Raw genomic sequence first — 115,343 nt, 5'->3', positions numbered from 1 at the left:
GGTCCATTTTCCTTACCCTTAACAGGTATAAAAATAGATGCTGTAACATAGAACCCCGGCCGCGATTGATATACAACGTTCTCTACCCTGTAACCGGGTTTTTCAATTGTTGATGTCACAACAGGTTTAAGCGGCTGCTTTTGAGGAAATGAGCCAACCGCCCGCCTCAACTTGTTGCGCATCAGCTCCTGCCGGGTCTGCCAATCTTTTAAAGTAGAAAGCTTGCTGATTTGAGTCGACCGGTCATTCAAATAGCCGTATGCCTGCTTGGCAAAGTAATGATACATAGCATTAGCAGCATCGGTATGAGCCATAAACTTACGTGTACTGCCAATGCCCTCAAACTCTGGCTGTGCGTGGCAAAGCAGACTTGTGATGTGTAGTAAGATAATAACAAGGATGCTTCTACGTAAAAACCGCTGTACTTTTTGCATATTGCCTGGTATTGCCATTTCAATGTTGAATGCAAGGTTGAAAGATTGATGTTTGTTACTGGTTTACCAAAGTGTTAACATCATTGGCTTTGTACACCGCTTCATCAGTTATATACTCGCCGTCCACTTTTATATTTGTTGCTTTAAGCTGTTTCACATCATCAAGGTATAATGCGGGGCGGGCGTCAGGAGCGGCTAACCTTACCTGAAAGTTATCGATATTGATGTTGTTGGCATGCCGCACGAACAAACCCGAGGCAGGTATGGTCCAGCCAAAAATGCGGTTTTCGGGGTACTCCTGCTCTTTTTCAGGTACTTTACGCTCAGCATCCTCACGGGTACCGCCGCCCTGACTGTTTATCAAAATATCCCGTAAGGTTACATTCTCAATATTGAATCCGGGCACACCTGCAATCATGCTCGACATACGGCTATGGCACGTGGCTGTGACGTTTGATATAACCACATTTTTAAAGCTCCCGGTAGGGTTTTTACGACTGCCTAACCGCATAAATAGGGGTGTTTGCACCCCCGTCATGGTAATATTGGTTATGCTTACCTGATCTAGAATGCCTCCGTCCACAATCTCTAAGGCAATGCCTGATATGCCGCTGATAGGCAAACCTATGTAATGATCGGCCTTATCTGCCCATTTATGAAACGGCGATTCGGTGGCCCGACGCAATGTGCAGTTACTGATAGATATGTTTTTGAAGCCGCCAATTGACCCTGTGCCCATTTTAATAAGGTTACAGTTTGATGCGGCTATACAATTGGTTATGGTGATGTTTTCGGTAACACGTTTGGTGGAATCCTCGCTTTTAAGGCAAATGGCATCATCGCCCGAGTCAATATGGCATCCTGTTATAATGATGTCCTTACCATCTATATCAATACCATCATTATTTAAGTTGGCATGCGAGTAAATGGACACGCCCCTAACGGTTACATGTTCGCTGCCGAACAGGCGAAGCGTCCATGATGCTGATTGTAAAAGATGGACATCTTCGACCAATACGTTTTTACAATTTTTAAAAAATATAATATACGGGCGGTTGGGTGCTTCTTCGCCAATGGTAAAATTACCGCCGTTGCCAAAAAGCGTACCGCTACCAGTAACCGAAACGTTTTGCACTTCGTTGCCCATTACCAGGCTGGTGTACTTGAAGCCGTTAGCAATGGCGCTGATTTTTGCCCCTGCCTCCAGGTGCAGGTTTATGTTTGATTTCAGGGATATCATCCTTGAGGCAAATTCTCCACCCGGTACAACCACCTTGCCGCCGCCTTTAGCGCTGCAATCATCAATTGCTTTTTGTATAGCGGCAGTATTGTCGGTTTTGGCATCGGCCTTAGCACCAAAATCGGTAATGAGGTAATCTTTGGCCGAAGCGTTATAGACTGAAGCAAAGAAAGCCAGTATAATTAGTAAGTGTTTTATGTTCTTTTTCATGGCCAATGTATATTGGATACAGACAATTATTGCGTTAAATAATCTTTGATTTTAAGGTTGCCGTTTTTAATAAAATCAACTACAGTAAGTGCACCTGCCTGTGCTCCTTCGGTAGTTGGGTGTACGTGGTCATTAATAAAATATTTAGCTGTGGCTTCCTGTCCTTGCTCCTGGTACCTGTCTCCTATAATGTTGTTCAGATCCAGAAACAAAGCCGCCTTTTTTTCGGCTACTTCCTTACCCCATTTGCCATAGCTTTCATTTACCCGGTCTATTTTGCCATCTTTCCATTTGTCTTTAGGTACAGGCGAACAAATTACTACTGTAGTGCCTTTGGCCTCTGCTTCATCAACCATGCGCGATAAATACCAGCCATAAGTATGCACCACCTCTTTGCTTTTAGTGAAATGGTTTTGTAAAACAGTTGAGTCATCACCGGTACCTCTGAGGCTGCCTCTTGCACGTAGGGTGTCATTAACCGGGCTGTCATCATTATGCCCGAATTGGATGAATACTACATCGCCGCGTTTTAACTGCTTAACTATAGGTTTCCACATGCCGTTTTTAACCAGCGATGGGTCATGAAATACACCTGTGTAAAATGTACGGCTGCTGGTACCCGACACAGCCCTGTTTTGAATGCTCACCTTGGTGGTATCAAAATAACGGTACATAAGCTTTCCCCAGCCGCCTGCAACGGTAGAATCGCCTACCAGGTATATGGTAGGTTTATCGCGTTTAACAAAAGAGATGAATATGAAGCACATGCCGGTAGTTAACAGGCATAGTAAAAACTTAATTCTTTTCATATACATAGTTTTTTATAAATTGGTTGACGGAGTTTATTACTTGGCTGTTAAACGTGCAGCCCAACCACCACCCGGTGCAAGCCTTACCTTAATTTTACTGCCAGGATTCACGGTTGCACTTTCCTTTTTATAGTCGGTGGCATCGCGGTCGGCGTTTATGCCGTCTTTCATAACTACAGCGCTAAAAGCAGTTTTACCCAATGGCGAAAGATCGACCTCAATATCGCGGGCCGTCCAGTTGTTAAGTGCAGCTACAAACCACTGGTTCCCTTTACGGCGCGCCAAAACGGTATACTCGCCTACTTTGCCGCCAAGCGGTACGGTTTCATCAAAAACCGTAGGTATGGCTGCAATAAAATCGGTGGTTTCCTGCTCCTTCATGTAAACCGTGGGATTATCAGAAAGCATATTAAGCGGTGCCTCATAGGTAATATACAACGCTACCTGGTGGCAACGGGTTCCCTGGCTCATAGGCATACTGTACGATGTAACATATTGCTTTTTAGTAGCGTTACGCATAGCGCCGGGTGTATGGTCAAGCGGGCCCGCCAGCATCCTGATGTAGGGCACTAAAGTTTCATAACCCGGAAAATCAACCTCTTTGCGCAGTGCCTTAAAGCTTTCAATACCAAAAACGCCTTCAAAATTCAGTACGTTTGGGTACGTTCTGTTTAAGCCGGTTGGCTTGTAAGCTCCATGAAAATCTACCAATAAGTTCCACTCGGCAGCTTTTTTGGCGGCTTTGTAGTAAAAGCCCACCATTTTTTGGTCATCGCGGTTTATAAAATCTATTTTAAAACCTTTAATACCCATTTTAGCGTAGTGGTTATAAGCCTCATCCATTTTTTCGTTCAAGGTATACATACCTGTCCATAACCAAACACCTACATTTTTACTGCGGCCATAGTCAATGATTTCCTGCAGGTTCAAATCAGGTATGATCTTCATAATGTCGGCCTTTTCCGACCATCCTTCATCAAGCATAATATATTCCAGCTTGTTGGCGGCAGCAAAATCAATGTAATACTTATAGGTAGTGGTGTTGATACCAGCCCTAAAGTCAACCTTTGATATATTCCAGTCGTTCCACCAATCCCAGGCAACCTTGCCCGGTTTGATCCAACCGGTATTGGCCACACGGGATGGGGAGGCCAGGTTATACACCAAATCGTTATCGAGCAAATCCTTGTCCTGCTCGCTTATAGCTATTAAGCGCCATGGCAAGGTACGTTTGCCGCTAATTTTAGCTATATAATTTTCACGTCCGGTAACTACCGATTGTACATTGTTATATCCACCGCGCTTCTCATTTTTAGGAGCGGGTGCCATATCTGAAATAAGAGCGTTGGGCGAACTACCCTTTTTAAGATACATGCCCGGATAATCTTCCAGGTCTGCCTCTGTAATTACTGCTTTCTTTCCATCAGCAAGTTCAACCAACAATGGTAAAAAAGCTAGTGAATCTTTCGCTGCTGAGGCCAGCGGTAAATGAGTGTAAATATTCTCAAATGATGATTGATACCTATCGGCGGCGCTGCGCTTAGGGTCAACGTAAGGGATATAGGCTGTAGGAGTGCCAGCAAAATCAAAGGTTGATAGCTCAGATAGTACGGTAACCGAATCTTTATGATTGAGCACAAACCGATAGGCCACGCCTTCATTATATACCCTGAACTGAACCTGGTATCCACCTTTACAATCAAGCACCAGTTCATGATACTTGTCGTCCACTTCGGCCCTTTTGTAAAAGGTGGTTTTAATAACGTTATTCACATCGCGCTGCTTTGCGCTGACCACCTTTACATTACTGCCCAAGAACATTCCCTGCAATTGTACAGCTATAGCCGAAGGTTTAATTACCTCAGTACTATTGTGCTTTACCGACCATAGCAAGGCACTACCGGCACTAACTGCAACAGAAATCTTTTGATCGGGCGATTTTAGCTCGTAGTGCTTACCGTTTTGTGCCTGCGCGGTGTGATTAAGCGTTAATAACAACATTGCCGCAGCCAATAAGCAGCACGACATATTGCGCCCTAAACGCCTGGCACGACCCGACAATGGCGTGGATTGATTAGTGTTTATATGATGGGTGATATTTTGCATGAGTTTTACTTAGTCTTAAAGTTTAATGTTTGTTTCCATAACCGGATAGAGCCTGCTATGTAAGCGGCCTGAAGCTTGCGTACCTCGGGTGTATAGTGTGCATGATCTACAAAACGGTTGTCTCCCTGGGCCTCGGTAAAAGTAAAAAGGTCTATTTCGGGCACCTGATGGGCGATGAACACCTCATCGGCTATCTGATTGTACAGTTTAATGTCTTTATTAAAGCGATTAAACCCTTTATTTCGCCGATGTATAGAATCAATGATACCAGTGGTTCTTACCCACATCATCGGAATCTTTTTTTGTGAGATAAGCTTATAAATCTGTTCCAGGTTGCTGCGGTAATCGGCTTCTTCAACCGCAACCTTACCAGTGGTTGGATCCTTCTTTACATCGTGCAAACCACAGTTGAGCACAAAAAGATCGGGGTTAAAGGATGGGTCGTTTACTTTGCTTTTAAGGTATTTGAGTACCATGCGCGAATCGCCACCGTTGGAACCTACGGGAATGTCAAGATTTTTAAATGCTACAGAATCGCCTGTCTTTCTTTCGATGGTATATCCATCACCCAAAAACCTACTCAAATCAGTGCCGTACTGGAGTGATATACTATCGCCAAGTACAAATAGCCTGAAAGGTTTATAATTTACAAATGACGTAAGCGCAGCCAAATAAGCTGCAACAGTTATCATTTTTAAAATCCTTTTCATAGTTTAGTTTATGTTAATTGGTTAGTGAGGCTATAGATGGCTTATCCGTCATCTCAAAGGTGAGTTGTCCACCTTTCATGATAGCAGCGTGGGTGATGTAAGGCAGTGTGTAAGGCTTGCCGTTCAGTTGTATGCGGCTTATGTAACGGTTACGATCGCTCAAGTTTTTTGCTTCCACAACAAAAGACTTGCCGCCTAACTTTAAGGTTGCCTTTTTAAACGCAGGCACCCCAAACACATATTGCCCCGAAGCCGGATTTACAGGGTAAAAACCCAGTGTACTGAATATATACCAGGCACTCATTTGCCCGCAGTCATCGTTACCGCTCAGCCCATCGGGCTGGTTGCTGTATAAGGTGTTTATAATCGTATTTATCTTTTCCTGTGTTTTGTAAGGCGCGCCGGCCAGTGTATACAAATAAGCCACATGATGGCTAGGTTCGTTACCTTGTACATACTGACCAATAAGGCCGCTTACATCAACAGTGGCACCATCGCCATAAACTTTTGAATCAAGCGCAAAAAGACTATCAAGCTTTGATACGAAACGTTTTTTACCACCATAGAGATTCATCAATCCGTCTACATCCTGCATAACGTGCCAGCTGTAGTGCCAGGCGTTACCCTCGGTGTAATCACCTCCCGATGTATTGGCGTGAGATATCTTGAACTGATCGAAAGGTTTCACCCACGTTCCGTCGCTGTTTTTGCCGCGCATTAAGTTGGTTGAACGATCGAAAAGGTTTTTATAAAAGCCAGACCGTTTGATAAACATCTGATAGTCGGCCGTTTTGCCCATTGCTTTAGCCACCTGCGCTGCGCTCCAGTCGTCCACCCCATTCTCGAGCGTCGTTGATACAGACTCTACTTTGTAAAGGTTAGATGGCAGGTAGCCATATTTGTTATAAAGTTCCCATTCGGAGTTGCGATGATTAGCGGTAAGACTTGTGCGCATAGCCTCATAAGCCTTGGCGGTATCATAATTACGTATGCCTTTCAGGTAAGCATCGGCAATAACAGGCACGGCATGGTTGCCAATCATGCAAAAATTTTCATGCCCCCATAAAGTCCATATAGGCAGGTAGCCAACAACCTTGTAGTGGTCAATCATACTGGCTACAATACCGTTTGTTTTTTGAGGATACAGGATAGTGTACAGCGGGTTTAGTGCCCTGAAGGTATCCCATAATGACAAGGTAGAGTAGTACGCTTTACCGGGCGATGTATAAACTTTATTATCAGCACCGCGGTATTGCCCGTTAATATCGGCAATATTGTTTGGTGCAACCAGGGCATGATACAAGGCCGTATAAAAAATTTGCTTTTGGGACTTTGAAGCGTCAATATCTACACAGGCAAGTTCGCGTTCCCATTGTTGGCGGGCGCGTTGGTGCAGTTGATCAAAGTCAACATTGCCCGCCTCTTCTTTTAGGTTTTGACGTGCATTTTCGATACTTACGCTGGATATACCCACTTTAACAATTACCTGCGAACGGTCGGGTTGAGTAAAATGGAATACTACCCTTTGGTTGCGCTTGGCGGTAGAATCAGACACCCAGGTGTAGCTGCTAAAAGGCTGATTAAGCTGCATTACGAAGTACACATGTTTGCGACCTGCCCATCCGTTGGTAATAGTATAACCTGATAGCGTAGTGCGGTTCTCCATTTTGAAATTGCTTTCCATCACATGCCTGTCAAGATTGCCGGGGGTTTCGCCCACCAAGCCATGGCGTAGATCGAGCAGTAAATTGGCAACTTGTTTGGCCGGATAACTGTAACGATGCACACCTACATGAGCCGATGCGGTAAGTTCGGCCTTTACGCCGAACGTTTTCAGCTTTACTGCGTAGTAACCCGCACTTGCTTTTTCGTCCTGATGAGAGAAAAAGCTTTTGTAATACTCCTGAGGCGATACTTTGCCGGTAAATGGCATCAATAAAATGTCGCCCAGGTCTAACGCTCCGGTTCCGCTTAGGTGGGTGTGCGAAAAGCCCAAAATGGTACTATCTTCATGCCGGTAACCGGCACAATAATTCCAGCCAGCGTAACCGGTTTCGGGGCTTAGCTGCACCATTCCGTTGGGTACTGTGGCTCCCGGATACGTATGCCCGGTACCACCTGTACCAATAAAAGGGTCAACATAATTAACCACCTGCAACTGTTGCGGGTAAGCCAACTTGCAAATGCAAACACAAAACAAAAGGCAAAAAAAGTTTCTCATGGTACATAGGCTTGCTGCGATAGTTACAGCATTTTTTTGAATCATCATAAAAACGGCCGGGCAATAGGAACCCACTGACGGAGCAATAATGCACCCGTTGCCCAACCGATTTTTATATTATAGCAGTCCTTTATTAAAACTTAGTAACCCGGGTTTTGAATAAGGCTAGGGTTTGTTGCTATATCTCGGCTTGGTATAGGATACCATATTTTATACGGCTGAAAGTTTTGCTTAACCGAAACAGGGTCTTGCCCGGTAAACATAACGGTGGTGCTCAAACTGCTTACCACGCTTGCTATTCTTCCGGTACGTATCAGGTCAATCCTTCGCCAGCCTTCAGCAAAAAGTTCGCGTCCGCGCTCATCCATTAGCTCATCCATAAAGCTGGGTTTAAGGTAAGCGGTAGTAATGAGATTGGTTTTGGCAACATCATCTGCGCAAGCACGTAGCCTCACCTCTCTTAAGAGTGTCCTCGCTCCGGCCTCGTCGCCGGTTTGGAAGCGAGCCTCGGCATACATGAGTATGATGTCGGCAAATCGTAGTATAGCAAAATCGGCCTCTCCGCCCCAAACTACCACACCTCTGGCGGCGCGTGCTTTGGTATCATCTTCGCGCCATTTATTGGTTGATAAATTAGCTAGGTTTGCAGCTATGGGATCAGGGGTGTAATACTTATACCCGTTTACGGTAGTGAAATTGGTAGTGGTATTTAATAATCCACTAAAGCAAGTAATACGGCCATCGTTTGCGTTAAACTTGGTATATGATTCGCGTACGGGGCGTAAAAAACCACTTGTACCACTGTTGTCGCGCGTATTACCCCTTGGCCCCGCAAGTTGTGAAAAAAGAATATACTCCTGGTTACCGCCCGCGCCCGATTGCACAATCATCATATTTTCATCGCGTGCTATAGCTTCTGTAGCTGATAAGAATAGGTTATTGTATGGCCTTAAAAGCTTGTAACCGCTATTATCGTATATATCCTTGCAATATTTAAGCGCTTCGGCATATGAGGCGGCTACATTAACATAATCAAAACTGTTAAGCGGAAAGTTGAGATCCTGGCCAACATTGTTTTGCTTGCCCGATGCTTCATACAGATACACCTTGGCTAAAAAGCCTGATGCCGAATACTTGTTCATGCGGCCAGCTGTGGCATTGCGGCTTGGCAACACATCGTAAGCAGCTTTCAAGTCATCTTTAGCCTGTTGAAGTACTTGCTGCAAGGTTGACCTCGGCGAAGTAAAATCAGGATCGGTTTTAGTGATCAGCGGCACACCACCCCATAGCCAACCTAAATAAGTATAAAACAACCCGCGTAAAAGTTTGGCCTCGCCAACTATTTGTGCACGGCGGGTAGCGTTCATGTTAATCGATGGAACTTTGTCGATTACAAAGTTGGCCCTGTTTATACCTGCATAAAAGGTAAAATATGAGTACCATATAAGTAGGTTTTCAGATGTGTAGGTGTAGTTATAAAATGGTACCAGTTCGGGTACACCAACGCTAAACCTAACGTCCTGCGAAAGATCATCAACCCCAAGGTTGGTCATGTAATGTATACCACGGCCCCAAAGCGCCTGGTTGCCTAACCCTTGTACACTGGGAGTGTTAAGCACATCATAAATTCCGGTTAAAGCCAGTTCGGCATCACTTGCAGTTTGGTAAAAATTGCCGGTAGATACCACCGAGGAAGGCTTTTCTTCTAATAACTTTTTGCACGAACCGCATACAAGGGCAAGTGCTGCTATCATAATAGTAAGTATACGATTCATAATTAAAATTTAAAGTTTAGCCCAAATATTACCGACCGTTCGCGCGGGTAAGATATATTGTCGACACCTGGTAGTAAGGGAGTGTAAGAAGCAACTTCCGGATCAAAGCCCTTGTAATTAGTCCAGGTGTAAAGGTTTACGCCTGTAGCGTATATTCTTATGCCGCTAACGCCTATTTTTTTCAGGAAAGCTGACTTGTTAAGCGTGTAACCAATGGTCATGTTTCTTAAGCGTAAGAACGAAGCATCCTCAACGTAGTATGATGATACATCCAGTTTGCTTTGTTCATTAAGGATTGGGTATTCGTTAGATGGTCTCTCGGGTAACCAGCGATGGTCCCAGTATTCTTGCGTAACGTTGGCAAAAAATGATTGTCCGGCTTCGAGTTTTGACCGGCCAAGGTTAAGCACCTCGTTACCGTACGACCAGTTGAACAACACGCTTAAATCAAAGTTTTTATAAGTAAAGTTGTTACTAAAACCTCCGTAATGCTTAGGATTGCTGTTGCTGATCATTGTGCGATCACGATCATTGATTACGCCATCGCCGTTAAGATCTTTAAACTTTTTATCACCCGGACGTGCTGAGCGTGTGCTCATTGCAGGCACCCCGCTGTTAGGTGTATAAACAAAGTTGGCAATGTTGGCGCTGGTAATGGTTGATGGATCTACCGCAGCACCTGCTGTGGTTTTGATACCGAAATCACTAATTTGATAAATACCATCAAACACATAGCCATAAGCTGTACCAATAGGCTGGCCTACAATAACGCGACCAACAGTTGAAATAACACCACCGCGTACGGTAACAGGTATAAAGCTAACACTACCTAATGATACTACCTTATTACGGTTCATAGATATGTTAATGTTAGAGCTCCAATTAAAATTACCCGTACGAATGTTAATGGTATTAAGCGCAACCTCAAGGCCGCGATTATCAATCTGACCTAAGTTTTGGTACTGGCGCATGAAGCCCGACTGTGCCGGAACATCAGCCTGTAAAAGCAGGTCTTTAGTTTGCTTAAGGTAAACATCGGCAGTAACGCTAATGCGGTCTTTTAGCAAGCTCAGGTCAAAACCGGCATCGTATGCTTTAGTAGTTTCCCAGGTAAGTATGGGGTTGGCTATAAGGTTAGGTGCAAAACCTAATGATGCTGTATTGTTAGGTGTAGAGTAGTATACCGGTGCCAATGTAGACAATGATTGGTAAGGCGGTATTCTCTCGTTGCCCGTTAAGCCGAAACTTCCCCTGAATTTGAGGTCGGAAATTGCTGAAACATTCTTCAGGAAATTTTCTTTAGAAGCACGCCATGCCAAACCAATACTTGGAAACCTGGCCGATTTGTTGCCTTCAGCCAATTTTGAAGAAGCATCGTTACGCAAAGTTGCGGTTAACAAGTACTTATCTTTAAATGAGTAATTGATACGGGCAAATTGTGATACACGTACGTAGCGTTGCTTGTCGGTGCTGGGCGGGGCAGGCAATACATTTGCAGTTGATATATTATCAATAGGATTAATGTTTTGCACATCAAAACCCTGTCCAATCCAGCTTGATGCTTCCTGCTGATAGGAGTTTACTTCGAAACCGGCCAAGGCTGTAAAAGAGTGGTTTTTCGCAAAGCGCTTGTTCCAGGTAAGGGTAGTAGTTTGGTACCAGTTGGTAGTATTACTGGTGTTTAACAAGGCCAAACCGTTTACCGGATAGCCCCATGAAACTGTGCTTGGATAAAACTCGCCGTTCTTAGAAAATGTAAGAATAGCGCCTGCCCTGGCGTCAAGGTTAAGGCCATTAACAATGCGGTAATTTGCGTTTATATCAGTAAGTACCCTAGACAGCGGGCTTCTTTTGTATGATAGGTTAGCAAAATCTAACGGGTTAGAAAATGAGCCGCCATCGGGGTCAAGAGCCAGTTGTGTAGGATCAGGCGCATTTACGGGCCGGGTCATTACCAGCATTTGCATAAGGCCAATGTAGTTAGGCACATCATTACCACCGTTGGAAGCTACACCAGAGCCAATAGCATGTGATAAGTTGACATTAGCACCCAATTTTAGCCTTTCGGTCGCATTATGGTTTATCTTCATCAGTAAACTGTAACGCTCATACTTATTGTTAATTAACACACCCTGTTGATTAAGGTACGATGCCGAGGTTAAAAAGTTAGTACGAGAGTTACCGCCGCTGTAGCTTACGTTGTAGCTTTGTGTGGCTGCATGGCGTAGCGCCTCTTTTTGCCAATCGTGGCTAACTTCACCGCTCAAATCTTTAACCTGATCGCGAAAGTCAATAACCTTATCGTTATTTACATCAATGGCATAGTTGCCATCGGCGGTTAGCGTGGCAAAACGGTAATAGGCGTAATCTTGCGCGCCAAGCATAGGTATATGTTTAGGTGCCCAGGCTATACCTCCGTAAGTATTAAATTCAAGCGTTGAAGAGTTGTTTTTGCCCGATTTGGTAGTGATTACGATAACGCCGTTAGCACCCCTCGAGCCAAATATGGCCGTTGCCGACGCATCCTTAAGCACCTCCATCGAAGTAATATCTGATGGGTTGATACCAGCAAGCGGGTTTGTTAACGAGGTGCTACCTCTGCCCGAACTCGCAGCCTCGGCGTTATTTACGTCAATCTGTACTCCATCAATAACATATAGTGGCTGCGTGCCTGCGTTGAATGAGTTGGTACCACGTATGGTTACGTTAACGGCACTACCCGGTTCACCTGATGATGAAGTAACCTGTACACCCGACAATCGGCCTTGCATAGCCTCCATAAATGATACCGATTTGGCTTGTTGTATCTCACGCTCTTTTATGCCAGCTACCGAGCCGGTAACATCTGATTTACGTTGTGTGCCATAGCCAACTACCACAATATCATCAAGCCGACTGCTTATTTGCTTTAGCGTTACGGTAATTTGCGTATTATCGCCCGGTACCTTAACCTCGCGCGATTCATAGCCAACCATACTGAATACTAGTACGGCGTTAGCATCGGGCACACTAATACTGAACTGCCCCGTTGCTGACGTTACCGCTGCCACGCCGCCCCCTTTGAGGCGTATGTTAACACCTGGCAAAGGTTGCTTATCTTCGTCGGTAACGGTACCTTTTATTTGTATAGCCGCCCCGGGGGCATTTTGAGTTGGGCGTATAGGTATTATAGCAATGGTTTTGTTTTTAATAACGTAAGTAAGCGGTTGATTGTCAAGGCATTTTTTCAGTGCTTCATCAACACTTACCTGTTCAACCGTAACCGTTACGTTCCTTACCTGTTTAATTAGTTCGGCATCATATAAAATTTCGTAACCGCTTTGTTTTCTTATTTCCTCCAACACCACTTTTAACGTGGCATTGCGTTGGTTTAAGCTTACTTTTTGGGCTATGGCAGTAGCACTCACTTCCAAAAGAGCAAGCAGCAGCAAAGCGAAAGTAAGTTTCATAATTAGTAAAGGTTTTTGCGCATAGAAATAGCACCTGCAAATTTTTGCAGTAAAATTTTCATACATTTGGTTTAATTGGTTTAGTAATTGGTTTGTGTCGATTACATTCTTTTTTACGGCTGATTTCGAATGCCGGGAGCGTTGCAGCGCTTTCGGCTTTTCCTTTTTTCAACCGCCGGTGATATTACTTCATGACGGTTACCTTCCTTCCTGTTATTTTATAGTTAATGCCCCCTGTTAGTTTAATTAATTCCATAAAATCGGTAAGACTGCGGTTTTGCGATACGGTACCACCGAAGGTTTTGGTTTTTACATCATCAGCAACTTCAATGTTAACACCATACCAGCGAGCCGCAATTTTCATTACTTCGCAAATATTCTCATCGCGGAAAACGAACAGGCCGCCTTTCCAAGCCATAGTTTGATCAATATCTGCATCCTCCACCTTAAAACTTTGTTTTACCGGATCAACAATGCCAATTTTTCCTGGAGATAATAAAGTTTTATGGTCACCGGCAACCAACTCAACCGAACCTTCAAGCAGCGTAGTATTTACGGTATGCTCGCCCGGGTATGCCGAAACATTGAAATGGGTGCCTAAAACGCGTATAGCAGTTCCGTTAACAGACACGGTAAATGGTGCGGCCTTATTTTTTGCTACCTCAAAGTAGGCCTCTCCGCTAATCTCTATATCGCGGTGAGATTTATTAAATAGTACCGGGAACTTCACCGATGATTGCGCATTGAGCCATATTTTGCTACCATCTGATAATTCTAACTCGTAATGTTCGCCAACAGGGGTAGCAACAGTATGATAAACCAATGGTTGCTCATCAGTAGCAACGCCTTCGCGGTATTTAATATGACCTTTGGTCACCAGTTCAATTTGCGCTGATTTATTGTTTAAGCTTTGTGATTTGCTGCTGTTCAAATCCACTTGTTCACCATCAGCTAATATGAGTGCAGTGCCTTTGTTTACAACAGGATTTTTGGGCTTGTATGTTATTTGTGTAGTTGCAGCAGGGCGTGGTGAATGAAAAATCCACAATGCTCCTAACGCAAAAATTAATACAGCGGCAGCGACTCCTATCCATTTGGAGTAACGGGGGCTATTACTGCTAACTTTAGTTTTTTGTAAGTGATTGTCTATTTTACCCTTTAACTGTTTGTAAGCAAATAAGTGCTTTGCAGGTATCTCATTCGTTTGGTCGTCATCCAATGATACGCCGTCTGAATAAGACATCAATGCAGCCTCCTCTTCGGGGGTGCACTCTCCGTTTAAATATTTAGCTGCCAGTTTTAGGTATTCTTCCCGGTCCATTTGGTGTGGTTCTATTATAGGAGTGCGAAAACAATATGGCTGACTCACACGCTTTTTAAATTATTTTTTTAGAAAAAGCTTTTTTTGAAAAGTCATATAATTTTTTGTTATTTGGATAACCAATTATATGTCCAAACTATTTGATCCTGTTTTGTGGTCGGCTATACAGTCTGACGATGATCAAGCTTTTCGTGAGCTGTTTGAAAAGTATTGGTATAAACTTTTCAAAACTGCTGTTAAGTACCTGGATGACGAGCATACCAGTTTGGAGATAGTGCATGATATATTTATAACCCTTTGGGACCGCAGGCATCAACTGGTAATTACATCTTTTCCGGCCTACCTTTTTACCGCAGTACGGTATAATTGCTACAAGTATTTAAAAAGCAACGCCGCTAAACCGCATTTGGTTGATACGTTAGGGAGTGATATAGATTACTTGTTGCCGGTTGTAGAAAATATTGCCGTTAACCGTTATGGCAAAGACGAATTGTTTTATAAATTAGAGCAATACCTCACGCCCCTCCCTGCCAGGTGCAGAGAGATTTTCATTTTAAGTAGAAAAGAAGATTTGTCTAACGATGAGATTGCGGAACGGTTACGAATATCAAAAAGGACCGTAGAAAACCAGATTAGTCAAGCAACCCGTTTCCTCAAAAGCCAGGCAACTATTAAGGATTTTTTATACATTTCGCTGCTACTGTCTTCAGGTATATTGCTTGCAGTTTAACGTTACGATTAGAAACAAAACTTCAACCTAAAAGTCTATGTTCAGCATTTCACAGGAGGTAGAAAGATTGTTTAACGTGAAATCAAATTTCAATGTTGCTCGTCATTGCCAGGGTAAAATACAGTCAAATCTACAGTCTTAATAAAGTATTGCCACAATCGTGTTTATGAACATCAACTGGCGCATTTTTAATTAACTCATTTAATTAGGATGCGTTGCAGCGAAGGTTTTCAGGATGGGCTCGAACCATAAAAGAATCATATTTTGCAATAGTAAATTCCAACTCGAATAATCCGCTTAATTTATAATTATAATAAAAAAAGCCGTCACTTTTCGAGCAATGTATTCAACTTCCCCAGACTGGCAGAGTTCGAACCACTGGTTAGAAGATATCAGATTATTGAGTGCTTTGGATTGTAGTGTTTAAGCGGTTCGAGTACCATTGGGGCTCGCTAGGAAAGGGAGCCTTAATAGGACTAAAAACGAACCATTACATATGAGATCTTGAGGTATTTGCTAGAATTTAGTTTCTATTTATGGTCTGTGAAGGTCTTAAAAATGGGCAGGAGGTAAACGTTTTTCCGGAAAAAAGATGTAGAACAATATTTATAAAATTTGAATCGGTACTCATCAACTTTCTATCTAAGTAACTGTAGCAGACTTACTCAAAGAAGCACAACATTTCTTAGGATACTAGGCGTTAAATAGGCAGCAGGTACTTTCCGGTATGTCGATAATAGGTTAACAGTCGTTGAGCCATTGTAGTAAGTTTAATACTATATTCTTTCTTTGTCTTCCTACGTCGGTAGACTGCCCTGCCCTTGATGATGTTATCCGGTTTAAGATAGATTAAGTCTGTAAATGATATACCTATCAAATTAAAACTTAAGAAGAAGTAATTACGTGCATGCCATTCTTTACTATTGGGTCGCAGCTCTAGTTTGCTCAACTTAGCTATGTGGTCTATTGTGATTGCGCGCTTTGCTGTTCTGACAGTCTTAATAGAAATCTCCGTGAATGGATAGTATAACCGATCAACCAATTTTGCCTTAATAGCTTTGTTGTAAATAGCTCTGATTGACCTGAAGTAGTTACCGATTGAGTTAGGTTTTAAGCCTCTAACCGTTAGATGTCTGCTGAAACTATCGAGCAATGTAAAGTTAATGTCTGTGAACTTTAATTTAGAATTGCTACAGAACTGTTCTAAACGGTTCAGTGCTGTTTGGTATACAACAGCGTTACCCGTACGCTTGACTTCTTTGAGCTCTTGGATTACTTGAGCTGCATACTCATTAAAAGTTAATGAACGTTGAATAGCTTTCGGTTTGTCTATGAGGCCTTCCTTTAATTGCTCGAATGAGAACTCATTATTGTCTTCAAGTCGTAGAGCGACTTTCTGAACTCGCAGATCAAGTTCGGTTAGCTTATTGTTTAGAAGTTGGAAGTTTGCGTTTGCACGCTTGACCTGACCTAATGTAGCATCCTACTCATCTGTTTTTACTCGTACACTAGTAGTAATAGATGTGTTACGACGGTTGAATGTAACTCTTAGGAGAACTGAACTTGGTTGGCCCAGGGTTTGACGCTTGTAATTGAGAAAGAATTTTAAGTAGACCATAACATTGTTTGTTGTGGCCAACGGTTGTACAAACAGTGTGCGAACATTTTACGAACATCTGAGTGTTTCAGATAGGATATCGTAAATGGCCTAGAAACAAAAAAGCCTTACCGGGCATGGTAAGGCTTTTTGCATTGGCTCCTGAGGCTGGGCTCGAACCAGCGACCCTCTGATTAACAGAAGAAGGTTTATCCATAGGTCACAGGTTCGAATGCAAGTTTTTTAACCTTTTAATGTTAAATGTACTATCTATGTACTAACACGTATGCCGAATTAATAATTTAATGAACTGTAAAGCTAATGTAGCCCTTTACCTTGTAAAGTCAAACATTGGTTTAAGATGTGTCTCCCATGTCTATGAAGTTAAGTGAATAAAGAATTATGATGCCCACACACGCTTATAGCAATCAAGCAAGAAAGGAAACGGAATAAATATTGGGTAGTAGGCTGATTTGTGTTTATGCCGTAGTCTTTCATGCGCTACAGCAGCTATAAGTGTAACTTTGCTAAATAATTCTATAGTCACTCACCTTCCTCAATCCACGTTTGTAAGAATTTATAACTTTATAAAGGGAACTTAAAGCATGGACTGACAACATACCAATGGACACATATTGACCAAAAGGTTTTCTTATAGACCCTTTGTGTTGAAGTGTCCACTATAAATATAGATGCGGGTACTTCAGGATGTATGTTTTATAGAAGGTGTTTGGACACTTTAGATTGAGTGGGTTGACTTTTAAAGAATAGTTATCTGTATGTTTTAAAAGTAAAGGAAGCATGATTGCTGCTTGAGTGACCCTGTCAGACATTTTACCAGAACGCCAGGCTGACTAAGCCTAGCGTTATTATGGAGTATAACGTACCATTGATGCCATTGAACTATTTACAGTATACTCTCCAAACGGTATTGTTTATCGATACAATCAATGAAGAGAAATTATTATCAACTATACTTTTCAAGTGAAAAAGGGTTTATAACCCCTAGTTATGTAATTTGTAGTGGATGATTTTGAGGATTGATGTTGCCACTTTGCCCTTCAACCATTAAAAAGGTAAAATCTGCAAGTAACATGTGAACGCTTATGTAACTACACTTTTATCAAAAAAAGGGTTTTTATATCCCCTTAATATGAACTGTAGTTGATTTGTGTCTAAGGCGTTTACTACATTTAGATTTAATATTTATATAACTAGAGTACATTTAATAACGTCACTTACAACATACACAACTCCCCAATATAAGATGGCCGATACAACCACAGAAGACTCCTACGCAGAGCATAAAGATACGAGCAAAGAAGTCGCTAATGCTCTAGTCTCTGACAATTTTGACAACGCGTTAGATTATGCGGAGATAGGATTGGATGCATTTGTTAGCGATGATATTCTCAAAGAAATCCCTATTGTTAAAACAGTTGTGGGCGTTGTCAAATCTGGATTAAAAGTAAAGGAAATATTTTTCACTAAGAAAATTTTAACTTTTCTCAAAGAGTTCCACACTGGAAAATTACCTAGAGAAAAGTTTGATGAGTTTAAGAACGATTTTGATACAGATGAAAAATATCGTGAAAAGGTAATGGAACAAATTATGATATTCAATGATAATTTCCTCCAAATTGAAAAGTCGAAAGTTTTTGCCAACCTATTCGCGGCCCACTTGAATGGGGTTTATGGCTGGAATGACTTTGTTAATTTGAGCTACTGTTTAAATCAACTGAATATGTTTGGGGTATCATTATTTGATGATATGGCAGAGTTTAAAACACCGTTCCGAGGATCAATATACCAAGATACTAAAGAACTTTATCCTCTTCTTAATAATTCAGGCACTATTTCCATTTGGGGTAATCATCTTGATATTACAGGATATGGGTTATATATATATCATTATGGTATCAAAGGAGAAGTAGACAAAAATATCAAGGAAGTTTATCCTGACATGTTTAAATCGGAAGAAAAAATGGCGAAGGAAGCCGAAAGTTCAAAGCAACAATAATTGTCTAGCTTTAATGTGATCTATTCAAATAAATCACTTCTGTCTCGACGGTATCGTTAAAAAAGCTCAATGTGATCAAATTATAAGTTCATTCCACTTAAAGATTTACATTATTTTAAAGTTCAAAATCTTCAATTAACGTGGCTAATTTAGCGTTCAAGGTTATAGTTTAGCTATCCATCCAAGCTTTAAAAGGTCAATCTGTAAGTGGATTATTCATAAACTCGTTAATATCATCTGACACTGAAACAGTTTTCGCTTTTCCTTTTACCATTGTTTCGGCTACGAAAATAGTTTGTCCTTTTTTGTTAGCGAAATAGTCCGATTGAAGCACCCTAAAATGTCCCTTTCTGAAATGAGGCATTTTTGATGTTGTTGAATTGCCAATATCCCTGATCTTTTCAGATATGTGGAATGTGATGTTTCTATCTGTATTGCGAACGCTTGGTTCAAATAAATCTTTTGGCACACCATCTGTAACACAATCTGGAAAGCAATTCATATATGCAATTGTATTTAGCGCAAGTCTAAACATCTTTAAAATGGTTAATGAAGTCGTGTCATTCTGCTTAGTTAAGTCTGTATAAAACTTGTCTGACATACGACCGCCATTTGTGCCTTGCGAAAAATATAAATCTACCGAACCATTATCCTCAATAGTTAACGAAAAGGCATATCCATCTGCCTCATTGGGCATATGCAATGCAAACTTATAAGTAAAGTGTTCGGTTGTGGCGTTCGAATACCTACGGAAGATTTCTTTGATTTCTCCATTTTCGTAAAGAAATTGTTTAATATTTTCTAAATCAGGCAAACGTGTTTCTTCAAGAAAATCTCTCAACTGTTTGTCAAGAAAGAAAATGTGTAAAAGTTCTGCTTTGGAATCCTGCCTCCACAGCTCAAGTCCGGATATAACTAATCCTCTTGTATCTTGAGTCTCATCAGGGCCAAAAGGTTTTTTTAAAAGATTTGCTCTTAATAATGAAAATATCTGCTCATCCGTGAACTCAGGGGTAAGTTTTTTTGAGTTCCATAAAGATGCTTCCAAAAATATTTTAACGGTTGACTGTAATGTAGTTTCCTGGCCATAAATCCTAATTTATCAGCATGTTAGTGATGAAGATAAAGTTTACGTATTGGCAATGTTGAATTATCTAATTTCCACTGTAAAACCTTTCGATAAAGCACCATAATGCACTAAAAAAATACTAATTCGAATATACTTTAATTATGAAGCTTGTCAAAACAAGCTACCCTGAACACCATTTATTGGTTGTGAAGCCCTTATAGGTTCAAATGGCTTATCAAATTTAGGAGTTGCTTCCTTTATAGGTTTAAGCCACAACTGGCTTTGCTTATGCTCACTAAACTCGCTGTAGTAAGGCATATGGTAACCGTCAACTAAGGTGGTTTGCACCTTGAAACCTCTGTAGAAATCATTGCTGATAGAGTTCATATGTGCTATTTCACCTTGTAAAGAGTTAAGCAGCATGTTAAGCAAAGCCATCTTGCAGCAAGTTATATCCAAGTCTGCACCGTAGAATTTAAGGTGCCTGTTGATCTTCGCTGCGCTAAGTAGCATTCTGCCACTGCCACATGCACAATCCGCAACGGTTTGTTCATTAGTTGGATTGCCAACACTTATAGCTGCCATCATATCACATATAGGTTCTGGTGTGAAGTACTGACCGTTATGTCCATTGCTGATTGCTTGCATGTACAGTTCTCCAAGTGGATCTGCAAAGCCTTCTGATAAGTCGCCTACGATCTTTACAAGCTCAACAAGTTCGTTTACCTTCTTGTGGTTTCGGTATTTGTCCAGTGCTGCTTGTTGCTCTGCCTGGCTATCATACCTTTTAAAAGGCAAAAGTGTCCAGTCTAACAGATCAGTAAAGGCGGTGTGCAGGGATTGGCCGTAAGCGAAGTGTTCGAACTCTTTGAGTAGTTGTCTAATGTCTGTCATTGCAGTAAGTTTTAATCCGAGGAAATTCTCGAACAGACGAACTGCTGAACAGACACACTATGGCAAGGTGGAGATTGAGTAATTGCGGAGGCTCCCATCGGGAAACCCAATTACGAGATACAACCTTGAAGCGTTAGCGACTATGTGCGGGTGTGAAGCTAACTTTGAGTAGAGAAGCACGAGTCTAATCGTATTCAAACTTATATATCAACTACACTTCACATCAATTTAAGGTTTATAACACCCATTTTGGTTAAGTACAGTTAATGCATTGTTAAGAATTACATGTCAATTCAACTGGCTTGAATTTAAAAGTTATTTTCTTGCATATTTAAAAGTGATGAATGGTTATTGCCTTGAATTTATAAGTATTATAATTTAGAGTTAATTAGATTGCACGCTATTCGGTTCGTTTTTTAAATTAAGAATTACCTCCTAGCTAAGGATGCCGCAAAGGAAATCTCCGTAGTCCTTAATGACAATCATTCTGCTTTAAAACCATTGCTAATGTATATCAACTTAGGTATATTTGATAAAATATAAATATTTATGCAAGAAGCATCGCCATTGAGTCAAGTTGCAGAGTTTCATAGAACTTTTAAGCATCCAATATTAGAAACGCCTGCGATTCCGTCTAAATCAAGATGCGACTTAAGAGTCTCTCTTTTGGCCGAAGAAGTCAAAGAGTTACAACAGGCAATTAATGATCAAAATATTGTTGAAATTGCTGATGCACTATGCGATATTCAATATGTGCTCGCTGGGGCAATTTTGGAATTTGGCCTAGGTGAAAAATTTAAAGCATTGTTTGATGAAGTACATCGTTCGAACATGAGCAAAGCATGTGAAACTTTAGAAGAGGCCCACAAAACAATCGAACATTATCGCACCTCTGAAAACTGTGAATCCTATTTACAGGAAGAGGATTCTAAGTTTCTTGTTTTTCGTTCCGTTGATAATAAAACTTTAAAATCTATTAACTATTCTCCCGCTAACCTTAAGGGCTTGCTGTTGTAATATGCAGGAGACAAACGTAATTTCTGTAGAAACAGTAAATTTTGACGAGCAGATAGAGAGTTATTTAAGAAATTATAAACTCACTGGTATTCCTATTGAGGTGTCCTTTCGTGATCTTGTGCCTGATTTATACAAGCCCGATAGATATACCCATCTTATCCATAGCTATCCAGCTAAGTTGTTAATGCATATACCCTATTTTTTTTTAAATAACAACATGTTTTCTAAAAAGGGAGAGCTGATTTTAGACTGCTTTAGTGGTTCGGGTACTGTGATGCTTGAAGCAATTCTCGCTGAAAGAAATGCTATAGGGGCAGATGCTAATCCATTGGCAAGGCTTATCTCCAAAGTTAAAGTTCACCAATATAGTTATGATAGTTTAACAAACCATTTTGAGGATTTGCTTTCTAATATCAAATTGAGGCCTGATGGAATATCCCCTAATGTTCCTAACGTTAATTTTTGGTTTCTTCCCAATATTACTAGTCAGCTTAAAGTTATATTTAATGCTATAAGTCTGATTGAGCAAACAGAGATAAGAGATTTTTTCTTAGTGTGTTTTTCAAACTGCGTAAAAAAGGTAAGTTTAGCTGATCCTAGAGTATCTGTGCCTGTCAAATTAAATCCTGATAGATATAAGCAAAGCCACCCTTTATATGAAGAATCTAAGCGAAAGCTCGATGGCCTAAACTACTTAAATGTTACGGAAAAATTCATTGAAATTGTCAATGATAATATCCAAAGATTTAAGCTTTTGGGACAAAAGAGGCTAAATACTTATACAGCTTCAATAATTTCAAATGATGCTAGAAATCTAACGACTGACATAGGAAGTTCAGAAAAGATGCTGGACGGTTCAGTATCCCTTATCATATCATCTCCGCCATATGCAGGTGCACAAAAATATATTAGATCATCTAGTTTAAATCTAGGTTGGTTGAATATGGTTTATGACGAGTGTACCCTTAAAGATCTTGACGCTCAAAACATTGGACGAGAGAACTACAAAAAATCCGAGTACGTTAATTTCCGAGCTACCGGCATAGTTGAAGCAGATATACTTTTGCAAAAGATTTATAAAATTAATCCTTTAAGAGCACACATTGCTGGAAATTATCTGCGCGAAATGCGAGAAGCCTTTAAAGAAGCTTACAGAGTGCTAAAATCTGGCGGTTATATAGTACTTGTAGTCGGTAACAATCAAGTTTGCGGGCTAGAGTTTGAAACTCAACAATATTTAAAATTAATCTTGGAAGACTTGGGAATGACGACAGTTTTACGACTCATCGACGATATACAGTCATATGGGTTAATGACAAAGCGTAATAAAACAGCCAATGTGATAACACGTGAGTGGGTCTTAGTTTTAAAAAAATAAAATGCAGGATATTAAAAGCTTTGAAGATGAATTGCATGGCAAAATAAAAGTGCTAAATGAGACCACATGGGAATCTAAAGCAAAAAAAGCTGCCATTGACAAATGGATGGAGAATTTCCAAACAGATCAGGAAAGAACGCACGCACTTTTTCTTTTATCAAACTTCATGTATTTTGGTAGTATACAAATTAAACAGTTATTGATAAGTCTTTACCGGGATCTTTATAAATACCCTATAATAAAGAAAATCAGACAGTCTAATCAAAACACTGTCGACTTAGAATTTATAAAAAGTGAATTCAAAGTTGCGCAAAGCAAAACAATGTTTTTGGGGATGGGAAACGCTTCTGAGAGCGGCAATCATTTGCTTTATAGTTTTCGGCAAGAGAATAAACTTTCAACTAGTCTATTTGGATCTAGCAATGACTTGTTCACTGTCGACGCTTCTGGAAAAAAAGCCTTAAAGCATGCTCATGTCAATCACTATGTTTTGTTTGATGATTTCTGTGGCTCAGGTAGTCAAGCACTAAGTTATGCAAAAAATAATGTTTCTGAGATTAGAGCACTAAACCCAGATATTCAAATTTCTTATTTAATGCTATTTGCTACTAAAATTGGTAAGGAAACAGTGTCTGTAATGGCAGATTTTAACAATGTTGAAGCAGTGGTCGAGTTCGACAACTCATTTAAGTTTTTTTCCCTCGATTCAAGATACTTACAAAATTGTTCCCCTCATATAAATAAGGATTTCTTAAAAGAGCTTTGTGAAAGGTATGGAGAACCACTAGTAAGAGATATTGGGTCACGAGCGGGTTTTACTGGCTCTCATTTAGATGCCTATGTAGATAACGCAAAGCTTGGCTGGGGAGGATGTCAGTTGTTAATAGGTTTTTCGCATAATATACCCGATAATACTTTACCAATTATATGGTATAACGAGGAACGTGTTACATGGTACCCTATCTTTAAACGTCATAATAAAACTTATTAAATGACTGATATCAAAATAAATCCATTCAATATCACCAAAGCAGTCGATTACTCTGATGAGGAAATCAACAATTACTGGGTTGATATTTCGGGAGGTAACGGATTTATCGATATGGTAAAGCCATTGTCGCCTATGCCGGTTTTCTTATTGGGAGGAAAGGGAAGTGGCAAGACTCATATCATGCGGTACTTTTCCTACAACTTGCAGAAAATAAGACACAAGGAGGACTTATTGCAGCAAATCAGTAACGATAGATATATTGGTATTTATTTACGCTGTAGTGGGCTAAATTCAAGTAGATTTAAGGGGGGGATATATCGCCAAGGGGCTTGGAAAAATATATTTTCATATTATATCGAACTGTGGTTTACTCAATTATTAGTCAATATAGTATTCGATTTGAACGACACACATAAAAATGTATTGTTGAAATATGAAAACTCTATTTGCAAAAAGCTTTATGCACTATTTGATAGAGATGTCAGTAAAGAGTTTGACACATTGAAGTCGTTTAGTGACTTTTTACAAAAGCGGCAAAAACAAGTTGACTATGATGTCAATAATTCTGTAATTACAGGCCAGGATATAAACGAAGCTGACATCTTAGTAACGCCTGGAAGATTAATTTTTGGTTTTCCTGGAATCCTTGAGTCTGTTATTAAAGAGTTTAAAGGAATTCAATTTATTTACTTAGTTGATGAGTTTGAAAATCTTGAAGAATATCAACAGAGATACATTAATACCTTAATTCGTGAAAGAGAATCTCCAGTATCATTTCGTGTTGGTGTAAGGTGGTATGGAATTAAGACATGGAATACATTTAGCGGTAATGAAGATCTAAAAGTTGGATCAGAAATAGAAAAGTATGTTATCGATATATTCCTTAGAAACAATAATTCAGAGTTTGAAAAATATGCCAAGGAAATTTGCTTATCTCGACTAAAGCAATCTGGATTTAGTTTAAGTAAATTAGGCTCATCTAAAAATAGCTTAAGTTCCTATTTTGAGGAGTTTGACTTAGATAAATTTTTTAAAAAATTAAATGGGAAAGAAGAAAAGCATAGTAAATCTTACTTATTTAAGTTAGAAGAGAGCCTTAAAAAACAAAAGGCAGCACATATAGAATCAATCATAAACAACCTGAAATATGACAAAAATCCTCTCTTGGAGAGAACTAACGTTATGATATTTTATAGAGAATGGAAAGCGGGAGCCGATTTGAGGAAAGCATCTGAAACAATAAAGTCAGATTGTCTTTTATACGTATCTGATTCTAGCAATAAAAATTTAGCCCATTACAAAGTATTAGATAAGTTCAAATATGATTTGATTGACCAATTGCATAGAGAGGCAAGAGAAACATTATCTTATTCAGGAATTGACAAAATAATAAAAATGTCAGCTGGTATTCCTCGTTTCTTTTTAATGATGCTTAAGCATATCTATCGCTGGTCTATTTATGCAGAGGAGAATCCGTTCTCAGGTGGTGTAATAAGTGAAAAATCACAAATGAACGGATTAGGTGATGCAAGTAAATGGTTTTTGGAAGATGCTCGTGCTGCTGGGATTGATGGCAAATTAATGTCTACGAGTATAAGTAAAATTGGACAATATATGCAGGAGATAAGGTTTTCTAACATACCATCGGAAAGCTCACTGTCTTCTTTTAGCATTAAGATGATTGATATTGATGAAGGTATAGAAAAGACTTTGTCTTACCTTGAGCAATATTCTTATCTAATTAAAGTAAACCCAACCCGTGAAAAAAACTCTATTACACAAAGGGTTACTTATCAAATAAATGGTCTGCTTTCACCACATTGGGAGCTTCCGATTTATCGAAGAGGAATACTGCATTTAACTAGTGATGAAGTTGCTGTAATATTTAAAAACTGTACTGAACTTGAGTATAATTCAGTTAAGAATCTTCGTTTAGCAACGTATAACGCCCCGTTTAGAAACTTAACAACGCCTACATTATTTTAACATGACTAGTGCCTCAAAAGACTATACTGTTTTTTATAAGAAGAAGTTTGCTAACACTAGAGAGTTGAAAGCAGATAAATCCTATGACATATTTGTATCTGGCTACAATGATAGCAGGCGAGTAAGAGATGTATTTCACGACATTGATGCTCAAGCAAAGCATTGGATTATGTTTTCCGAGTATCATTACACTAGTAACGAGGCCCCGATTCTAAACTCCGAAAACGAGAAAATTTTTAGTTTCGAAGAAAATTTGAGTGAGTCAGCGGTAATAAGAAAGTATTTCGAAGAGTGTGGAATTGATTTTGCGAGTTTAAATGCCATATGCATCGATATCACAGGATTTATCCGTCCTCATCTTGTCTTTTTAGTAAGGTATTTAGCTGTGTTAGCGGTAAAGGAAGTCGATTTTATCTACTCTGACCCTATAAAGTATGTTAAAGGTGAACAAACTGACTTTTCATTTGATTATACTCATGTTAGGCAAATAGATGGTTGCCAAGGTTTACACAATCCAGAAACTACAAATGACTATTTACTTATAGGTGCTGGCTATGATCATTTAAGAATCATGGACGTCTCGAAAAATAAAAATAACACTAAGAAAGTACAACTTTTTGGTTTCCCATCACTTCAGCCAGACATGTATCAAGAAAACGTTTTGAAAGCCTACAAGGCATCAGAAGAAACCGTTTCAAAAATTGAAGAAATACTAGTGGATGAAGACAATACTATTTTTGCACCTGCAAACGATCCATTTGTGACTGCTCAAGTAATACGTGATTTTATTATAAGGCAAAATACAAAGAAGCCTATAACTAACATGTATTTCTGCCCGCTTTCCACAAAAGCTCAAACGTTAGGTATAGCGTTATACTATATTTCTGAATGCCTTAACGAACCAACAAGTATCATATTCCCAATTTGCAGCAGATACTCAAAAGAAACCACAGAGGGATTAGCGAAGATTTGGCGATACACAGTTGAGTTTAACAACATATAGCTTATATAATTTACGGGTAAGGCATCATCGCTAATTAAATATATAGCTATTTAATTAGCTTCGCATCAGGAAAATACTCTGAGAAAGTCATTTCTGCCTTATTGCGAAAATTAGAAATTTCTTTATGGAAATCTGCATACAATGGGATGTCACTTGTGGCTTTAATCATTTCTATGTTCTGTGCCTTCAATCTAGTTGTATAGAAGAATAACAGTATTCTAAATAGCTGTTTTTTATCATTGTGCTCTAAGAGAGCTTCTTCTATGTTATCAATTAATATCAAAAGGTTTCCAATTAAAAATAAATATTCATAAAAAAAAGAATTGTTTAAAAAAGCCTCTTTGTGGGCACGATGTGGAAGCACTTGAAGAAAAATTGAAATAGCTCTTCGACTTTTAAATACCTTTCCTTTGTTAACTTGTGGAGAAGTAAAAGTTACGTTCTGGTAATCTTCCTTCAAATTATTAAAAGAGGTATACAAAAAAGAAAATGCGTTTTGCTGTGACTGTAGTTTATTAGCTTTATTTTGAGATAAAAAGCTTATGTAAATTAATATTGAACCTATTATATTTATGATTGGCGCTGTAATCCCACCAATTGTATCTCCAATTTGTCCAGTTTCTGAAAAATCCCAGCTATTCCAAAATGCAGCTCTTGTAAAGCCGTACAAAGAGGCAAAAATAATAAGCAGTAGTCCTGAAAATATTAAAATGTTTTTTCCTGAAAGCATGTAAGTGTTATATTTAATTTAATCTAAAATACGAATTCATTTTTAAGTACTATTAGTGCAAACTCGTGAGGTAAACTTCTAAATCAACGTGTATAACTTAATAGTTTTATAGGTTCTAAGCTGACTAGTTGGAAGTATAGAAGAGATCAGTTATTTTTAATAGAAAGCCATCAGCCGAATTACGATGATTAGCGAACCGTTCTACGCGAATTGAGCAAATGGTCTGAGTGGAGAGAGTACCGATTAGGTGCGGTCACTCAGAATGCTTCACAAAGGCTTGGCGCTGGTTTTGAGTTTGGGAGGTGCGTTGGTTAATCAAAAGCTGTGACAAGGCTGAAGCCATTTGCGATGCGTAGGTGAGCCAGACAAGGGAACTGCCTGAATGAAATAGTAATGCAGCGTAGCGCAATGCTATGAAGGCAGGGAGAAGTTCCGTGATGAATGACTTTGCTCAAACATCAAACGGTGTGACAAGTCAGCCGTAAGGATGGTGAAGCGCAACGTGCTTGAAAAGCTTGTTAAGCGTAACGCAACTTGGCGTACGGTTGTGATGAGCTTAGGCAGTGGGTCACACCTATCTTCCTGCTTATCCATGCGGACTACCCCAAAAGTTCCAGAGCATTCCTTACTCGCTTAAACAACCCTCTTCGAGCTAAGGGATGCTCAGGTTCTGACAAATACTGGCAATGGCTCGAATTAAGTGCAGGCTATTCACTAAGCTTTACTCTAAGCAACGCTTTGCCTATCCTGTAAGTAATGACTGCTACGGCTATAAGGGCAGTAATCTTTCCTATACGTAGCACTTGGAATTGCCAACTATTAAACTCGTCATCGAACAGATGATCTTCAGGATCAGTTGCAATGGTTAGCAAGCCAGCCACTATTATAAACCATAGTAGTCCGCTAATTACTAGCATAACATAAGCCAATGTACGAACAAGTGCCTTCACGTCATTTGATACCAACTGTGTTTCCAAAGATGTTTATATACTGTGTTACCGTCCTCAACTTATAATCATCCCAATACGGAGCCATAGGAGCAGCATTATCATTCTCTATTAGGACCGTATCTAATACAAACCTGTGGTCGTCCTGCTGATTATTAATAGCTTCCTGTATCTCATTGTAGTAGTAAACACCTTCGAAGTGCTTCAAGAATAACGTTTGTATTGCAATCTTATCTTCGACATTGAGCTTTGGAATCTCTACAATCTCGCTGCTTGCATCGTTTATAAGTTCAAGACGTACTAACAGATCACTTGCAGCATCTTCTACTAAAGGCTTATCATAGCTATCTCTAATTTCAAACCTAGCACCGTTATAATCAATCTTTACCCTTGTAAAGAACAACCTGTGTACTTCATCATAGTAGTGTTGCCTTCTCGTGTAGTGGCTTGGATGTGTGATTGCACTTGCCAACCATAATAAGTTATGCCGTTGTTGAGTTGTCATTGGGTAGGCTAATATAAAAGTTAAACCTCTTGACAGCAAGCTTAACCATTCAGACCCATCATTTGAAATAAACTACTGGTGGCAATTTCTTAAACACATAGTTCATAACCTCACATAACCACATCTTATGATTAATCTCCTCGCCTTGGTAAACCTTTAAAAGGTACATACCGCCACCTATACCATTCGATAAATCTTCTGTAAGTATCAACTCATTAGAGCCTCCAAAAGGTTGTTCACTCACCGTGAGTGTCACTTCCTTTCCACCTTGTGCCATGATATCGAGCATCGTGTCTGCACCCTCTACCATTTCTAATTCTGCCTTACTTCCTTTCCATTCAGGTAGCACTACATACCATCTTCCTGTATGTTCCTTTGCAAAGGTTAATGTTTGTTGTATGTTGTTTGATTCCATGAATGTTAAAGATAAATAAAAAGAGCCTACCCAAATAGGTAAGCTCTGCATTTCGACTTGTTAACTTTTAAAGGTTTGGCACCACGTACCTTTGATAGTACTGCCTTGCAATAGCAAAGTTCAACGCATCTGTGGCATTGCCACCATCCATGTCCTGAGTATAGGAAATGACACCTGCTCCCAAATCGCGTTGTGCTGGCTTTGCAGGGCCATCAGGTATATCCACCAACACATCTGTTTGACGGTCGTAAAAGCCTGGGATTAGGCAGTTGATTTCAAACTGAGGTGTAAAGGTTATGGGTGTTGATGCTTGCAGGTCATAACTCAATATTTGCTTATCCGCTGTCTTGTTCTTTGCTAAGGCAAACTTAATAACCATCACATCACCACTGGTTACCTTTGATAGTACAGAAGCTTGCTCAAATGTGTTAAATGCTTTAACATTGAGTTTGACCATCTGCTCATACTGCTCTTTTGTTATAAGTATATTCTGTTTTCTAATCGTCACCACGCCGTTCCAAGACCAGTTTTTGGTAACTTCCTTATAAAGGTTACTGCTGCTGTTCAACGAAATGGTGCTTGGCTGGGCTGACTTGCCTCGACGAAAGATGAAGCCTAATGTCTTACCTTTCACATAGACATTGTTGAAGCTGTTGCTTTGGTTGATGGTCTTGATAGCTGCATCAATCAGCTTCTTAGTTATCTCTCCATTCGGGTCTACCTTGGTATAATCAATATCAAGATAATCAGGATATACAGCAATATACTTACTGTCAATAACTTCATGTACGGGTGTTAATGGAGCAGTTGGCTTTACTTCTTCTGTACTGCCACTTCCTCCTGATTTAGAGCAAGACGATAACATGAAGGCTGTTACAGCCAATAGGATTAATCTTTTCATTGTTGTGATCTGTTGTTGTATGGGTTTGATTGTAATTAAGTGCGGTTATGTGTGGCTGCCTGTGATGGTTACCTTTAAAAAGGCAAGCTGTCTAAGTAGCCTCAGAGAAGTCCAATTCGTACTGATTCCCGTGTGTACCATCGTCTGTTAAATTTATATAGAGCACAAGGCGCTGTTGTTTCCAATAGCATGTTGCCTTACCATCAGTAAAAGAGAAGCTTTCTTCCAGTTCCTCATTCATGGTACTGGTGTAGTTAGAGCGGTAATAGATGAGTTTATCATTCGCATGGAAAGCAAAGCTGCGACTACTCTTATAGATAGTTAGCTTGCCAATTCCTGCACCATCAAGGTATAGTGGTTGCTCATCATTAAGGTTTACCCTGTAAAATAGATAGTTCCCTATATACTCCTTCTCTTTCACAGGCTCCTTAGCTGGCTGTGACCTACCACGTAAGGCATAGAACATTAAAGCAATGGCCATAAGTATAGTAACTGGTGTAATCATTGTAAAATGAGGATTGAAGACAGCAACGATATGCTGCTGCCTGTGATGGCTGTGTTGTTATATTTATAGTGTCTGGTAGATTACTATATACTTATCAGCTATGTAACGTATCACAATCTTGCTGTAGGTACCAAAATCCTTAATCAACACCTCGCATTCTTTACCATTCTTGTCAGTGGCGTTCCATTGCGTATAACCACCATCATCAGTAGTTAAATCAATCTTGCGAGCAAACTTGTAGGATTGGTTTTCATCAACAAACCCGTTGAAGTTGATTACTAGGTAATTGTTGTAAAGACTAATAGTGGCGTTCTTGCTAAGCCTTCTGAATGGTGTTTTGCTAACGACTGCTCCTTGAGCATTTAATTTTCTCGTGGACGATTGTGTTGCTGTGTAAACAACTTGGGCATGAACAGCAACGAAGCACATCAATGCTGCAATGGTGAGTAAGAAAGTTTTCAATTTCGTGATAGTGAAGTACCAATGCAGTCCTTCATCGGTGGGTTAGATAACACAAAAGCGCCTGGACTAGACCGTATTTGCGTTCAAGAGGCCCTAGGAAGCCCACACAACAACAAACAAGTCTTCGCCCAAACGCTTTCGCGCATGGACGTTGATCTCATCTGTTCTCATTGTGTTTGAAATTTCCTAGGTTTCTTGAACAAGAACAAATAAAGCAACGCTCTATTTTCTTAAATAATTATATGTAATGGATACTGTCTGTGTTGTGCTTCTTGTATTGATTAGAGGCAAAGTTAATCAGTATCCATTATAAGTTAAGCAACCTTCATCAACTTTCTTTTAACTGGTTTAGGCTTATAAGCGATTAGCTCGAAGTCATGGTTGCTCTTATCCCGTTCGTGCATATAGTCAAAAAGGTCATTGCACTCTGTGATAACATTATAAGTTGAGACGCAGTCCTCAATGTTGATCGCTGTATGCTCATTTGATGTTAACTTATAAAGCGTTCGCATAAACTTAGAAGTAAGTGCTGTGTAGTCATTCTCTCCACTGCCGTAAACTTCAAATCCGAAGTGTATGCAGTAAGTATCAACCGGGCACATTAGGCATAGGTAGATTAGCGGATTGACAAACTCATGCACCTTGTTCATAAAGACTGGCTTGCTACGGTCTGCCTGTACCAAGCTGCACCTTAGTTCGTGCTGTTCGACTGTAGCAATAAGAGCTCTGGCCTGCTTTAAAATTTTGTGGTAAGCCTTGCGTACTTCTGCATTATAAGTTAAGACGCGTTGGTCTGTGTTTGATGGCTGTTTCATTTATGCTGCTTGCTCTGGGTGAACAATGTCTTTCTTGTAGTTGTCGAGTGTCTCGGTATACTTCAAAGCATCATCATACTTACTGTAATGGTAAGTGTATTCTTCAAGCCTGTCCTCGATATTAGTTTTGGTGGCTTCGACACTGGTTAACCTATAGATAGATCGTACAATGAGCGTGTCCAGGTGGTTACCGATGTGCGGTTTAACCTTGAAGTTCTTGGCATAGGAGATCATCCGCTTGCCAAAATATTCTCCTACGCTGATGTAAACCATCGGTGAGTAGAAAGAATGTGATTCATTGGTCTTTCCTGTCCGTTCTACGTAAGTACGAAGTTCCTCGGTAGGGCAATCGGCTAAGATCTGTTTAACCTGTTTGATAATGGCTTGGTAAGCTTTTTCTACTGCCTCGTTAGCAGTCTTGATGGCTTGGTCTTGTTTGCTTGGTGTTTCCATGAAATTGATTTTTTAAAAGTTAATAAAAATGAAAAAGCCTGAACGTTGTCGCTCAGGCTTCCTGTTGTGTGTAAGTGTGGTGTTGGCTACTGCTCATCCTCTGGTTTGAGGTAAGAGAAATATTGAGGGTCATCGTTGTTGTACCTCCTCATATTCTCAAAGTATGTAGCCATGTTTGGTTCCATTACTTTAGGCTTTTGGGTAGTTCGCAGCAAGAATGCTATCTCTTCTTTAAATGGACTATCTTCTATATTGTACTGTATATAATACTCGTAGAAGTAGCTGCAATCGAGACTCATGTAGAAGGTTCTGCAAGCGATAGTATGCATGCTGCATGGGTCTACGTTGTCATTCCGATAATCCCTGTCATAGAAGTATTCGTTCTGCTGGGCGTAAAGCTTCCTGACTTTCTTACGGATTTTCATAAAGAAGCTTTCCAATCCCAAATTGATACCGGTATGGTGCTTACCTATGTGATGCCGAGGTGCGACCTTCCAACGCTTAGCGATGCGATATTGTCTTTGAGGTGGTTCAGGTTCTTCGGGAATATTTTTGTCGTGCTTATTAGGGTTGTATTCAAAGTGCATAGTGATGGGTTGCTAAATAGTGATTGGGAGCAGTTAACTTTTAAAGAGTAAGCAAGGTGGGCACTAATCATTGATAGGTTGTGCGGTAAACCAAAGTGTTTCTGTAGGGAACGCTTTTACCGCTTCGACAAACAGGCGCAGTAAGCGCCCAACAGATATTATTTGCTTTTCTTCGAAAGCAAGGGAGGGGCGTTACATCAGACCTGGTGGAACGCTCAAGCCACACACAACTTTCAAATTGTAAAATGCTTTGCAATTGCAAAGAGCTGTATACTGTGACTTCTAAAATGGATGGCCAGAGGGGTGCTAAATAAAGGGAGGGTGTATAGGTGTGAGTGCTTAACACATATAGTTTGTGATGGTTGACTTCTAAAAATATAGCTGAGATGCCAGTACCTATCTGATGCCATTTGATTATGTTTGAGAACCGCATACAATAGAATATATGAAACCAATCCTTACAATAGAAGATGAAGCTGCAATCGACAGGCATGTCCTTGACCATTACATAAGCCACTTTGGAATAGATCATGGTATTGTAACGGATGGCATTGTTAACCTAAGAAACTACAATGATGCTAAGTATAGAATACTTTGGATATTGAAAGAAGTGAATGAGGTAGGTAGGGCTGGTGAGTGGAGTATAACGAAGGAATTGATTAGTAAGGCCAGGGACGGTGACAAGCTTCTAAAGGGTCTTGCCAACACCTTCACTAAGATTATTTACACTACATATGGTATTCTTCATGATCTTCCTTGGGATGGGATGGATGATATTCCAGATAATCCTGAAATGATAGACGTGCTTAACAGCATAGCCTATATTAACATCAAGAAGCGTCCAGGTGGTTCGGTGGCTGTTGGAAGTGAGTTAACGGAAGCTTACGAGAGAGATAAGCGCGTTATCTTACATCAGATAGAAAGCTACGATCCTGATATAATTATCTGTGGTGGCACCATTGGGTACTTAAGAAGTGATCTCGGTTTAGATGAAGGTAGGATGTTCGCAGGTGAGTGTGAGTACTATATTAAGGATGGTAAGTTAATTGTTGGTGCTGGTCACCCTGCAAGTCGTGTTAGAAGCGACTGGTACGTAGATGGCATTGTCAAAGCTGCGCAAGCATTTGCAGATAGAGCATGAACTTGCGAATGTTAACTTTTAAAAGTTGTAGGAGTGTTAAGTGACCATTTATAAGTTAAGCTCCATATTATTTAAACAACAAAAGCTGCACGCGGCAACTTCTGAATGGACACTTGGACTAACAGAGACTAGAAGTTAGTCATTCCAACATTTAGTGTCCATTATAATAATTTAATTGATTGAATTAATTCGATTGGACACTTTGGCTTAGGTGGTCTATAAATAACACTTCCAGCGTTCATGTGTCCAATCTATAATAGCTGCCTAATGATATTGAATGATTCTATACCCACGAAGCTCTTTGCCGTTTTCATCTTTACCAATTAGCACTCGGTTATCACTGCTGGACAATGTTGCAAGCTTCCTCATAAGGTTAAGATTAGCTTTCAGTCCTTCCAAACCAAGAGCATTGATACTGTTAGTTAATTCTCTGATAATAGTAGCTGCCATGTACGCTTTCCCTGCTATAAGTTGCCTGCTAACATGTTGCTTTAAAAGGTTTAATTGCTGCTTTACAACTTCCAAATCAATTTCCTGTTGGATCTTATTAACGTCGAACCGAAGTATTCTCGACTCAGCAATGCCATACTTATGTATTGGTGCCATGATGTCTCCATAATCTAAACTTAATGATGCGACAGTAATCGCAATTTGCATATCATCATATTTAGCTGGGCTAGTCACTTCCATTAACTTTTCCTGAACGAATACCTTGTCGCTTTGTAAACCTGTACCTGGCTTGTATTTCTGCCTGTCTTCATCTGTATAACGATAAATGAAGTCCTTGCTACGCTCGTCAAGATTAAAGTATTCGCTGATCTTGTAAGCCTCTTTAAGCTCGGCTGCTGATAGATAATAGCCTTTAACTTTATCTTCGTGGATTAGGTTGTCTATCATATAGAAGTTTCGGCTGCCACTCTTATGCAGGTACTTTTGATACCCTACTTTTTCTAAGGCCTCTTCCCACATCTTCTTGCTGCCAGCTGTTGTAGCATTGTTAAAAAGTTTGCTTAGATGTTTATATGCCTTGTGCATTTCGTCAAGTTCCTGCCAAATAGCTTCGGCACCAGCTGTTTTTAATTTAGGCTTAAGGTTTGCAATGTGTACAATCTCTTTGTTTATTGTTATATCCTTTTCCTTCCGGAACCTGCCAGCTATCTGTATAGCATCACTATGTGGGTCAAGCATAGTTTGTGGTGCGGTGTAAAGATTGGTAAGCATTATAATAGTGGGGTCGCATTGATAGAGCTTATACTCAATATCAACGGCTGCATAGAATCTACTGGTAAGGAAGTTGAATTTTTTAAATGATTGGAGCTTCATGTGAACATCTTTGTAGCCGTTGCGCCTTAGTGTTCTTCTACTCTTCTTTGCACAATATATAGCACTATCCTCTGAAATGTCAAGTTTGGTAATAACATCCGCAATAAGTGTTGCACTGTTGCAGAATATAAAATAACGTTCCCTATCATTCTCTCTTATAAACTGCTTTAAGGTATGAACCACATTGTTACTGGTGATAAGCCTGATAGTTTCTTTAAACTCAAAGGTAGGCCTGATCTTAACATAAGTAAAGCCATAAGCTCTGAAACGAGGGTCGGAAGGGATGATCGGTGTAGCGGATATAAAAGCTTTGTTTGTAAAGAGGAAGAAGTCAATCATTGGCAGAATGATGTCGGGGCGATAGTTAACATCTTTAACAACGTGGTCGCATTCATCAAACAACAGAAAGTACTTGCTATAGATAGCCCTGCCAACGAATGCTTTCAAGCGTTTAAACGATTCAGGCGTGACCAGAATCTTGTGGTATTCCACGTTTGAGGCTAAGTAGTCTAATATTTCTATATCCGTTGTATCTGTATGTATGCCAAGTACCAGCACTTTGCCATCTTTGTTATATTTCTCGCACTTGCCTTGTATAACAGGAACATTGGGCAGTAACAAAATACTATGTCGTTTGGTATGCTCAATCTCTAATGTTGTAGCACCACATCCCGGTAACACTTTATGATTGATGGTATTTCTTTGAATGCCTTTAGACTTAAAAGGTTCTATATCGTTCAGGAACTGGTCGACTGCAAGTTCTACTATTTCTTCATGTAACAATTTCATTTTGGGGTATAGTTGTCCTTTTCAGTACACTTGGGTGCACTGTCAGATAGATTTTAGAATTTAATTAAAGAACCCGGCAACTGAATTGCTGCCGGGTACCACTTGATTGTTAAACTTGTTCAGCTTCCTCGATTAGGTCATCGTAGGTAAAGCCAATAGTAAACTTACGATCGTACAGATCATTAATAAACTGGTAAAGGTTACCAATGTTAAGTACTTTGCCACCATCAACGTTGCCATTACGGTTGAACACTGGCCATACGTACTTGTTACCGCCCTTGTCTGGGGCTTTTGGCTTTTGGCAACCAGTCATACGAAACTGCTTGCCTAATTCAATTACATTGGCGAAGTGGTCTACGTCCTCTTCACGGGCATGGTCATTAAAACTGAACAACTGTTGAGGTGTTAAGTAGGCTATCGCACCTTCTTTACCTAAGAATTGTTTTGCGGTCAACACTCTTTGTGCACCGTCATTCGAGAGCTGTGCTCTTCGTTGCTGCCATTTATTCATGGTCTTATGGGTTTCGCTCCGTCTATTTTAGAAGTCGTTCAGGAGCCAAGTTTAAAGCTTCGACATCATCAGCTCTTCTGTTAAATGATAGTTGTTTGCTGATGACGTTACAAAAGAGTTTAGGGAGAAAAGTGAGGGAAAGGAGAACGCCTGTGTTTAGGCACAACATGTCATTAACTAACTGTAAGTCAATGAGAATGATTTAAAATACTTATTTGTGAAGATTTTCTTTGAAAACTAAATTTCCCCGACATCCTTCATCATCAACCTTACTGTCTCGGTTGTTATGCCGTTATCCATGTAGAATCGCGTAAGGTGACTGTAATCTTGAGGTATAGCGATTGGTTTTCTCAATCGAAATGACTTAAACAATGCGAAGTATTCAAACAGAAATGAGGCGATGTCTGCTTTGGTCTTGTAGATCTTATGGTCTTTAAGGTAGTCTCCGACCATGATACCAACCCTTGCAAGGGAGGTGGTGTTGCTTAATGCTCGCTTCTTGTACTGCCTGTATACCTTCTTCATTGCTGTTGCATCAAAGTCGCTTTTAACAAACTCTTGGTAGAATACTGTATTATGCTGCTTGTGCTCCTCTAACATTGTGGTGAGGGTATGGGTAATAAGTTGTTCCCGGAACCAACTTGGCAGCTCAATACTATCAAGCCCTTCTCCTGAAACGCTTCTTAACAACCGTTCACCGTTCGTCCTAGTATTAAAAGTTAGATCGTCAGGCACGTAAAGTTCCTTACCCATTACATCAACTCTTAGGTACTTAACAATGTCCTCCCTGTTCTTTTCATCAGGCACAAACTCTATCAGTTCTTCATACTCCATTGTGTCCAGCAACTCAGCCTTTGCAAAGAAGTACTCCTGTGTATATTGGTCATAGACCTTCTTATATTCTGGCTTACTCTCCATCAACTCGAAGTGCGACCAGCAGTTAACAGAGAAGTCTAATACAAACCTTGCATAGTCGAGTAATCGGTTGAAGCGGTTGTTCTCTATACTCTGCTGTTCATAGTCCTCGTTAAGAAATAAGATGAGATACAGCAATGGGTGAAGATGCTTCCTATCAATGTTGCGCTTATCAATAATAGCATGAAAGGCATTTAGAAAGGACTCAACTTCTTTTACAGTTTTGAACTGCGTTCCGTACCTTCCTCCAAACTGGTGCTCAACGACATCAGGAGCATCTTTCCATAGGCTACCCTTGAATTCACCATTGGCATTGATAAAAGGGTCAATTAACCTATGCTCATGTATTCTTGCTATTACCGATTTAGGCAATTGTAAAGTGAAGGTGTAGTATTGCGCATCTGTCATAATAATCGTGATGCCCAAAGTTGTAAAAAGAGTTTGGTAGTCTGATGTGTTTTAGCAAAATTGTCAAGATGATAGCGAAGCTGCTCACTCCGCTACCATTTAAGTTGACCTACTCAATCAGTTTCACTATCCTCTCATTTACTTCATCAACTACGGACTGATCAAAGGTATCAAGGTAGATATTTGTAATCTTGTTGCCGTACTCGTGCCCTAAGGCTTCAGCAATCAATTCATTTGAGTAACCTAATCGTTTAGCTGTGGTGGCCCAAGTGTGGCGCGACACATAAGTTGTTAAGTTCTCGATCTGAACTTGTTTACCAGTACGAGACAACCATTTGTTGGTAGTTTTAATGAACTGCTGAATTACTTTCTTGCTGTCTGTAGAGTCCTCTTCAATCCTTGCAGACAGTACCGGTAGTAGGTACTTCCCTGTTTGTCGATAGAGGCATAACAGTTGCTGTGCCATCGTAGTAAGTTTAATGCTATACTCTTTCTTTGTCTTCCTTCGTCGGTAGACTACTCTGCCCTTAACTATATTTTCAGGTTTGAGATAGACAAGGTCTGTGAATGATATACCAATCAGATTAAAACTCAAAAAGAAGTAGTTACGTGCATGCCACTCTTTGCTATTGGGCCGAAGTTCTAATTTACTCAACTTGGCCAGATCATCAATTGTTATGGCCCGCTTAGCTGTTCTTGCTGTCTTAATGGATATCTCTGTGAACGGATAAAATGACCTATCAACCAATTTAGCTTTAATGGCTTTGTTGTAGATAGCTCTGATTGACCTAAAGTAGTTGCCAATCGAATTAGGTTTTAAACCTTTAACCGTTAGGTGTCTGCTGAAGTTATCCAGCAATGTGAAGTTGATCTCCGTGAACTTCAATTTAGAGTGACCGCAGAACTGCTCTAAACGGTTCACTGCTGTTTGATATACAACAGCATTGCCAGTACGCTTGACTTCCTTAAACTCTTGAATGATCTGTTTAGCATACTCATTAAAAGTTAAAGAGCGTTGAATGACTTTCGGTTTGTCAATAAGTCCTTCTTTTAAGTTTTCGAACGAGAACTCATTGTTGTCTTCGAGTTGCAAAGCTACCTTCTGGACTTTCAGATGGAGTTCGGTCAGTTTCTTGTTCAGCAATTGAAAATTAGGATTGGTGCGTTTGACCTGTCCTAAAATTTTATCCCAGTCATTGGCACTCACTCGAATGCCTGTTGAGATTGTAGTATTATTGCGATTGTGTGTTACCCTGATTACAACAGGATAGAGATTGTCTTCTTTTAGTCGTTTGTCATTTAAAACGAATTTCAGATAAACCATAATGTTGGTGTTATGGCCTACGGTTGTACTAACAGTGTACTAACAACGTACTGTCAAATAGGTATTGACTTGCACCTATTGGAACTGGACTTAAAAACAAAAAGCCCTTCAGCTTACACTGAAAGGCTTTTCTCCTTGCTCCTGAGGCTGGGCTCGAACCAGCGACCCTCTGATTAACAGTCAGATGCTCTAACCGGCTGAGCTACTCAGGAGTATTTTCCGGTTTGGAGTGGTGCAAAAGTATAAAGTCTGCGCTAATTTCACAATATTTGTAGCAAAATTTTTTAAAATATTTTCACATGAGTTTATTAGTGATTGGTACTGTGGCATTTGACGCTATTGAAACCCCGTTTGGTAAGACCGATAAAATTGTTGGCGGTGCTGCTACTTATGCCAGTTTAGCCGCATCATACTTTTATAACAACGTAAAAATCGTTGCCGTTGTGGGCGATGATTTTCCTAAAAGTGAGATTGAGGACTTTGAGAACCACCATATCAACACTGAAGGCTTGCAGGTAAAAGAAGGTGAGAAATCATTTTTTTGGAGCGGCCGTTACCATAACGATATGAACAGCCGCGATACGCTGGCTACAGAATTAAACGTACTGGCCGATTTTGACCCCATCATCCCAGAATCATACCAGGACTGCGAATACTTGATGCTGGGCAACCTGACACCCCAGGTACAGCAAACGGTTATTAAGCGCCTTAAAAACCGCCCTAAGCTCATTGTAATGGATACCATGAACTTCTGGATGGACATTGCAATGGATGACCTGGTGGAAACTATTAAATTGGTAGATGTGCTTACTATTAACGATGCTGAGGCCCGCCAGCTGAGCGGCGAATATTCGCTGGTGAAAGCTGCCCGTAAAATTTTACAAATGGGCCCGCAATACCTTATCATTAAAAAGGGTGAGCATGGTGCATTATTATTTAATGAAGATAAGGTTTTCTCGGCTCCTGCCCTGCCATTAGCAGAGGTGTTCGACCCAACCGGCGCGGGTGATACGTTTGCAGGCGGCTTTATTGGTTACCTGGCCAAAGTGGGTACGGTAAACTTTAACAACATGAAAAACGCCATCATTTTTGGCTCGGCGCTGGCCTCGTTCTGCGTTGAGAAATTTGGTACTGAGAAAGTCAAGAACTTAACCCAGGAAGAAGTAGCGGCCCGCGTGCAGCAATTCATTAGCCTGGCTCAATTTGAAATAGAGTTATAAAGCAAATTCACCCTTTGTCATTTCGAGCGATAGTGAGAAAGCTTACTAAGAGAAAACTTTTCAAGCAAATAGACCTCTCTCACTATCGCTTGGAATGACATTTGGTTCTAATAACGTAAATCTTTTCCCTCTACTTCAACACACCTACTGCTGTAAAGCGCTCAAACACCTCATGGGTGTGCGGGGCTTCGGCCAACTCTTCAGTTAAATCCTGCCCGGCCCAATGCTCGTAGTGCTTGCCGTTTAACCAAAGGCGGCTTTCGGTTACATCATAAATAATATTAAAATAAGCCACCCATATCTCGGGCTTATCCTGCCCGTTCCGCAGGGCTAATTGCGAGCGTGTGTATTGAGGTAAGCCGTTCATGCCTGTATCGCTTTTTGCTTGTTCCTAAAATATTCAAAGAAACCAATGTTCATTACCAGTAAGGCCATAGAGTAAAAGTGATCTTCAACCGGTATAGTACCTACTCGCTTGGCAATGTTCTCAGCATTGTTATATATAACGATAGGCACAGCCGTTAATACACCGTTTACAATGTAAAAAGGCAAAAGCGACACCACATAGGCCATGTAAAAACGATTTAACCATTGTGCCTTAAAGCCATACTGCAGCACTAGCGTTAGTACCAGCAACAGGCCAAAGGTAACCAGCGTATATAACCTGTTATAGTAAGTAACCAGCATAAGCAGGCTTAAAATAATGATGAGGTTGGATATCCATTCACTCACCCTTTGCGGCACCGACCAGGTAACGTAATAATTTAAACAGGCATATATAAAAATACACGAAAAAGGCACCGTTAAAAAGAACAATATCTCTTCTAAAGGCAGCTCAAAAAAGCGAATGCCGGTGATATATTCTGGGTTAAAAGACCAAACACCTTTAATGGTAAACAGCACATCCCAAAACAAAAACATCAGGCCGGTGATAGCCATGCCGGGCCATATAAATTTCCAGCTTTTATGGAAAGCCACCCGCTTATCAAACGATAGCAGTATAGGGAAGATGATGGTTAAAAAATTTATGAGGAGATAGGCGTATTTCACTTTAAAGCAGCTAACTGTTTATGCAGTATTTGATTCTGTTCGGCCGTACACCGTTTTGAATCAAGCAGGAACTTGATGATCGTGACGACCACTTCATGGTCTGCTGTGGCGTAGTACTTACGCTCCAGCTGTTTAATCATTTCGTTTCTATCATCAGTAAGGTGCTTGCCATAACCCAAAAAACCAGGCACATTGTGTTCAATCGAAAAACGCATAAAGCGAATCTCCATATTATCGGGCTCGCGGCTTACAGCCTGCTGCAAAGTCTTTTCGGAGTCATTAAGGTGTTTTACCTTAAAATAGGGATTCCAGGCATGCTTGGCTTTCAGCGCCTGCACCACACCAAAATAACAGGTAAGTATGGGCGATTTATTAGTAGTTGCTGCCAGGCTGTTGTACAGCGAGTCGGTAAGGCTGCGTCTATCAAGCGCTACCAGTAATTGTTTGCGCAGCACTTTGGGTTCAGGTATGTCGGCTAGGGCTATCTGGATAATACCGCTTATGCAAATAAGCAGCGCAACAATAAAATACCTTACCTTCATTAAATTACTTTTAGCTTTTGATGCAAAACAGCCTTAAAATATAAAGCCACTTTGTGCGTATCAGATACCCGAATACGCTTTTGCATAATAACACTCGCCGGCGTGCGGCTTATTTTCTTAAACAGCTGCCGGTAGTAAATATAAGCAATATATACACCTAAACGCGTACCGTTGGGCAATAGTTTAATGCCTTGGAATGCATCATCAAAATCTTTGCGAATATCTACTTCAATATCAAGCTTATCCTGCTCGCTAAAACGGTTAAAATCAATAAACGGGAAATAAGTCCGGCCTCGTTCTTCATAATCAGCCCGTACATCCCGCAAAAAATTAATTTTTTGGAAAGCAGCGCCCAGGCTCCTGGCCATAGGCACCAACTTTTGATAAGTATCTTCGCTGCACTCGCAAAAAACGCGCAGACACATCAAGCCGACTACCTCGGCCGAACCGTAAATGTATTTATTGTAGCTATCGTGATCATAAGTGGTTTTATCAAGGTCCATTTCCATGGAGTCTAAGAAGGCCTCTATAAGCTGACCCTCTATATTGTATTGATTAACCACTTGCTGAAAAGACTGCAATACCGGGTTCAAACTTATCTTTTGGCTGATGGCCGTAAATGTTTCGGCCCTGAAACTGGCTATAAGTTTGGCCTTATCATAATCGTGAAATGTGTCTACAATCTCATCGGCATACCGCACAAAACCGTAGATAGCATATATGGGATAGCGAAAACGCTTATCAAAGGCCATTATACCCTTGCTAAAGGATGTACTGTACTTGGTGGTAATTATTTTACTGCATTCAAAGCAGGTTTCATCAAATAAATTCATCACTTAGTGCAAGTTTATACCAAATGTACACAAATTGGGCCAAACTTGTTTCGTACCGGTATCAAACAAATTGCTTTATTTGTACTTGTAAACACGGCATGAACAAACAACAGGTTATTGTTATAGGTGCAGGCTTTGCCGGCCTGGCAGCAGCTACCGTACTGGCGAAAGAAGGCTACGCGGTTACCATACTCGAAAAAAACGACCAACCTGGGGGCCGTGCCCGCATTTGGCAGCAAGACGGCTTTACTTTTGACATGGGTCCAAGCTGGTATTGGATGCCAGATGTTTTTGAAAACTACTTTGCCCTGTTCCATAAACATCCGTCAGACTTTTACGAACTTACCAGGCTCGACCCCGGCTATCGTGTTTATTATGGCAAAGATGACGTGCTGGATGTACCGGCAAGTATGGATGCTTTGAAGAATGTATTTGAGCAAATAGAGTCTGGCAGTAGCAAATGCCTGCAAGAGTTTTTGGACCAGGCCGAATACAAGTACAGGGTTGGTATGGGCGAATATGTGTTCAAACCTTCGCATTCGGTAACTGAATACTTTGATTTTAACCTGGTTAAAAAGAGCCTGAGCATACAGTTGCTTACCAGCATGAGCAAGCATGTGCGTAAGTACTTTAAAAACCCTAAACTGGTTAAGCTGCTCGAATTTCCCGTACTGTTTTTAGGTGCTACGCCGCAAAATACCCCAGCTATGTACAGCATGATGAATTATGCCGACCTAGCTTTGGGTACCTGGTACCCGCAGGGCGGTATGCACGAGATAGTGAAAGCCATGGTAAAAATGGCCGAGAGCTATGGTGTGGTTATTAAGTTAAATACAGAAGTTACCAAAATTGATATTACCGATGGCAGTGTTACCAGTTTGCAAACTACGCAAGGTATGCTTACCGCAAACTTTGTAATAGCCGGTGCCGATTATGAGCATGTTGACCAGCACTTGATAGATAATGCCCATCAAAATTATACCGGCAAATACTGGGACAGCCGTACCATGTCGCCCTCAAGTTTGCTTTACTATGTAGGTGTTAACAAACGGGTAGATAATATACAGCACCATAACCTGTTTTTTGACGAGGACTTTGAGCTGCATGCAAAAGAAATATACAGTGAACCGCAATGGCCAAGCAAACCTTTATTTTATGTATCGTGCACATCTAAAACCGACAGCACCGTAGCACCTGAAGGTTGTGAGAACCTGTTTTTTTTAATGCCTTTGGCGCCTGGCCTGCATGATGATGAAACCTTGCGCGAAAAATACTTCAGCCTGATGCTGGATAGGTTCGAAGCTATAACCGGCCAAAGTATTCGTAACAATATCGTAGTAAAGCGCAGCTACGCTATGAATGATTTTAAGGCCGATTATCATTCTTTTAAAGGTAATGCCTACGGTTTGGCTAACACGCTTTTGCAAACCGCATTCCTAAAACCAGCTATGCGTGCTAAAAAGATTAAAAATATGCTGTATACAGGCCAACTGACAGTACCCGGTCCGGGTGTGCCGCCGGCATTGATTTCGGGTCAGGTAGCGGCTAAAGAGGCCATAAAGATGCTTAAAGGTTGAAGCGTGTTATTTACACAGTCAGATTTCCACCCTGCTATTTCGAGTCTTAACCGGTAAGCCTATCGGTTCGGAAGAATGCTCATTTTTTTGAGAGAACACTTATTGTAAATCAAAGCAAAAAAGGCCCGCTTGATTAAAGCGAGCCTTCGTTATCAGTTATATTGAGTTTAAATATACAGATTATTCTTCTTCAGCGTAGATTGGTTTTTTAACACCGTTATCATAAGCTTTCAGATTTTTCTTTAAAAGTTTACGTGCTACGTGGATGCGGGTTTTAACCGTACCTATTGGGATAGTTAAGTGGTCGGCAATTTCATGATATTTATGACCTTCGAAGTACATGGTAAAAGGCACATAATAATCTTCTGGTAACCGGTCTAAAGCACGGCGTATATCATCCATCACGAATTTAGATTCGCCCTGGTTTTTAGTTGAACTGAATACTAAGTTAGCCGATGAGATTTCTTCTGACTTGGTTACAAAAGTGCTCATCTTTACAAAGCGGCGGTAGTTATTGATAAAAGTGTTTTTCATGATGGTATACAACCATCCTTTTAAGTTGGTGCCTTCTTTAAACTTATTGTAATAAGTTATAGCCTTCAACATTGTATCCTGAACAAGGTCGTTAGCATCGTCTGCGTCATGAGTGAAGTGCAGTGCGTATGAACGTAGTGAACTGGCTTGGCGCAGAACCATGGTGTTAAACTCAATCTTTGTCATTCTGTTATCTGTTAAAGTTTTGTACAGATACATTGGCAAACATGATACCGTTTTGGCCCGGTGCCAAATAACAAATTAGTTTACTAAGCTCATAAACCGCCGTATTTAAAAGAAAATGCGCTTTTTAAAAACAAAAACAAGAACATTAAATTTCTGTAACACAATTATTTAACATCAATTAAACAATTAGACTAAAATTTAATTATTAGTTACAAATCATTGTCTTCTTGTTTGAATACAATACTGTACGAATTGTTTAGATTTTCGGAATAATGGTACAGAAGTGTAAGGTTTACTGAATAATGTTCACTTCGCGCTCCAGCATTACACCAAACCTGGTATACACACTGTCTATGATTTGCGACGACAGATCATACACTTCTTTACCTGTAGCACCACCGTGGTTAACTAATACCAGGGCCTGATTCTTCCAGGTTCCGGTATGGCCAATGGCTTTGCCTTTCCAGCCACACTGCTCAATGAGCCAGCCGGCTGCCAGTTTCACAAAGCCTTCTCCTGCGGGGTAGTAGGAAACAGCCGGATGTTGTTCGTATAATTTTTGGAATTGTGCTGCCGGAATAACCGGATTTTTAAAGAAGCTTCCGGAATTGCCAATAGTAGACGGGTCGGGCAGTTTAGAAACCCGTATGGCCGATACCACCTGCGATACGTCTTTAATAGTTGGTTGTGTGATTCCACGGTTAGCCAGCTCCTGCTCAATGGCTCCATAGCTTATATTTAATTGAGGCGTGAGCGACAGCTTGAACTTTACCGAAGTGATGATATACTGCCCCCTGAGGGCCGATTTAAATACACTCTCGCGGTAACCAAATTGGCAGTCTTCTTTACCGAATGTCTTAAACTGCCCGGTCACAATCTCAAAGGCCCTACAGCTTTCAAATACATCCTTTAACTCCACCCCGTATGCACCAATATTTTGAATAGGCGATGCACCTACCGAGCCTGGTATCAAACTCAGGTTTTCCATGCCGGCAAAGCCACGCTCTACACAATACATTACCAGGTCGTTCCACACCTCGCCGGCACCAGTTTCTACAAAAACGGTATCACCTTCGGTTTGCTGGGTAATGCCTTGTATGTTCAGGCGAATAACAAGTCCGCTAAAATCGTTTACGAGCAACATATTGCTGCCGCCGCCCATCACAAGGCGTTCAACTGTAAGCCAACGGTTATCGCTAAATAATTCAACCAGATCCTGCTCGTGGTTAATTTCCACAAAATACCGGGCCAGGGCCTCAATACCAAAAGTGTTAAATTTTTTAAGCGAAACGTTTTCCTGAATGTGCAGCATAGTTTTGATATCGGATGTCGGAGGGCGAATTTCGGAATTTTATCTTGATTAGACCTCCATCATTGCATGATAAACAACCTCATAATCATATAGGTGATTTATTTAAATTTGTTAAATCAAGTACTAAATACCTTCTTTAATGCTATCTCTAAAACGAATCAATATTGTAGGTGAATGTATATTCATCCATTCAGCCAGTACATTAGAAAGAAAAGTGAGCGATCAGAAGGCATTATGAAGTTTCAGCCAACCGTTCCCAAAATCAAGGTCTATGAAGATGACCAACTTATAAGGCAATATACTATAGAGCCATTAAATAGAAACCCATCAACAACCTACCTTCTGAAATATTTCTTACTTGCCACCAGTAAACCAAATTCTTCTGATGGGTTTTTCTCTGTCGATTTATGATGAATCTTATGAGCACGGCGGATGCTCAGCAAATATTTATTAGTTGTTCTAAATGACTTAAAGCGATTATGTATAAACCAGTCGTGAAAGATAAAATAGATCATGCCGTACACACTTATGCCTATACCTATCCAAAAGCGGTAGTCGAACGTCCGGTGTCCTTCCCACATCAGCCATAAAGATAAGGCTGCAAAGCCCATACTAAAAACATCGTTTAGCTCAAACCAGCCGTGGCGTTCCTGGTGGTGGGTTTTATGTATAAACCAAAGCGGCCCATGAAACAGGTATTTATGTATAAACCAGGATAAGGCTTCCATAGCGGCTATGGTTAAGAGGACGATGATTATGGAAAGAATGGTGGTCATGTATATCTGTCTTAATAGAACGGAGTATTTTTGAGCTAAAAAAAGCTGTCATTGCTGATGGGTTTGCTCACGATGGTAACAATCTCCAAACACCAGCCTCTATCTTAATTCAACAAACATCCATCAACAAAAAAGGTTGCAGTACAAACCTGCAACCTCTATATTATTAAAATTGGGTTCTAATAACTTAATCCCCAATAACTATTCACTAAATATGTATAGCCCGGTTTTCGGTAGCGGCTAAGCAGGCTTCGCGGATGGCTTCGGTGTAGGTTGGGTGCGCATGGCTCATGCGGGTTACATCCTCGGCACTGGCACGGAACTCCATGGCTACTACGCCTTCGGCTATCATATCGGCCGCACGCGGACCAATCATGTGCATGCCCAATATCTCGTCGGTAGCGGCATCGGCCAGTACTTTAACAAAACCATCAATATCCATACTGGCACGTGCCCGGCCGCTGGCTTTGAATGGGAATGAGCCTGATTTATATTTAACACCTTTTTCTTTCAGTTGCTCCTCGGTTTGGCCTACGCTTGCCACCTCGGGCCAAGTATAAACCACACCTGGTATCAGGTTGTAGTTGATGTGCGGTTTTTGGCCGGCAATAATTTCGGCTACAAATGTACCTTCATCCTCAGCCTTGTGGGCCAGCATAGCACCGCGTATCACGTCGCCAATGGCATAAACGCCTTTTACAGAGGTTTCCAGATGCTCGTCAACCGCAATTTTACGACCGCGCTCTTCTACAGTTATACCAATATTTTCCAGGCCCAAGCTGTCGGTATAAGCCACACGGCCAACGGCAACCAGGCAGTAATCGCCTTTCAGCTCTTTCTTTTCGCCTTTAGGGGTATCAAAAGTTACGGTAACTTCTTCACCCTCTACCGATGCACCGGTAACTTTGTGACCCAGGTAAAACTCCATACCCAGCTTTTGCAGGCTTTTTTGCAGTTCTTTACCCAGTTGCTTATCCATAGTTGGAATGATAGCATCCATGTATTCAACCACAGATACCTTGGCGCCTAAACGGGCATATACCGAGCCTAATTCCAAACCAATAACACCGCCGCCAATCAGCACCAGGTGCTTAGGTACTTCGGGCAGGTTTAAAGCCTCGGTTGAGGTGATGATGCGTTTTTTATCGATAGGCAAAAACGGCAGGCTCGATGGTTTTGAGCCGGTGGCTATAATTACACTTTTACCGGTAATGATTTCTTCACTGCCGTCATCTTTCTTAATAACAATGGTATTTTTGTCTTTAAAAGAACCCATACCCTGGTAAGAGGTAATTTTATTCTTTTTGAACAGGAAGGAGATACCGCCGGTAGTTTGTGCAACTACTTCATTTTTGCGGTTTACCATCTGGGCAAAATCAACGCTTAAGTTATCCAGGTTAATACCGTGGGTTTTAAAAGTGTGCGCCGCATTGTGGTAGTGCTCGCTCGAGTCGAGCAGGGCTTTTGACGGGATACAGCCTACGTTTAGGCAAGTACCGCCAAAAGTGCTGTACTTTTCAATACAGGCCGTTTTTAAACCCAGTTGGGCAGCACGTATGGCAGCCACATAACCACCCGGGCCCGAACCTATAACGATAACATCATATTGCATAACAGTAATGTATTTTGTTGTTGTTCAAAGGTAATATTACCCGCTATATTACGGGTAATATTTTGGTAAAGATTAGCAGGAAGCGTTGTTTTAACATTTATTTCTGCCGCTTATTTTTCTATAGATCAGCAGTGCCTGCAGGCTAATACTCCACAAAGTCTTCATCTACATAACACCACAGCCACCATTCATGCTGCTCTGCCGATGATACCACCGGGTGCTGTGTTTGGTGAAAATGCTGCGTCATGTGCTTATTGGGCGATGAATCACAGCAAAGGGTTACGCCGCAGGTTTGGCAGGTACGCAAGTGCAGCCAGGTATCGCCTTGTTTAACGCATTCTTCACAAACGTGCTTAGCTGCCACTTTAACCTCTTTTATTGCGGCCAGGTGTTCACAAACTTTGGGAGTTTCCATAGGTATATCTACTTAGTTAGTTGTCATCCTTAAATCTGACCAGGTTTTTCCGCCCCAGGTCATATACAATTCTAAAGGCTTCCTGATTATCATTCAAATGCGCCGGCGATTGGTGTAAACTCAGGATGAACTGACCTTTTACATGCTTAAATAAAAACGGCGTATAGATAATATCCAGGCGGTTGTATATTTTCTTTTCATAAAAGGCATCGCCGTAGGTTACGTGATGACCATCACCTTTATAAAATTCATCAAACAAGGCAAAACGCCCAAAGCTGGCATAGGCACTGGCCACCAAGCCCAAAGGCTTTCTCCAGCCACCACCCTCGCCGGTACGCACCCGCTCCAGCGACATCATGCCGCCCACTTCAACAGAAAGCGAATCGAACATTGTGTGTTTGCCAAAGTTGTAGCCCAATCTTACCTGCGCCGCACCGTTATCGCGTATATGATCGTTTGGCACGGTAACAACCGCTCCGGCATCATGTAATAACATAAAGTAGTAAGAGGCATACAGCGGCCCTAACTGGTTAGGCAAATACTTACCCGATGCACCAAACAGAAACTGCTCCCTATCGGTATTGGTTTGGCGGCTTACCCAATCAAGCCATAAAGTAATATTGCCATGCGCACCCTGGTAGCGGGTTAACAACCCTTCTACATTAGGACGATAATACATCAGGGTATCATTAAGTATAGCGCGTGGATAGTTAGTAAGCAACCCCGCCCGCGGAAACATACCGGCATTGAACAACCATTTGCTGCTTTCAAATTTGTAATAGGCCACCGGATCCACTTTTAAAAAGTAAGGCTTGGCGCCAAACTCATGTATACCGTTTATACCCACTATAAAATGGTTAAGGCTATCCATGTTAAGGCCCAGATCCAGCGCTAAACGGGTGCCCGAGTAAGTGCGCGAGCGCTCGGTGTAGGCCTGGTATTCGCGGTTATCTAAAAAGCCGAGGCCGTTGAAATGAATATCTAAACTTTGCTGCGCCTGCGCAAGGCGGGCAAGCAGTAAGCAAAAGATAACGAAGTAAAACTTTTTATTCATTTAAGTGGATAAGTTATTGAACGGTAAAAGTAACAATACGGCTGTTACGCCCCCCTGGAAAAGGCGTGGTACGGATAGAAAAGATCAAATCATACTTTCCTTTGACATTAGGCGCCTTAACGGTGAGGGTATAGTTAGCCTTTTGGTGTGAGGGGATGATTAATTGATTAAAGCTTGGTTCGGCTCTTCTTAATATGGCCTGCTCTTCGCCCTCATAAAAACAGGCACGTAATACGGTGCTATTTTTTTGCCGAATACCGCCAAAGTTTACCGTATAGCTATACGGATTAACCAGTTGCAGCTTAAAAGTTACCGCTTCCCCGGGCCTGGCGGTAACTTTGTACCGGTCAGACAGGATATCGATTTTTTGATACGTGCGCACATTGTTTACCCACTTGCCGTACCACATGCCAAGCTTGGTGTTTATACTATCTACTCCCGGTCCATGCAGCGGGTAGGTAACCAGGTAATAGGCTTTTTTATGCTGTAGGCTATCTTCAATGGGCCACAGCTCGTACTGTGTACGGCGGTAGTCAAATACATCATACGAAAAGCCTTTAAGGCTGCGGGTATAGTAATTGTATTTAGACGCCGGTTGGAAGCCTAACGGCATAATCACATAATTATTTCCAGCTTTTTGTTTGATGTGAGCTGCCCATTCATCGTGGTAAAAATAATTTTTTACGGTGGGCAGGTTTTTCACGAACGGCACTCCGGCTATAAGCATCACCCTGAATAGTATAATGATGGCTGCATTAATAAACGCCAGGCGATACGCCCATACCGGCTGTACAATGGTTTGTTTAAGCTTGATGAGTACCAGCAGCAGTAAAGGCACAAAGCCAATAAGCGTCCAGTGGGGTTGTACGTTGCCTTTGGCGGTATTGAGCCAAAAGAAGATAAACATACCTGCCGCATTAAACACCAGGCAGCGTATAAAAGCATCTTTAACTTTTACCCGCGAGCTGTAATAGAACAACAGCCATCCAACCAGCGGACCAGCCATCAGTAACTGCGCCGGAATATATTGTAAAGTGCGCGAAAATTCATACACCGCTGACGAACGCTCGAACAGGTGATAGTTAACTGATGGATAACCATGATTAACCTGCCATAATATATGCGGCAAATACAGCAATACAGTTAGCACAGGTATCACCCAAAACGTTAACCGTTTTAACACTTTTAAGTTGGCCAGCAGCGTAAAAAACAGCAATAAAACGCCATGATACTTGCTATACAGTAACAGGGCTATAACCACACCCAGCAGCAGTGCCAGCGGCCAGCTGTCTTTCTCTAAATATTGTTGGTATACGTAGTAAAATAAAACGCTGAATAAAAGCAAAGGCGCATCGGGAGTGGTGGTAAAGCCGTAAATATTAAAGGCAAACACACCGCAAAATAAAATCACAAACCACCGTGCATCGGCCTGGTAGCGGCGGGCTATTAACCACAATAAGTAAGCCGACAAACTGCTGCTGATAACGGTCATTAACCGCAAGCCTAGTTCGTTTGGTATGAGGGCATCCCCCATCCGGATAAACAAGGCCACCATAGGCGGATGATCATAATAGCCCCAATCCAGAAAGCGGGAATACATCCAGTAGTAAGCCTCATCGGAGTGAATGCCCAGCGTGGCAGCCTGCAGCAGGTTAAGCACCGTCCACCCCAGTATAAAATACGTAATGTATTTAGCAGAAGTATTTTTACTGAGGGTAGTATTAAACATGCTTTAAACCAATAATCAGGGCAAATGTAGGCATTTAGGAATTAGCCCTCTAAATCTGCCCTTATAGAAGATTCCAAATCAAGCCGTCATTTCGAGCCATGGCAAGAAACCTTTTCAAAGCGATAAGCCTGTCAGTTCGAAAAGATATCTCACTACGTTCGAGATGACAGGGATTTTATTGATACCGTAATTAAACCCACCCCTCCCGGGGAGGGGTTGGGAGAGGCTGCTACTTCATCCTTATATAAAACTCCTGCGTATCCACCTCCAGGTTATCCTGGGTTAAGCCAGGCATATTTACAGGTGCATACTCGGTATTTAATTTAACCAGATAATACTCACCTCCTTTTTTACGCAGCTTAACGGGCATGGTAAAGCCTTTTACGTCGGCCGTCCACTTGGCGTATACTTTGTTATTCTCGTATTTTAAATTCAGTTCGGGAATGTTAGTATAGCGCAGGTATTGGTCAAAAATGGGCGTAAAATTTTGCCCGGCTTGCTGGCTAATATAGTTAACAATTTGCTCGGTGGTAACCGTTTGGTGATAGAACGTTTTGTTCAACCCGCGCAAAATACTGCGCCATTTGTCATCATCACTGATAATAGCACGCACCGTACCCAGCAAGTTAGCGCCTTTGGGATACATATCGCCCGAGCCCTCTTTATTCACATTGTACGGCCCAATAACGGGTTCATCGTTTTGTATGATTTTGCGAAGACCCTCTATATACTCCAAACCGGCCTGCTTACCGTAATAAGTTTCAATAAATAACGACTCGGAGTAATTGGTAAAGCTTTCGTGTATCCACATATCAGCAATGTCTTTGGAGGTGATATTGTTGCCAAACCACTCATGCCCGCTTTCGTGCACGATGATAAAATCCCAAGTTAAGCCACGCCCCGTGCCCGACAAATCGCGCCCCAGGTAACCGTTGCGAAACTTATTGCCATAGGCTACGGCGCTTTGGTGCTCCATACCCAGGTGCGGGGTTTCTACCAGCTTGTACCCATCCTCATACCAGGGGTATGGGCCAAACCAGTTCTCAAATGCCTTAAGCATGGGTTTCACATCACGGCCAAACTGCTTTTTGGCCAGTTCCAGGTGATAAGGCAGCACCCAGTAATCCAGTGTTAGTTTTCCTTTCTCGCCGTTATAAACATCATCAAAGTGGGTATAATCGCCTATGTTGGCGGTAACATCATAATTATTAATAGGATTAGCTACAAACCAGTCGAACCGGGTGTAGCCACCGGGCAGTTCTGTAGTTTTACGCAACCGGCCGTTCGATACATCTTTTAACCTCTTTGGTACACTGATACTAATGAGCATACTGTCCACCTCGTCGGCCTGGTGGTCTTTAGTGGGCCACCAAATACTGGCACCGGCCCCCTGGCAGGCCGTAGCTACCCAAGGCTTACCCGTAGAATCGCGCGTGAACACCACGCCACCATCCCAGGGCGCACGCTTGGCTACCGTAGGCTTACCCGAGTAGTACACAGTAAACTCATCTTTGCTGCCTTTGGCAACAGGCTTGGGGAAAGTCACAAAAACGGCATTTTCCTCGCGGGTAAAGGGCAGTTCTTGCGTGCCGTATATTACTTTATCTACCTTTAAGTTGGCATACAAATCAAATTGCAGTTTGGTAAAAGCCTGTGTTGATGTGAACTTAAACTGTGTGCTGCCGCTAATGTACTGCTGATCTATATCGAATTTCACATCAAGGTGATAGTAATTAATATCGTAACAGGTGCGCAACGGCGTAAGCATACCGCGTAAAGTATCGGCCCGGGTATAGGCAGGCTTCTTTTGCAGCAGCTGTGCCGAGGCTGTTAATGATATAAAAGCTGAGGTTAGCGCCAGCAAAAATATTTTGATTGATGTATTCATTTTAAAGAAAAAGTGCCGTTGGTAGGCCGCTGATGCAAATAAACAAAACTTACCGGTTAAACGGATACTCATTTATCCAATGGAAGCCACGGTTCATGAGCAGAAAGTCTTTCGATTCTATTTTGCGCATGGTAACTTCTATGTTATTATTATATAACTTCCCCTTAAGCAAGAGCAAACCGGGCTTTACGGCCGTGTAATACAATACTTGCCGATGATTCTGATCCTGCTCATAAAACCCAAGCGACTTAACGGTGGTATCGGTAAGAAGTTTGTATGTTTCAACACTATCGTTCATGACATAGATTTGTGCGTTACCGAAGGCGCTGATATTTAACCTGCGCCAGCGGATAGCATCGGTAAGCACCGGCGCCAGGGTATCGCCGTCGGTCACAAAAGTTTCGACATTATACAGGCCTGTTAAGGGCGGCTTGGGCGCATCGTCTCCGTAAAGTTTAAAGCCTTGTATACAGTTCTCTACCGTACTCGCAGTTACAAAAGCAATAAGCAGGTATTTGAGGCTTATCAGCGTAATATTCATCCATCGCTTTGTAAAACGTTTAGGACTTAAGTTAGCGGGCTGCGCTAACCGGTTTAAAAAAAAGAAGTTGATAAAGCGGGCAAAGTCTTTTGATAGCAGGTACAGGCATATTACCACCATCATGGTCGACAGGATTTTCACCGGCACATCAAAGCAATAATTAATAGCCATAATATTGGCCGATACCACCAGCGCTATTACCGCACCCAGCAAAGCCGTTTTGCGGAACAGCAATAGCAAACCGCAGCTTAACTCGGCAAAGCCGGTAAAATAATTATAGCCTTTGGAGTATCCCATAAACGTCCAAGCCAAGCCCATTGGTGATGAACTGCCGTAGGTTTGCAGCAAGCGCGCCGGCCCGGGTGCTGGAAATTGCAGCTTAATTACCTTTACCGCCCCGTAAGAGACCATGGTAATGCCTAAATAGAACCGTAGTATAACGTTTAACCAATAATACAGCTTATCGTAATTACAGGCCTGCCTATTTACGGCCGACCATACCGTGGCCCCCACTAAAGCTACTGTTACACAAAATAGAAGTACCAGGTAATCATAAGTGGTATCGCCGCTGCCATTGGTAAAGGTGGTTATGGGTTCTGGAAAATGAAAAATATGGGTACCGGCCCAAACCACCAGGCCGTGCATGGGCTGTATGTAATAATTATAAAAAATCTCCAGAAATGGTACCGCTCCGTTGGGGTTAAAAAAGATAAAAAGGATGAAAAACAGGATGGCAAAGCGGAATGCCCATTTTTGGCCCGAAGGCCATGGTGTACTCAAGGTTTGTGCAGGTTGCATGGGTTAAGGTTTATTCATAAAAGCGGCTGATTGAATATAGTAATAACATCATGAAAATGAAATTATTATATAATGCATACCTTTGCCGTTCCTGAACATATCAACACACCATGGGAAAGTTTTTTGACCGTATACAACCCCAGCACCGGGAGTTTATTGAAAAACAAAAAATGTATTTTGTAGCCAGTGCTCCATTGAGCGCCGACGGCCATGTTAATGTATCGCCAAAGGGACTGGATAGCTTTCGCGTGCTGAACGAAACACAGGCTGCCTACCTTGATATAACCGGCAGCGGCAACGAAACATCGGCACATATATTAGAAAATGGACGCATTACCTTAATGTTTTGCTCTTTTGAGGGGCCGCCGCTTATTTTGCGCTTATACGGCAAAGGGCGCACCGTACTACCCAGCCATGCCGAATGGGAAGAATTAGCCGCCTTGTTTGATAATCTACCGCTATCTACCCGGCAAATCATCGTTATTGATGTGCATAAAGTACAAACCTCATGCGGTTTTGGCGTACCCTTTTTTGAGTACACCGGCGAGCGAGACCTTTCGTACCGATGGGCCGAGAAAAAAGGCGAGGAGGGCCTGACCGAATACCGCCAGGAGAAGAACAGGGTAAGCTTAGACGGATTGCCTACCGCATTATTTTAACCGAACATACTAAACACCAAAAGCACATCATAAGATGTGCTTTTGGTGTTTTTCAATTACTGCAATGAGCCTGCAGTCAAATAAAACGGAGTACAGATAGGCTGTTTCAGCTACTTTTGGCGGAACACTTTGCCCCCTAAAAAAGCCTAATCCTTTTACTTTTTGGCATTTAACAGTGTTTACCTCACTGACATAAAATTCGTCAATAAACTTTTGTAAAATTGATGATCAGGGTGCTTAATAAGAGGCTCGCGCCAGATGGAACATCCGTAATGCAAGGATCTTGATTAATTTTTTTAATATCTGCTGATATCGCCGCTACCGGTTTTAGATGTTGAGATTTGCTTAGCACCGCCGGTGTAACGGATGTCGCCGCTGCCGGTTACTGCGGCATCTACTTTTTGACTGGCGTTAACAACTGCATCGCCCGAGCCTAGTACCTTTACAATAGAATTGGTAGTAAGCAAGCCTTTAGCTGTAAAATCACCCGAGCCTGAAACTTTTGAGGTGGAAGTTTCGGCACGACCAATAACCGTAATATCGCCCGAGCCCACTATACTGCTGGTTAGGTTTGTTACCTCTACTTTACCCGTAATATCGCCCGAACCGCTTAAACTTAAAGCTAATGACTGGGCCCGAATACCGTCCTTAAAAAACACATCACCAGAACCCGAAAGACTGATGGCGTTCAGATTTTTAGCTGTAACGTGTACTACACGCTTTTTATCGCCCCAGTTCCAGTTAAAGCCCTGGTTTTTGGTATAGATTTTCAATACCCCGCCTTTTACTTCGGTGATGATATTATTTATTACGTCGTCATCAGCCTCCACTTTAACCGACTCGCTGCCACCCTGCATAATATAAACATCAAACGAACCGGCCACACTTACAGCTGAAAAGCCCGACAAATGACGATCCTGTGTTTCTATAAGGTATATCTTGCTTACCGGTGCTGGCTTGGCAAAAGTTTGACCCGCACCTGCAGTAAGTGCAGCAATTATCATAGTTTTGGCTATTAGTTTCATAGTGTTTGTAGTTTAGTTTTGAATTAGACGCTGGTTTGGGCCAGTTGATTACAGACTTTAATAATTTTACTAAACTTTTTCTACACGTACAGCACTGCGCTTATATACAGTCACCTCTTTGTGAATAGTATGTTTTTAACACTTCTGCTCTGTCCTTTCCAAGTCATTGTTTTTCCATCCGCACTTATTTCAATGTTATAATTTTCGCCAATTAGTCCTAAGTGTTGCAAATTAAGTTCTTCTGGCTCCGTTGGACGTGTGCCAACAATAACAGATCGAAATTCAAATAACGCACTCGCTTGGGGACCCACTTTTTTAGGCAAATAACGATTGTAAGCAAGGAGCCGGAAACCTACCTCGTATCTTTTATTTTTGTAATTAAGACTTCCGGATACGTCATTGTATAATTTATCAAAAGGGGTCTCGTATTTAATGAGTGTAATTTCAAGATTGGCGAAATCTTTAAGAACTGTGTCTTTATAAATACCTACTTCATTCGTACCAGGAGCAAATGGAGAGATTGCAACCTCTTTCATATGCCAGGTTCCGGTGAGTTGTGGCCTAATGCCATCCATTATTAACGCGGAGGTTTCATTATTATCAAGTTTCCTTGTAGTGACATCTTCCTTACCTTTGTTACAAGCAACCATTGCAACTAAAATAACTAAACCGAATAGGGATAAAAATCTGTACATATAAACAAATAATCTTGTCGGTGAAGTTAAGAACTTAATCAATAATTAAGGCCTTACCGCGTTGCTTTTATCCAATCAGACACTTTTTGTAACACAAGTGGGTTTACTGTTTCTTCTGTTTTTCCATACTCGTCGGTAGAGCCTGTCTTTACTTTCTGAAAAAAATGATTCATTTGCGGCATGGGTACTTCCTGATGATGAGTGTTGCCTGCTTTTTGCAAACTGCTGCGAATACTCGCCAAGTTGGCCTCACTGTTTACCTGCATATCCAGCGTACCGTTAAGGGCTAACACCGGGCACTTTACTTTTTTTAAATATTGAATGGGATCCATACCCAAAAAGTACCTGAACCAAGGCGTAGTTACCGTCTTAATACTGGCATCAATAATATCCTGTAATTTTGCTTTACCTAAGGCGTTTGACGGATACTTTTTCCATTCCTCATTTAAAACAGCAGCAAGTTTTACTTCCAGTTCCTTCTTTGGCAAATTTGGATTATTCTTAACCGCATTATATAACCTCTCGTTAGTAGCTGCATTCATCTTTGCCATTTTTTCGGAAGCTCCGGCCTGGCGGGTAAGGTCTGCCGTTTGCTGAGCCATTAACTCGGTAATAGGAACACCCGGACCGGCAAGCAATACTATAAACTTGACTGCCTCATTACGGCTTGCAACCATAGGGGCAATTAAACCACCCTCACTATGCCCTACCAAACCAATTTTTACGCCCGCCATATCCGGTCTTGATTGCAGGTAGGTAACGGCTGCCTCAGCATCATCGGCAAAATCGGCACTGGTAGCAGTTTGGAAATTACCTGTAGATTCGGCAACGCCGCGGTCATCATACCGCAACACGGCTATGCCCTGGCGGGTGAGCCAGTCGCTCCAAACCAGAAACGGCCGATGGTTATATTGTGTTATTTCTTCATTGCGGTTTTGCGGGCCCGACCCGCTAATCAGCACTACAACTTTCGATACTTTACCATCAGCGGGCAGGGTTAAGGTACCAGCCAGTTTAGCACCGGCCTTAGGGCTCTCGAAAGCAACCTGCTCTTGTTTGTAAGGAAAATCTTTAGGGTCTTGCATACGTGCAGGAAGCGCAGTTACCGCAGCCTGTTGCTTATTTGCTAAAACAAGCGGAAGTTGCATGCCCCCCTGGCTAAAGGTGCCGTTTATTTTACTGCTATCGGCCAGGTAAGCGCCTGTATACTTAATACCATATTGCGCCGCATCAATAACAAGTTGATTATTCAAAAACGTGGTGCTACCTGTTTGCAGCCCCTTTGCTCCCTGGTTAGGACTGTCCATTGTACTCGTATAAGTTTTGCCAGCTCTTACAATATGAAATACCAACGGAATTCCTGTATCACCAACTTTCAAAGTTCCGTACCAATCTCCAACTATACCCTGGGCAAAGCAATAACTAAAAAATGAAACCAGTAAGCAAGTAAGAAGCGCTCTTTTCATAATTGGGCTTATGTTATTTATATCTATCTGCGTTACAATATACAAAAAAAGCCACTGTGCAATTAGGCACAGTGGCTTTTCTTAGGAGTATAAGTTTTGGCTTATTTAATCATTTTGTAATAAGCATCATTCCAGGCAATTTCTTTTTGGAACTCGCGCAGTTTGGTTTCTTTACCAATGAGCAAGTACTCAATGCCCGCCATTTCGGCAAAGGCGTGCAGGTGCTCATCAGTTAAATTTTGGCTGTAGCAGGTATGGTGTGCACCACCGGCATATATCCAGGCTGCACAACCAGCTTTCATATCCGGGTATGGTTTCCACAATACACGGGCTACCGGCAGTTTAGGCAGGTCATGCTCAGGCTCAACAGCTTCAACTTCGTTCACTATCATGCGGAAACGGTTACCCATATCTACAATAGAAGCATTCAACGCAGCACCACCGGCCACGTTAAATACTAAACGCACAGGGTCGGCCTTGCCGCCAATACCTAAGGGGTGTACTTCGACTTTGGGTTTACCTGTAGCAATAGCAGGGTCAACCTCCAGCATGTGCGAGCCTAATACCATAGAATTGTTGCCGTCAAAATGGTAGGTATAATCTTCCATAAAGGCGTTACCACCTGGCAAACCAGCACCCATTACTTTCATAGCGCGTACCAGGGCCGCAGTTTTCCAGTCACCTTCACCGGCAAAACCGTAGCCTTCTGCCATCAGGCGCTGCGCACCGATACCGGGTAGCTGTACCATGCCGTGCAAATCTTCGAAAGTATCACTGAAACCTTTAAAGCCACCTTGTTTTAAAAACGTACGCAAGCCTACTTCAATTTTAGCAGCCTCCACTAAACTTTGGTATTGATTGCCGCCTTTTTGCAATTCAGGCGCTACGTCGTACAGGTCATGGTACTCAGCAATCTGCTGATCAATCAGCGAGTAGTCCAGTGCGTTGATAACCTGCACCAGATCGCCGATACCATAAGTATTTACTGAGAAGCCAAATTGTAATTCGGCCTCTACTTTATCGCCGTCGGTAACGGCTACGTAGCGCATATTATCGCCAAAGCGGGCAAATTTAGCACCTTGCCAATCATGCCAGCCAGCTGCAGCACGTGCCCAAACAGCAATCTGCTCGGCTACTTCCTGCTCTTGCCAATGGCCTACAACCACCTTGCGGCGCAAACGCATACGCGACATCATGAAACCAAACTCGCGGTCGCCGTGGGCACTCTGGTTCAGGTTCATAAAATCCATATCAATGCTCGACCATGGAATTTGACTATTGTATTGAGTATGCAAGTGCAATACCGGCTTTTTGAGGATGCTCAATCCACGAATCCACATTTTAGCGGGCGAAAACGTATGCATCCAGGTAATTAAACCAATACAGTTAGTGGTTACGTTAGCTTCCTGTATCAGGTTGTAAATCTCTTCTGATGATTTTACAGTGGGTTTAAACACCACTTTAACCGGCACTTGTGGCGTAGCGTCCAAACCACGGGCAATTTCTTGCGAATGTTCGGCAACCTGCTTTAGCGTATCCTCGCCATACAAATCCTGGCTACCGGTAACAAACCATACTTCTAATTCTTTTAAGTTTATCATGAGTTGTTTTTTGAGGCCTGAGACACTGAGGTAAAAGGCCAGATGTTTTTATTGGTATTTATAATTATATTTAGCACAGGCTACCGGCAACTGGCATTTGGTTACTATCAACTTTGTCCATAATACGAATCCGGCCCATGCTTGCGCTCGTAATGCTTGCGGATAAGAGCATCTTTTAAACGTGGTGCCTGCGGATTTATTTGCTCGGTTAGCAACGCCATTTTGGCTATAGCCTCCAAAACTGCGCTGTTATGTACCGCTTTAGCGGCCGTTTTACCCCAGCTGAAGGGTGCATGGTTACCTACTAGCACCATCTCCACTTCTTTATAATCCAGCCCTTTTTCACGAAATACATCCATGATCTGGTAACCGGTTTGGTATTCGTAATCGCCTTTAATGTACTCGTCTATCATAGGCGGCGCGCAAGGGATATCTACCGTATTATAATCGGCATGGGTAGTTCCAAAAATTGGAATATCGCGTTGCGATTGCGCCCAAGCCGTACCGTAAGTAGAGTGCGTATGACATACGCCGCCAATCTCAGGCCAGTTTTTGTACAATACCGCATGTGTTTTGGTATCTGACGATGGCCTTAACGTGCCCTGAACGGTATTGCCGTCAAAGTCAACAATTACCATTTTATCGGGTGTAAGGTCCTCATAAGGCACACCACTTGGTTTAATCGCAAACACGCCCTGGCTGTGGTCGGCTGCGCTAACGTTGCCAAAAGTAAAGATCACCAAGCCCAGTTTGGGCAGCTCCATATTAGCTTCGTAAGCGGCTTGTTGTATGTGTTGATAACTCATTTTTATTTTTTGGATATCACTTTTCGTTTTTAGATTCCTTTAGTCAACTGTATTGACAGAACTGATTTAAACTAACTTTTCAGTAAACGCTCCTAAAGCTAAATATTGCTGGTAACGTTTGTCGTAAAATTCTGTATTAGCAGCTTCTGGTTGGTATTCCACGTCAAAGCCTCCGCCCATGGCGGCCATAGCTTCTTCAACCTTAGGGTATATACCGGCTACGGTAGCAGCAAACATGGCTGCGCCTAAAGCACAGGTATGCTCAAACTGGTGTATGCGGATCGGCATCTGTAATACATCGGCCATCATTTGCATAATATAAGGCGATTTTTTTGCCACACCGCCTATGCCAATAATACCTTCAACCGGCACGCTTTCACTTCTGAAACGTTCTACAATATTACGTGCGCCAAAGCAGGTCGCTTCAGCCAGTGCGCGGAACACACGCGGAGCATCGCTGCCCAAGCCCAAACCGGTTATAGTTCCCTTGAGCAACTGGTTAGCGTCGGGCGTACGGCGGCCATTAAACCAATCGATGGCCAGTTCGGCTTTTTCATCGAGCGGTAGGGCTGCGGCTTGTTTGCTAAGTTCAGGTATAATTTTGCCTATCATTTCCTCTTTTAAGGCTTCGGCAGTTTGCGTATCAATCACAGTGGAATTGCTCAAAAGACTTTCGAGCGGCCACGCCACCAGATTTTTAAACCAGGCATAAGTATCGCCAAAAGCCGACTGACCAGCTTCCAAACCAGCCATGCCTGGTATAACCGAACCGTCAACCTGTCCGCAAATGCCCTTAACCAATTTGCCTTCCATATCGCGGTTAGGAGCCACCAAAATGTCGCAGGTTGATGTACCCATTACCTTGCTCAGGTGATAAGGCTCAATTTGCCCGCCTACAGCACCCATATGTGCATCAAAAGCACCTACGCCTATAACTACTTCAGTGGAAAGGCCTAAGCGACCAGCCCACTCAGCACTTAGATTGCCTGCAGATACATCAGACGTATAAGTGTCTTTATACAGACGTTCGGTAAATCCTTTCAATAGCGGATCGAGCGATGAAAAGAATTCATCGGGTGGCAAACCACCAAACTCCTCGGCCCATAAAGCTTTATGCCCGGCTGAACAGCGGCCTCGCATTATCTTATCAGCTTCCGTTCCACCGGTTAACAGAAAAGGTATCCAGTCGCAATGTTCAACCCATGAATAGGTAGCTTCGCGCACACGTTCATCAACCCGCAAAACATGCAGCAACTTAGCCCAAAACCACTCCGATGAATAAATACCACCAACATACTGCAGGTAATTCGTATCAAACTTTGTGGCATGTGCATTAATTTCGGCCGCTTCCTGTACCGAGGTATGGTCTTTCCAAAGCACAAACATGGCGTTTGGCTCTTGCTCAAACTCCGGCAATAGTGCTAGGGGAACACCTTGTTTGTTTACTGCTACAGGAGTTGAACCTGTGGTATCAACAGCGATAGCTTTTACCTGGGCAGCCACTTCGGGGCCGGCTTTAGCAATACAATTTTTAATGGTTTGTTCCAGCCCTTCTATATAATCGAGCGGATGCTGGCGAAACTGGTTTTTTGCAGCGTTACAATACAGCTGCTTTTGCCAGCGCGGGTAGTAAAATACAGAGGTGGCTAGTTCTTTGCCGTCGGCAGCGTTTACGATTACCGAGCGTACAGAGTCAGAACCGTAATCAACACCGATTACATATTGAGGTCTATCAGTCATGGTTAGCTATTAATTGTTATTTTGACAGTTAATAGAACGTAAAAGTAGGGTTCTAAACTATCACTGCAAAAAAATTTTATCAGAAAAATTGAAGGTGATCGGGTGTAATAATGAGGCTAAAAATTTTATATAGATTTTCCTTGTATCGTGCTTTATCCAGCGTGTAATAAAAAGCTCCTTTTTTTGAGTTCAGCTTATCTTTTTCATTTAGCTTAATGAGCAAGCCGGTTGAAAGTAGCTTGCGGCTAAAATTACGTTTGTCAAAATTCACCTCGTAAATGGCATCGTACATGGCCTGTATCTGCGGCAGGGTAAATTTCTCGGGCAGCAGCTCAAATACGATGGGATGCAGAGCGGCTTTATATTGCAAACGTTTTTTGGCCAGGTTCACCATTTCATCATGGTCAAAAATCAGCTTCGGCACATTTTTTATCGGGAACCATTCAGCATGATAATCCGGACTTAATTGCTTTTCATACCGGGCAATGTCAATCAATGCAAAGTAAGTGATACTAATGGTCCGCTCGTTCGTATCGCGGTTTACTGCGCCAAAGGTGTGCAACTGTTCCAAATAAACGCCCTGCAAACCGGTAAGTTTATGCAAAATACGGCTGGATGCATCGTCTGCACTTTCATCTTCTTCTACATAGCCACCCATGAGGCTCCATTTGTGCATTTCGGGGTTAAAGCCTCGTTGAATCAGCAACAGTTTTAAATCTGCTCCGTCGAAACCAAAAACAATACAATCAATAGCAACAGCAATATGCGGCGGACGTTTTTTCATTCAGCGTATTTGTAACCGTAGCGAATGTAACAATTTAGCGAAACAAATAAAATTAAGCATACCTAAATGCGCCTCCTTACGTATATATCCACACACATTGCCTATTAAGCAACCGGCATTAATCTGCAGACTATTAAATATGGCACGGTATTGTCTTAAAACACCCATATTTGACCGTTGCTTTAACTTGTAGCCGAAACCGCATTCATGAAAATAGCGCATTTAATACTTACCTATACCAACCCACAGTTAACAGAGAGGCTCATCAAAGCGATCACTCATCCGCAGTTTGATTTTTATATACATGTAGATAAAAAGTACAGTATTGAGCCGTATTTGTATTTGCAGCAATACCCTAATGTTTATTTTATAAAAGACCGCGAGGACGTGCGGTGGGCTGGCTACAATACTATTAAGGCAACCTTTAAGTGTATTAGAGAAATAGTGGCCTCTGGTACTCAATATGAGTATATTAACTTTATGAGCGGGCAAGACTATCCACTTAAATCTGCGGAGGACATGCTCAGTTTTTTTGAGCAAAACAAAGGCAAACAGTTTATTGAGTACCAAAGTATAGACCGGGAGTGGATTGAGGCACAGCCGCGCATCACCAAATACCATTTCACCAACTTTACTTTTAAAGGCCGGCACCGTATTGAGTGGCTGGTTAACCTTTTTACACCTAAACGTAAAATGCCGCAAAACTTAGACCCTTATGGCAAGGCTATGTTTTGGATGCTAAACCCGAAACGGGCTATGCATGTGGTGAATTTTGTGGAATCCAATCCCCAATTGGAGCGTTTTTTCCTCTTTACCTGGGGAAGTGACGAATTTGTTTTCCAAACTATTTTAATGAATTCGCCGTACAAAGACGAACTCGTCAATAACGACTACCGGTACATTGACTGGTCGGCCGGAGGGGCGCATCCCAAGGTGCTGGATATGGGCGATTTTTTAAAAGCGACCCAAACCGGTGATTTATTTGCGCGCAAAGTGAACGCAGAGAAAAGCAGCGAACTTTTAGATGCATTTGACAAGCACATTAAATTAACACCATCTACCAGCACCTATGGCTTACCTGATTAATATCCCTACTTTTAGCGATGAGCGCGGCAACCTTACCGTGCTGGATGAAGCCATTCCGTTTCCCATAAAAAGGTTATTTTATATATACGGGGTAGATAACTCTGCCCGCGGTGGTCACAGGCATCATAAAACCGTACAGGCTGCTATTTGCATACAGGGCAGCTGCACCATTATAAACCATGATGGCAAAACGTTGGAGCATATTGAACTGGACGCACCTAGAAAGTGCCTGATTCTGGAAACACAGGACTGGCACATTATGACTAATTTTAGCCCCGATGCTATACTGCTGGTACTGGCCTCCACCTCGTTTGATGCAAGCGACTACATTTTCGACCCTTATCCTGAAACGGCATGATAGCGTATGAAAACCTGCTGGAACTGAACAAACCTTTTACAGCGCGTTTTAAGCAACAGTTTAATGAATTTTTAAACTCGGGCTGGTACATCTTAGGCAAATCGGTAAGCAATTTTGAACAGCAGTTTGCAGAATGGAATACATCCTCTTATTGTGTGGGCCTGGCTAATGGGCTGGATGCACTTACCCTGGCGCTTAAAGCTTACAATTTCGAGCCAGGCAGCGAGGTCATAGTGCCGTCAAATACTTATATAGCTACTATCCTCGCTATACTGAACAATAACCTTACACCGGTTTTGGTTGAGCCAAACATCCACACTTATAACATTAACCCGCTATTAATTGAGCAAGCTATTACGCCACGTACCCGGGCTATAATGGTAGTACACCTGTACGGAAAATGTTGTGATATGGACGCCATTATGGCTATCAAAAACAAGCACCAACTCATATTGATAGAAGATTGTGCACAGGCACACGGTGCCACTTATAAAGGCAAAAAAGCAGGCACTTTTGGCGAGTTTGGAGCATTCAGCTTTTATCCTACCAAAAACCTGGGCGCTTTGGGCGACGCCGGCGCGGTTACTACAAACGATGAAAACCTGGGCGGCATTATAAAACAGCTGCGCAATTACGGATCTGATAAGAAATATTACAACGAACGAATAGGCACTAATTCAAGGCTGGATGAATTGCAGGCAGCTTTCCTAAGCGTTAAGTTACAGGCGCTTGATGATATTAACGCACATAAACGCAAGCTTGCCGGACTATACCTTAACCAGCTAAAAAGTGACTACATTTTGCCGGTTGTTGAGGAAGGTTATAAGGATGTTTACCACATTTTCAACATAAGGCATCCGCAGCGCGATAAGCTGAAGGCCTTTTTGTTACAGCAAGGCATTGGTACCGAAATACATTATCCGGTACCGCCGCATAGGCAAAAAGCATTGCAGCCGTTAATGCCGGAACAGAACTTTATTATAGCGGACGAGATACATGCAACTACACTAAGCCTGCCCTGCTCCTACTGCCATACTGAGGATCAAATTAATGCTGTAATTGAAAAGCTCAATGCGTTTTAAAACTTTAACAACCTCACTTTAAGCACCTTTTAAATTATTTTTGATTAAAATAAACCGACTTAACTATATTGACGTATAAAGGTATTTTAAGTACTTTAACCCATTTTAAGGCTAACCATAATACCTTGCCAGCACACAAGAATTTGATGAACAGATTACTTACCCTTGTTATTATTTTAGCTTTTACTTCTTTTGCCGCTCCGGTTAGCTTAATGGCCCAAAATTCGTTGGTAAATGAAATATCAGAACCCTACCTTGAAAAGCTGATTAACACCGCCAAAGCCAACTATCCGCACTTAAAATCATTAGATAACCGTATAACCGTTGCACAAACGAATGTGAGCCGTTCCAAGCTCTCCTACCTCGATGCATTAACATTTTCATACGTTTATCAGCCCAATACTACCTTCAATTTAAATACATTGGCGCCTACAACTACCACTGGCGGCACAACGGGCACAGCAAATACCAACAACCAAACCAGCTTATTTAAGGGTACGCAATTTGGCTTGTTTTTTAACTTAGGCTCCTATCTGCAAAAGCCCTATGCGGTTAAGCAAGCCAAGCAGGAATTGGCCATTGCCAATAACGACATACAAGAATACCTGATAACCTTAAGTACCCAGGTAAAAAAACGCTACTATCAATATATACAACGGGTGGCTGCATTGAAGCTGCAGTCGCAGGCATCTATTGATGCCGAGAATGTAATGAAGGACGTTAAATACAAATTTGAGAAAGGCGAAGAAACACTTGATACTTACAACAAAGCCCGCCTTGCGCTTACGCAACAAAATCAAAGCAAAATTACTGCTGAAGCTGATCTGTTTATGGCAAAGGCCGACCTTGAGGAACTGCTGGGCGAAAAATTAGAAAATATTAAATAATGGATTTAAGTAGTTTCCTAAAGGTATTACTCCGTCATAAACTTACACTGGTTTTAGTACCGTTAGTAACGGTAATCATTACCTACTTTTTGGTTCGTAACCAGCCCGATACCTATTTATCCAGCGGACAAATTGCTACCGGTATTGTAGACCAGACACAAAAAAGCATTAACACAGCGGCCGCTGTGCTGCAAGACCAGCAGGTGAGCCAGGAGTTCAGCAACCTGATAGCCATGATACGCTCCAAAAAGATGCTGGATCAGGTGGGTTACCAGCTCATGATTCATGAATTGTCTTCGTCAACGCCTTTTCGTAAACCCAGCAAGTTATTTCTAACACTCAATGCATCGGCAAAAGCACATGCCATAGCTGTTTACAAAAAATTTTATAACCTGCGGCAGCCGCTATCGCTATTTGACCCCGACCAGCGCGGGTTGCATGATCTGATGGCCTCCATGCGGTATGACGACCAGTCGTTACTTAACAAACTAACCGTTTACCGCGATGGCAACAGTGATTTTTTGTTTGTACAATTTGAGTCAGAAGATCCCAACATGTCGGCACTGGTGGTTAATAATTTATGCCAGGAGTTTATTGCTTACTATACGTTGCTGGTAAAGGAAAATCAGCGCAAAGCCGTAAACTTTTACAGTGATCTACTTCAGGCTAAAGGAGATACTTTACAACGGAGGTTAGACCGCTTAAAAGATTATAAAATTAAGAATCGGGTATTGAACCTGAGCGAGCAGGCCAAATCTTTGTACGGACAAATATCTGATTTTGAGACCCGGCGTGAGCAGTCTGAAAAAGATGCGATTGCCTACAAAGCGGCTATCAATGAGATTGATAACCAGTTTGACCCTGCCGATCGCCGTTACCTGGAAAGCTCAATGGTGCGCATTAACCAGCAGTTGATGAGGACACGTACCCAACTGGAGACCGTTAACAATGAGTATGTACAAAGTGGTTTTAAACCCGAATACCAAGAACGTATTGACTCGCTAACCAGGTTAATGAGCAGCCAGATCAGCCGGGCGTCAGACAAGTACATTGTTAACCCTATGGTAAACAAGCAAAGCCTCATTGCGCAAAAGCTAACCATGCAAATCCAGTATGATCTGGCCAAAAGCAGCGCTGGTTCAATTGAGCGCGAACTGATAAGGTTAAACAACCGCCTTACCCGACTGGTACCGCATGAAGCAGTAGTACAGTCTGACGAAAGCGCCATACAAATTGCACGTGATGAGTACATGGACGTACTCGAAAAATACAATCAAACCAGTTTAGAGTCTAACTTTTCGGTCAATTTAAGGCAAATTGAAACCGCCATGCCGGGTGCAGCACAGCCATCAAAAAAAATGCTGCTGGTTATTATTAGTGGGGTTATCAGTGTGCTGTTTTGTGTGCTGATATTGTTTGTGTTGTTTTACCTGGATAACTCCGTAAAAAATCCGCGCGAACTGGCCAACATCACCAAAACACCTGTACTGGGTTACCTGCACAAACTTAGCGGATCTACGTTCGACCTGCGCCAGATATGGAACGATACTCAGAGTAATGATGAACACCGGAGGTTTAAAAACCTGTTGCAATCAATTCGTTTTGAGATTGATAATGAACTGAAAGGCAATAAGGTGTTGCTGGTGAACAGCATTGCGCAAGATGAGGGTAAAACCTTTTTAGCCCTAAACCTTGCTTATGCCTATGCGCTGGTAAACAAAAGAGTATTGTTGATTGACGGCGACTTTACCCGACCTGATATTACAGCAGCCGTGAAAGCCAAAACGTTTATAGAAGACTACCTAACTGGCAATTTGCCCATTAATGAATTGGCATCTACCTCAAAAATTAGTACCTTGGGCAACAAAGGCAATGATATTTCGCTGTTACAAATTGCTTCTTCCGCTATAATTGGAGAAAAGCTATCTTTATTAAAATCAAATTTCGATATTATCATCATCGAAGCTTCGGCACTAAACACGCTCAACAAATCAAAAGAGTGGATTAGCGTGGCCGATAAAGTAGTTACCATTTTAAAAGCCGGTCAAACTTTAAAGGAGCATAAAAAACTGCACATAAACTATTTACAAAGCCTGCCTAACCAATTTATAGGCTGGGTGTTAAATGAAGTAGATAAAGGACAGGTACCTGCCGAACAGCAAGCCTAACATTTAACTCGTTAAAACTACTTACATGGCCGTAATAAATACGTTATGGATAATATTTCAGGTACTGATTGGGTATAACTTGGTGTTGCCAATAGTACTGTACCTTTTCTATAGCCTTAAAAGAAAGCCTCAGGTGTTGCTCTCATCCCCTGCCGAGGCAGACTACGCCATTATTGTAACCGCTTATGAGTGGGTAACTGCCATACCCGACGTGGTGGCTTCTTTACTAAAACTTAATTACAGCAATTATTTAATTTATGTTGTGGCCGATAAGTGCGATATCAGCACACTTCATTTTGAAGATGAGCGTGTAGTTATACTGCGCCCCGAAGAAACACTGGCGGGCAACGTTCGCTCCCACTTCTATGCCATTAACCGCTTTAAACGCCAACACGACAGGTTAACCATTATTGATAGCGACAACCTGGTAGAGCCCGAATATTTAAACGAACTGAACAAAATGTTTAACCAGGGCTTTGAGGCGGTACAGGGTGTACGAGAGGCCAAAAACCTCGACACTACCTACGCCTGCCTGGATGCAGCCCGCGATATATATTATCATTTTTATGATGGTAAGATTTTGTTTCAGGTAGGTTCATCGGCTACACTGGCCGGATCGGGCATGGCATTTACCACACAGCTTTACCGCGAAAGCCTTGAAAATCGCGATGTAAGCGGTGCCGGATTTGACAAGGTACTGCAGGCCGCCATACTAAGCCGAAACAAGCGCATTGCATTTACCGGAAAAGCCATTGTTTGGGATGAAAAGACCACCCACTCGGACCAGTTAGTTAAGCAGCGCGCCCGCTGGATAAACACTTGGTTTAAATACTTTGGTTACGGCTTTACGTTACTGTTAAAGTCGGTTAAAAACTTTAGTTTAAATCAGTTCATATTTGGGTTGATACTGTTGAGGCCACCGCTATTTATATTTTTGATACTGGCTTTGTTTTGCATGTTCATCAACATTTTTATTAGTTGGGCAGCTGTAGCTGTGTGGATGTTGGGCTTTTTGCTATTTGTATTGGGCTTTTACACTGCTCTGGCTAAATCTGATACGGATAAGCGCGTATGGCAATCGCTGATTAATATCCCTAAATTTATTTATTTTCAGATACTCTCATTGTTAAAGGCCCGTAAGGCAAACCAATACTCTGTTGCTACCCGCGGTAGTCAGAGCACAACAGATAATATCTAAGCCATGAGGATAAATCCAACCGATAAAGCGCTAAGAGATAATAAAGTTGATCCGGCCCTTCAGGGCAAGATTGACCAGATAACCCGTATTGTAGCTTTAGCGGTGGCTTTTTTGAGTACCTTTTTTTTCTTTATCAAAATTTTGTTTTTGTAGGTGACGGATTTTCAGGCAACCATAAAAGGCAGCAAAACGGGCGGCAGTATCAGGCAGCGGCTGGCTAAGCTGTTCCTGGTACAAAAGCTTAATAACCCTACAGGTATCGTTATATTACTGGCAGCTGCGGCTATCATAGCCTTGGGTACCGCCAAAATGGGGCTGCCCTTTGGCATTCTATTGCTTATAGCCTTTGGTGTACTGCCTTTGCTGCATGCCATCGTCAACTTTCCCAAATTCGGTATTATTCTGCAGCTTATTATGGCTTACTTCCTGTTCGTACTCATACGCATAGGGGTGCCGGGGCCGGTAGGCACTTTGATGGATGGTATTCAGGCTTTGCTGTTACTGGGCTTAATTATCCGCGTAAAAGAAGATAATCACAACTGGGTTTATTTTAAAAGCCCTATTACTACGGTACTATTAATATGGCTGGGCTATAACATACTGGAGTTTGGTAATCCTTTCGCCGAATCGCGCCTGGCCTGGGTATATACCATACGTACTGTAGCTATTGTACTGCTGGGCTATTTTGTTCATTTATACAGCATACGCTCGGTTAACTATGTACGCCTGCTGTTAAAGCTCTGGCTGTTAATGAGCTTAATAGGCGCTTTGTATGCTTATAAACAGGAGTATATTGGCTTCTCGGCAGCCGAAGACGCCTATCTGCATTCTGATCCGGCTATTGCCTCGCTACTGTTTATTGCCGGTCATTGGCGCAAGTTCTCTACTTTTTCTGATCCGGTTGCGTTCTCTTATAATATGGTTATGCCTACCATACTATGCATTTGTATTATAGCAGGCAAGTTTAAACTTTGGAAAAAAGTGGTACTAGCCATATGTTCAGCATTGTTTATGTCGGCTATGTTATTTTCGGGCACACGAGGAGCTAACGTGCTTTTACCGGCGGCGTTGCTGCTATTTGCCATCTTAAATTACAGCCAGCGTGTACTTATTTTTACTTGCGTGGCAGCTATATTTTTGCTGGTACTTATTAACATACCTACCGGTAACCCTAATATTCAACGCTTTCAAACGGCATTCAGGCCTAATAACGACGACTCGTATAACCTGCGTAAGCAAAACCAAAAACGCATACAGCCTTACATACTTACCCACCCAATGGGCGGTGGGTTAGGCGCCACGGGCGACTGGGGTAAAAAGTTTGCACCGGGTTCGTTCCTGGCCAGCTTTCCGCCCGATAGTGGTTACATCCGCGTGGCAGTTGAGGAGGGCTGGATCGGCTTGTTCTTGTTTTGTTTAATGATGTTTACCATCCTGAAGCGGGGCATTAACAACTACTACCAGATGCAGGACCCTGAGCTAAAAACTTACTGCCTGGCCATGACACTGATTGTGTTTGCGTATAATATTGCTAACTTTCCGCAGGAAGCATTGGTGCAATACCCATCAAACGTGTTCTTTTACCTGGAGGTAGCTTTAATAGAGGTAACCTACCGGTTAGACCTGGCTAAACAAAAAGAAGAGCTACAGATACAATCTTTTAGTACATCATCCGTATAAACCATATGAGCAGCGGCGATCTAATAAAAAACAAGGATATTATTATTGTAGGACAGCAACCCTGGGATGTAGAGATAGGCAGCAATTGCAAAAATATAGCTCTTGAGCTAAGCAAGCATAACCGGGTGTTGTATGTTAACTCGCCGCTCGATCGTATATCGCTGCTAAGGCATAAAGATTCACCCAATATTAAGAAACGACTGGAAGTAATTGACGGCAAAGTTAACGGTTTAATACGCCTGCAGGAAAACCTGTGGAACTATTACCCTGATGAGATTATTGAATCGGTAAACTGGATTAAAAACAACACCATTTACACGTTTTTAAATAAGCTGAATAATAAACGCTTTGCCCGCAGTATTAAAAAGGCCATTAAGCAACTTGGTTTTAAGGACTATGTATTGTTTAACGATAATGACATGTTCAGAAGCTTTTACCTGAAGGAAATGCTGCAACCTGCATTAAGCATTTACTACTCGCGCGATTTTATGCTGGCTGTTGATTACTGGAAATTACACGGCACTACCATGGAGCCCGAACTGATAGCTAAAAGCGACCTTTGTGTAGCTAATTCTACTTACTTAGCTAATTACTGCAAGCAATACAACCCCAACTCCTTTTACGTAGGCCAGGGCTGTGATCTGGATACTTTCACGGGGTACAATCAGCAAAAGCAATCACCGTTGGATATCACTTATATTCCTAAGCCCATCATCGGTTATGTTGGCGCGCTGCAAAGCATCAGGCTTGATATAGACATTATAAAGCATATGGCTAAACAACGCCCGGGATGGAACATTGTACTGGTAGGCCCGGAGGATGGCGAGTTTCAGCAGAGCGATTTGCACCGCATGCCAAATGTTCATTTTTTGGGTGCCAAAAGCCCGGAGTTATTACCGGCTTACATCAGTGCGTTTGATGTATGCATCAATCCGCAGATTGTTAACCAAGTAACTATTGGCAATTACCCACGTAAAATTGACGAATATTTAGCTATGGGCAAGCCTACTGTTGCTACCCGCACCGAAGCTATGAGCACCTTTGCCGAGCATGTTTACCTGGGCGATAACAAGGAAGATTATGTACGCCTTATTGACCAGGCCCTGGCCGAAAACAGTGAAACGTTACAACGCGAACGTGTGCGTTTTGCCGCCACCCATACCTGGACCAACAACGTAGCTGAGATTTACAGTGCTATTAAAAAAGTACTTCCCACGTATGCTTAACGTTGCGATACAAAGCCCTTGCTAACACAATTAACGGGTTATTGCTCTGGCGCAGATCACTGCGCGTCATTGTGCTGGGCTCGTCTGATGAGTTAACCTGATCGAACAATTTTTGATAATCCTCATAAAATACGGCCTTGCCCTTCTTTTTAATAAAAGAAAGATTCATCAAAAATTCGGTCCGGTCGCCTTTTAACCCTTCGGCGTAGCGGCCAAACTTTTCAAAAAATGTACTGCGGCGCAAGTGCGGATGATCGCTGTAAACATGAAATTTTTTGTAACCAGGGTACCATATCTTAAACACCATTTCGGAGAAACCAAATTTATAAGGTTTGAGATACGGATATTTAAAGTAGGCGTAAAAGCGGGCTATATCCACATCGGGCCGCTCTTCCATAATGGTCAAGGCATTACTTAAATGAACTGCATAACCTGCAAAGGGGTCAAAGTCTTCCTGAACGTATAGCGTATAAGCTGTTTTTACTGCGTCCTGCCCCTTGTTGATATTGTTACCCAATCCGTTATTTTGGGGGGCTGAAACAAGTCTGAAATTATAGTTTGCCGCCAGTTCTTTTAAACGCACAACCTGCTCCGACTTGCTCCCATCATCCGATACCACAATGTCTCCAAATATAATTTCTTGTTTTTGGAATGCCTGTAAAAGCCGCTCTAATGACTGGCTGCGATTATAATGCGTAACTAAAAGGGTAACGGATGGAAATTGGGTTGGCATGAAATTTTACTTTCTATATTCTTTAATTGAAAAATGTCCTTTTCGAACGGCAGGCAAAAATTTATATACGTGCTGGGTTAAAACGGCAAAGTGCAACCTTGCGGCTCCCACAAAAACACCTTGGGTACTCTTTACTTTCTATACAACACATCATAAGTCCAGCGCATGAGTTTAAACTGCAGGTATACATAACGCAAAGCCAGTGCCAGCGGATTCTTGCTTTCGCGCCAGCCCGCCCGGTTCATGGTACTCGGCTCATCACTTGAGTTCTTCTGGTAAAACAAGTCGTTATAGTTTTCAAAAAAAATTCCTCTGCCCTTATGCTGTATAAATGATTTGGCCATGCGGTACTCCGTTATATCGCCTTTAACACCTTCTGCATATCGCCCAAATTTTTGAAAGAAAGAGGTGCGCCGCAAATGCGGGTGATCGCTGTACATGTAAAATTTAATGTGGTTATTAGCCCACAGCTGGGGCTTAAAAACCATTTCGGCGAAACCCTTGCCATAGGCTTTGGTATAAGGGTAACTGAAGTAGGCATAAAAACGGGCAATATCAAGCCCGGCATCTGCCTGCATAAAGTTATTTGCATCTTTAAGGTGCTGCAAAAATTGTGGCTTGGGCTCAAAGTCCTCTTGTACGTAGAGCGTGTAAGGTGTAGAAACGGCGTCCTGCCCCTTGTTGATGTTATTGCCCAATCCCCTATTTTGAGGCGTAGTAACCAAGTTGTAACCGTATACACTTTGCAGCTCCTGTAATTTTTTTTGATGCTCCGGCTTACTACCGTCATCAGACACTATAATACCGCCAAAGCTCATCTGCTGGTCGTTAAAAGTCTTTAGCAGGCGCTCCAGCGATTGACTGCGGTTATAATGTGTAATTAATAAGGTAACTTCTGGAAAGTGATTTACGTTAACATCCATAAATTGAGCTAATATGCTATATGTTTCTGAATTTACAGGCATTCAGTTTGCATAGCTTGGTGTTATTGTACGAGATATGTGGCTAAAAGTTATCACCCTGGTTAAAAACAAACACTTCCTTTCGCTGGCTGGCAACGTCATTATGTCGGGTTTGGGGTTGGTTACCATGGTGCTGATATATCATGCCTTATCTGTGAACGATGCCGGTATCTGGGTGTTCTTTCAATCCATTTTAATTCTGGTAGATACCTTTCGGTCGGGCTTTATTACTACGGCCTTCATTAAATTTTACGCCGGTGCCGATACCAAACGCATGGCCGAAGTAGCCGGCTCGGCCTGGTGGCTGGGCCTCATCATTACAGCACTGCTACTGTTCATAAATATTCCCGCATTTTTAGTAACACCCTATATACATGATGAGAGTATTTTGATGTTTTGCCGGTGGTTTGGTTTGAACTATATCTTTTCGCTACCGTGGTTTATGGCTACCTGCGTGTTGCAGGGCGAGCAACGTTTCGACCGGCTTTTATACGTGAGGCTGGTTAACCAGGCTTCATTTCTGTTAGGGGTGTTGTTGCTGTTTATTTTAGGCAAGGTAAACGTAATAGCCGTATTGTACATATACCTGGGGGCCAACCTGCTTACCAGTATTTATGCACTTGCAATGGGATGGACGCGCATTAGCTCCCTTACGCAACGCAGCCAGCAGGGCATAAAGGATATGTTTCACTTTGGTAAGTTTAGTGTGGGGACTACCTTAATATCCAATCTCTTCCGCACATCTGATACCTTTGTCATCAACTTTATTCTTAACAAGCAGGCGGTAGCCATTTATAACCTGGGCCAAACGCTAATGCAACTGGTTGAGATTCCGCTGCGAAGTTTTGCCGCCACCGGTATGCCCGAACTATCTGCCGCTTACAACCAGAACAACCGGTTTTCGGTCATAAGCATTATGAAGCGCTATACCGGAACACTGAGCATTGTATTGATACCGGCTGTGATACTGGGCTGCCTTTTTGCCGATTTACCTATTTACCTTATAGGTGGCAACAAATATGCAGGCACGGATGCAGCAAACGTATTCCGCCTGTTTTTAACATTTGCCTTACTATACCCGGCCGACCGCTTTTTTGCACTCACGCTGGATGTAATACACCATCCAAAAGTGAACTTTTATAAAGTACTGGTAATGCTCGTAGCTAATATAGTTTTTGACTGGGCAGGCGTGTACCTGCTGGGCAGTATTTACGGCATAGCCATAGCAACCGTATTCCCGGTACTGATTGGAACGCTGATAGGCTATCGTGCTTTGTGCAGGTATTATCCGTTTACCATTGGCAGTATATATGCAACCGGTTACCGGCAGGTTAAGTATTGGATTAGTAAAAGCTTAAACAAAAGCACCGCTGTAAACCTGTTTTAGGCAACTTACATAATAACATAGCAAGTGTATATAGGAAACACAAACTCCACATTGAATAAAGGCATGAGAATAGCGCATTTGATATTGGCTCACAACAACCCCAACCAGTTGGAACTGCTCATCAGGCGATTGACTTATGCCGATGATGTGGTGTATGTACATTTGGATAAAAAGACACCATTGGCACCCTTCGGCTATTTAAGAACGCTAAAAAACGTATTTTTTGTAGACAAAAGAGTGAGTGTAAAATGGGGTGCCAGCAGCATGGTAGATGCCACTATTAATGGTTTTACTGAAATACTGGCAACCGGTACAAAGTACGATTTTATAAACCTGCTCAGTGGTTGTGACTACCCCCTGCAAAGACCCGAATATATTCATGATTATTTGAGTCAGCATAAAGGTAAAACCTTTATGAGCTTTAGAGCCATAAGTAATGACTGGCAGGAAGCCATTCCCCGTATTGAGCTGTATCACTTGAATAATTATAAATTTCCCGGAGTTTTTATAGCGCAAAGACTTTTAAATCAGCTTTTGCCTAAGCGGAGTATGCCCAACGCATTGATACCGGTAGGGCAATCGCAATGGTTCACAGCATCAGGTGATGCGGTGGCTTATATATTAAATTTTTGGAAACAGAACCCACAATTAAGGCGCTTTATAGGCTTAACCTGGGGGCCGGATGAATTTGTATTTCAAACCATCCTTTATAACTCGCCTTTTTATGAGCGGCTGGTGAACAATAATCTACGGTATATTGATTGGTCGGCCGGAGGCGCAAGCCCGAAAACACTTACTATTGCCGACCAAAGCAAGCTTTTAGCATCAAACAACTTATACGCACGCAAATTTGACCTGGATAAGCATGGTGATATAATGCAGCTTATTGATCAAAAGCTGGGTAACGACAGCAGGGTGGCTTCAGCCTAGATTAAGCTTTACGGTAAAAATATTGGCTGGTTGCCGGTAACTATAAGTAAATTCGCTGGCGGCCTTTGTAATAATGAGCAAGCCCATATGTTCACTTAGCGTGTTAATGTAGAGGTCGGTATTATCAACTTCAGTATTATAAAATTCTACTTTTTCATTTTTAAAAACGGCATACAGGCTGTGTATACTGTCATAACTAATCAGCAACGGTTCATTGGGCTTTGAAGCAATTGCGGTAAAGTAGGACAATGGTTGGCCATTGTCGGTTTTTGTAATAATAAGATGCTCTTTATGAACTTCCAGGCTAAAGACCGACTTACTTGTTCCCGAATGTTTGACAGCGTTGTTGAGCAATTCACCCAGTATAAATTTAACTTTGAACAACAAACTGCTGTCGTGGTGGCACTCCACCAATTGCGTTACCAGGTGATCGAGCACCAGGTGCGAGAAAGCACTTATACCTTCGGCCCGGTTATCAAAATCAAAGTGTTGCTCGTTCATTTGTTTGCCCTATCCAATCGCCTGTACAGCATCCTGTTCGCCAGCGTATATTTTAAACACTTTATCCAGCCTGATTAGTTTTAGCAGATCGCTGATGTCCTGCTGCGGGCTTAACAATACCACATCGCACTGCATAGGCATTGCATGTTTTAAGGCAGCTACCAGGGCACCCAAAAATGAGCTGTCCACATAGGTCACTTTTGCCATATCAAGCCAAATACTGCGTTTTTTTGTATTGAGAAGGCTGATCAACTCGCTTTTAAACTGTTCGGCATGGCTTAAGTTTGCCTCCGTTAAGTTAACCTCAACTAATAAATATTTAGCTTCTTCTTTAAGAACATTAAGCATGTGGTAAGTTTTTGCAGATGTATATAATACTACAATCATCAACCCATTTGGATGATTGCTTTTGTAAACTTTCTTTAAATTCGGTGAAGGTAACTCCACCATCCAGCTGTTGTTTTAAATGGCCAGCAAATTGTTGATAATCGCTCTTCTTTGCGCCGTCTGCAACAAAGTCGGTCAGTCCGTCGGTAAACAAAAAAAGCTGGTCGCCTTCGGCCAGTGTTATCGGTTGCCCGGTGTAATTCCCGTCGGGCAGCATGCCAAGTAACAACCCTGTCGATTCTATGGGTCTGATTTCCTGTGTTAAGCTATGGTAATGCAGTAGCGGTAAATCGCCTGCTCCAGTATAACTTAACTGGCCGGTTTGCTTATCCAAGCATATTAACGATAAACTGCAAAGTATATCGCGCAGGCCCTCGTCATGATAAATTACCTCGTTTATTTTTTGCAGCATAGCAGCGCCCGAGTATTGGTTATCTGATACACCAAAGCGGATCGCTGCACGTATATAGCTCAAATAGGTGAAGGTGTAAAACCAAGCCTTCCACTTTTTGCCCATAATATCCCCCAGTATGATGAACAGGTAGCGGTCATCGGCCTCAATAAAGTCTATAAAGTCGCCGCCGGGTATGTCCTGAAAGTCCTGGTGCCATAGGTCAATATCAAAGCCGTTAATTTTAGGCAGCTTTTGTGGTACTGCCTTAATATTGAGTGCAGCTACTGTTTTCCTGATTTCCAGTTCAGACAGTTGCCTTTGCATATTCACCGTGTGCAATAGGTTGTTTATCTTGGCTATAATAACATCAACAGGCGTATCCTTTATAACATAATCAATAGCGCGCAAATCGAGCCCGCTGTACATAATCTGCTGATCGTCAAACGCGGTAAGAAACACAAAGGGAATATCCTTTAAATGGGCATCATCAAGCAGGTGTTGCCTGAACTCCAACCCGTTCATTTCGGGCATTTCATAGTCAGACAGGATAATATCCGGAACCTGGGCTTTTAGCATGCTTAACGCCTCGGGTGCCGAATTTGCCGTATGGCAGGTGAAACCTGCCCGGGTAAACGCCTGAGCAAGCAGTTTAAGGAACAGCGGGTTATCATCAACCAATAAAATACTTTGGGATGCGCTGGTCATATTATTTATCGGTGCTTAATTGTTTGTATACTGATTTTACCAACAAATAACTGCCGGTAAGTATAATGAGCAAAGATATAACATCCATTAAAGTTACCCCATCCTGCGGATTGAAATAAAAGATGGTGAACATTTCGAAATAAGGCGGTGCCGGCATAATGATCATAGCAAAGCCCAGCATTATGAGTACAAGACTAATAAGGATGAGAAAAAAACGCGAGACACGCTCGCCACGTAGATATTTTTTAGACATGTTGCTGTCAACCTGATGGCTGGCCAGCAGTACGCTAAACTCGTCGAGCAAGTCGGCACGGTTAGCAGTGTCATGCACATCTATTTGCTTAAATGCATCGAGCTGGTCGCGGTAAGATCCGGCATCATCAAGCGCTTGGTTTACCCGCGTCCTGATTTGCTTTACCTTTTCGCTGTCAATCTCGCTTTCAGCCAGCAAGTTTACCAGCTCTTCCAGCTTGTCATCAATAGCGGTTTGCTTATTGGTAACCTGCTGCAACTGCGCCACTTCTTTTTTTATATCTTCGTGCTTACTCAAATCAAAGTAATAAATTCATCACAAACTTTTATGGCCCTAAACCGTAAACTTATACAATGAAATTAGTTTCTATCATTACGGTTAATTACAATCAAAGTTTCATTACCGAGCAATTGCTGGCTTCCATAGCCGCCACAAATGCTTACCAGGCTATTGAACTGATTGTTGTTGACAACGCCAGTAAAGATAACCCGGTGCCAGCCTGGCAAACACGCTACCCCGATATAACCTTTATACGGTCTGAAACTAATTTGGGTTTTGCCGGCGGCAACAACCTGGGCATTAAAGCCGCTAAAGGCGATTATTTATTTTTGGTGAACAATGATACCGAGTTTACGCCCGGTTTAACACAGGCCCTGGTAAATATATTAGATACCCAACCGCAAGTGGGCATGGTATCGCCTAAGATAAGGTACTTTGACCAGCCCGACACCCTTCAGTATGCCGGCTTTACCCCCATGAATTATTACACCATGCGCAACAAATGCATAGGCCAGTTTGAGGTAGATAAAGGGCAGTATGATCACAACACGGGCCCTACTGGTTATATACACGGCGCGGCCATGATGATTAGGCAAGAAGCCATTGCTAAAGGCGGGTTAATGGCCGAAAACTTTTTTCTGTATTACGAAGAAATGGATTGGAATGACCATATTAAACGTGCAGGGTACGAGATATGGCTCGAGCCAAGAGCGCTTATTTACCACAAAGAGTCGGTTTCGGTAGGTAAGATAAGTGGACTTAAAGAATATTTTATGAACCGCAACCGCATGCTCTTCATCAGGCGCAATGCACCTTCGGTTTTAGCGGTTATCATTTTTTATATTTACTTTATACTGGTGGTTACACCACGTAACATAATCAACTACCTTCGGAAAGGCTATAAAGGCTTTACCGGCTTGTTAATCAAAGCCATTTGGTGGAATTTAACGCACAGTAAAAACAGTACCAATTTAGGTTACAGGCTTAATTAATTTATGGAAATACTATTTTGGCTTAGCCTGTTTATTGTTTTTTATGCCTTTGCAGGTTATGGGATATTACTTTTTATAATTATTAAAATTAAGCGCAAGCTACGCGGCACCCCGGTGATACCGGTGGTTGATATGGCTAATATGCCAACCTGCAGCCTGGTTATTGCAGCTTATAATGAAGAAGGCTTTATTGCCGAAAAGATAAAAAACACGCTCGAACTCGATTACCCGGCCGGTAAACTGAACTTTGTCTTTATTACCGATGGTTCCAGCGACCGTACACCCGAAATGGTGGCTGAATATCCGCAGATCAGATTAATGCACTCGCCTGATCGGCGCGGTAAAATAGCGGCTGTACACCGTGCTATGGAAACAATTACCAGCGAGGTAGTGGTATTTACTGATGCCAATACCTATCTCAACCCTGATGCCCTGCTCAAAATTTGCCGCCACTATGCGGATGCCCGCGTAGGTGCTGTTGCCGGCGAAAAGCGTATAATGGTAGATGCAACTGCCGATGCTACCGCCGGTGAAGGATTTTACTGGAAATATGAATCGAAGTTGAAAGCCTGGGATGCCGAACTACACTCGGTAGTTGGGGCAGCGGGCGAATTGTTTAGTATACGCACCGCCTTGTACAGACCGGTATCGCCTAATGCCATTTTAGATGACTTTATGATATCGCTGTTGGTAGCCGAGGAAGGCTATCGGGTACTTTATGAACCGGAAGCTTATGCAACCGAAACATCGTCTGCCGATGTTAAGGAAGAATTGAAGCGTAAAATACGTATTGCTGCAGGTGGTATTCAATCTATCATTTGGTTAAAGAGCTTACTCAACCCATTCAACCAGCCATTGTTATCGTTCCAATACATTAGCCACCGCGTATTACGGTGGACGGTGGTACCCTTTTTAATGATACTGGCTTTGCTTCTTAACATTGCCATTGTTGCGGCAGGCGGAGGCTTAGTTTATCAGTTACTTTTATTTGCCCAGGCAGCTTTTTACCTGATGGCCTTGGCAGGGTGGCTGCTGGAGCGCCGCGAGATAAAAGTGAAGATACTATTCATTCCCTACTACTTTTGCATGATGAACTATGCAGTGATACGCGGTATCTTCAGATACATGGCCGGCGGACAAAGTGCAGCCTGGGAAAAATCTAAACGAAAATAAATTACCTTTATACGAAATTTAGCTGCTACAAACAGGAACTTATCCTGCTATATAACGTAAAAACGAGCGATGTCGCTTACAGATCAGATTAAGAACAACCCTTCTTTAAAGAAAATGGTGCACCGTATGCTTATACCTAAGGGTGAGGCAACACCGCGGTTTTGGGTAAAGATATTGGTAAACCCATTTCTGCATAAGCGGGCTCAGGGCTCAAAAATACGCTGGCGCACCCGGTTAGACGTAATGCCTTTCAACCGTTTTGAGCTGGGCAAAAACTCAACCATTGAAGACTTTTGTACTATTAACAACGGTGTAGGCGATGTACTGATTGGCAACAACACCCTGATAGGCATGAGCAATGTGATTATTGGTCCCGTTAACATTGGCGACAATGTAATTATGGCGCAAAATATTGTAGTAAGTGCCTTAAACCACGAGTATCGTGACGTAAACAAACCCATTCACACGCAAGAGATATTAACCGCCCCCATTGTAATTGAAGATGACTGCTGGATTGCAGCTAATGCCGTAATTACCTCAGGCGTAACCGTAGGCAAACACAGCGTAGTGGCTGCCAATGCTGTAGTCACCAAAAGCATCCCCCCATTCTCGGTAGCTGCAGGCAACCCTGCCAAAATCATTAAACAATATGATTTTGAGTTAAAGGACTGGGTACGAGTATAGGTTATTTTGAGTTTTTAAGCGTTCAGCTTCGAACCTTTGTTTACCAAACCCATTACTCTGAACTTATATTAGGAGCTTAAATCTTAGCTTTTACTAATAAAGCAGCGTAGCAATCAGCCGCGCTAACAATAAAAAAGCCACCCTTTTTTTGAGGATGGCTTTTTTTGATACATCTTAATTCCTGATTTTCTATATTTTTCTATACGCTTTCCTTTTGCAGAAGTGCAGGTATGGTCTTGAGTATAAGCTTCACATCGCTGCGCAGGCTATGGTTTTGGGCATAAACGTTATCCAGCATTAAGCGTTCCTCTTCGCTCATATCGCCTTTACCGCGCTTTTCTACCTGCCATAAGCCGGTTATTCCAGCGGGGGCATGAAAGCGAAGGGCGTACTTATCGGTCGTTAACTTTTCTGCTTCGTACAGCGGTAACGGGCGGTTGCCTACAATGCTCATGTCTCCGATAAAAACGTTCCACAATTGCGGCAGCTCATCAATACTGGTGTTACGAATAAAGTTTCCAATACGGGTAATACGCGGATCGTTCTTGATCTTAAAGAAGGCCGACCCGGCACTTGTCTTTTTATTATCTATATACTCACGCTCACACCAGTGCACTTTATCCGCATACATGGGGAACTGACACCTGCCGGCGCTTAAGCAATCGCTGCACAGGTGCGAGGTGTTTTCTATGATCTGCTTGCCTTCGTCACCTTTTTTTGCGGCGGCATCGGTGTCATATTGGTTCAGGTGTTTTAAATCCTTCAGGCGACGGTCGGCATTTACATACATCGACCTGAACTTGTAAAATTTAAATACCTGGTAACCCGTACCAACACGCAATGAGTAATAAAACGCCGGACCTTTCGATTCGAGCTTAATTAGTATATAAACCAACAAAAAGAACGGCGATAACATTAAAAGGGCCAAACCAGAGAAGAACATATCAAACGCTCTTTTACCTGCGGGCACTTTATAAGTAATTTCGGTACGGGTGGCAACATTGTTGCGCAATCCTTTCCAGTGGTCAATCAAAAAATTTACCCTTGTTTCAATATTTTGGTAAGAAACCGGCAACTTGAAAACATCGGCTACACCGGCGTTAAGCGCCAGGCTACGCAGGTTGCTGTTAAAATGATTAACAATTAAAAAGAACGGCACATCGCGCATGTTATTCTTTTTTAAAGTCTCTAACAGTGTAATACCCGATGAAGCTAAAACCTCATCTTGCGAAATAACTGCTGCAATATTTAGCTTACCTTCCTGCCAGGCCGAGAACATCTGCATGCCATTTTTAAAATGCATGAGTTGTCTATCCTGAAAGTTACATTGATTAATTGACATGGTGAGCTCGTCGCTCAAATTAATCAATGCAATAATTTGCCGTTTGTGGGTAAATGTGTCAACACTCATAAGTTCTGCACGCTCTTTCCTATTCTTCTTAAAATCGCTCTAACACGCGCTTCGAGCTCAGCCGGGTTAAAAGGTTTTACAATAAAATCATCTGCGCCTGTATTTAAGCACCTCACCCTTACCTCTGAACTATCCTCACCCGATACGATGATAACGGGTATAGACTTAAAAAAATCGCTGCTGTGTAACTGGGCAATAAAATCAAGTCCGCTCAGGTTGGGTGTATTTAAATCGGATATCACCAAATCGGGGATATTGCCGTTTTGTAAAAACGAAAGTGCTTCTAATGCCGAAGGACAAATTTCTAACTCATAGGCTTTACCTAAGAACTTTCTGAGTATAAGCTGCATATAATTATCATCTTCGATAATTAATATTTTAGTTTGCCCAGTGTCGGAGAATCCCATACGTGTGGATTTGGTAGTGTTTGTTGTGCTTAAAAGGTTGTTAATCGCAGGTATCATACTGTATCATTATATATGTATACCTGATACGTAATTTATACGGTAAAGGTTCTTACAAATAATATTGTCACGAAATAAATACGCGTTTAAAACGTTTTACTGTTGCTTTCCATAAGCCGCCATCTATTTGTATGCGCCTATCTGTTGTCCATACAATAGCCCGGGGTTCATCAACACGAAACATGTCTCCGAAGCCCTTATTTTTCAATTTTAGTGCCAGATAACCATCTTCGTTGGTACCTGGGGGGTGGTTAAAACTGTCCACCTGTAGCCCTTGCTCACGTCTGAAGCCCGAATTAAACCCGTAAACATTTACCGCTTCATTTTTAAAGTGCGTATTATATAAGCGGGTAAAGTCAGAAAAATACTCATAAAAAAAATAAGTAAAACGACTGGTGCTACCCACCGGTATAAACGAAAAGCGGCCGTATGTAATAGCCACCTGTTTACTGCTATCGGCCAATGGTTTTACCATCTCTTCTATCCAATATTTGGGGTAAATGGTGTCGGCATCGGCATTCAGTATATATTTGCCGCTTGCCTTAGCCAGGCCAGCATTACGGGCGGGGGTAATACCCTGCGTTGTTTCGAGTATACAATTTACGCCGCAGGCCTTTACCAGTTCTCCGGTTTTATCCTGCGAGTTATTGTTTACCACTACAATCTCAACCGACCACTTGGTTTCATTGCTACACAACGACGCCAGCGTTTGTACAATAGTGCTTTCCTCATTATAAGCCGGCATAACTACAGATACATCAGGCGTTCCCTTATACAATTTTTGATAAGCCTGCTTCACTTGTAGTGGATCTTGCTTAGTGTAAAAGAAGTTACTGATATACGCAGGTATAGAAACGGGTCTCATAAAAGGGAGCAAATTATAATTTAAAGTTTAATTATTTATGATTTTCACAAAAAATATAACTTTTCAATAAATATTTAATATTAGCATAGTTGTATTGAGCCAAAAAGCATAGCTTTCTGCCACTTATACGGGCCTGAGCAAAAATATTTGCATTAAATGCAAATTAATTTTCCATTAACATATAATCATCTGATTATGTGAACATTAAAAACCAAATTACCTCTTGGTAAAGCATAGAGCTTAAAATAACTAACTTAGCGGTATGAAAAAGTCTAAGCCCACAATTTTGGTGGTTAACGATGATGGCATAACTGCGCCTGGTATTAAAGTTTTGATTGAAACCATGCAAGAGTTGGGCCATGTTGTGGTGGTAGCGCCCGATAGCCCGCAATCGGGCATGGGGCATGCGATTACTATCGGCAAACCATTGCGATTAGATGCAGTAGACCTGTACGAAGGTGTAGAAATGTTTAAATGCTCGGGCACACCGGTTGATTGTGTTAAACTAGCTGTTAACCGGGTATTTAAAGGCACCAAGCCAGATTTGTGCGTTTCGGGTATTAACCATGGTTTAAACAACTCTATAAACGTGCTTTATTCAGGCACCATGTCGGCCGCGGTTGAGGGCGCTATTGAGGGCATTCCATCTGTTGGCTTTTCATTGGATGACTATACACAGCAGGCCGACTTTGGCCCCTGCAGCAAATATGTTAAAAAGATTGCTGAACAGGTTCTGGCAAACAGCCTCCCCGCAGGCACACTACTTAATGTAAACTTTCCGAAAGGAAATGAATTAAAAGGAATTAAAGTTTGCCGGCAGGCACAGGGCAAGTGGGCCGAGGAGTTTGATGAAAGAATGGACCCACACAAACGTCCTTATTATTGGCTTACCGGCGAATTTCAGTTAAATGACCAGGGCGAGGATACGGATGTATGGGCGCTTGAAAACAATTTTGTGTCTGTAGTACCAGTACAGTTTGATATGACCGCACACCACGCCATATCTTATATCAATAGCTGGAAATTATAGCGCTTGATTGCAGGGTGTTAGATTGATACGTATCGAAGTGTAACAGTTTTACTGGCTTATTCTACTTCCTCATAACCAAGCGGTTTTTCTTGACTGCCTTTAATCAGGAAGCTGTTAAACTCCTCACTCAGTTCAACGCAACTTTGCTTTAACATTTGCACAACAACTTTAACACCTTCATCCATTTCGCTATCCTCCAGTATTTCTACCAGGCCCATTATGTTGGCTAGCGGGCGCCTGATTACATGAGACTGCTTGTAAGCCACATCACGAAGCGTTGATGTAAGAAACTTAATATGATCCTGTCGAGATTCGAAATCGGTAATATCGTAACCCATTCCGATAATACCGCTGATGTTACCTTCAAGTGTCAGATTGGCTTTAAAGTCCCATTGGGTAATGGTATAACCTCCTCTGCCGTTCAACTTTCGTAACGTTACCTGGAAACTTTGATGTGGGTGCTGCCGGCACATCATATTTGTTTGGTAAGCCACACCATGATCATCCGGATGTAAAGCTGCAAGGGCCGAACGGGTTCCCGGATTTTTATAATACGCCTGATACTTTTCTAAAAAATACTCGTTAAAATGCGCGTAATTGCCTTCGTCATCAACTAATACGAGGTAATAGGTTTGCGAATCATTCAGTAAGTTAAAAATATGCTCGAAAGTACTGCCGGCCGTTGTTGTCATGGGCTAAAAAGGTTGAAGTATATTAAGGCATTTACAGCAGGTAGCGGAACTTAAACGATATAAAGCAGGTATGGAGGTATGTATAGGCTGCAAACTCACCCTATACTACAAATCTACCAAATCATTGTTTTACTGTTATCTAAATTTGCAACAGCTGCCGCAAAGCACTAAATTTCTGCTGTTAGCCGTTGGTTACTGTACACTATTTAAGGTCAAGTCAATTCCCTGCGGGGCGCCTTCAATTTTACAAATGAGTGGAAAATCAGCGCTGTTGAGTATCCACAACTTTGTTTTACCGTTTTTGGTTACCGCATAAAACGTGTCAGTTTCTTTCCCATCCAAAACGTAAGGAGTTGCACTTTCCGTAACTGTAAAGGTTTGTCCGTTCAGTTCAAAAGCTTTGTTAGTGAGCAAACTGTTAAAAGTATCTTTAGATAAGAAAGCCAGGGTCTCGTTATCCTTTAATTTGGTTACGGCGTCAAAGCCAGGTTCCCGAAGCGCCATTTTGTTGCCGCTCTGTATAGCCTTAGCAGAAATTTCGAACATGCCTGTGCCCAAGCCGGAAATGACCCACTTAATCCTCATAGGGGCATTTAGTTCGCTTATGGTTAAAATTGCAGGCAGGGTTTGCCCCATGGCACGGGCGTTAGCTGTGTAATTCAGCACCGTACCTGCTTTTATTTGCGGTACATATTTTTGTGCGTTAGCTGTTAGGGTTATTGCAGCGCAAGTGAGTATTAATAACAGTTTTTTCATTTTAAATTAATTTCAATTAATTACGTGTTTAAAAATAACATTAAAAATCGCTTACTATTGTACTTTTGATGATATGCTTGGTAAAAATTCTGTTCTAATTGGCTTGCTGCTTGGATTAATATTGCCATTAACGGCATGGCTGCTATTTAGCAAGTTATACCCCAACGTAATTATTCTTAATAAACCAGCTATCCCCTACCTGGTTGCACTCGGCATAAACTTGCTTATCATCCGGCTTTGCTATAAAAAAAATGCCGACGAAACCGGCCGTGGCGTGATGATAGCAACATTTGCCTGTATGTTATTATTTCTGTTCGTTTTTAAAATAAGGTTAACATGAAATACTACCTGGTAGCCGGCGAAGCCTCCGGCGATTTGCATGGTGCTAACCTTATAAAAGCATTAAAGGAACAAGACAAGGAAGCTGACTTTCGCTACTTTGGCGGTGACCTGATGCAGGCACGGGGTGGCACGCTGGTACAGCACTACTCAACCATGGCGTATATGGGCTTTGTAGAGGTAGCAGCCAACCTGCGTACTATATTGCGTAACATGAGGGCTTGCAAACAAGACATTGCCGCATGGCAACCTGATGTAGTTATTTTGATTGATTTTCCTGGCTTTAACTTAAAGATAGCCGATTTTGCTAAATCTGCAGGTTTACGGGTTTGCTTTTATATATCGCCCAAAGTGTGGGCATGGAACCAAAAAAGGGTTTATAAAATCAAAAAGGTGGTAGATCACCTGTTTTGCATCCTACCCTTTGAAGTTGCTTTTTACAAGCAATTTAACATGAAGGTTGATTATGTAGGCAACCCCTTACTGGATGCCGTATCGGCTTTTAAGCCAGACGAGCAGTTTCTTGTAAAAAACAGATTAGAAGCTAAAAAGCTGGTTGCCTTATTACCCGGCAGCCGCAAACAGGAAATAAGCCGGTTACTACCCGTGATGGTAAAAGTTGCGGAGCTATATCCCGACTACCAATTTGTAGTTGCAGGAGCGCCATCTTTTCAGCCCCAATATTATGAGCAATATATGGCTGGCTCAAAGCTCCCCGTATTATTCAATGCCACTTATGATATATTACACCATGCACATGCAGCCATTGTGGCGTCGGGCACGGCAGTGCTCGAAACTGCTTTATTTAATGTACCACAGGTAGCTGTATATAAGGCTAACCCTATTTTGATATGGGCCGGGCGGCAATTTCTAAAAATAAAATTTATTACGCTTGTTAACCTTATAATGGACAAGCTGGTGGTAAAGGAGCTTATTCAGGAACACTGTAATGTAGAAAATCTTAGCCTGGAGGTTGACCGCCTACTGCACAATGGCAGTTATATTGATGAGCAAAAAGCTAATTATGACAAACTGGATGGCTTAATGGGGCAGCCAGGCGCCTCTGCCCAAACAGCCGAACTTATAATTAAATATACCCAAAACAAATAAAGCTCCGGCATATGCGGAGCTCTATCTTTTTCATAGGTGATGTTGTAGAAGTTATATATAGGTAGATGGTAGATGTGCTGATTAAGCTGCTGTAGCAGTATTTACCTGCAACTGATTGCTAACAAACTGATTTTTTAGCTTAGATGCTTTTAAATCAGCCATTAGTAACTTTTTCAATTCATTATCAAATTGACTCATCAATTTGGTGGCTTGTGGTTGAGTATTGTTTTTCATAGGTATATGTAGGTTGTGTGGTAGTATATTGTTTAAGCAGCTAAGCTTTTAGCGTTAATGCTTTGTTCAATACTTTCAAGCAATTGGTTTTTGGCGCTTTTTACAGCTCTTAAATCTTGTAATAACAGGTTTTTTAATTCGGTATCAAAACTTGATACTAATTTGCTTATAGATGGTTTGCTGTAAGTTTTCATTGCTTTGATAGTTTTAAAATTAATTATCAGTCTTCTTTTCTTTGTCTATGTGATCTTTTTCGGTCAGGTTGTCTTTACGCCTTTTGGCCTCTTCATACTGCCTCTGTACCTGTTCTTCATCGCGTGCATCAGATGGTTTCTCAGGATTTTGCGGGTTTTCCCACTCCTGATCTTCGTTACCGTCTGGCTTACTATTATCAACAATTACCATATCAGTGAATTTGATAACTCTTATTCCAATACGGTGCCAAAGTGGGCCAAACTCGCTAAAATAATTTCAATAAGCTGATCATCAATGCCTAAAGTTGCGCCAACCAGCTTTATTAATGCAATAGAAGACACCTTACTCAATAGCGAATATTAGTACAGTGTTGTATAGAATAGTCAGATACTGTATAGAATGGAAACTACCTGTCCTTTTTTAACAAACTTAGCAGGTGCACAATTAGAGCAATTGCAGACAGTGTTATACCAATAGCGCACACGCCGGTCCAATGGTAACTTCCCCACATTTTAGCGGCCAGAAAAGTACCGGCCGACCCGCCGACGAAGTAAGAGACCATGTAAACCGTATTGATACGGTTACGTGCGTTGGCATTAAGCGAAAAAATAATGGCCTGGTTAGAGATGTGTGTAGCCTGTACACCCATATCCATTAGTATTACACCAACAACCAGCCCTGCCAGGCTATGGCTAAATACAGCAAAGAGCACGAACGAAGCTAGCACCAGTATTAAAGTATAAGTAATGAGCCGGTTGGTATCGGCCTTATCACTCAGCCTGCCTATAAAAGAAGCAGCCAATGCACCAAAAGCGCCAATTAAGCCAAATGCGCCAGCCACAGCGCTGCCCTGGTTAAACGGTGGCTCACGCAATAAGAATACTAAGGTTGTCCAAAAAGCGCTAAAGCAGGCAAAACACAAAGCTCCCCTAAACGCGGCAAGCCTGAGCTTAGGCTCCTGCCGGGTGATGGAAACCAACGATTGCATTAAGCTGCTATAGCTGCCTTTATAGTCGGGCTCTACCTCGGGCACTACCAGCGCTATAAGAAGCCACATAACCAGCATCAGGCCGGCGGCGATGTAAAACATAGCCCGCCAGCCAAGGTGTTCGCCCACAAAGCCACTTACCGTACGCGAAAGCAGGATGCCAATTAACAAACCGCTCATAATAAAGCCAATCTTTTTACCACGCTCCTGCGGGTTAGCCAGATGCGCGCCCATAGCGACCAATATTTGTGGTATCACCGAAGTTAAGCCAATAAAAAAGCTGCTTAACGCCAGCACCCATACTTGCTGTGCACTTGCCGCTAATAAAAGCGATGCTACTACAAAGGCAAAGTCAACCAGCATTAAGCGCTTACGCTTAAACATATCTGCCAGAGGAATAATAAACAATAACCCGGTAGCATAACCTATTTGTGTAAACATAGCCAATTGACCGGCCTCGCCATTGCTGATGTGGAACGAAGTCGCAATATCACCTAGTAAAGGTTGGTTATAATAGATGTTGGCTACTACTAAACCGGTAGCCAAAGTCATTACCCAGAGGACAATTGGTGTAAGCTTTTGATGATGAGTTGATGAAACAGCAGACATGTTACAAATTAACGGCAAAATATACCGTTAATAGCTAAAAAACGTGATATCTGGATTGTTTGAGCATTAAGAGAATAAAATTTGTTTAAACAAGTAATCTAGGCAATACTATTTGCTTAATTCAAATCAGCACAAATCAATAATTTAACATTTATTAACATTTAGATGGAAAACATAACAGGTTGACAAAATAATGAGACAAGAAATAAATTATTTGCAATTTTTTTGAAAATAAATTTTGCAGTTAGAAAAGTAAGTGTTACTTTTACACCGTATTCAAAAGATACACACAAAAAAGTCTTCTCATAATTTAGGTTTATAATTGGTTAGTAAAGGCCTCCTGCCCATCAGGAGGCCTTGCTTTTTTACCAACTTTTTGTAAGTTAATTCAGCAGCAGATAAAAAAATCAAAAACTGTATCATACAAATTTGGCATAATGTAACTTTTTATTACTTTTGCCCACCCACACAAACGGGGGATTAGCTCAGCTGGCTAGAGCGCTTGCATGGCATGCAAGAGGTCATCGGTTCGACTCCGATATTCTCCACCCAAATTAAGCTCATATCGAAGCATTTACGAATGTTCGATATGGGCTTTTTTGTTGGAATAGGGTTTGAGAAAAGCATGATTCAGGAGATGGTGTCCGACTTGAGTAGGTAAACAGCCAAACTTAAATGCTCTATTCAGAACATTAACCATCGTTTATAGTTAATAGTCTTCAAGGAATAGTCAGCGAGCTAATTTACAAATCCAAATGGAAGGTACTGCAACCATTAGATAAGAAGGCAACCAGTATGTAGTACTGAATACAGTTTCTAACGATAACTGATTGTTCTTGCCAAATATGGCAAATGGGACAACACATAAAATGGTGGCAACCAATGTAAGTTGCAGTTTGATAAGCGATATTCTGGCCTGCGTCTTAACGAAGGCCAGTGTAGCAAGCCAAAACAGTGCAGCTAGCGGGATAAGTGCTGCCCCTGCAACAAAATTAAAGTATACATCTACCCAAAACCCTGAGCTTCTATAGTAATTAATAGGGTTATACCAAGCAATAAACCAGTTGATTGAGACGGTAATTAGTGGAGCTATTATAAGGGCAGGCAACCAAACTTTCAAGCTGTATATGAATGCTTGCTTCATACTTGAAACGAAGTGTGAGTAGTCGAAACTTCAACAGGGTCGAGATCTATTAAGGCTACACCAATTACAATCAACATGACGGTAACAATCCAGGTCTTACATGACACTCGTCTCTTTACTCTAAAAGCAATAAGCAACGTGAATGCAAAACCGATGGCAGCTCTTAGGTACAAGTGTATAGCGATAAATCCCACCACTACAGCAATCAGGAATATAATGGCTGCAACGCAAAGTGTCTTATGTGCAATCGTGTTTACTTGGTGAAGATTCATGTAAATAGCGTCTAAGGTACAACTTTACTAAAAAGTGCTTAACACTCGTTATAAACCTCCAATATTAAGAAACATATTGTGTTAGAACCAACTTTTAAGTCGTTCATCTTTCTGCTGGCAATCCGTATTAGTTACACTCTCTTGTGCGCCTGCCACCACATCAATCCCGATTGCAATCCGGGCAGCAACATCTTCATGCCGAAATAGGATAATGATCCAATTTATGCCAAAAAGCCACAGAAAGGCTACTATTCCAAACTACCAAAGTGCACCACCTATCCACATGAATGCCCCCATTATAGTGGATACGATTGTAGTACTTTTGAATAAGCTTTTGTGTAAATCTCATAGTTTAGATACCACGTACCATCGTTGTTCATTAAAGTAAATAATCCACTATCTACACTTCGGTAAAGGGATCCTCGCCGATTGGAAGTTGACCCTTTATAGCTAACCGAATGGTATCCAATCACAATATTATCTGCCTTGTCTTCCAGTATTCTTTTTTGAATATACTGCATCAACTGCTGCTGATTGCCAGCGGTGATAACCGCCTTTAAGTGCTTATTATAGCTTATAGAAAAAGGGAAAGACATACTGCAATATAGTACACAGCCACATAACCTACAAGCAGTAAACATTCGTCCACTTCAGTATGTAGATTTTGCCATATGAGAGTGGAGAAGCTACTCAGAGATTAGTGCCTTATTACTCTTAGCTCTATGCGCCGCATAGGGTAAAACGAACTGGCTGTAAATATCAGGTTATTCATAAAACATGGATTTTGCGTAACTTTGCTGCTTGTTTAGTTTTAGATAGATACCTCATACTTAGTAAGAAATGCAGATCAGGCGGGCAGCCCAATACATCAATAACTGGTCGGGTAGTGAAACACTTTTAAATGCACAACTAAAGTTGTTCACGTTAATGCTTGCGGCTAACATCATCAAAGGAGGTTTATACCTTTATGACGCCATCTACCGATTTGGCGGTGATGGAAGCGGCAGGGCAATCCGCCTGATGATTTCCTCTATTGTTATCATCCTTGTACTGCGGCGGTTCCCCAAAATTATTCATTGGGGCATTCACTATGCTGTAATTGCCACCATTGCCCATGTTTATTACCGCGCCTTCAATCAGTCGGTAGGGTTAGATGTGGTTACCCTTCAAGCCATTATTATGGTTATCATTTCGGGCTTTTACGGACTGGGTAAAAAGTGGGGAACTGTATATACGCTAATAGCAGTCGCATCAACGATATCAGTTCATTATATACCTTTCCGCTTTACAGGTTTGCATCCATTGCCCGAGGGTTTGAACGACATTTATATCGCCGTAAACTGGCTGGTTATCCTGTTATCACACGTCTACTTTCATGGTGTGTTGTATGGCAACCTCAGAGCGAGCAAAACACTCAGCTTACAACTGGCAGAGGCAGCCCAGGCTAAAACTAACTTTCTGTCAACCATGTCGCATGAGTTGCGTACACCGCTAAATTCGGTGATTGGCATAGCCGGACTACTTATTAGCGATGAGGCTAACGCTAAGCAAAAGGAACAACTGGACGTATTAAAGTTCTCGGCCGAGGGTTTGTTAACGCTGATTAACGACATACTTGACATTAACAAGCTGGATTCGGGCAAACTGGAACTAGAGTCTACTCCTTTCTCATTGGAGCTACTTTTAAGCGGTATATCCCGTGGAATGGAATTCAAAGCGCATGAGAAGGGACTAAAATTCAAGTTTTCGATTGATAACAGGTTAAAAGGTAAAAGCTTTGAAGGAGATCCTGCCCGTCTCAGTCAGGTACTTTACAATCTTGTAGGCAACGCGGTTAAGTTTACTGAACAAGGCGAGGTAAGCCTAAGTGCAGAGATACTTGATAACAACGACTCTGAATTTGCAATACGGTTCAAGGTACGTGATACCGGAATAGGCATATCAGAGGAACAACAGAAACTGGTGTTTGAGCCTTTTCAGCAAGCTACTGCCAGTACCACGAGGAAGTTTGGCGGTACAGGTTTAGGACTGGCCATTGTTAAACAACTGGTAGAGATGTTTGGCAGCCAAATTAAGCTGGAAAGTAAGCTGGGTAGCGGAACGAGTTTTTACTTTGATTTGCCGTTGCAGCAGGTAGAGCAAGAGCCCATAGATGCAGGATCGATAGCAGAAACATCTACAGAGAAGAGCCTAAGTAATCTACGAATCTTGCTTGCTGAGGATAATATGATGAACATCTACTTTATGAAGCAGTTGTTTAAACGCTGGGATATATCGGCTGATATTGCCGAGAATGGAGCCGAAGTGTTGGAGCTACTGGAAAATAACGACTACGATGTGATATTGATGGATATGCACATGCCTGTAATGGATGGAATGCAGGCTACAGAAAAAATAAGGCAGATGGCTAATAGCACGAAAGCTAATGTGCATATCATTGCCCTTACAGCTTCGGTTTCTGATCAGATACAAAGGCGGGTAATCAGTTGTGGCATGAACGACTATCTGCACAAGCCTTTTCAATTGGAGGAGCTAAGAGAAAAGTTAGAGAACAGACTGCAACCAGCTTAGTAGTTGCCTTCTGTTATGTTATTTAAACCTGTGCCAATACGCTCAGAACCATTATTATACAATCCGATTTATCTGCATAAAAAATGATTCAACTTCAGTATAGATTGTCTATTTTGCAATATGAACCTTATTGCAACTGGCAAGATTGCCGACTTCATTCATACGCATCCTGAATCACGAGTAACCTTACTAACCTGGCTAAAGGAATCCGATTACTGGATGGACCGGATATTTGCCAATCATGATGGACATACACCTGCAGGGTTTGGTAATGGATCGGCCCAGCCAGGCACAGGAGAAATCGTTGTCAATTATCATATAAACTTCTCGGCAAAGGCTGTCTGCATCAATGATATCAAAACGCAAGAGGAAGTCATGCAGGAAATCAAAGCACATCAGGAGAATCACTCAGGCTCTACCTCACACGTCAAAGTGGTTACAGTTACACTTACCCCACCACCACCCTTGGAGGACTACGACCATCTTGATGAGTTTGAGGCAACGGAAGATACCGTAAGCGTTAGTTGGCCAATGCCAGCATACAATTACCGGCAAGATTTAAAACAGGATGACCAGCCTGAATTAAATACTGACGCCACATTTACTCTTAGTACAGAAGCTGAATACCTAACAGCGCTGGCAAGGGCAAATAGTCTCTTTAACAGTCAGCCTCAAGAATGGTCATACCCAGAGTTGTTGTCCTTGCTTCCATCCATAGAACGTTATGAAAAGGAACAATTACATTTTCCGACAATGAGTTTACAAGAAGTGATTATGCAGCGCACGAGTATGTTTGATCTGCCGCAAGACTATCTGTCAATGCTGGTTGGTGGTAAAGACAACCTGGACGATTTACTTAATGGCAAAGTATTACCTATAGACACTATGGAGATACTCTTCAGGACACTCATGTTACGTTTTCCATTAAATGACCAGCGTTTCTTTGCGCAGTCGTAAAAACTTACATTATTGTACAAACTGCGCTACAAACGCTGTTGACTGGCAGACCGCTCAGAACCATACTGGCAATCCCACTTTTGGCTGACTGGCTGTGTTTAAAACCATTTGCACCTTACTCAACTAAATCACTTCTATTATACTGTTGCAATTTCAGGTTAATAGTTTTTAACCGCAATGTACATGAGTATTACGCCTCCTATATAGAAGAAAAAATGTGCGAAGGTCCTAATATTAGGCCCCTTGTCCAACGTTGACTTAAGGAAGCCCCTAATGTTAGGTTCGTTGTATTTCTGGTGAAACCTTACTTGAGTATCCACAATGAAGTTGACTGCGACGTACATCCAATTAAACACAATGAAACTGGACAGCATCATAAGTATTATCTTAGCCCAGGTGCTTGCAAAGGCATCTCCGTATGCTGGTCTGGCGTAATCTACCCATAACTTCATTGGATAAATAGCAGCTACAAAGATTAACGGATATAGCATCAATATCCATGTGTTGGACATTCTCTTGTTTAGGCCGTAATAACAGTAAGTAAAAACAACAACATAAATGAGATAAGCTATAACTTTTAACATGCGGTTATCAAGTAATCATATAATCGGCTGTTCGTTTAGAAGCAGCAGTGAGTTGAAGCATTAACATCTGTACTGCCCAAACAGTTTACAAATAAATAGCGCACTAAATCTGTATGATTATACAATGCATTTGCAGTTAAGCGGTTAACGGTCTTAGCCTGATACAGGTTAGCTTGTGCCACTAAAGTCAGAACCACAGTATTCCCTCTTTTCACTTTGTTGCTTAAGCGAAAAAAGACATGGTGTGGAACTTTAGGGTAGTTCCAACTATCTAGCGCATGTATTTCTCCTACTTACACATTTTCTTCAATTCGTAAAGCCTTTTTTATTTCGGTTACATTCTACTATTGTAACCCCAGGTCACTTTTTGGGTTAAACCAACGCTTAAGCATCAATTTAAGCTTGTTGCCAAACCCATCATTATAATCGGTGGTTAGTATGATTGCATTTTTGCTTGGGAAATAAAGCATTAGCCTTTTAATAATAGACAGTGTATTTGCCACATGCGTCGAAAAGTCCTCATTTTTATCCTGAGCATAGCGTATAGCCTCCAATGTTTCTATCTCGTTTTCCAATTCAAAGCTGAGGTCTAACTTCGTCTGCTTGTTTATCTCAGGATGCTCCAGTTCTAAAAACGCCAATAAATCCACATTAAAGATTTTCAGTAATGAATAGTTATCAAAATTATACGCATGGAATGATGCAATGAATTGCTCCAAATCAAATAAGGAGATATAAATTTGATGAGGCATTTAGCTAAAACAGAAAGTAAAAGGTATAATTGGTATTTTCTGCTATTAACTCAAAACGTTTAACCAACGCAATTATTATAAAATGCCTGGCAAAAATTAAGAGGTAGAGAAGTACTATTAATTACTATTAAAGCAACTTAAAGCTCTGCCGAAAAAAAAGCGGACAATTTGCTAATCATCCGCTTTTTAGTCCGCCGCCTGTGTAAACAAGCTTCGTTACTGATACTGCTTTATATTTTTTATTTGGTCCGGTTCAGTTACCACCAGTTCCGGACGATTTTTGAACATAGTTACTTCGCCGTAAAAACATGCTGGCTTACCTTTCATGGCAGCTGCATTAATTTTTACGCCGGCACCTTTAACGGTCACAGTTAAACGTTGATTTGGGTAGCGACCACCCAGGTTAAGCAACGTAAGCGCCTCACTTACCACCCGGTAATCATATACGGTGTCACAAACGGCTACTTTTTTGCCTACCTGTGCTGCTACGTTAGCTGTAGGTACAACTGCCGACCAATCAACCTGAACTTTAGCAGCATCCGTTTGTGCCGATGCATTGCCAAGTGACAGAGCCACCAATAATGCAGAGAATATTACAATTTTCATGATATGAAGATAAATAAACATTTTTCGGTAGTCCGCAAATTATTACAACGTTTTATACCGTTCTAGTGCCTCCATAAAATAGTAGTCGGCATAGGTTAGGGGTACATCCACTTCGGTACCCTGGGGGATGTGCCCAACGCTGTGCTGCAGAATAAAGCCGCCGTTACTGCCCAGGGCTGCCTTGTATGGCGCTGCCGACAAGCTTTTGAGCATCGTTTGCGCACTGCCGAAGTAGCGCTGTGCCATGGCTTTATCCGTATAAGTGCATAGCTCCAGCAGGGCCGATGCCATCACCGCTCCTGCCGAGGCATCCCTCAAGGCCCTGGGAATGTCAGGCGCATTGAAATCCCAGTACGGTATCTTGTCTTTTGGCAGGTTGGGGTGGCCCAGGATAAACTGCGCAATGTGATTGGCCTGCACCAGGTACTTCTTATCGCGGGTATGGCGGTACATTACCGTATAACCATACAAGCCCCAGGCCTGCCCCCGGGCCCAGGCCGACTCATTGGCGTAGCCCTGGGCGGTACGCTTTTGTTGTACGGCGCCTGTCTGGGGGTTATAGTCGATAACATGGTATGAGCTGTAATCAGCTCTGAAGTGGTTTTTTATTGTGGTATTGGCATGGGTTACCGCTATCTTGTAAAAGCTCGAATCACCGGTTACCCGGGTGGCCCAGAACAGCAGTTCCAAATTCATCATGTTATCAATGATCACCAAAAACTCCGGCTTTTTGGAATCCCATGATTTAATGCAGCCCACCTTGGGGTCAAAACGGGTGCACAGGGATTTGGCGCTGTTCAGCAGTATTTGCTTATAGCGGGGCTTGGGGTCAACCTTTAAGGCGTTGCCAAAGCTGCAGTACATCATAAAGCCCAGATCGTGGGTCGATTTGTTATACTGTTCTTTTTCCAGTGGCAAAAGGATACGATTGGCCTCGGCCAGCAGTGCCTTATCATGAGTTTGCCTGTACAGGTAAAAGAGTGTGCCGGGGTAAAAGCCGCTGCACCACCAGCCCGAGCCGCTGGTCTCCAAACTATCGGTTTTGGCATAGTAGGTTTTGGGAAAGCGGTCTGCCTTCAACCGCGCAGCCAGCAACTTGTACTGGGCGCCGCCATCTTTAAACTGCTGGCTTAAGGAACCCAGCAGCGCCTTATCTTTCTTGAAGCCCGTGGCCTTTTGTGCGTACGTTGATGATATGGTCAAAATACCTATCAGGCAGCTCAACCAAAATGTTTTCTTATATAGCATAGATTATTATTGTGTTTTAAGTTTGGGCCTCCATTCCAGCACCTCAACAGGCTGTGGCGCTACGTTGGCATTACCTTCACCATCAACCTGTGTAGTGTTTTGAATAAATAGGTTAAGTACACCACTATTCTTCCATAGCTCGGTATCATAAGTTGGTTCCCAGGAGCCAACCTGTCGGTTGTGCAGGCTTTCAACTTTCCAATTGTCCTTGCTTAAATCCCCGTTCACTGCTATACATATCAGGTTGGCTAGTTCTTCGTCTCTAAAGATAATAGCTGCTGCGGTCTGCCTGCCGTTCTTCCATGCAATAATTTGCGGACGGGAAATGGGTATACGCTTGGTACCACCACCGCTTAAAGAAAATGCTGCTTTACGAAAACCCAGATTTTTAATATTCCATTTCTTTCCATCATGATAAACCAGGTGGTATTGTGGCACTGTCTGGGCGCTGTCGCGCCAGTAGGTAGCAATATAAGGGTGGCCGGCAGCATCAGCCACCATGGAGGTTTGATTTATGAGCTCACTTTTTTGCGGAATATGACAGGCATATTCGGCTGTACCAGCAGTGATGGGTAGTACATATTTTTCTCCGCTGGATTTTTGCCAGGTTACACCGCCATCTTTAGAACACGCATAAGCCATATCATGGTTACTGGATACATCAGGCGTTTCACGCCAAACCCATGAAAGATGTATTGCACCTGCCTGATCTACCGCCATTTGCCAGTATGCGTTGCGCTTGCCTTCGCCGTCAATCAGATTATCTTGCAGGCGCATCCATTTTTGCGTGCCTGTATCATAACTATTCAGTAGCAAATTGCCATTACCCGAACCGCCATCGCGATACAAGAACAGCAAATTGCCATTGGCCAGCTTGTAAAATTCCGGATAACTAATTTTACCTTCTTTTTGGCCGGTCATGCTGACTTTAGGCCCTAACTGCAAAGAGCCAGGGGTTAAGCTTACGGCATAATTTAGAGGATTATTGTGCTGCCCCCAGGCAACATGCAGGTACCCGGCGCCATCAACTATAATACTGATGGATTTATGAGCGTCGCCGGCATCACCAGTAAAAGAGGTTTTGGCTATTTGCCATTGTTGAGTACCAACTTTACGTTTAGCCAGCACCACATACTGGTTCTTATCATAATAGGCTGCATATTGCCACTCTTTGTAAGTTACCAGCGAGTTTTTACGGAATATAACCGTATTAACAGAATTGTTGGCCCAACCATCGGCAGCTATTGTCGAAACAGGGGAATTCTTTTGGGCAAAGCTGTTTGTTTCAATGCCGGTAAGGAAGATTACGCTAACGGCGCAAGCATTTAACCAGGTATAAAGCTTGGTCATGTACTTAGGTTTAAGCGCTAAAGATAGCAATTGCATAGCAACAGCCTCATACTATTATCCTTTATCCTAGCTATTTAAGCATATACGGCCTTAGGCGTTCGCTATTGCAGCATATGCTGCACCCGGTTAACCAACTGGTCAATATCAAATGGTTTGGCAATAAAACTACTGGCGCCCGCCTCTTCTGCTATTTTTTTCCCTTCAGTACTGGCCGATATAACAATAACCGGCAGCCCTTTGGTTTGCGGATTACTTTTTAAGACCCGAAGCACCTGATCACCCGAAAGTACAGGCATCCATAGATCCAGCAGAAGCAGATCGGGTTGTTCTTTTTCAATAAGGCTGTATACGTTGAGGCTATTACGTTCTGGTATTACATCGTAACCGCTGTCCTCGAGCACAAAGGACACCATATCCAGAATACCCTCATCATCATCACATACGAGTATTTTTTTATTCATGGTTATCCTTTTCATTTAATGGAAGTGTAAAACTGAATGTAGAGCCCTTCCCTTTCTCACTCTCTACCCAAAGTGTTCCGCCGTGGTTTTTTATAATTTGATCGCACACATATAACCCTATACCCATACCCGGAAAATGCTGTTGTATTTCGCCTGCACGATAAAAACGCTCAAAAATCCGTTTCTGATCATCGCTGCTTATACCCATGCCATAATCGGTTACCGATACCTTAAGGTAATTGCTCACTAACGATAAGTAAACCTGTACCTCGCGCGCATCAGGCGCATATTTTATAGCATTTGACAAGAGATTATTCATCACCTGTACCAAATGCGATTCATCACCGGTAAAATTGTTGGTCGATCTGCCTCTCACAATAATTCGATGCTCTTTATTAGCGGTCTGCATGCCTTCAACCGTTTCATAAATCATTTTATCAAAGTCAAACGGCTCTTTGTGTAGTTCTATGTTGCCGGTTTGTATGCGCGAAACATCCAGTAGCTCAGCAATTAGTGTGTTAAGCCTTTCTACATAAAGGCCTGTCTTATCAACTATGTTTTTAAATTTTTCATTTGCCCCTTCGGGCATAAAACGAATCATCATTTGCACATAGCCTTTTATAGTAGTAAGCGGCGTTCTTAACTCGTGGCTGGCTATCGATAAAAAGTCGTCTTTCCGACGCTCTATTTCGCGTCGGTCGGTTATATCTTCTATGGCGATAAGTATGCGGTCTTTATACTGCCCCTCTAATTCTACGCGATGAGCATTGAGCAACATTACCTTGCGGCCAATGTGCGGAAAATCATGTTCCACTTCAAAGTTCTCCACAGGGTTATTGGTTGGCAAAATACTTTCCAGCAGTTCCTTTAGTTTAGCGATATTCCATTGCCCGTTGCCCAGCTCATATAAACCTTTCCCCTCAGTTTCGCCAACCGATACTTTAAAGGTTTTTAGGAAATGATAATTTATGCTCAGAACCTTAAAATCAGGGTCTAAAACAATAAGGCTTTCACGTACGGTTTGATAGATACTGGCCAGGTACTCCTCGCTTTCCCTAATTACTTTGGTACGTTCCTCAATCTTCTTCTCCATCACGTCCTGCTGATGAAGCAATTCCAGTTCGGCTTTTTTACGGCGGGTAACATCGTGCTGCACGCCTATAAAATGGGTAACGTTGCCTGTAGCACTTTTTATGGGAGATACGTACAGCTCGTTCCAAAACAGTTCGCCTGTTTTAGTATAATTTCGTATTTCAACCACACAATGTTCACCCTGTTGTATGGCGTGCTTTATTATATCACGCTCTTTTTGGCTACGGTCCTCCCCCTGCAGTAAGCGGCAGTTACGGCCAATAATTTCCTTTCGGCTATAGCCGGTCATCTTCTCAAAAGCGGTATTGCAATAAATTATAGGATTGTCGGGTTGTTGATTATCGGTAATAATCATACCCGAAATGCTGGCATCAAGCGCCTGAGTAAGCAGCTCAAAGTCCCTATGCTGAGTCTCGGGCGAAAAAGAAAATTCTCCGTTAGTTAAGCTATCCAACTTTTAAATCTATTAAGTTATACCATGTGTTTACTACTATTAGCTTTTATAAACTAATTACCAAACACATCAATAAAATAGTATCAGCAGGTTTGGGTAGCTAAAAACACTATCCAATAACTAAAAAGCCTATAAAATGTTTAGTAAAAACAACAATATCATTATTTAAATAATACAAGTAGCACCCATAAGAACCGAACCTGTACAACATACACACCAATTAGGCACCTAATATAAAATGAAGTTCTATTTTTGCTGGTAATGAAGTTCTTTACTACGCTTGCCTTATGCCTTTTGCTCACCGTTACCTGCTATGCTCAAAATGCAATTAAAATATATGTTAAAGACGCAAGCACACAGCAGCCGCTTGCAGGAGTTACAGTAACGCTACTTGGCACAGGAAACGCCACCAGTTCTGATACCTCAGGACTCATTGCTTTAAACAACATACCCAATGGCCGTCAAATCATAAAATTCAGGTATACAGGTTATACTCAACGGCAGGACACGCTTATTTTTCCCCTGTCAACTAACGGCTTTTTGGAAATACTATTGAGTGTTGAAGAGGAAGAACTGGACGAGGTCGTAGTTACGGCCACCCGAAGCAGCCGTACTATTGCCAGTATACCTACCCGTGTGGAAGTTATATCAGGCGAAGAACTGGATGAGAAAGGCAACATGAAGCCCGGCGATATCCGCATGCTGCTGGCCGAGAGTACTGGTATACAAACGCAGCAAACATCGGCCACCAGCGGTAATTCCAGCATCCGCATTCAGGGCCTGGATGGTAAGTATACCCAGATTATTCGCGACGGCTTCCCGCTGTACTCGGGCTTTTCGGGCGGGTTGGGCCTATTACAGGTGGCTCCGCTTGATTTGCAGCAAGTGGAGGTAATTAAAGGTTCTTCATCTACCCTGTACGGCGGCGGCGCTATTGCCGGATTGGTAAACCTGGTATCGAAAAAGCCAACCAGTGAGCGTCAGCTTAATTTGCTGCTGAATGGTACCTCAGCAGCCGGACTGGACGCCAGCTTGTTTTATGCTCAAAAATTCCGCAAGGTGGGCACAACCATATATGCGGCGTATAACCATGGCTCGCCTTATGATCCGTCAGACATTGATTTAACGGCCATTCCGCGTTATAACCGCTACACGCTTAATCCTAAACTGTTTGTTTACCTGAACGACCACACCACACTAACCGCCGGCATAAACGCCACCACCGAGAAACGTATTGGTGGCGATTTACATTATATAAATGGCAATGGAAATGCCCAGCATTTTTATTTTGAAGAAAACAAAACAGGCCGTTATAGTACGCAATTAAGCTTAACGCATCAATTAAATAATACTGAACAGCTCACTTTTAAAAACAGCGTTAGCTATTATGACCGCGCTATTAACCTGCCCGATTACCGCTTTTCGGGTGTACAACTTTCTACCTATAGCGAGGCAAACTACGGCCGCAATGGCGAACATGCCGACTGGGTGGCCGGCTTGAATGTACTGACCGATCATTTCAGTGAAGATGCAGTAAGCACTTTCCCGCTGCGCAATTACAGTCACAACACATTGGGCGCATTTGTGCAAAACACCTGGAATGCCGCACCGGAATTTACTTTAGAAACCGGGCTGCGCGGCGATTACCATAACCGGTATGGGTTCTTTGTACTGCCTCGTCTTTCGGGCTTATGGAAAATTAATCCGCAATGGAGTGCCCGGCTGGGCGGTGGCTTAGGGTATAAAGCACCCAATGTATTTACAGAGGATGCCGAGCGCATACAGTTTAGAAATGTGCTACCCATTGATGTAAACCATACCCGGGCCGAACGCTCCTATGGCACCAACCTGGACGTAAATTATAAAACCGCTTTATTTGATGGGCAGGTAAGTTTGAGCATCAATCAGCTTTTATTTTATACCCGGGTCGATAATCCCATCCTGCTTACCACTCTGGGCAACGGCAACCTGCAATACCTGCAACCCCGGGCCGACTTAAACACCAAGGGGCTAGAAACCAACATTAAGATTACTTACAGCGATTTTAAACTGTTTGTGGGTTATACCCTGGCTGATGTGACACAGCATATAGAAAACACAATTAGCCCTTACCCACTGGTTGCACGCCACCGGCTAAATAACGTACTGATGTATGAGGTTGAAGACAAATGGAAAATTGGTGCCGAGGCCTACTATTTTAGTAAGCAGCAGTTGAACGATGGTACAACCGGCAAAAGCTACTGGACAGCCGGGCTGATGATAGAAAAACTATGGGAGCGCTTCTCTATCTTCGTTAATTTTGAAAACCTGACCGATACCCGCCAAACCCGGTTCGATACCATTTATACCGGCAGTATTACCAACCCAACCTTTAGAGACATCTATGCCCCGCTGGACGGCTTTGTGGTAAATGGAGGAATCAAGGTTCGGTTCTAAGGTAATACGGCTATAAATAATACTGTGATTTTATCTATATTAGAAAGCAACAACCACAACCTGTATGCGCAAATCGCTTATACTCTACCTTGTGTTTGGCTTTATCGCCTGCACAAGAAACGCAAATACAAATCAAACCGGAAAAGACACATCCGTTACTGAAACGGTGGCTATCAAATCAACCACTCAAAAAGAATTGGACAAAGCACCTGTGATTCATGACTACCCGGCTGATACTGTTTATGATGCACGAATAATTATTCCGGGCGGGGTTTTTCATGAAGACGAGGTGGACCCGAAATCAGCCGAATATGCTTGGATGGGCCTCTTTAAAAATGATATCGGCTACTATTTAGCACCAACCCAAGTCAATTTAGCCAGAAGTTTTGACGCAGTTTTGGATGATGAAGGAAAAAAGACGGGATGGACTATTACCCCCAGTGTAAAAGACTCTGCTATTTGCCTGATCTCAGGCGTAAAAAATTTGCAGGCTCAGCCTATCGATTCCATTCCTCTTCCGAAAAAGCAGCTACTCCCCGGCGAGCAAATTGCTTTTAGATATAAAAGCGTATCTTACGTCTTGTCGGCCACTGGTCATAAAACACTAGAAAAGCCCAACGTAGATTCTTACGCGGTTACAGCTTACAAATTAACGCTTGAAGCGATCATTAATGGCGAACGAGTTAAACAGAAACTTGTTTCAATTTCCAGGTTTGATGATACGATGACCAACATTTACTTTGCGGGTGATATAGATGGTGATGATATTCCGGACTTTATCATCGACACTACTAATCACTATAATGTTTCTCAACCTACCCTTTACCTATCCAAACCGGCTACAAAGGGAAACTTATTGAAGGTTATGGGTATGCATGTAAGTGTAGGCTGTTAATTATTCATTACAACACGTTTAACGTAACTGCTTACCACACGTGAGTCAACATGGTATTGTTTAAGAATACGAATGACAACCTATTTCCCTACTTTTAATAACATTTTAAGATTTTGGAACGAGTGACTTTAGCCAAACTACCAAATCGTAGGCAGCTTTATCATTTTCATACTCTGCAGGCAGGCGGCCATTGGTATACTCATCATAAAGCCAGGGATCACTGATAGCGATAACCGTGCCTTTACCGTATTTAGAACTGGCTATTAATGTAGCACCGGCGCTATTTTTAAGCACAGGTTTTGCATTGCCGATAGTGCTTATGGAGCATACATCTTTCATAAAAATACGCTTGGCGGTTTTAAATACCGGGTTACCTGTTACACTTACACCGCCATCGGCAAAATGTGCATCGTCTATTACATGGTTAGTCAGGTCATCATTAAAGTGAATACCGAATACACCTGCCAGCTTGTTAAAATGCGGCAGCTCCACGTTGGCACTGTCATTAGCTAACATTACCAGCACACCGCCCTGCTTAACCCAGGCGGCAATGTTATCTACATCAGCTTTTTGGATATAGTTAGGATTAGGATTCTCTTTAGGTTTATCAGGATCAACAATAATGTAAACCTGCGTACCTTTTAAATTACCCGCAGTTGGGGCATCTTCCAACGATTTTAATTGAAAGCCTTGTTTTGTGAATGTTTCACCCAAAATAGAATAGCCGCTGCTGGCTTTCTCATCCCACAGGTAATGAAAGCGCTCGGCTTGCCCGTTCTTACCTTTATGTGTTTCGTGGTTAAAATGGTAATCGAGCGTAACGGTTTGCGCAGAGGCAATAAGCGACGTTAAACTTAAGGCACAAGCCAAGCTATAGCAGTAGAGCATCTTCATAGCGATAAATTGTTTATAACAGGAAATGCTAAACTAAGCATTTCCATAACATCTCTTGTTATAAATTTACTTGTGTTAGTGTGCTATTTTGTATCCTTCTTTGTCCCGGCAGTATCCTGGGCGTCTTTCTGCAGTTCTTGTGTACGGCTCTCTGCTTTTTTCACTTCGTCGCGCTCAGTTGCCGGAACTTCTGATTCTAATTCTGCTTCACGTTTAGCGCTTTCTTCTGTTTGGCTTTTATCTGGTTTCATAATAGTGGCTTTTAATTGTACCTTAACAACACCTGCATCTTCGCCCTGTTTTAAAAATAGCTTGTAGCTCTAAGTACAAAGTTAAATATCTTACCTCAAAACTTATCTGTAAATTATTTGTCGTAACTATCAATTAACATAATTACAGATCCTATGGAAACTTTAGCTAAATCAGCAGAAATATTAAGCGATTTAATAGAAATTAATAATGACCGTAGCGCCGGTTTTCAACGTGCTTTGAAAGACTTAGGCGATGGCGATTTAGACCTGAAAACTTTGTTTGAAGAGTACAGTAATCAAAGCCGCCAATTTGCACAAGAGTTAACGGCTGTTGCAGCCCAGGGCGGCGCCGATACTGATACCGGCAACAGCGCAACCGGTACTCTGCACCGCGCATGGATTGAAGTAAAAGCTTTATTTAGCGGCCATGACCGTGCAGCTATTTTACAAGAATGCGAACGCGGCGAGGATGCCATTAAAAAAGCTTATAAAGAAGCTTTATTGCCAGAGAACGGCTTATCGGGCGAGGCACTGCAATTAGTGTCAACACAAGCTCAGGCTATTGGCCAGGCACATGATCGTATCAAAGCTTTGCGCGACAGCCAATAAGCTTAATCTACATCATAAAAAAGGGGCTGCTTTAATAAGCAGCCCCTTTTTTATTTTTGGTTTATATTACTAAAACCTGGAGGTGTATTTTGATAAGATGGAACGGTAGTTGAATAATTACCCATAACTAATATCTAACACTATGGCAACTAAAGCAAAAAAAGACACCTGCTGGGACGGATACAAAAAGAAGGCACCAAAGAAAAAAACGGTAAAACTGTACCTAATTGTGTAAAGTCTACATCTAAAAAGAAAGACTAACAACAAAAAACCATTGCAGATAGCTACTTAATGCCTGCAATGGTTTTTTGTGAAGTTACACCACTAACCTTTACACTGGCATCAAGCCCGCTCAAATTGTCGGCTACGGCCGGATGCTTTTTCATTTCGCGTAAAGCCATATGCATAGCACCTTCGTCTTCCGGGTGATTTTTGTATAATTCATGCAGCCCTACCCCATTAAAATAGCTTGTTAAATGAGCCTGGATATCTTCACTTAAACAGGAAAACTGTTCCTTGTGCAAGTTGGTTACCAGTTCACAATGTGTCTTATCGGCCAGCATGTATTGGCCACAAGCCAATTCAGCGCCAACATCAAGGTTAATATCTTTTAGTTTAAGGCGGTTATTATCCCAATCGGTTAACGCTACATGGTACTTATTGATGATGGTATCAAACACCTGTACAAAACGCTTTTCACCTTCAAGGCCGGGGTAAACAAACTTCAGGTTTTTTAAAGGGCCAACCTTGGGCAGTATGCGAACTAAAAATGCTACAGCGCGGGATGTAAAATCGGGCTTGTTATCTTTGCTGCCAAACTCGGTGGTGTACATACGCTTGCTCATTTTGTATCTAAAGCTGCGCTTGGTAGCCTTCTCGTTCGCTTTTACAATATCATCTTTTTTAGCATTCCATGCGGCCTTAGTTAACGCCGGAAAAAGATTTTTAACACCCCAGCGCATCCTGCCTATGCTGGTTTTAAAATTGGGTACGACTACATTAAGGTGCTGTCCGTAGGTCTTTAAAAATGCCCGCTCCAATGGGTAAGGAGTTATATTAAATCCAATAAAATCATGATAAGCTACAGAGGCGTAATTGCTGCGCCCTACCTGCACAACATCGTAAGCAAATTCCATGCGACTGTGCGAAGTGTGGTCTTCTTCGTATGTAACTACATTGCCAAACTTCCTTTTCAAATCGGGATACAATTCGGGCACTGTAACATTGGTTGCCATACTATGGCCATACTGGTCGGCTATGTAGTGCGACATGGCGCCGAGTGCAAAAGCGTACTCGTTCAGGTCGCGCGCTTCGCCCAAAAGGTTGGTAATAAATTCGCCGCTGCGTACGTAGTGAAGTAAATCGGTAAAATAGGCATTACCTCCGGGCATATACCCAATATCAGCCACCAGGCTCCCCCCGTAGGCATAAGAATGAGCCTTAATCAGTTCATCCAGCGTTGCATTCGGATATCGTTTTACAAGAATGGGTTTTAAAGCCAGGTCCCATTCGGCATCTATAATAGCTTCGTGTGCTAATATAGAAAATGCTTTACCTGGCCTCGGGCAGCTTAAAATAGCCAGCAAAAGCAGACAACAAGAGATAAAATAACGTTTAAAGCGCATATTACAGTGTACGTATCAAGAATAAAGGATACAACACCTATTTAAATAAATCTGTTTGCGCAAGTTAAGGCTTTGTTAATTTAAAGATTGGCAGCGTTCCATGCAACGCTTATAATTTTAAAGTGTCTCTTAACTAAATTGGTAAAAGTTACGGATAATCCAATTAGTCAGTTAAACCTTATTTTCAGATTAACTGGGGCAAGTCATTTAATGAAATTATGGTATTAGCAAACAAACATAACCTACCAGAAAGCTTAATGCTGCTGCTAAACATAGTCGGTTTTGTACTGATTATTTTGGCGGGCGTAATATTGGTACACTGGGTGGTTAGAACTTTAAGCCGGCACCGCAATTAAACAACAACTGCAGTAACCATAAAGACAAAAAGCCCGGCTTGCACCGGGCTTTTGCTTTATAAGCTGTTTATCCATTTAACGAGTTCGTCCCGGCCTTTGCCGGTCTTTTGCTGAAGCTTGCCCAGCAACTCATCGTCTTTGCCTTCTTCGCGTGTCAGATCGTCTTCTGTAAGATCGCCGTAGGCTTGTTTAATTTTACCTTTCAGCTCATTCCAGCCGCCTTTTATCTCTAGCTTATCCATAGTTGTATCTATTTGTTATGATTACAACAGCGCCAGGCATATTTGGTTTGCTATCGCGTTAATGTTACATCAAACAAGTGTAACAGTATTTTAATACCTAAATTGTCTTTGCCCATTCAGCAGAAGAAAATGCATTTTTAAACGCTGGCAGGCCTTAAGCTGGTTTTACAATTGACGCCAACAATGAAAGGCCCGCAAACGCCTACTATGCGCTCGCCCGGTTAAACTTCAAATGACCCACAGAAATAAGCTTTATGTTATCGAAACAAATAAGCCTCCAAAATCAATAGACTTTGAAGGCTTACTTTCTTGTGGGCTACAACAGCACTTTTACGGCTATTGCTCTGTTCCCGGCGTATAATGGTTTAGGTTAAAGTACTATCTTAAGGTCGGTACGGTCCAGTCTACCCATGCAGCGGCATCGAACGTAAAACCACCGTCGGTTTTCATAATAGTAGTATTTCCGGTGCCGGTGCCAATCAAAAACTTTTGTACATAAGCGGTCAGTTCCGGTAATTGCGAATCGGGCATAGAGCAGTGGTTGTGATTGCCTATTTGCGAAAAGCCCATTTTGTCGGGCACGCCAAGCGCTTCCCATACCTTATGTGCAGCATTAGCGGCATTCCACGAGCTAACAGGACTAAGCCAATCGATAGACGTATTTTCGATAACCAGCAAGGCTCGTGGTGCACATAAGGCGAGCACACTGTGCTGATCAAAAGGAAGCTTATCTGCCGTGCTGCTGAACTGCGAAAAATCAGCTCTGAACCAAACGTTTTCGGTAACAATTTGTGATAAGGTTTGCACAGTTTTGCCAGCTGCAATTTGCGCATTAGATATACGCCAGCTTGCTGCGCCACCTGCGCCGGGTTCCTGAGGTATGGTTAGTTTAATACGTTCATCAAACGCACCTACGGTTAAAGCGCCTTTGCCATTTCTGGAACACCCCGTAACACCAAGCCGGGCGGCATCAATATCGGCACCTGGCGTTTTTTCCAGTGCGTCAATTAAACGGCTTACTCCCCAGGCCCAGGCCATAGTGGCCGAGGCAGAATGATCGGCTCCGTACATGTCAAAAAACAAGCCTTTGCCCCGCGAACCGGTATTGGTTTGCTGTGCAACGGTATTATTGGGAAAATTAATAATAGCTACACCCAGGTTAAGCAGCGCTGTATTATTAAGGTTTGACCCGCCAATACCTATAATGGCTGGGTAAGGTTTGCTGCCTGTTGTTGGGTAGGTAATGGTACAGTTGAACGATATGGTTTTGCCATTATCATTAACGTTTACCGTAATAGCATTGCTGGCAAACGAGCCGGTTGTTGCCGCGGCGGGTGTATTGGGCTTATAACCATACTCAAACTCTTGCGCCTGGGCGGCTATTTCGGCCCGGCGGTATTTCCATTCGTCTTTACTTTCCATCCGGAAACCCCGCATAAAGGTAAAAGGGTCGGGCAATTTAGTGATTGAAGGTAACGACGCGTACGAGGGCATAGCCGGCATCGAGTAATCGCGTGGTTCAGGGTCATCTCCTCCGCGGTTTTTTTTACAGCTCATGGCAATAGTCACAAACATTGCCGTAATACCCACAAATGATAGTAGCAGGAATCTTCTTTTCATAACAAATAGATTATAGTATATATAAATTGGTTGATTACTAAGTAGCACAAGTAGTGTATTGAATTGAAAGACGCAAAATCACTATGATTTAACAGTCCAACTTGTAACTATTGGTTAATACCAAATTACGCCAAAGTTTAATCAATACAATCGATTGCAATAAAACTTATTGACGAGATTATAAAATAGATGTAATGAAAAAGTGCCCTGTTAAGAGTTAAGTGCAAGTTTGCTGTGCGACAGCGTCTGACAAAAATATTTAGACGAGCGCCTTGGTATTATTATTTTCGATTATTTAGCGTGCCGGCGTGATCTTATGGGATGAAAGCTAAATTAACGATAATGAGGAGTGAATAAAAATAAATGAGCTACAACGAAAAGCAGGAATCAGGTTAGCCTTATCCATACTAAATGATAAGGCCAACGTGATTCCTGCTTTTAAACTCACGAGGTTATCTCGAACGATAGTGAAGGTCTTGTTAAAAGAACAGGTTTTCTGCACCAAACAAGACCTCGCTCTATCGTTCGAGCTGATAATGTTATTATTACAGCGCTCCAGCCTTTATTTCCTCTACCACACCAGGATCTAACAGTGTTGAGATATCGCCCAGGTTGCTGGTGTCGCCCTCGGCTATTTTGCGTAGTATACGGCGCATAATTTTGCCCGACCGGGTTTTAGGAAGGCCGCTTACAAATTGAATTTTATCAGGCTTGGCAATAGGGCCAATAATACGGCTTACAGTCATCAGAATATCTTTGCGGGTCAATTCATCATTCTCATGCTTATCGGGGCTGATAACGAATGCATATACACCCTGCCCTTTAATATCATGCGGGTAACCCACCACAGCCGATTCTACTACGCTGCTGTGCATGTTAATGGCGTTCTCTACCTCGGCAGTACCTATGCGGTGACCCGATACGTTTAACACATCATCTACACGGCCGGTTATGCGGTAATAGCCATCATTGTCGCGCAAACAGCCGTCGCCGGTAAAGTACATGTTATCATAGGTGGCAAAATAAGTTTGGCGGCAGCGCTCATGGTCGCCATAAGTGGTGCGCAGCATGCCCGGCCAAGGGAACTTGATACATAAGTTGCCGCTTACGCCGTTGCCTTCAATCTCTTTACCATTCTCATCAACTAATACCGGTTGCACCCCTGGCAGCGGTAAGCTGGCATAACCTGGCTTAAGCGGCGTAACATTGGCTATGGGCGATATCATGAAACCGCCTGTTTCGGTTTGCCACCACGTATCAACAATAGGGCATTCGCCATGTCCTATCTTTTCATCAAACCAGTGCCAGGCCTCTTCGTTCAACGGTTCACCTACCGACCCTAACTTGGTTAAGGAGCTAAAGTTTTTACCGCTCAGTACGTCTTCACCAAAACTCATCAGCGAGCGGATGGCGGTTGGTGCGGTATATAAAATATTTACTTTAAACTTTTCTACAATATCCCACAACCGGCCTGCATCAGGCCAAGTAGGTACGCCCTCAAACATAAGTGCCGTAGCGCCCTGTGATAGCGGACCATATACAATATAGGAGTGACCGGTTATCCAGCCAATATCGGCTGTACAGAAGTATACCTCACCAGGCTGATACTGAAAAGCCGTATCAAAAGTATAACCGGTATACACCATGTAGCCGCCGCAGGTGTGTACCACGCCTTTAGGTTTACCGGTTGAACCTGATGTATACAAGATGAATAGCATGTCTTCTGCATCCATCTCTTCGGCCGGACAGGCCGGGTTACCCTGTGTTTCTACTTTCTTAATCTCATCTTCCCACCACACATCGCGGCCCTTAATCATACTAACAGGTGTACGGCTGCGGGTTAACACAATAACGCGCTTAACCGACCGGCACTGCACCAGTGCATCGTCAATCACAGATTTTAAAGGCAGATCCTTGGCTCCGCGAAAACCGCCATCGGCCGTAATTACTACATTGCATTGTGCATCCTGAATACGATCGGCAATTGATTGTGCCGAGAAACCGCCAAATATAACGGAGTGTACTGCACCTATACGCGCACAAGCCAGCACTGCTATTGACAGCTCGGGTACCATAGGCATATAAATACAAATACGATCGCCTTTTTGCACACCGTTATTTTTTAGCACGTTGGCAAACTGGCAAACTTTATCATGCAGTTGCTTATAAGTAAGCACCCGATGCGACTCAGTAGGATCATTAGGTTCCCAAATAATAGCCGGTGTATCGCTATTGGTTTCGAGGTGGCGGTCCAAACAGTTTTCAGTAATATTAAGTTTTGCGCCCTGGAACCATTTTATGTTGGGTTCCTTAAAATTCCATTCTAGCGTTTTATCCCATTTTTTGCGCCACTGAAAGGTGTTGGCTACTTCGTCCCAAAACTGTTCGGGCTGGTTTACGCTTTGTTCGTATATTTGCTTGTACTGCTCAAAAGAGGTTATTTTCATAACAATAAGATGGTTAATAATCGGAGCGGGTAAGTTAGAATTTTTTGAACAAATTAATGCCAGCAAATTATTTTGAAAATTTTTGAGGCCGGTATTGAATTATTCACTTAATTTCCTGATATTTGCACACTCTTTTAGAAAAAGACACATTAAAAAGTTTTGTCATGTCAAGAATTTGTGATTTA

109 protein-coding genes and 2 tRNA genes (2 of these 111 running past the window's edge) are annotated in these 115,343 nt (G+C 42.1%); 35 read left to right on the top strand and 76 right to left on the bottom strand.

What is annotated here, in order from left to right; genetic code table 11:
• From ABDD94_RS03990 to ABDD94_RS03950, 9 genes are all read right to left on the bottom strand, one after another.
• Nucleotides 1–452, bottom strand: partial view of an acetylxylan esterase gene (locus ABDD94_RS03990; RefSeq protein WP_345954788.1) — the start only. It extends 1,765 nt beyond the left edge of the window; the window shows 452 of its 2,217 coding nt (coding positions 1–452); its start codon is at nt 450–452; its stop codon lies beyond the left edge, outside the window.
• Between the two features lie 37 nt (nt 453–489).
• Complete coding sequence (locus ABDD94_RS03985) at nt 490–1,884, bottom strand: glycosyl hydrolase family 28 protein (protein WP_345954787.1); 1,395 nt, start codon at nt 1,882–1,884, stop codon at nt 490–492.
• 26 nt (nt 1,885–1,910) lie between these two features.
• Nucleotides 1,911–2,693, bottom strand: coding sequence for a rhamnogalacturonan acetylesterase (locus ABDD94_RS03980; protein WP_345954786.1), 783 nt, complete (start codon nt 2,691–2,693; stop codon nt 1,911–1,913).
• 36 nt (nt 2,694–2,729) lie between these two features.
• Nucleotides 2,730–4,799 carry a glycoside hydrolase family 97 protein gene (locus ABDD94_RS03975; protein WP_345954785.1) on the bottom strand — a complete coding sequence of 690 codons (2,070 nt, stop codon included), beginning with the start codon at nt 4,797–4,799 and terminating at the stop codon, nt 2,730–2,732.
• Between the two features lie 5 nt (nt 4,800–4,804).
• Nucleotides 4,805–5,509 carry an SGNH/GDSL hydrolase family protein gene (locus ABDD94_RS03970; RefSeq protein WP_345954784.1) on the bottom strand — a complete coding sequence of 235 codons (705 nt, stop codon included), beginning with the start codon at nt 5,507–5,509 and terminating at the stop codon, nt 4,805–4,807.
• Between the two features lie 13 nt (nt 5,510–5,522).
• A complete protein-coding gene (locus ABDD94_RS03965; RefSeq protein WP_345954783.1) occupies nt 5,523–7,730 on the bottom strand; it encodes a GH92 family glycosyl hydrolase in 2,208 nt (735 codons plus the stop codon).
• Nucleotides 7,731–7,870: 140 nt separating this feature from the next.
• Nucleotides 7,871–9,505: a RagB/SusD family nutrient uptake outer membrane protein gene (locus ABDD94_RS03960; protein ID WP_345954782.1), complete on the bottom strand. Its 1,635-nt coding sequence runs from the start codon at nt 9,503–9,505 to the stop codon at nt 7,871–7,873.
• A gap of 2 nt (nt 9,506–9,507) precedes the next feature.
• A complete protein-coding gene (locus tag ABDD94_RS03955) occupies nt 9,508–12,954 on the bottom strand; it encodes a TonB-dependent receptor (protein WP_345954781.1) in 3,447 nt (1,148 codons plus the stop codon).
• Between the two features lie 184 nt (nt 12,955–13,138).
• Complete coding sequence (locus ABDD94_RS03950) at nt 13,139–14,275, bottom strand: FecR domain-containing protein (RefSeq protein WP_345954780.1); 1,137 nt, start codon at nt 14,273–14,275, stop codon at nt 13,139–13,141.
• A 127-nt stretch (nt 14,276–14,402) separates the two neighbouring features.
• On the opposite strand from ABDD94_RS03950, the gene ABDD94_RS03945 reads away from it, so the two are divergent.
• The gene (locus ABDD94_RS03945) at nt 14,403–15,005 is read left to right on the top strand and encodes an RNA polymerase sigma-70 factor (protein WP_345954779.1); all 603 of its coding nucleotides are present in this window, start codon (nt 14,403–14,405) and stop codon (nt 15,003–15,005) included.
• Nucleotides 15,006–15,705: 700 nt separating this feature from the next.
• Here ABDD94_RS03945 and ABDD94_RS03940 read toward each other — a convergent pair.
• Entirely contained in the window at nt 15,706–16,278 is a 573-nt protein-coding gene (locus ABDD94_RS03940; protein ID WP_352432899.1) for a site-specific integrase, read from the bottom strand.
• 1,591 nt (nt 16,279–17,869) lie between these two features.
• Here ABDD94_RS03940 and ABDD94_RS03935 point away from each other — a divergent pair.
• Nucleotides 17,870–18,622 carry a hypothetical protein gene (locus ABDD94_RS03935; protein WP_345954778.1) on the top strand — a complete coding sequence of 251 codons (753 nt, stop codon included), beginning with the start codon at nt 17,870–17,872 and terminating at the stop codon, nt 18,620–18,622.
• Between the two features lie 196 nt (nt 18,623–18,818).
• On the opposite strand, the gene ABDD94_RS03930 is transcribed toward ABDD94_RS03935, so the two are convergent.
• The gene (locus tag ABDD94_RS03930; RefSeq protein WP_345954777.1) at nt 18,819–19,670 is read right to left on the bottom strand and encodes a hypothetical protein; all 852 of its coding nucleotides are present in this window, start codon (nt 19,668–19,670) and stop codon (nt 18,819–18,821) included.
• A gap of 192 nt (nt 19,671–19,862) precedes the next feature.
• Nucleotides 19,863–20,585, bottom strand: a complete 723-nt coding sequence (locus tag ABDD94_RS03925; protein ID WP_345954776.1) for an N-6 DNA methylase — start codon at nt 20,583–20,585, stop codon at nt 19,863–19,865.
• 549 nt (nt 20,586–21,134) lie between these two features.
• Between ABDD94_RS03925 and ABDD94_RS03920 the strand changes: the two genes are divergently transcribed.
• The 5 genes from ABDD94_RS03920 to ABDD94_RS03900 are packed head-to-tail and all read left to right on the top strand — an operon-like array spanning nt 21,135 to nt 26,960.
• Complete coding sequence (locus ABDD94_RS03920; protein ID WP_345954775.1) at nt 21,135–21,602, top strand: nucleoside triphosphate pyrophosphohydrolase family protein; 468 nt, start codon at nt 21,135–21,137, stop codon at nt 21,600–21,602.
• A 1-nt stretch (nt 21,603) separates the two neighbouring features.
• Complete coding sequence (locus ABDD94_RS03915) at nt 21,604–22,980, top strand: DNA methyltransferase (RefSeq protein WP_345954774.1); 1,377 nt, start codon at nt 21,604–21,606, stop codon at nt 22,978–22,980.
• A gap of 1 nt (nt 22,981) precedes the next feature.
• Complete coding sequence (locus tag ABDD94_RS03910) at nt 22,982–23,971, top strand: hypothetical protein (protein WP_345954773.1); 990 nt, start codon at nt 22,982–22,984, stop codon at nt 23,969–23,971.
• Nucleotides 23,972–25,957, top strand: a complete 1,986-nt coding sequence (locus tag ABDD94_RS03905; protein WP_345954772.1) for a hypothetical protein — start codon at nt 23,972–23,974, stop codon at nt 25,955–25,957.
• Nucleotide 25,958: 1 nt separating this feature from the next.
• Entirely contained in the window at nt 25,959–26,960 is a 1,002-nt protein-coding gene (locus ABDD94_RS03900) for a hypothetical protein (RefSeq protein ID WP_345954771.1), read from the top strand.
• A gap of 46 nt (nt 26,961–27,006) precedes the next feature.
• Here ABDD94_RS03900 and ABDD94_RS03895 read toward each other — a convergent pair whose 3' ends face one another.
• The 10 genes from ABDD94_RS03895 to ABDD94_RS03850 form a co-directional block, all read right to left on the bottom strand.
• Nucleotides 27,007–27,690, bottom strand: a complete 684-nt coding sequence (locus ABDD94_RS03895; RefSeq protein WP_345954770.1) for a hypothetical protein — start codon at nt 27,688–27,690, stop codon at nt 27,007–27,009.
• Nucleotides 27,691–28,397: 707 nt separating this feature from the next.
• On the bottom strand, nt 28,398–28,607 hold the full coding sequence (locus ABDD94_RS03890; RefSeq protein WP_345954769.1) for a hypothetical protein: 210 nt from the start codon (nt 28,605–28,607) through the stop codon (nt 28,398–28,400).
• A gap of 34 nt (nt 28,608–28,641) precedes the next feature.
• Nucleotides 28,642–29,142 carry a hypothetical protein gene (locus ABDD94_RS03885; RefSeq protein WP_345954768.1) on the bottom strand — a complete coding sequence of 167 codons (501 nt, stop codon included), beginning with the start codon at nt 29,140–29,142 and terminating at the stop codon, nt 28,642–28,644.
• A 58-nt stretch (nt 29,143–29,200) separates the two neighbouring features.
• Nucleotides 29,201–29,557, bottom strand: a complete 357-nt coding sequence (locus ABDD94_RS03880; RefSeq protein WP_345954767.1) for a DUF6717 family protein — start codon at nt 29,555–29,557, stop codon at nt 29,201–29,203.
• Nucleotides 29,558–29,624: 67 nt separating this feature from the next.
• A complete protein-coding gene (locus tag ABDD94_RS03875; RefSeq protein WP_345954766.1) occupies nt 29,625–30,458 on the bottom strand; it encodes a hypothetical protein in 834 nt (277 codons plus the stop codon).
• Between the two features lie 91 nt (nt 30,459–30,549).
• Nucleotides 30,550–30,963 (bottom strand): hypothetical protein, encoded by a 414-nt coding sequence (locus ABDD94_RS03870; protein WP_345954765.1) that lies wholly within the window; start codon nt 30,961–30,963, stop codon nt 30,550–30,552.
• 63 nt (nt 30,964–31,026) lie between these two features.
• Entirely contained in the window at nt 31,027–31,425 is a 399-nt protein-coding gene (locus ABDD94_RS03865; RefSeq protein WP_345954764.1) for a hypothetical protein, read from the bottom strand.
• Between the two features lie 314 nt (nt 31,426–31,739).
• A complete protein-coding gene (locus ABDD94_RS03860) occupies nt 31,740–32,240 on the bottom strand; it encodes a hypothetical protein (RefSeq protein WP_345954763.1) in 501 nt (166 codons plus the stop codon).
• A complete protein-coding gene (locus tag ABDD94_RS03855; RefSeq protein ID WP_345954762.1) occupies nt 32,241–32,693 on the bottom strand; it encodes a hypothetical protein in 453 nt (150 codons plus the stop codon).
• Nucleotides 32,694–32,779: 86 nt separating this feature from the next.
• Entirely contained in the window at nt 32,780–32,992 is a 213-nt protein-coding gene (locus tag ABDD94_RS03850; RefSeq protein WP_345954761.1) for a hypothetical protein, read from the bottom strand.
• A gap of 733 nt (nt 32,993–33,725) precedes the next feature.
• Between ABDD94_RS03850 and ABDD94_RS03845 the strand changes: the two genes are divergently transcribed.
• Nucleotides 33,726–34,421, top strand: coding sequence for a hypothetical protein (locus ABDD94_RS03845; protein WP_345954760.1), 696 nt, complete (start codon nt 33,726–33,728; stop codon nt 34,419–34,421).
• Between the two features lie 264 nt (nt 34,422–34,685).
• Here the strand turns inward: ABDD94_RS03845 and ABDD94_RS03840 are convergent, their stop codons facing one another.
• The 5 genes from ABDD94_RS03840 to ABDD94_RS03820 form a co-directional block, all read right to left on the bottom strand.
• Nucleotides 34,686–36,533 (bottom strand): DEAD/DEAH box helicase family protein, encoded by a 1,848-nt coding sequence (locus tag ABDD94_RS03840; RefSeq protein WP_345954759.1) that lies wholly within the window; start codon nt 36,531–36,533, stop codon nt 34,686–34,688.
• Nucleotides 36,534–36,642: 109 nt separating this feature from the next.
• Nucleotides 36,643–37,044 carry a hypothetical protein gene (locus tag ABDD94_RS03835; protein WP_345954758.1) on the bottom strand — a complete coding sequence of 134 codons (402 nt, stop codon included), beginning with the start codon at nt 37,042–37,044 and terminating at the stop codon, nt 36,643–36,645.
• Nucleotides 37,045–37,281: 237 nt separating this feature from the next.
• Nucleotides 37,282–38,367 (bottom strand): hypothetical protein, encoded by a 1,086-nt coding sequence (locus tag ABDD94_RS03830; RefSeq protein ID WP_345954757.1) that lies wholly within the window; start codon nt 38,365–38,367, stop codon nt 37,282–37,284.
• A gap of 109 nt (nt 38,368–38,476) precedes the next feature.
• A complete protein-coding gene (locus ABDD94_RS03825; protein ID WP_345954756.1) occupies nt 38,477–39,691 on the bottom strand; it encodes a site-specific integrase in 1,215 nt (404 codons plus the stop codon).
• 138 nt (nt 39,692–39,829) lie between these two features.
• Nucleotides 39,830–39,903, bottom strand: a tRNA-Asn gene (locus ABDD94_RS03820).
• Nucleotides 39,904–39,990: 87 nt separating this feature from the next.
• Between ABDD94_RS03820 and ABDD94_RS03815 the strand changes: the two genes are divergently transcribed.
• Nucleotides 39,991–40,911 (top strand): PfkB family carbohydrate kinase, encoded by a 921-nt coding sequence (locus ABDD94_RS03815; RefSeq protein ID WP_345954755.1) that lies wholly within the window; start codon nt 39,991–39,993, stop codon nt 40,909–40,911.
• 130 nt (nt 40,912–41,041) lie between these two features.
• Here ABDD94_RS03815 and ABDD94_RS03810 read toward each other — a convergent pair whose 3' ends face one another.
• From ABDD94_RS03810 to ABDD94_RS03795, 4 genes are read right to left on the bottom strand one after another with little or no spacing between them, the layout of a single operon-like run.
• Entirely contained in the window at nt 41,042–41,278 is a 237-nt protein-coding gene (locus ABDD94_RS03810; protein WP_345954754.1) for a cytochrome b5 domain-containing protein, read from the bottom strand.
• Nucleotides 41,275–41,961: a lycopene cyclase domain-containing protein gene (locus ABDD94_RS03805; protein ID WP_345949041.1), complete on the bottom strand. Its 687-nt coding sequence runs from the start codon at nt 41,959–41,961 to the stop codon at nt 41,275–41,277. The genes ABDD94_RS03810 and ABDD94_RS03805 overlap by 4 nt, the downstream gene beginning before the upstream one ends.
• The gene (locus ABDD94_RS03800) at nt 41,958–42,503 is read right to left on the bottom strand and encodes a hypothetical protein (protein ID WP_345954753.1); all 546 of its coding nucleotides are present in this window, start codon (nt 42,501–42,503) and stop codon (nt 41,958–41,960) included. The genes ABDD94_RS03805 and ABDD94_RS03800 overlap by 4 nt, the downstream gene beginning before the upstream one ends.
• Nucleotides 42,503–43,336, bottom strand: a complete 834-nt coding sequence (locus ABDD94_RS03795; RefSeq protein ID WP_345954752.1) for a phytoene/squalene synthase family protein — start codon at nt 43,334–43,336, stop codon at nt 42,503–42,505. The genes ABDD94_RS03800 and ABDD94_RS03795 overlap by 1 nt, the downstream gene beginning before the upstream one ends.
• A 98-nt stretch (nt 43,337–43,434) precedes the next feature.
• Here ABDD94_RS03795 and crtI point away from each other — a divergent pair, with 98 nt between their 5' ends.
• Nucleotides 43,435–44,913: a phytoene desaturase family protein gene (gene crtI / locus ABDD94_RS03790; protein WP_345954751.1), complete on the top strand. Its 1,479-nt coding sequence runs from the start codon at nt 43,435–43,437 to the stop codon at nt 44,911–44,913.
• A gap of 180 nt (nt 44,914–45,093) precedes the next feature.
• On the opposite strand, the gene ABDD94_RS03785 is transcribed toward crtI, so the two are convergent.
• From ABDD94_RS03785 to ABDD94_RS03745, 9 genes are all read right to left on the bottom strand, one after another.
• Nucleotides 45,094–45,633: a sigma-70 family RNA polymerase sigma factor gene (locus ABDD94_RS03785; protein ID WP_345949045.1), complete on the bottom strand. Its 540-nt coding sequence runs from the start codon at nt 45,631–45,633 to the stop codon at nt 45,094–45,096.
• A gap of 292 nt (nt 45,634–45,925) precedes the next feature.
• Nucleotides 45,926–46,945: a UDP-N-acetylmuramate dehydrogenase gene (murB, locus tag ABDD94_RS03780; RefSeq protein WP_345949046.1), complete on the bottom strand. Its 1,020-nt coding sequence runs from the start codon at nt 46,943–46,945 to the stop codon at nt 45,926–45,928.
• 335 nt (nt 46,946–47,280) lie between these two features.
• Entirely contained in the window at nt 47,281–47,721 is a 441-nt protein-coding gene (locus tag ABDD94_RS03775; protein WP_345954750.1) for a sterol desaturase family protein, read from the bottom strand.
• Between the two features lie 208 nt (nt 47,722–47,929).
• Entirely contained in the window at nt 47,930–49,333 is a 1,404-nt protein-coding gene (lpdA, locus tag ABDD94_RS03770; protein ID WP_345954749.1) for a dihydrolipoyl dehydrogenase, read from the bottom strand.
• Nucleotides 49,334–49,475: 142 nt separating this feature from the next.
• Nucleotides 49,476–49,748 (bottom strand): UBP-type zinc finger domain-containing protein, encoded by a 273-nt coding sequence (locus ABDD94_RS03765; RefSeq protein ID WP_345949049.1) that lies wholly within the window; start codon nt 49,746–49,748, stop codon nt 49,476–49,478.
• A 16-nt stretch (nt 49,749–49,764) separates the two neighbouring features.
• The gene (locus ABDD94_RS03760) at nt 49,765–50,802 is read right to left on the bottom strand and encodes a hypothetical protein (protein WP_345954748.1); all 1,038 of its coding nucleotides are present in this window, start codon (nt 50,800–50,802) and stop codon (nt 49,765–49,767) included.
• A 13-nt stretch (nt 50,803–50,815) separates the two neighbouring features.
• Nucleotides 50,816–52,531, bottom strand: coding sequence for a glycosyltransferase family 39 protein (locus ABDD94_RS03755; protein WP_345954747.1), 1,716 nt, complete (start codon nt 52,529–52,531; stop codon nt 50,816–50,818).
• Between the two features lie 229 nt (nt 52,532–52,760).
• A complete protein-coding gene (locus ABDD94_RS03750) occupies nt 52,761–54,419 on the bottom strand; it encodes a M1 family metallopeptidase (protein WP_345954746.1) in 1,659 nt (552 codons plus the stop codon).
• 49 nt (nt 54,420–54,468) lie between these two features.
• Nucleotides 54,469–55,758, bottom strand: coding sequence for a hypothetical protein (locus tag ABDD94_RS03745; protein WP_345954745.1), 1,290 nt, complete (start codon nt 55,756–55,758; stop codon nt 54,469–54,471).
• 110 nt (nt 55,759–55,868) lie between these two features.
• On the opposite strand from ABDD94_RS03745, the gene ABDD94_RS03740 reads away from it, so the two are divergent.
• Nucleotides 55,869–56,417, top strand: coding sequence for a pyridoxamine 5'-phosphate oxidase family protein (locus ABDD94_RS03740; RefSeq protein WP_345954744.1), 549 nt, complete (start codon nt 55,869–55,871; stop codon nt 56,415–56,417).
• 296 nt (nt 56,418–56,713) lie between these two features.
• On the opposite strand, the gene ABDD94_RS03735 is transcribed toward ABDD94_RS03740, so the two are convergent.
• From ABDD94_RS03735 to ABDD94_RS03705, 7 genes are all read right to left on the bottom strand, one after another.
• Nucleotides 56,714–57,442 (bottom strand): head GIN domain-containing protein, encoded by a 729-nt coding sequence (locus ABDD94_RS03735; protein ID WP_345954743.1) that lies wholly within the window; start codon nt 57,440–57,442, stop codon nt 56,714–56,716.
• A gap of 110 nt (nt 57,443–57,552) precedes the next feature.
• Nucleotides 57,553–58,137 (bottom strand): hypothetical protein, encoded by a 585-nt coding sequence (locus tag ABDD94_RS03730; RefSeq protein ID WP_345954742.1) that lies wholly within the window; start codon nt 58,135–58,137, stop codon nt 57,553–57,555.
• A 53-nt stretch (nt 58,138–58,190) separates the two neighbouring features.
• Nucleotides 58,191–59,603 carry an alpha/beta hydrolase gene (locus tag ABDD94_RS03725; RefSeq protein WP_345954741.1) on the bottom strand — a complete coding sequence of 471 codons (1,413 nt, stop codon included), beginning with the start codon at nt 59,601–59,603 and terminating at the stop codon, nt 58,191–58,193.
• 101 nt (nt 59,604–59,704) lie between these two features.
• A complete protein-coding gene (gene araA, locus ABDD94_RS03720) occupies nt 59,705–61,204 on the bottom strand; it encodes an L-arabinose isomerase (protein ID WP_345954740.1) in 1,500 nt (499 codons plus the stop codon).
• 107 nt (nt 61,205–61,311) lie between these two features.
• Entirely contained in the window at nt 61,312–62,010 is a 699-nt protein-coding gene (locus tag ABDD94_RS03715) for an L-ribulose-5-phosphate 4-epimerase (RefSeq protein ID WP_345949059.1), read from the bottom strand.
• Nucleotides 62,011–62,076: 66 nt separating this feature from the next.
• Complete coding sequence (locus ABDD94_RS03710) at nt 62,077–63,750, bottom strand: ribulokinase (protein WP_345954739.1); 1,674 nt, start codon at nt 63,748–63,750, stop codon at nt 62,077–62,079.
• A gap of 79 nt (nt 63,751–63,829) precedes the next feature.
• A complete protein-coding gene (locus tag ABDD94_RS03705) occupies nt 63,830–64,534 on the bottom strand; it encodes an NUDIX domain-containing protein (protein WP_345949061.1) in 705 nt (234 codons plus the stop codon).
• A gap of 207 nt (nt 64,535–64,741) precedes the next feature.
• Between ABDD94_RS03705 and ABDD94_RS03700 the strand changes: the two genes are divergently transcribed.
• From ABDD94_RS03700 to ABDD94_RS03660, 9 genes are all read left to right on the top strand, one after another.
• Nucleotides 64,742–65,620, top strand: coding sequence for a beta-1,6-N-acetylglucosaminyltransferase (locus tag ABDD94_RS03700; RefSeq protein WP_345954738.1), 879 nt, complete (start codon nt 64,742–64,744; stop codon nt 65,618–65,620).
• Nucleotides 65,604–65,978: an FdtA/QdtA family cupin domain-containing protein gene (locus ABDD94_RS03695; protein WP_345949063.1), complete on the top strand. Its 375-nt coding sequence runs from the start codon at nt 65,604–65,606 to the stop codon at nt 65,976–65,978. Before ABDD94_RS03700 ends, ABDD94_RS03695 begins: the two co-directional genes overlap by 17 nt.
• Nucleotides 65,975–67,060, top strand: a complete 1,086-nt coding sequence (locus tag ABDD94_RS03690; protein WP_345954737.1) for a DegT/DnrJ/EryC1/StrS family aminotransferase — start codon at nt 65,975–65,977, stop codon at nt 67,058–67,060. Before ABDD94_RS03695 ends, ABDD94_RS03690 begins: the two co-directional genes overlap by 4 nt.
• Nucleotides 67,061–67,206: 146 nt before the next feature.
• Nucleotides 67,207–67,947, top strand: coding sequence for a TolC family protein (locus ABDD94_RS03685; protein ID WP_345954736.1), 741 nt, complete (start codon nt 67,207–67,209; stop codon nt 67,945–67,947).
• Nucleotides 67,947–70,115, top strand: a complete 2,169-nt coding sequence (locus ABDD94_RS03680; protein WP_345954735.1) for a Wzz/FepE/Etk N-terminal domain-containing protein — start codon at nt 67,947–67,949, stop codon at nt 70,113–70,115. The genes ABDD94_RS03685 and ABDD94_RS03680 overlap by 1 nt, the downstream gene beginning before the upstream one ends.
• Nucleotides 70,116–70,140: 25 nt before the next feature.
• Nucleotides 70,141–71,313, top strand: coding sequence for a glycosyltransferase (locus tag ABDD94_RS03675; protein WP_345954734.1), 1,173 nt, complete (start codon nt 70,141–70,143; stop codon nt 71,311–71,313).
• Between the two features lie 3 nt (nt 71,314–71,316).
• Nucleotides 71,317–71,466: a hypothetical protein gene (locus tag ABDD94_RS03670; protein WP_345949068.1), complete on the top strand. Its 150-nt coding sequence runs from the start codon at nt 71,317–71,319 to the stop codon at nt 71,464–71,466.
• Complete coding sequence (locus ABDD94_RS03665) at nt 71,467–72,993, top strand: O-antigen ligase family protein (RefSeq protein ID WP_345954733.1); 1,527 nt, start codon at nt 71,467–71,469, stop codon at nt 72,991–72,993.
• Between the two features lie 5 nt (nt 72,994–72,998).
• On the top strand, nt 72,999–74,219 hold the full coding sequence (locus tag ABDD94_RS03660) for a glycosyltransferase (RefSeq protein WP_345954732.1): 1,221 nt from the start codon (nt 72,999–73,001) through the stop codon (nt 74,217–74,219).
• Here ABDD94_RS03660 and ABDD94_RS03655 read toward each other — a convergent pair.
• Together ABDD94_RS03655 and ABDD94_RS03650 are read right to left on the bottom strand one after the other, a co-directional pair.
• Nucleotides 74,191–74,952 (bottom strand): glycosyltransferase, encoded by a 762-nt coding sequence (locus ABDD94_RS03655; protein WP_345954731.1) that lies wholly within the window; start codon nt 74,950–74,952, stop codon nt 74,191–74,193. The genes ABDD94_RS03660 and ABDD94_RS03655 overlap by 29 nt on opposite strands.
• 131 nt (nt 74,953–75,083) lie before the next feature.
• Entirely contained in the window at nt 75,084–75,875 is a 792-nt protein-coding gene (locus ABDD94_RS03650; protein WP_345954730.1) for a glycosyltransferase, read from the bottom strand.
• Nucleotides 75,876–75,951: 76 nt separating this feature from the next.
• Between ABDD94_RS03650 and ABDD94_RS03645 the strand changes: the two genes are divergently transcribed.
• Nucleotides 75,952–77,301, top strand: a complete 1,350-nt coding sequence (locus ABDD94_RS03645; protein ID WP_345954729.1) for an oligosaccharide flippase family protein — start codon at nt 75,952–75,954, stop codon at nt 77,299–77,301.
• Between the two features lie 63 nt (nt 77,302–77,364).
• Nucleotides 77,365–78,231, top strand: a complete 867-nt coding sequence (locus ABDD94_RS03640; RefSeq protein WP_345954728.1) for a beta-1,6-N-acetylglucosaminyltransferase — start codon at nt 77,365–77,367, stop codon at nt 78,229–78,231.
• On the opposite strand, the gene ABDD94_RS03635 is transcribed toward ABDD94_RS03640, so the two are convergent.
• From ABDD94_RS03635 to ABDD94_RS03620, 4 genes are read right to left on the bottom strand one after another with little or no spacing between them, the layout of a single operon-like run.
• Nucleotides 78,223–78,732 carry a hypothetical protein gene (locus tag ABDD94_RS03635; protein ID WP_345954727.1) on the bottom strand — a complete coding sequence of 170 codons (510 nt, stop codon included), beginning with the start codon at nt 78,730–78,732 and terminating at the stop codon, nt 78,223–78,225. The two genes, ABDD94_RS03640 and ABDD94_RS03635, sit on opposite strands and share 9 nt — an antisense overlap.
• Before the next feature lie 9 nt (nt 78,733–78,741).
• Entirely contained in the window at nt 78,742–79,080 is a 339-nt protein-coding gene (locus ABDD94_RS03630) for an STAS domain-containing protein (protein WP_345954726.1), read from the bottom strand.
• On the bottom strand, nt 79,073–80,218 hold the full coding sequence (locus ABDD94_RS03625; protein WP_345954725.1) for a fused response regulator/phosphatase: 1,146 nt from the start codon (nt 80,216–80,218) through the stop codon (nt 79,073–79,075). The genes ABDD94_RS03630 and ABDD94_RS03625 overlap by 8 nt, the downstream gene beginning before the upstream one ends.
• Nucleotide 80,219: 1 nt before the next feature.
• The gene (locus ABDD94_RS03620) at nt 80,220–80,768 is read right to left on the bottom strand and encodes a hypothetical protein (protein ID WP_345949078.1); all 549 of its coding nucleotides are present in this window, start codon (nt 80,766–80,768) and stop codon (nt 80,220–80,222) included.
• Nucleotides 80,769–80,824: 56 nt separating this feature from the next.
• Here ABDD94_RS03620 and ABDD94_RS03615 point away from each other — a divergent pair, with 56 nt between their 5' ends.
• The 3 genes from ABDD94_RS03615 (at nt 80,825) to ABDD94_RS03605 (ending at nt 83,599) form a co-directional block, all read left to right on the top strand.
• A complete protein-coding gene (locus ABDD94_RS03615) occupies nt 80,825–81,742 on the top strand; it encodes a glycosyltransferase family 2 protein (protein WP_345954724.1) in 918 nt (305 codons plus the stop codon).
• Between the two features lie 3 nt (nt 81,743–81,745).
• Complete coding sequence (locus tag ABDD94_RS03610; protein WP_345954723.1) at nt 81,746–82,915, top strand: glycosyltransferase family 2 protein; 1,170 nt, start codon at nt 81,746–81,748, stop codon at nt 82,913–82,915.
• 69 nt (nt 82,916–82,984) lie between these two features.
• Entirely contained in the window at nt 82,985–83,599 is a 615-nt protein-coding gene (locus ABDD94_RS03605; RefSeq protein WP_345949081.1) for an acyltransferase, read from the top strand.
• 199 nt (nt 83,600–83,798) lie between these two features.
• On the opposite strand, the gene ABDD94_RS03600 is transcribed toward ABDD94_RS03605, so the two are convergent.
• From ABDD94_RS03600 to ABDD94_RS03590, 3 genes are all read right to left on the bottom strand, one after another.
• Nucleotides 83,799–84,902: a sugar transferase gene (locus ABDD94_RS03600; protein ID WP_345954722.1), complete on the bottom strand. Its 1,104-nt coding sequence runs from the start codon at nt 84,900–84,902 to the stop codon at nt 83,799–83,801.
• 104 nt (nt 84,903–85,006) lie between these two features.
• Nucleotides 85,007–85,417 carry a response regulator transcription factor gene (locus ABDD94_RS03595; protein WP_345949083.1) on the bottom strand — a complete coding sequence of 137 codons (411 nt, stop codon included), beginning with the start codon at nt 85,415–85,417 and terminating at the stop codon, nt 85,007–85,009.
• Between the two features lie 124 nt (nt 85,418–85,541).
• Nucleotides 85,542–86,339 carry a glycosyltransferase family 2 protein gene (locus tag ABDD94_RS03590; RefSeq protein WP_345954721.1) on the bottom strand — a complete coding sequence of 266 codons (798 nt, stop codon included), beginning with the start codon at nt 86,337–86,339 and terminating at the stop codon, nt 85,542–85,544.
• A 262-nt stretch (nt 86,340–86,601) separates the two neighbouring features.
• Between ABDD94_RS03590 and surE the strand changes: the two genes are divergently transcribed.
• Nucleotides 86,602–87,369 (top strand): 5'/3'-nucleotidase SurE, encoded by a 768-nt coding sequence (gene surE / locus ABDD94_RS03585; RefSeq protein ID WP_345954720.1) that lies wholly within the window; start codon nt 86,602–86,604, stop codon nt 87,367–87,369.
• A 56-nt stretch (nt 87,370–87,425) separates the two neighbouring features.
• On the opposite strand, the gene ABDD94_RS03580 is transcribed toward surE, so the two are convergent.
• Both ABDD94_RS03580 and ABDD94_RS03575 read right to left on the bottom strand, forming a co-directional pair.
• Complete coding sequence (locus ABDD94_RS03580; protein WP_345954719.1) at nt 87,426–88,061, bottom strand: hypothetical protein; 636 nt, start codon at nt 88,059–88,061, stop codon at nt 87,426–87,428.
• A gap of 192 nt (nt 88,062–88,253) precedes the next feature.
• Nucleotides 88,254–88,817 carry a hypothetical protein gene (locus ABDD94_RS03575; protein ID WP_345949087.1) on the bottom strand — a complete coding sequence of 188 codons (564 nt, stop codon included), beginning with the start codon at nt 88,815–88,817 and terminating at the stop codon, nt 88,254–88,256.
• A gap of 73 nt (nt 88,818–88,890) precedes the next feature.
• Between ABDD94_RS03575 and ABDD94_RS03570 the strand changes: the two genes are divergently transcribed.
• Entirely contained in the window at nt 88,891–89,157 is a 267-nt protein-coding gene (locus ABDD94_RS03570; RefSeq protein WP_345954718.1) for a hypothetical protein, read from the top strand.
• Nucleotides 89,154–90,266, top strand: a complete 1,113-nt coding sequence (gene lpxB, locus ABDD94_RS03565) for a lipid-A-disaccharide synthase (RefSeq protein ID WP_345954717.1) — start codon at nt 89,154–89,156, stop codon at nt 90,264–90,266. The genes ABDD94_RS03570 and lpxB overlap by 4 nt, the downstream gene beginning before the upstream one ends.
• 81 nt (nt 90,267–90,347) lie before the next feature.
• On the opposite strand, the gene ABDD94_RS03560 is transcribed toward lpxB, so the two are convergent.
• From ABDD94_RS03560 to ABDD94_RS03545, 4 genes are all read right to left on the bottom strand, one after another.
• Complete coding sequence (locus ABDD94_RS03560; protein ID WP_345949089.1) at nt 90,348–90,500, bottom strand: hypothetical protein; 153 nt, start codon at nt 90,498–90,500, stop codon at nt 90,348–90,350.
• A gap of 32 nt (nt 90,501–90,532) precedes the next feature.
• On the bottom strand, nt 90,533–90,694 hold the full coding sequence (locus ABDD94_RS03555; protein WP_345954716.1) for a hypothetical protein: 162 nt from the start codon (nt 90,692–90,694) through the stop codon (nt 90,533–90,535).
• A gap of 19 nt (nt 90,695–90,713) precedes the next feature.
• Complete coding sequence (locus ABDD94_RS03550; RefSeq protein WP_345949091.1) at nt 90,714–90,905, bottom strand: hypothetical protein; 192 nt, start codon at nt 90,903–90,905, stop codon at nt 90,714–90,716.
• Between the two features lie 196 nt (nt 90,906–91,101).
• Entirely contained in the window at nt 91,102–92,292 is a 1,191-nt protein-coding gene (locus tag ABDD94_RS03545) for an MFS transporter (protein WP_345954715.1), read from the bottom strand.
• Nucleotides 92,293–92,766: 474 nt separating this feature from the next.
• Here ABDD94_RS03545 and ABDD94_RS03540 point away from each other — a divergent pair.
• Nucleotides 92,767–92,840: transfer RNA gene (locus ABDD94_RS03540), tRNA-Ala, on the top strand.
• Nucleotides 92,841–93,022: 182 nt separating this feature from the next.
• Here the strand turns inward: ABDD94_RS03540 and ABDD94_RS03535 are convergent.
• Both ABDD94_RS03535 and ABDD94_RS03530 read right to left on the bottom strand, forming a co-directional pair.
• The gene (locus ABDD94_RS03535; protein ID WP_345954714.1) at nt 93,023–93,436 is read right to left on the bottom strand and encodes a hypothetical protein; all 414 of its coding nucleotides are present in this window, start codon (nt 93,434–93,436) and stop codon (nt 93,023–93,025) included.
• A 568-nt stretch (nt 93,437–94,004) separates the two neighbouring features.
• Nucleotides 94,005–94,304 (bottom strand): hypothetical protein, encoded by a 300-nt coding sequence (locus ABDD94_RS03530; protein WP_345954713.1) that lies wholly within the window; start codon nt 94,302–94,304, stop codon nt 94,005–94,007.
• 244 nt (nt 94,305–94,548) lie between these two features.
• Here ABDD94_RS03530 and ABDD94_RS03525 point away from each other — a divergent pair, with 244 nt between their 5' ends.
• Nucleotides 94,549–96,279, top strand: coding sequence for an ATP-binding protein (locus tag ABDD94_RS03525; RefSeq protein WP_345954712.1), 1,731 nt, complete (start codon nt 94,549–94,551; stop codon nt 96,277–96,279).
• Nucleotides 96,280–96,399: 120 nt separating this feature from the next.
• Nucleotides 96,400–97,236, top strand: coding sequence for a hypothetical protein (locus ABDD94_RS03520; protein WP_345954711.1), 837 nt, complete (start codon nt 96,400–96,402; stop codon nt 97,234–97,236).
• Between the two features lie 928 nt (nt 97,237–98,164).
• Here the strand turns inward: ABDD94_RS03520 and ABDD94_RS03515 are convergent.
• The 6 genes from ABDD94_RS03515 to ABDD94_RS03490 form a co-directional block, all read right to left on the bottom strand.
• Nucleotides 98,165–98,572, bottom strand: coding sequence for a hypothetical protein (locus ABDD94_RS03515; RefSeq protein ID WP_345954710.1), 408 nt, complete (start codon nt 98,570–98,572; stop codon nt 98,165–98,167).
• Between the two features lie 216 nt (nt 98,573–98,788).
• Nucleotides 98,789–99,178: a hypothetical protein gene (locus ABDD94_RS03510; protein ID WP_345949098.1), complete on the bottom strand. Its 390-nt coding sequence runs from the start codon at nt 99,176–99,178 to the stop codon at nt 98,789–98,791.
• A 42-nt stretch (nt 99,179–99,220) separates the two neighbouring features.
• A complete protein-coding gene (locus tag ABDD94_RS03505; protein ID WP_345954709.1) occupies nt 99,221–100,426 on the bottom strand; it encodes a glucuronyl hydrolase in 1,206 nt (401 codons plus the stop codon).
• Nucleotides 100,427–100,432: 6 nt separating this feature from the next.
• Nucleotides 100,433–101,776 (bottom strand): BNR repeat-containing protein, encoded by a 1,344-nt coding sequence (locus ABDD94_RS03500; RefSeq protein ID WP_345954708.1) that lies wholly within the window; start codon nt 101,774–101,776, stop codon nt 100,433–100,435.
• Nucleotides 101,777–101,877: 101 nt separating this feature from the next.
• Nucleotides 101,878–102,237, bottom strand: a complete 360-nt coding sequence (locus tag ABDD94_RS03495; RefSeq protein ID WP_345949101.1) for a response regulator transcription factor — start codon at nt 102,235–102,237, stop codon at nt 101,878–101,880.
• Nucleotides 102,230–103,783, bottom strand: coding sequence for a PAS domain S-box protein (locus ABDD94_RS03490; protein WP_345954707.1), 1,554 nt, complete (start codon nt 103,781–103,783; stop codon nt 102,230–102,232). Before ABDD94_RS03490 ends, ABDD94_RS03495 begins: the two co-directional genes overlap by 8 nt.
• A gap of 261 nt (nt 103,784–104,044) precedes the next feature.
• Between ABDD94_RS03490 and ABDD94_RS03485 the strand changes: the two genes are divergently transcribed.
• Entirely contained in the window at nt 104,045–106,219 is a 2,175-nt protein-coding gene (locus ABDD94_RS03485; RefSeq protein ID WP_345954706.1) for a TonB-dependent receptor, read from the top strand.
• Between the two features lie 64 nt (nt 106,220–106,283).
• Nucleotides 106,284–107,114: a hypothetical protein gene (locus ABDD94_RS03480; RefSeq protein ID WP_345954705.1), complete on the top strand. Its 831-nt coding sequence runs from the start codon at nt 106,284–106,286 to the stop codon at nt 107,112–107,114.
• 105 nt (nt 107,115–107,219) lie between these two features.
• Here the strand turns inward: ABDD94_RS03480 and ABDD94_RS03475 are convergent, their stop codons facing one another.
• Nucleotides 107,220–108,008: a DUF4350 domain-containing protein gene (locus tag ABDD94_RS03475; protein ID WP_345954704.1), complete on the bottom strand. Its 789-nt coding sequence runs from the start codon at nt 108,006–108,008 to the stop codon at nt 107,220–107,222.
• Nucleotides 108,009–108,091: 83 nt separating this feature from the next.
• The gene (locus ABDD94_RS03470; RefSeq protein WP_345949106.1) at nt 108,092–108,259 is read right to left on the bottom strand and encodes a hypothetical protein; all 168 of its coding nucleotides are present in this window, start codon (nt 108,257–108,259) and stop codon (nt 108,092–108,094) included.
• 153 nt (nt 108,260–108,412) lie between these two features.
• Here ABDD94_RS03470 and ABDD94_RS03465 point away from each other — a divergent pair, with 153 nt between their 5' ends.
• A complete protein-coding gene (locus tag ABDD94_RS03465; RefSeq protein ID WP_345949107.1) occupies nt 108,413–108,868 on the top strand; it encodes a PA2169 family four-helix-bundle protein in 456 nt (151 codons plus the stop codon).
• Between the two features lie 284 nt (nt 108,869–109,152).
• Here the strand turns inward: ABDD94_RS03465 and ABDD94_RS03460 are convergent, their stop codons facing one another.
• The 4 genes from ABDD94_RS03460 to acs form a co-directional block, all read right to left on the bottom strand.
• On the bottom strand, nt 109,153–110,493 hold the full coding sequence (locus tag ABDD94_RS03460; protein ID WP_345954703.1) for a zinc dependent phospholipase C family protein: 1,341 nt from the start codon (nt 110,491–110,493) through the stop codon (nt 109,153–109,155).
• 412 nt (nt 110,494–110,905) lie between these two features.
• Nucleotides 110,906–111,091 (bottom strand): CsbD family protein, encoded by a 186-nt coding sequence (locus ABDD94_RS03455; protein WP_345954702.1) that lies wholly within the window; start codon nt 111,089–111,091, stop codon nt 110,906–110,908.
• A gap of 378 nt (nt 111,092–111,469) precedes the next feature.
• Nucleotides 111,470–112,711, bottom strand: a complete 1,242-nt coding sequence (locus tag ABDD94_RS03450) for a hypothetical protein (protein ID WP_345954701.1) — start codon at nt 112,709–112,711, stop codon at nt 111,470–111,472.
• A gap of 545 nt (nt 112,712–113,256) precedes the next feature.
• Nucleotides 113,257–115,158 carry an acetate--CoA ligase gene (gene acs / locus ABDD94_RS03445; protein WP_345954700.1) on the bottom strand — a complete coding sequence of 634 codons (1,902 nt, stop codon included), beginning with the start codon at nt 115,156–115,158 and terminating at the stop codon, nt 113,257–113,259.
• Between the two features lie 164 nt (nt 115,159–115,322).
• Here acs and rpmB point away from each other — a divergent pair, with 164 nt between their 5' ends.
• Nucleotides 115,323–115,343, top strand: the 5' portion of a protein-coding gene (rpmB, locus tag ABDD94_RS03440; RefSeq protein WP_342645947.1) for a 50S ribosomal protein L28. 213 nt of this gene lie beyond the right edge of the window; the window shows 21 of its 234 coding nt (coding positions 1–21); its start codon is at nt 115,323–115,325; its stop codon lies off the right edge, out of view.

The organism is Mucilaginibacter sp. PAMB04168, assembly GCF_039634365.2.
GTDB lineage: Bacteria > Bacteroidota > Bacteroidia > Sphingobacteriales > Sphingobacteriaceae > Mucilaginibacter.
This window is presented reverse-complemented; position numbering and strand designations above follow the sequence as displayed.

Excerpts from the sequence above, each read along its gene's own strand:
- ABDD94_RS03500 (WP_345954708.1), bottom strand. The coding sequence starts at position 101,776 with ATGACCAAGCTTTATACCTGGTTAAATGCTTGCGCCGTTAGCGTAATC.
- ABDD94_RS03985 (WP_345954787.1), bottom strand. The coding sequence starts at position 1,884 with ATGAAAAAGAACATAAAACACTTACTAATTATACTGGCTTTCTTTGCT.
- ABDD94_RS03640 (WP_345954728.1), top strand. The coding sequence starts at position 77,365 with ATGAGAATAGCGCATTTGATATTGGCTCACAACAACCCCAACCAGTTG.
- lpdA (WP_345954749.1), bottom strand. The coding sequence starts at position 49,333 with ATGCAATATGATGTTATCGTTATAGGTTCGGGCCCGGGTGGTTATGTG.
- ABDD94_RS03875 (WP_345954766.1), bottom strand. The coding sequence starts at position 30,458 with ATGAAAAGATTAATCCTATTGGCTGTAACAGCCTTCATGTTATCGTCT.
- ABDD94_RS03465 (WP_345949107.1), top strand. The coding sequence starts at position 108,413 with ATGGAAACTTTAGCTAAATCAGCAGAAATATTAAGCGATTTAATAGAA.
- ABDD94_RS03910 (WP_345954773.1), top strand. The coding sequence starts at position 22,982 with ATGCAGGATATTAAAAGCTTTGAAGATGAATTGCATGGCAAAATAAAA.
- ABDD94_RS03955 (WP_345954781.1), bottom strand. The coding sequence starts at position 12,954 with ATGAAACTTACTTTCGCTTTGCTGCTGCTTGCTCTTTTGGAAGTGAGT.
- acs (WP_345954700.1), bottom strand. The coding sequence starts at position 115,158 with ATGAAAATAACCTCTTTTGAGCAGTACAAGCAAATATACGAACAAAGC.
- ABDD94_RS03535 (WP_345954714.1), bottom strand. The coding sequence starts at position 93,436 with ATGAAGCAAGCATTCATATACAGCTTGAAAGTTTGGTTGCCTGCCCTT.
- ABDD94_RS03670 (WP_345949068.1), top strand. The coding sequence starts at position 71,317 with ATGAGGATAAATCCAACCGATAAAGCGCTAAGAGATAATAAAGTTGAT.
- ABDD94_RS03695 (WP_345949063.1), top strand. The coding sequence starts at position 65,604 with ATGGCTTACCTGATTAATATCCCTACTTTTAGCGATGAGCGCGGCAAC.
- ABDD94_RS03885 (WP_345954768.1), bottom strand. The coding sequence starts at position 29,142 with ATGACAACTCAACAACGGCATAACTTATTATGGTTGGCAAGTGCAATC.
- ABDD94_RS03755 (WP_345954747.1), bottom strand. The coding sequence starts at position 52,531 with ATGTTTAATACTACCCTCAGTAAAAATACTTCTGCTAAATACATTACG.
- crtI (WP_345954751.1), top strand. The coding sequence starts at position 43,435 with ATGAACAAACAACAGGTTATTGTTATAGGTGCAGGCTTTGCCGGCCTG.
- ABDD94_RS03975 (WP_345954785.1), bottom strand. The coding sequence starts at position 4,799 with ATGCAAAATATCACCCATCATATAAACACTAATCAATCCACGCCATTG.
- ABDD94_RS03880 (WP_345954767.1), bottom strand. The coding sequence starts at position 29,557 with ATGGAATCAAACAACATACAACAAACATTAACCTTTGCAAAGGAACAT.
- ABDD94_RS03915 (WP_345954774.1), top strand. The coding sequence starts at position 21,604 with ATGCAGGAGACAAACGTAATTTCTGTAGAAACAGTAAATTTTGACGAG.
- ABDD94_RS03570 (WP_345954718.1), top strand. The coding sequence starts at position 88,891 with ATGCTTGGTAAAAATTCTGTTCTAATTGGCTTGCTGCTTGGATTAATA.
- ABDD94_RS03765 (WP_345949049.1), bottom strand. The coding sequence starts at position 49,748 with ATGGAAACTCCCAAAGTTTGTGAACACCTGGCCGCAATAAAAGAGGTT.
- ABDD94_RS03945 (WP_345954779.1), top strand. The coding sequence starts at position 14,403 with ATGTCCAAACTATTTGATCCTGTTTTGTGGTCGGCTATACAGTCTGAC.
- murB (WP_345949046.1), bottom strand. The coding sequence starts at position 46,945 with ATGCTGCACATTCAGGAAAACGTTTCGCTTAAAAAATTTAACACTTTT.
- ABDD94_RS03970 (WP_345954784.1), bottom strand. The coding sequence starts at position 5,509 with ATGAAAAGGATTTTAAAAATGATAACTGTTGCAGCTTATTTGGCTGCG.
- ABDD94_RS03905 (WP_345954772.1), top strand. The coding sequence starts at position 23,972 with ATGACTGATATCAAAATAAATCCATTCAATATCACCAAAGCAGTCGAT.
- ABDD94_RS03980 (WP_345954786.1), bottom strand. The coding sequence starts at position 2,693 with ATGAAAAGAATTAAGTTTTTACTATGCCTGTTAACTACCGGCATGTGC.
- ABDD94_RS03610 (WP_345954723.1), top strand. The coding sequence starts at position 81,746 with ATGGAAATACTATTTTGGCTTAGCCTGTTTATTGTTTTTTATGCCTTT.
- ABDD94_RS03890 (WP_345954769.1), bottom strand. The coding sequence starts at position 28,607 with ATGCTAGTAATTAGCGGACTACTATGGTTTATAATAGTGGCTGGCTTG.
- ABDD94_RS03835 (WP_345954758.1), bottom strand. The coding sequence starts at position 37,044 with ATGAATAAATGGCAGCAACGAAGAGCACAGCTCTCGAATGACGGTGCA.
- ABDD94_RS03525 (WP_345954712.1), top strand. The coding sequence starts at position 94,549 with ATGCAGATCAGGCGGGCAGCCCAATACATCAATAACTGGTCGGGTAGT.
- ABDD94_RS03675 (WP_345954734.1), top strand. The coding sequence starts at position 70,141 with ATGGCCGTAATAAATACGTTATGGATAATATTTCAGGTACTGATTGGG.
- ABDD94_RS03840 (WP_345954759.1), bottom strand. The coding sequence starts at position 36,533 with ATGAAATTGTTACATGAAGAAATAGTAGAACTTGCAGTCGACCAGTTC.
- ABDD94_RS03655 (WP_345954731.1), bottom strand. The coding sequence starts at position 74,952 with ATGCCAACCCAATTTCCATCCGTTACCCTTTTAGTTACGCATTATAAT.
- ABDD94_RS03605 (WP_345949081.1), top strand. The coding sequence starts at position 82,985 with ATGTCGCTTACAGATCAGATTAAGAACAACCCTTCTTTAAAGAAAATG.
- ABDD94_RS03845 (WP_345954760.1), top strand. The coding sequence starts at position 33,726 with ATGAAACCAATCCTTACAATAGAAGATGAAGCTGCAATCGACAGGCAT.
- ABDD94_RS03810 (WP_345954754.1), bottom strand. The coding sequence starts at position 41,278 with ATGAACGGCTTACCTCAATACACACGCTCGCAATTAGCCCTGCGGAAC.
- ABDD94_RS03965 (WP_345954783.1), bottom strand. The coding sequence starts at position 7,730 with ATGAGAAACTTTTTTTGCCTTTTGTTTTGTGTTTGCATTTGCAAGTTG.
- ABDD94_RS03860 (WP_345954763.1), bottom strand. The coding sequence starts at position 32,240 with ATGAAACAGCCATCAAACACAGACCAACGCGTCTTAACTTATAATGCA.
- ABDD94_RS03775 (WP_345954750.1), bottom strand. The coding sequence starts at position 47,721 with ATGACCACCATTCTTTCCATAATCATCGTCCTCTTAACCATAGCCGCT.
- ABDD94_RS03795 (WP_345954752.1), bottom strand. The coding sequence starts at position 43,336 with ATGAATTTATTTGATGAAACCTGCTTTGAATGCAGTAAAATAATTACC.
- ABDD94_RS03575 (WP_345949087.1), bottom strand. The coding sequence starts at position 88,817 with ATGAAAAAACTGTTATTAATACTCACTTGCGCTGCAATAACCCTAACA.
- ABDD94_RS03935 (WP_345954778.1), top strand. The coding sequence starts at position 17,870 with ATGGCCGATACAACCACAGAAGACTCCTACGCAGAGCATAAAGATACG.
- ABDD94_RS03920 (WP_345954775.1), top strand. The coding sequence starts at position 21,135 with ATGCAAGAAGCATCGCCATTGAGTCAAGTTGCAGAGTTTCATAGAACT.
- ABDD94_RS03650 (WP_345954730.1), bottom strand. The coding sequence starts at position 75,875 with ATGGATGTTAACGTAAATCACTTTCCAGAAGTTACCTTATTAATTACA.
- ABDD94_RS03580 (WP_345954719.1), bottom strand. The coding sequence starts at position 88,061 with ATGACAACAACGGCCGGCAGTACTTTCGAGCATATTTTTAACTTACTG.
- ABDD94_RS03740 (WP_345954744.1), top strand. The coding sequence starts at position 55,869 with ATGGGAAAGTTTTTTGACCGTATACAACCCCAGCACCGGGAGTTTATT.
- ABDD94_RS03705 (WP_345949061.1), bottom strand. The coding sequence starts at position 64,534 with ATGAAAAAACGTCCGCCGCATATTGCTGTTGCTATTGATTGTATTGTT.
- ABDD94_RS03900 (WP_345954771.1), top strand. The coding sequence starts at position 25,959 with ATGACTAGTGCCTCAAAAGACTATACTGTTTTTTATAAGAAGAAGTTT.
- ABDD94_RS03475 (WP_345954704.1), bottom strand. The coding sequence starts at position 108,008 with ATGAAGATGCTCTACTGCTATAGCTTGGCTTGTGCCTTAAGTTTAACG.
- ABDD94_RS03630 (WP_345954726.1), bottom strand. The coding sequence starts at position 79,080 with ATGCTTAATGTTCTTAAAGAAGAAGCTAAATATTTATTAGTTGAGGTT.
- ABDD94_RS03660 (WP_345954732.1), top strand. The coding sequence starts at position 72,999 with ATGAGCAGCGGCGATCTAATAAAAAACAAGGATATTATTATTGTAGGA.
- ABDD94_RS03520 (WP_345954711.1), top strand. The coding sequence starts at position 96,400 with ATGAACCTTATTGCAACTGGCAAGATTGCCGACTTCATTCATACGCAT.
- ABDD94_RS03560 (WP_345949089.1), bottom strand. The coding sequence starts at position 90,500 with ATGAAAAACAATACTCAACCACAAGCCACCAAATTGATGAGTCAATTT.
- ABDD94_RS03700 (WP_345954738.1), top strand. The coding sequence starts at position 64,742 with ATGAAAATAGCGCATTTAATACTTACCTATACCAACCCACAGTTAACA.
- ABDD94_RS03530 (WP_345954713.1), bottom strand. The coding sequence starts at position 94,304 with ATGTCTTTCCCTTTTTCTATAAGCTATAATAAGCACTTAAAGGCGGTT.
- ABDD94_RS03600 (WP_345954722.1), bottom strand. The coding sequence starts at position 84,902 with ATGCATTTTAAAAATGGCATGCAGATGTTCTCGGCCTGGCAGGAAGGT.
- ABDD94_RS03895 (WP_345954770.1), bottom strand. The coding sequence starts at position 27,690 with ATGCTTTCAGGAAAAAACATTTTAATATTTTCAGGACTACTGCTTATT.
- ABDD94_RS03825 (WP_345954756.1), bottom strand. The coding sequence starts at position 39,691 with ATGGTTTATCTGAAATTCGTTTTAAATGACAAACGACTAAAAGAAGAC.
- ABDD94_RS03855 (WP_345954762.1), bottom strand. The coding sequence starts at position 32,693 with ATGGAAACACCAAGCAAACAAGACCAAGCCATCAAGACTGCTAACGAG.
- surE (WP_345954720.1), top strand. The coding sequence starts at position 86,602 with ATGAAAAAGTCTAAGCCCACAATTTTGGTGGTTAACGATGATGGCATA.
- ABDD94_RS03785 (WP_345949045.1), bottom strand. The coding sequence starts at position 45,633 with ATGACAAAGATTGAGTTTAACACCATGGTTCTGCGCCAAGCCAGTTCA.
- ABDD94_RS03950 (WP_345954780.1), bottom strand. The coding sequence starts at position 14,275 with ATGGACCGGGAAGAATACCTAAAACTGGCAGCTAAATATTTAAACGGA.
- ABDD94_RS03470 (WP_345949106.1), bottom strand. The coding sequence starts at position 108,259 with ATGAAACCAGATAAAAGCCAAACAGAAGAAAGCGCTAAACGTGAAGCA.
- ABDD94_RS03715 (WP_345949059.1), bottom strand. The coding sequence starts at position 62,010 with ATGAGTTATCAACACATACAACAAGCCGCTTACGAAGCTAATATGGAG.
- ABDD94_RS03615 (WP_345954724.1), top strand. The coding sequence starts at position 80,825 with ATGAAATTAGTTTCTATCATTACGGTTAATTACAATCAAAGTTTCATT.
- ABDD94_RS03680 (WP_345954735.1), top strand. The coding sequence starts at position 67,947 with ATGGATTTAAGTAGTTTCCTAAAGGTATTACTCCGTCATAAACTTACA.
- ABDD94_RS03495 (WP_345949101.1), bottom strand. The coding sequence starts at position 102,237 with ATGAATAAAAAAATACTCGTATGTGATGATGATGAGGGTATTCTGGAT.
- ABDD94_RS03635 (WP_345954727.1), bottom strand. The coding sequence starts at position 78,732 with ATGAACGAGCAACACTTTGATTTTGATAACCGGGCCGAAGGTATAAGT.
- ABDD94_RS03545 (WP_345954715.1), bottom strand. The coding sequence starts at position 92,292 with ATGTCTGCTGTTTCATCAACTCATCATCAAAAGCTTACACCAATTGTC.
- ABDD94_RS03730 (WP_345954742.1), bottom strand. The coding sequence starts at position 58,137 with ATGTACAGATTTTTATCCCTATTCGGTTTAGTTATTTTAGTTGCAATG.
- ABDD94_RS03960 (WP_345954782.1), bottom strand. The coding sequence starts at position 9,505 with ATGAATCGTATACTTACTATTATGATAGCAGCACTTGCCCTTGTATGC.
- ABDD94_RS03710 (WP_345954739.1), bottom strand. The coding sequence starts at position 63,750 with ATGACTGATAGACCTCAATATGTAATCGGTGTTGATTACGGTTCTGAC.
- araA (WP_345954740.1), bottom strand. The coding sequence starts at position 61,204 with ATGATAAACTTAAAAGAATTAGAAGTATGGTTTGTTACCGGTAGCCAG.
- ABDD94_RS03850 (WP_345954761.1), bottom strand. The coding sequence starts at position 32,992 with ATGAGTCTCGATTGCAGCTACTTCTACGAGTATTATATACAGTACAAT.
- ABDD94_RS03460 (WP_345954703.1), bottom strand. The coding sequence starts at position 110,493 with ATGCGCTTTAAACGTTATTTTATCTCTTGTTGTCTGCTTTTGCTGGCT.
- ABDD94_RS03485 (WP_345954706.1), top strand. The coding sequence starts at position 104,045 with ATGAAGTTCTTTACTACGCTTGCCTTATGCCTTTTGCTCACCGTTACC.
- ABDD94_RS03480 (WP_345954705.1), top strand. The coding sequence starts at position 106,284 with ATGCGCAAATCGCTTATACTCTACCTTGTGTTTGGCTTTATCGCCTGC.
- ABDD94_RS03505 (WP_345954709.1), bottom strand. The coding sequence starts at position 100,426 with ATGCTATATAAGAAAACATTTTGGTTGAGCTGCCTGATAGGTATTTTG.
- ABDD94_RS03690 (WP_345954737.1), top strand. The coding sequence starts at position 65,975 with ATGATAGCGTATGAAAACCTGCTGGAACTGAACAAACCTTTTACAGCG.
- ABDD94_RS03830 (WP_345954757.1), bottom strand. The coding sequence starts at position 38,367 with ATGACAGATGCGCAATACTACACCTTCACTTTACAATTGCCTAAATCG.
- ABDD94_RS03455 (WP_345954702.1), bottom strand. The coding sequence starts at position 111,091 with ATGGATAAGCTAGAGATAAAAGGCGGCTGGAATGAGCTGAAAGGTAAA.
- ABDD94_RS03745 (WP_345954745.1), bottom strand. The coding sequence starts at position 55,758 with ATGCAACCTGCACAAACCTTGAGTACACCATGGCCTTCGGGCCAAAAA.
- ABDD94_RS03590 (WP_345954721.1), bottom strand. The coding sequence starts at position 86,339 with ATGAGACCCGTTTCTATACCTGCGTATATCAGTAACTTCTTTTACACT.
- ABDD94_RS03510 (WP_345949098.1), bottom strand. The coding sequence starts at position 99,178 with ATGAAAATTGTAATATTCTCTGCATTATTGGTGGCTCTGTCACTTGGC.
- ABDD94_RS03645 (WP_345954729.1), top strand. The coding sequence starts at position 75,952 with ATGTGGCTAAAAGTTATCACCCTGGTTAAAAACAAACACTTCCTTTCG.
- ABDD94_RS03760 (WP_345954748.1), bottom strand. The coding sequence starts at position 50,802 with ATGAATAAAAAGTTTTACTTCGTTATCTTTTGCTTACTGCTTGCCCGC.
- ABDD94_RS03870 (WP_345954765.1), bottom strand. The coding sequence starts at position 30,963 with ATGATTACACCAGTTACTATACTTATGGCCATTGCTTTAATGTTCTAT.
- ABDD94_RS03595 (WP_345949083.1), bottom strand. The coding sequence starts at position 85,417 with ATGGGATTCTCCGACACTGGGCAAACTAAAATATTAATTATCGAAGAT.
- ABDD94_RS03450 (WP_345954701.1), bottom strand. The coding sequence starts at position 112,711 with ATGAAAAGAAGATTCCTGCTACTATCATTTGTGGGTATTACGGCAATG.
- ABDD94_RS03725 (WP_345954741.1), bottom strand. The coding sequence starts at position 59,603 with ATGAAAAGAGCGCTTCTTACTTGCTTACTGGTTTCATTTTTTAGTTAT.
- ABDD94_RS03750 (WP_345954746.1), bottom strand. The coding sequence starts at position 54,419 with ATGAATACATCAATCAAAATATTTTTGCTGGCGCTAACCTCAGCTTTT.
- ABDD94_RS03555 (WP_345954716.1), bottom strand. The coding sequence starts at position 90,694 with ATGAAAACTTACAGCAAACCATCTATAAGCAAATTAGTATCAAGTTTT.
- ABDD94_RS03550 (WP_345949091.1), bottom strand. The coding sequence starts at position 90,905 with ATGGTAATTGTTGATAATAGTAAGCCAGACGGTAACGAAGATCAGGAG.
- lpxB (WP_345954717.1), top strand. The coding sequence starts at position 89,154 with ATGAAATACTACCTGGTAGCCGGCGAAGCCTCCGGCGATTTGCATGGT.
- ABDD94_RS03515 (WP_345954710.1), bottom strand. The coding sequence starts at position 98,572 with ATGCCTCATCAAATTTATATCTCCTTATTTGATTTGGAGCAATTCATT.
- ABDD94_RS03735 (WP_345954743.1), bottom strand. The coding sequence starts at position 57,442 with ATGAAACTAATAGCCAAAACTATGATAATTGCTGCACTTACTGCAGGT.
- ABDD94_RS03925 (WP_345954776.1), bottom strand. The coding sequence starts at position 20,585 with ATGACAGACATTAGACAACTACTCAAAGAGTTCGAACACTTCGCTTAC.
- ABDD94_RS03685 (WP_345954736.1), top strand. The coding sequence starts at position 67,207 with ATGAACAGATTACTTACCCTTGTTATTATTTTAGCTTTTACTTCTTTT.
- ABDD94_RS03625 (WP_345954725.1), bottom strand. The coding sequence starts at position 80,218 with ATGACCAGCGCATCCCAAAGTATTTTATTGGTTGATGATAACCCGCTG.
- ABDD94_RS03815 (WP_345954755.1), top strand. The coding sequence starts at position 39,991 with ATGAGTTTATTAGTGATTGGTACTGTGGCATTTGACGCTATTGAAACC.
- ABDD94_RS03800 (WP_345954753.1), bottom strand. The coding sequence starts at position 42,503 with ATGAAGGTAAGGTATTTTATTGTTGCGCTGCTTATTTGCATAAGCGGT.